This window comes from Peribacillus sp. RS7 (assembly GCF_041956845.1).
Classification (GTDB): Bacteria; Bacillota; Bacilli; order Bacillales; family DSM-1321; genus Peribacillus.
In genome coordinates, this window is record NZ_CP168135.1 from 5,419,792 (window position 1) to 5,535,134 (window position 115,343).

106 protein-coding genes, 1 other RNA gene, 1 pseudogene and 1 riboswitch (2 of these 109 only partly in view) are annotated in these 115,343 nt (G+C 38.9%); of the genes and pseudogenes, 20 read left to right on the forward strand and 88 right to left on the reverse strand.

The window, feature by feature from the left end; translation table 11 throughout:
* On the forward strand, positions 1-606 hold the 3' portion of the coding sequence (locus ACDZ29_RS26765; protein ID WP_375089308.1) for an MFS transporter. It extends 597 nt beyond the left edge of the window; only the last 606 of its 1,203 coding nucleotides appear in the window; the start codon falls outside the window, past its left edge; the stop codon is at positions 604-606.
* Positions 607-963: 357 nt separating this feature from the next.
* Here the strand turns inward: ACDZ29_RS26765 and ACDZ29_RS26770 are convergent, their stop codons facing one another.
* From ACDZ29_RS26770 to murQ, 10 genes are all read right to left on the reverse strand, one after another.
* Positions 964-1,692, reverse strand: coding sequence for a GntR family transcriptional regulator (locus ACDZ29_RS26770; protein WP_375089310.1), 729 nt, complete (start codon positions 1,690-1,692; stop codon positions 964-966).
* Positions 1,693-1,838: 146 nt separating this feature from the next.
* Positions 1,839-2,705 carry a MurR/RpiR family transcriptional regulator gene (locus tag ACDZ29_RS26775; protein ID WP_289315953.1) on the reverse strand — a complete coding sequence of 289 codons (867 nt, stop codon included), beginning with the start codon at positions 2,703-2,705 and terminating at the stop codon, positions 1,839-1,841.
* Between the two features lie 25 nt (positions 2,706-2,730).
* Positions 2,731-3,627: an N-acetylglucosamine kinase gene (locus ACDZ29_RS26780; RefSeq protein ID WP_375089312.1), complete on the reverse strand. Its 897-nt coding sequence runs from the start codon at positions 3,625-3,627 to the stop codon at positions 2,731-2,733.
* A gap of 56 nt (positions 3,628-3,683) precedes the next feature.
* The gene (locus ACDZ29_RS26785; RefSeq protein WP_375089314.1) at positions 3,684-4,769 is read right to left on the reverse strand and encodes a DUF871 domain-containing protein; all 1,086 of its coding nucleotides are present in this window, start codon (positions 4,767-4,769) and stop codon (positions 3,684-3,686) included.
* 18 nt (positions 4,770-4,787) lie between these two features.
* The gene (locus tag ACDZ29_RS26790; protein WP_289315950.1) at positions 4,788-5,117 is read right to left on the reverse strand and encodes a PTS lactose/cellobiose transporter subunit IIA; all 330 of its coding nucleotides are present in this window, start codon (positions 5,115-5,117) and stop codon (positions 4,788-4,790) included.
* Between the two features lie 68 nt (positions 5,118-5,185).
* Positions 5,186-6,532: a 6-phospho-beta-glucosidase gene (locus ACDZ29_RS26795; RefSeq protein ID WP_289325489.1), complete on the reverse strand. Its 1,347-nt coding sequence runs from the start codon at positions 6,530-6,532 to the stop codon at positions 5,186-5,188.
* Between the two features lie 50 nt (positions 6,533-6,582).
* Positions 6,583-6,867 carry a hypothetical protein gene (locus ACDZ29_RS26800; RefSeq protein WP_289315949.1) on the reverse strand — a complete coding sequence of 95 codons (285 nt, stop codon included), beginning with the start codon at positions 6,865-6,867 and terminating at the stop codon, positions 6,583-6,585.
* A gap of 77 nt (positions 6,868-6,944) precedes the next feature.
* Complete coding sequence (locus ACDZ29_RS26805) at positions 6,945-8,234, reverse strand: PTS sugar transporter subunit IIC (RefSeq protein ID WP_289315948.1); 1,290 nt, start codon at positions 8,232-8,234, stop codon at positions 6,945-6,947.
* A gap of 50 nt (positions 8,235-8,284) precedes the next feature.
* Positions 8,285-8,590, reverse strand: coding sequence for a PTS sugar transporter subunit IIB (locus ACDZ29_RS26810; protein WP_289315947.1), 306 nt, complete (start codon positions 8,588-8,590; stop codon positions 8,285-8,287).
* 40 nt (positions 8,591-8,630) lie between these two features.
* Complete coding sequence (gene murQ, locus ACDZ29_RS26815) at positions 8,631-9,515, reverse strand: N-acetylmuramic acid 6-phosphate etherase (protein WP_375089316.1); 885 nt, start codon at positions 9,513-9,515, stop codon at positions 8,631-8,633.
* A 319-nt stretch (positions 9,516-9,834) separates the two neighbouring features.
* Between murQ and ACDZ29_RS26820 the strand changes: the two genes are divergently transcribed.
* Positions 9,835-11,445 carry a glycoside hydrolase family 10 protein gene (locus ACDZ29_RS26820; RefSeq protein ID WP_375089317.1) on the forward strand — a complete coding sequence of 537 codons (1,611 nt, stop codon included), beginning with the start codon at positions 9,835-9,837 and terminating at the stop codon, positions 11,443-11,445.
* Positions 11,446-11,608: 163 nt separating this feature from the next.
* Positions 11,609-12,772 carry an anhydro-N-acetylmuramic acid kinase AnmK gene (anmK, locus tag ACDZ29_RS26825; protein WP_289325494.1) on the forward strand — a complete coding sequence of 388 codons (1,164 nt, stop codon included), beginning with the start codon at positions 11,609-11,611 and terminating at the stop codon, positions 12,770-12,772.
* A 213-nt stretch (positions 12,773-12,985) separates the two neighbouring features.
* Here anmK and ACDZ29_RS26830 read toward each other — a convergent pair whose 3' ends face one another.
* The 10 genes from ACDZ29_RS26830 to ACDZ29_RS26875 form a co-directional block, all read right to left on the reverse strand.
* On the reverse strand, positions 12,986-14,425 hold the full coding sequence (locus ACDZ29_RS26830) for an NAD-dependent succinate-semialdehyde dehydrogenase (RefSeq protein WP_370015538.1): 1,440 nt from the start codon (positions 14,423-14,425) through the stop codon (positions 12,986-12,988).
* A complete protein-coding gene (locus ACDZ29_RS26835; protein ID WP_375089318.1) occupies positions 14,422-15,813 on the reverse strand; it encodes a hypothetical protein in 1,392 nt (463 codons plus the stop codon). The genes ACDZ29_RS26830 and ACDZ29_RS26835 overlap by 4 nt, the downstream gene beginning before the upstream one ends.
* Before the next feature lie 14 nt (positions 15,814-15,827).
* On the reverse strand, positions 15,828-16,979 hold the full coding sequence (locus ACDZ29_RS26840; RefSeq protein WP_370015541.1) for an iron-containing alcohol dehydrogenase: 1,152 nt from the start codon (positions 16,977-16,979) through the stop codon (positions 15,828-15,830).
* 122 nt (positions 16,980-17,101) lie between these two features.
* Positions 17,102-18,715: a sigma-54 interaction domain-containing protein gene (locus ACDZ29_RS26845; protein WP_375089319.1), complete on the reverse strand. Its 1,614-nt coding sequence runs from the start codon at positions 18,713-18,715 to the stop codon at positions 17,102-17,104.
* 744 nt (positions 18,716-19,459) lie between these two features.
* Positions 19,460-20,953 carry an aldehyde dehydrogenase family protein gene (locus tag ACDZ29_RS26850; protein ID WP_375089321.1) on the reverse strand — a complete coding sequence of 498 codons (1,494 nt, stop codon included), beginning with the start codon at positions 20,951-20,953 and terminating at the stop codon, positions 19,460-19,462.
* Positions 20,954-21,001: 48 nt separating this feature from the next.
* A complete protein-coding gene (locus ACDZ29_RS26855) occupies positions 21,002-21,967 on the reverse strand; it encodes a 2Fe-2S iron-sulfur cluster-binding protein (RefSeq protein ID WP_370015546.1) in 966 nt (321 codons plus the stop codon).
* 5 nt (positions 21,968-21,972) lie between these two features.
* Positions 21,973-22,494, reverse strand: a complete 522-nt coding sequence (locus ACDZ29_RS26860; protein ID WP_375089323.1) for a hypothetical protein — start codon at positions 22,492-22,494, stop codon at positions 21,973-21,975.
* A 12-nt stretch (positions 22,495-22,506) separates the two neighbouring features.
* Complete coding sequence (locus ACDZ29_RS26865) at positions 22,507-23,496, reverse strand: DUF3445 domain-containing protein (RefSeq protein WP_375089324.1); 990 nt, start codon at positions 23,494-23,496, stop codon at positions 22,507-22,509.
* Positions 23,497-23,543: 47 nt separating this feature from the next.
* Entirely contained in the window at positions 23,544-24,956 is a 1,413-nt protein-coding gene (locus tag ACDZ29_RS26870; RefSeq protein WP_375089325.1) for a purine-cytosine permease family protein, read from the reverse strand.
* A gap of 85 nt (positions 24,957-25,041) precedes the next feature.
* Positions 25,042-25,245: a hypothetical protein gene (locus ACDZ29_RS26875; RefSeq protein WP_375089326.1), complete on the reverse strand. Its 204-nt coding sequence runs from the start codon at positions 25,243-25,245 to the stop codon at positions 25,042-25,044.
* Positions 25,246-25,441: 196 nt separating this feature from the next.
* Here ACDZ29_RS26875 and ACDZ29_RS26880 point away from each other — a divergent pair, with 196 nt between their 5' ends.
* Together ACDZ29_RS26880 and ACDZ29_RS26885 are read left to right on the forward strand one after the other, a co-directional pair.
* Positions 25,442-27,274 carry a sigma 54-interacting transcriptional regulator gene (locus ACDZ29_RS26880; protein WP_375089327.1) on the forward strand — a complete coding sequence of 611 codons (1,833 nt, stop codon included), beginning with the start codon at positions 25,442-25,444 and terminating at the stop codon, positions 27,272-27,274.
* Positions 27,275-27,325: 51 nt separating this feature from the next.
* Positions 27,326-27,547, forward strand: a complete 222-nt coding sequence (locus ACDZ29_RS26885) for a hypothetical protein (protein WP_375089328.1) — start codon at positions 27,326-27,328, stop codon at positions 27,545-27,547.
* A gap of 322 nt (positions 27,548-27,869) precedes the next feature.
* Here ACDZ29_RS26885 and ACDZ29_RS26890 read toward each other — a convergent pair whose 3' ends face one another.
* From ACDZ29_RS26890 to ACDZ29_RS26945, 12 genes are all read right to left on the reverse strand, one after another.
* The gene (locus ACDZ29_RS26890; protein WP_289325505.1) at positions 27,870-28,175 is read right to left on the reverse strand and encodes an NIPSNAP family protein; all 306 of its coding nucleotides are present in this window, start codon (positions 28,173-28,175) and stop codon (positions 27,870-27,872) included.
* A gap of 580 nt (positions 28,176-28,755) precedes the next feature.
* A complete protein-coding gene (locus ACDZ29_RS26895) occupies positions 28,756-29,331 on the reverse strand; it encodes a FumA C-terminus/TtdB family hydratase beta subunit (protein WP_375089329.1) in 576 nt (191 codons plus the stop codon).
* A gap of 24 nt (positions 29,332-29,355) precedes the next feature.
* Positions 29,356-30,198 (reverse strand): fumarate hydratase, encoded by an 843-nt coding sequence (locus ACDZ29_RS26900; protein WP_375089331.1) that lies wholly within the window; start codon positions 30,196-30,198, stop codon positions 29,356-29,358.
* A gap of 265 nt (positions 30,199-30,463) precedes the next feature.
* A complete protein-coding gene (locus ACDZ29_RS26905; protein ID WP_370015554.1) occupies positions 30,464-31,111 on the reverse strand; it encodes a YesL family protein in 648 nt (215 codons plus the stop codon).
* 92 nt (positions 31,112-31,203) lie between these two features.
* Positions 31,204-32,499, reverse strand: a complete 1,296-nt coding sequence (locus ACDZ29_RS26910; protein ID WP_375089333.1) for a Gfo/Idh/MocA family protein — start codon at positions 32,497-32,499, stop codon at positions 31,204-31,206.
* A gap of 37 nt (positions 32,500-32,536) precedes the next feature.
* Positions 32,537-33,658 (reverse strand): glycoside hydrolase family 105 protein, encoded by a 1,122-nt coding sequence (locus tag ACDZ29_RS26915; RefSeq protein WP_375089334.1) that lies wholly within the window; start codon positions 33,656-33,658, stop codon positions 32,537-32,539.
* 27 nt (positions 33,659-33,685) lie between these two features.
* Positions 33,686-34,534: a carbohydrate ABC transporter permease gene (locus ACDZ29_RS26920; RefSeq protein WP_370015557.1), complete on the reverse strand. Its 849-nt coding sequence runs from the start codon at positions 34,532-34,534 to the stop codon at positions 33,686-33,688.
* Between the two features lie 18 nt (positions 34,535-34,552).
* Positions 34,553-35,476, reverse strand: a complete 924-nt coding sequence (locus ACDZ29_RS26925) for a carbohydrate ABC transporter permease (RefSeq protein ID WP_370017066.1) — start codon at positions 35,474-35,476, stop codon at positions 34,553-34,555.
* A 195-nt stretch (positions 35,477-35,671) separates the two neighbouring features.
* Positions 35,672-36,982, reverse strand: a complete 1,311-nt coding sequence (locus ACDZ29_RS26930; protein WP_375089336.1) for an ABC transporter substrate-binding protein — start codon at positions 36,980-36,982, stop codon at positions 35,672-35,674.
* A gap of 178 nt (positions 36,983-37,160) precedes the next feature.
* Positions 37,161-38,732, reverse strand: a complete 1,572-nt coding sequence (locus ACDZ29_RS26935) for a response regulator (RefSeq protein ID WP_375089337.1) — start codon at positions 38,730-38,732, stop codon at positions 37,161-37,163.
* A gap of 8 nt (positions 38,733-38,740) precedes the next feature.
* Positions 38,741-40,348: a sensor histidine kinase gene (locus ACDZ29_RS26940; protein ID WP_375089339.1), complete on the reverse strand. Its 1,608-nt coding sequence runs from the start codon at positions 40,346-40,348 to the stop codon at positions 38,741-38,743.
* A gap of 266 nt (positions 40,349-40,614) precedes the next feature.
* On the reverse strand, positions 40,615-41,934 hold the full coding sequence (locus ACDZ29_RS26945) for a multi antimicrobial extrusion protein MatE (RefSeq protein ID WP_370015563.1): 1,320 nt from the start codon (positions 41,932-41,934) through the stop codon (positions 40,615-40,617).
* Positions 41,935-42,217: 283 nt separating this feature from the next.
* Here ACDZ29_RS26945 and ACDZ29_RS26950 point away from each other — a divergent pair, with 283 nt between their 5' ends.
* From ACDZ29_RS26950 to ACDZ29_RS26960, 3 genes and pseudogenes are all read left to right on the forward strand, one after another.
* Positions 42,218-43,213 carry a LacI family DNA-binding transcriptional regulator gene (locus ACDZ29_RS26950; RefSeq protein ID WP_375089340.1) on the forward strand — a complete coding sequence of 332 codons (996 nt, stop codon included), beginning with the start codon at positions 42,218-42,220 and terminating at the stop codon, positions 43,211-43,213.
* 227 nt (positions 43,214-43,440) lie between these two features.
* Positions 43,441-43,512 (forward strand): annotated as a pseudogene (locus tag ACDZ29_RS26955) (Tn3 family transposase); the annotation flags it as partial.
* Positions 43,513-43,770: 258 nt separating this feature from the next.
* Complete coding sequence (locus ACDZ29_RS26960) at positions 43,771-43,902, forward strand: hypothetical protein (RefSeq protein WP_375089342.1); 132 nt, start codon at positions 43,771-43,773, stop codon at positions 43,900-43,902.
* A gap of 266 nt (positions 43,903-44,168) precedes the next feature.
* On the opposite strand, the gene ACDZ29_RS26965 is transcribed toward ACDZ29_RS26960, so the two are convergent.
* Positions 44,169-44,507 (reverse strand): VOC family protein, encoded by a 339-nt coding sequence (locus ACDZ29_RS26965; protein ID WP_375089343.1) that lies wholly within the window; start codon positions 44,505-44,507, stop codon positions 44,169-44,171.
* A 185-nt stretch (positions 44,508-44,692) separates the two neighbouring features.
* Positions 44,693-45,226 (reverse strand): SRPBCC domain-containing protein, encoded by a 534-nt coding sequence (locus tag ACDZ29_RS26970; protein ID WP_289325519.1) that lies wholly within the window; start codon positions 45,224-45,226, stop codon positions 44,693-44,695.
* 191 nt (positions 45,227-45,417) lie between these two features.
* Here ACDZ29_RS26970 and ACDZ29_RS26975 point away from each other — a divergent pair.
* Positions 45,418-46,778 (forward strand): IS3 family transposase gene (locus tag ACDZ29_RS26975; RefSeq protein WP_375091228.1). Its coding sequence is split into 2 segments (ribosomal slippage): positions 45,418-45,874 and positions 45,874-46,778, totalling 1,362 coding nucleotides; the frame shifts between segments, so codons are not numbered across the junction.
* Between the two features lie 79 nt (positions 46,779-46,857).
* Here the strand turns inward: ACDZ29_RS26975 and ACDZ29_RS26980 are convergent.
* The 7 genes from ACDZ29_RS26980 to ACDZ29_RS27010 form a co-directional block, all read right to left on the reverse strand.
* Positions 46,858-48,273 carry an amino acid permease gene (locus ACDZ29_RS26980; protein ID WP_375089345.1) on the reverse strand — a complete coding sequence of 472 codons (1,416 nt, stop codon included), beginning with the start codon at positions 48,271-48,273 and terminating at the stop codon, positions 46,858-46,860.
* Positions 48,274-48,324: 51 nt separating this feature from the next.
* Positions 48,325-49,086: a dimethylarginine dimethylaminohydrolase family protein gene (locus ACDZ29_RS26985; protein ID WP_289315927.1), complete on the reverse strand. Its 762-nt coding sequence runs from the start codon at positions 49,084-49,086 to the stop codon at positions 48,325-48,327.
* 151 nt (positions 49,087-49,237) lie between these two features.
* Positions 49,238-50,416 carry an amidohydrolase gene (locus ACDZ29_RS26990; RefSeq protein WP_375089347.1) on the reverse strand — a complete coding sequence of 393 codons (1,179 nt, stop codon included), beginning with the start codon at positions 50,414-50,416 and terminating at the stop codon, positions 49,238-49,240.
* Between the two features lie 51 nt (positions 50,417-50,467).
* Positions 50,468-51,811 carry a YfcC family protein gene (locus ACDZ29_RS26995; RefSeq protein WP_375091229.1) on the reverse strand — a complete coding sequence of 448 codons (1,344 nt, stop codon included), beginning with the start codon at positions 51,809-51,811 and terminating at the stop codon, positions 50,468-50,470.
* A 180-nt stretch (positions 51,812-51,991) separates the two neighbouring features.
* Complete coding sequence (locus tag ACDZ29_RS27000; protein ID WP_375089349.1) at positions 51,992-53,608, reverse strand: M20/M25/M40 family metallo-hydrolase; 1,617 nt, start codon at positions 53,606-53,608, stop codon at positions 51,992-51,994.
* Between the two features lie 77 nt (positions 53,609-53,685).
* Positions 53,686-54,450 carry a dimethylarginine dimethylaminohydrolase family protein gene (locus tag ACDZ29_RS27005; protein ID WP_375091230.1) on the reverse strand — a complete coding sequence of 255 codons (765 nt, stop codon included), beginning with the start codon at positions 54,448-54,450 and terminating at the stop codon, positions 53,686-53,688.
* 15 nt (positions 54,451-54,465) lie between these two features.
* Positions 54,466-55,323: a dimethylarginine dimethylaminohydrolase family protein gene (locus ACDZ29_RS27010; protein WP_375091231.1), complete on the reverse strand. Its 858-nt coding sequence runs from the start codon at positions 55,321-55,323 to the stop codon at positions 54,466-54,468.
* 176 nt (positions 55,324-55,499) lie between these two features.
* On the opposite strand from ACDZ29_RS27010, the gene ACDZ29_RS27015 reads away from it, so the two are divergent.
* A complete protein-coding gene (locus ACDZ29_RS27015; protein ID WP_375089350.1) occupies positions 55,500-56,240 on the forward strand; it encodes an IclR family transcriptional regulator in 741 nt (246 codons plus the stop codon).
* 72 nt (positions 56,241-56,312) lie between these two features.
* Here ACDZ29_RS27015 and ACDZ29_RS27020 read toward each other — a convergent pair whose 3' ends face one another.
* The 7 genes from ACDZ29_RS27020 to ACDZ29_RS27050 all read right to left on the reverse strand — a co-directional run bounded on the left by ACDZ29_RS27020 (position 56,313) and on the right by ACDZ29_RS27050 (position 61,767).
* Positions 56,313-56,561: a hypothetical protein gene (locus ACDZ29_RS27020; RefSeq protein WP_289315922.1), complete on the reverse strand. Its 249-nt coding sequence runs from the start codon at positions 56,559-56,561 to the stop codon at positions 56,313-56,315.
* Positions 56,562-56,578: 17 nt separating this feature from the next.
* Positions 56,579-56,869 (reverse strand): SAV0927 family protein, encoded by a 291-nt coding sequence (locus tag ACDZ29_RS27025; protein ID WP_289315921.1) that lies wholly within the window; start codon positions 56,867-56,869, stop codon positions 56,579-56,581.
* 34 nt (positions 56,870-56,903) lie between these two features.
* Positions 56,904-58,181, reverse strand: coding sequence for a Glu/Leu/Phe/Val dehydrogenase (locus ACDZ29_RS27030; protein ID WP_289315920.1), 1,278 nt, complete (start codon positions 58,179-58,181; stop codon positions 56,904-56,906).
* A 368-nt stretch (positions 58,182-58,549) separates the two neighbouring features.
* Entirely contained in the window at positions 58,550-59,251 is a 702-nt protein-coding gene (locus ACDZ29_RS27035) for an N-acetylmannosamine-6-phosphate 2-epimerase (protein ID WP_370015573.1), read from the reverse strand.
* Positions 59,252-59,260: 9 nt separating this feature from the next.
* Positions 59,261-60,847, reverse strand: coding sequence for a PTS system mannose/fructose/sorbose family transporter subunit IID (locus ACDZ29_RS27040; protein WP_375089352.1), 1,587 nt, complete (start codon positions 60,845-60,847; stop codon positions 59,261-59,263).
* 39 nt (positions 60,848-60,886) lie between these two features.
* Positions 60,887-61,357, reverse strand: a complete 471-nt coding sequence (locus tag ACDZ29_RS27045) for a PTS system mannose/fructose/N-acetylgalactosamine-transporter subunit IIB (RefSeq protein ID WP_370015575.1) — start codon at positions 61,355-61,357, stop codon at positions 60,887-60,889.
* Positions 61,357-61,767 (reverse strand): PTS sugar transporter subunit IIA, encoded by a 411-nt coding sequence (locus ACDZ29_RS27050; protein ID WP_289325530.1) that lies wholly within the window; start codon positions 61,765-61,767, stop codon positions 61,357-61,359. Before ACDZ29_RS27050 ends, ACDZ29_RS27045 begins: the two co-directional genes overlap by 1 nt.
* 217 nt (positions 61,768-61,984) lie before the next feature.
* Between ACDZ29_RS27050 and ACDZ29_RS27055 the strand changes: the two genes are divergently transcribed.
* The gene (locus tag ACDZ29_RS27055; protein WP_370017069.1) at positions 61,985-62,839 is read left to right on the forward strand and encodes a MurR/RpiR family transcriptional regulator; all 855 of its coding nucleotides are present in this window, start codon (positions 61,985-61,987) and stop codon (positions 62,837-62,839) included.
* Between the two features lie 294 nt (positions 62,840-63,133).
* On the opposite strand, the gene ACDZ29_RS27060 is transcribed toward ACDZ29_RS27055, so the two are convergent.
* The gene (locus ACDZ29_RS27060; protein WP_289325531.1) at positions 63,134-64,480 is read right to left on the reverse strand and encodes an APC family permease; all 1,347 of its coding nucleotides are present in this window, start codon (positions 64,478-64,480) and stop codon (positions 63,134-63,136) included.
* A gap of 401 nt (positions 64,481-64,881) precedes the next feature.
* Between ACDZ29_RS27060 and speB the strand changes: the two genes are divergently transcribed.
* A complete protein-coding gene (gene speB, locus ACDZ29_RS27065; protein WP_289315917.1) occupies positions 64,882-65,850 on the forward strand; it encodes an agmatinase in 969 nt (322 codons plus the stop codon).
* A gap of 637 nt (positions 65,851-66,487) precedes the next feature.
* On the opposite strand, the gene ACDZ29_RS27070 is transcribed toward speB, so the two are convergent.
* From ACDZ29_RS27070 to ACDZ29_RS27080, 3 genes are all read right to left on the reverse strand, one after another.
* Positions 66,488-67,552, reverse strand: a complete 1,065-nt coding sequence (locus ACDZ29_RS27070) for a M14 family zinc carboxypeptidase (RefSeq protein ID WP_370015577.1) — start codon at positions 67,550-67,552, stop codon at positions 66,488-66,490.
* Between the two features lie 315 nt (positions 67,553-67,867).
* Positions 67,868-69,061 (reverse strand): M14 family zinc carboxypeptidase, encoded by a 1,194-nt coding sequence (locus ACDZ29_RS27075; RefSeq protein WP_370015578.1) that lies wholly within the window; start codon positions 69,059-69,061, stop codon positions 67,868-67,870.
* Positions 69,062-69,715: 654 nt separating this feature from the next.
* Positions 69,716-70,003, reverse strand: a complete 288-nt coding sequence (locus tag ACDZ29_RS27080; RefSeq protein ID WP_375089354.1) for a hypothetical protein — start codon at positions 70,001-70,003, stop codon at positions 69,716-69,718.
* Positions 70,004-70,270: 267 nt separating this feature from the next.
* On the opposite strand from ACDZ29_RS27080, the gene ACDZ29_RS27085 reads away from it, so the two are divergent.
* Genes ACDZ29_RS27085 through ACDZ29_RS27095 form a run of 3 tightly spaced genes read left to right on the forward strand, consistent with a single transcriptional unit; the run spans position 70,271 to position 71,878 of the window.
* A complete protein-coding gene (locus ACDZ29_RS27085; protein WP_375089356.1) occupies positions 70,271-70,711 on the forward strand; it encodes a GerAB/ArcD/ProY family transporter in 441 nt (146 codons plus the stop codon).
* A 4-nt stretch (positions 70,712-70,715) separates the two neighbouring features.
* The gene (locus ACDZ29_RS27090) at positions 70,716-71,282 is read left to right on the forward strand and encodes a membrane-spanning protein (protein WP_289325536.1); all 567 of its coding nucleotides are present in this window, start codon (positions 70,716-70,718) and stop codon (positions 71,280-71,282) included.
* A gap of 20 nt (positions 71,283-71,302) precedes the next feature.
* The gene (locus ACDZ29_RS27095; protein ID WP_370015596.1) at positions 71,303-71,878 is read left to right on the forward strand and encodes a hypothetical protein; all 576 of its coding nucleotides are present in this window, start codon (positions 71,303-71,305) and stop codon (positions 71,876-71,878) included.
* Positions 71,879-71,984: 106 nt separating this feature from the next.
* Here the strand turns inward: ACDZ29_RS27095 and ACDZ29_RS27100 are convergent, their stop codons facing one another.
* The gene (locus ACDZ29_RS27100) at positions 71,985-72,455 is read right to left on the reverse strand and encodes a hypothetical protein (RefSeq protein WP_370015598.1); all 471 of its coding nucleotides are present in this window, start codon (positions 72,453-72,455) and stop codon (positions 71,985-71,987) included.
* Positions 72,445-72,825: a hypothetical protein gene (locus ACDZ29_RS27105; RefSeq protein ID WP_289325539.1), complete on the reverse strand. Its 381-nt coding sequence runs from the start codon at positions 72,823-72,825 to the stop codon at positions 72,445-72,447. Before ACDZ29_RS27105 ends, ACDZ29_RS27100 begins: the two co-directional genes overlap by 11 nt.
* A 626-nt stretch (positions 72,826-73,451) precedes the next feature.
* Between ACDZ29_RS27105 and ACDZ29_RS27110 the strand changes: the two genes are divergently transcribed.
* Positions 73,452-73,865: a DUF5392 family protein gene (locus tag ACDZ29_RS27110; protein WP_375089358.1), complete on the forward strand. Its 414-nt coding sequence runs from the start codon at positions 73,452-73,454 to the stop codon at positions 73,863-73,865.
* A gap of 271 nt (positions 73,866-74,136) precedes the next feature.
* On the opposite strand, the gene ACDZ29_RS27115 is transcribed toward ACDZ29_RS27110, so the two are convergent.
* The 13 genes from ACDZ29_RS27115 to hmpA all read right to left on the reverse strand — a co-directional run bounded on the left by ACDZ29_RS27115 (position 74,137) and on the right by hmpA (position 91,352).
* Positions 74,137-75,171, reverse strand: coding sequence for an aromatic ring-hydroxylating dioxygenase subunit alpha (locus ACDZ29_RS27115; protein WP_375089360.1), 1,035 nt, complete (start codon positions 75,169-75,171; stop codon positions 74,137-74,139).
* Positions 75,172-75,245: 74 nt separating this feature from the next.
* Positions 75,246-76,688 (reverse strand): aldehyde dehydrogenase family protein, encoded by a 1,443-nt coding sequence (locus ACDZ29_RS27120; RefSeq protein WP_375089361.1) that lies wholly within the window; start codon positions 76,686-76,688, stop codon positions 75,246-75,248.
* A 140-nt stretch (positions 76,689-76,828) separates the two neighbouring features.
* Positions 76,829-78,256, reverse strand: coding sequence for an amino acid permease (locus ACDZ29_RS27125; protein ID WP_289325543.1), 1,428 nt, complete (start codon positions 78,254-78,256; stop codon positions 76,829-76,831).
* 89 nt (positions 78,257-78,345) lie between these two features.
* On the reverse strand, positions 78,346-79,521 hold the full coding sequence (locus tag ACDZ29_RS27130; RefSeq protein ID WP_375089363.1) for a Glu/Leu/Phe/Val dehydrogenase: 1,176 nt from the start codon (positions 79,519-79,521) through the stop codon (positions 78,346-78,348).
* An 84-nt stretch (positions 79,522-79,605) separates the two neighbouring features.
* Complete coding sequence (locus ACDZ29_RS27135) at positions 79,606-81,264, reverse strand: thiamine pyrophosphate-dependent enzyme (protein ID WP_375089364.1); 1,659 nt, start codon at positions 81,262-81,264, stop codon at positions 79,606-79,608.
* Between the two features lie 77 nt (positions 81,265-81,341).
* The gene (locus tag ACDZ29_RS27140; RefSeq protein ID WP_375089365.1) at positions 81,342-82,838 is read right to left on the reverse strand and encodes a sodium:solute symporter; all 1,497 of its coding nucleotides are present in this window, start codon (positions 82,836-82,838) and stop codon (positions 81,342-81,344) included.
* Positions 82,838-83,029 (reverse strand): DUF3311 domain-containing protein, encoded by a 192-nt coding sequence (locus tag ACDZ29_RS27145; RefSeq protein WP_375089366.1) that lies wholly within the window; start codon positions 83,027-83,029, stop codon positions 82,838-82,840. The genes ACDZ29_RS27140 and ACDZ29_RS27145 overlap by 1 nt, the downstream gene beginning before the upstream one ends.
* Positions 83,030-83,077: 48 nt before the next feature.
* Complete coding sequence (locus ACDZ29_RS27150) at positions 83,078-84,052, reverse strand: hydroxyacid dehydrogenase (protein ID WP_375089367.1); 975 nt, start codon at positions 84,050-84,052, stop codon at positions 83,078-83,080.
* Between the two features lie 183 nt (positions 84,053-84,235).
* Positions 84,236-86,164 (reverse strand): sigma 54-interacting transcriptional regulator, encoded by a 1,929-nt coding sequence (locus ACDZ29_RS27155; protein WP_375089369.1) that lies wholly within the window; start codon positions 86,162-86,164, stop codon positions 84,236-84,238.
* Between the two features lie 740 nt (positions 86,165-86,904).
* Positions 86,905-87,348, reverse strand: a complete 444-nt coding sequence (locus tag ACDZ29_RS27160) for a general stress protein (RefSeq protein ID WP_370015618.1) — start codon at positions 87,346-87,348, stop codon at positions 86,905-86,907.
* Between the two features lie 80 nt (positions 87,349-87,428).
* Positions 87,429-88,676, reverse strand: coding sequence for a glutamate-5-semialdehyde dehydrogenase (locus tag ACDZ29_RS27165; RefSeq protein WP_370015620.1), 1,248 nt, complete (start codon positions 88,674-88,676; stop codon positions 87,429-87,431).
* A gap of 38 nt (positions 88,677-88,714) precedes the next feature.
* Positions 88,715-89,803, reverse strand: coding sequence for a glutamate 5-kinase (gene proB / locus ACDZ29_RS27170; RefSeq protein WP_375089371.1), 1,089 nt, complete (start codon positions 89,801-89,803; stop codon positions 88,715-88,717).
* 340 nt (positions 89,804-90,143) lie between these two features.
* The gene (gene hmpA / locus ACDZ29_RS27175) at positions 90,144-91,352 is read right to left on the reverse strand and encodes an NO-inducible flavohemoprotein (protein WP_375089373.1); all 1,209 of its coding nucleotides are present in this window, start codon (positions 91,350-91,352) and stop codon (positions 90,144-90,146) included.
* A 170-nt stretch (positions 91,353-91,522) separates the two neighbouring features.
* On the opposite strand from hmpA, the gene ACDZ29_RS27180 reads away from it, so the two are divergent.
* Positions 91,523-91,987 carry an Rrf2 family transcriptional regulator gene (locus ACDZ29_RS27180; protein ID WP_289315896.1) on the forward strand — a complete coding sequence of 155 codons (465 nt, stop codon included), beginning with the start codon at positions 91,523-91,525 and terminating at the stop codon, positions 91,985-91,987.
* A 117-nt stretch (positions 91,988-92,104) separates the two neighbouring features.
* On the opposite strand, the gene ACDZ29_RS27185 is transcribed toward ACDZ29_RS27180, so the two are convergent.
* The 3 genes from ACDZ29_RS27185 to ACDZ29_RS27195 all read right to left on the reverse strand — a co-directional run bounded on the left by ACDZ29_RS27185 (position 92,105) and on the right by ACDZ29_RS27195 (position 93,299).
* Positions 92,105-92,362 (reverse strand): hypothetical protein, encoded by a 258-nt coding sequence (locus tag ACDZ29_RS27185; protein ID WP_375089375.1) that lies wholly within the window; start codon positions 92,360-92,362, stop codon positions 92,105-92,107.
* A 74-nt stretch (positions 92,363-92,436) separates the two neighbouring features.
* A complete protein-coding gene (locus ACDZ29_RS27190; protein ID WP_289315894.1) occupies positions 92,437-92,622 on the reverse strand; it encodes a zinc-finger domain-containing protein in 186 nt (61 codons plus the stop codon).
* 5 nt (positions 92,623-92,627) lie between these two features.
* Positions 92,628-93,299: a reverse transcriptase-like protein gene (locus tag ACDZ29_RS27195; protein ID WP_370015628.1), complete on the reverse strand. Its 672-nt coding sequence runs from the start codon at positions 93,297-93,299 to the stop codon at positions 92,628-92,630.
* Between the two features lie 222 nt (positions 93,300-93,521).
* Here ACDZ29_RS27195 and ACDZ29_RS27200 point away from each other — a divergent pair, with 222 nt between their 5' ends.
* Entirely contained in the window at positions 93,522-93,935 is a 414-nt protein-coding gene (locus ACDZ29_RS27200; protein ID WP_289315892.1) for a reverse transcriptase-like protein, read from the forward strand.
* Complete coding sequence (locus tag ACDZ29_RS27205; RefSeq protein WP_375089378.1) at positions 93,919-94,827, forward strand: DMT family transporter; 909 nt, start codon at positions 93,919-93,921, stop codon at positions 94,825-94,827. Before ACDZ29_RS27200 ends, ACDZ29_RS27205 begins: the two co-directional genes overlap by 17 nt.
* Before the next feature lie 45 nt (positions 94,828-94,872).
* Here the strand turns inward: ACDZ29_RS27205 and ACDZ29_RS27210 are convergent, their stop codons facing one another.
* From ACDZ29_RS27210 to ACDZ29_RS27245, 8 genes are all read right to left on the reverse strand, one after another.
* A complete protein-coding gene (locus ACDZ29_RS27210; RefSeq protein WP_370015632.1) occupies positions 94,873-95,154 on the reverse strand; it encodes a DUF6123 family protein in 282 nt (93 codons plus the stop codon).
* A 125-nt stretch (positions 95,155-95,279) separates the two neighbouring features.
* On the reverse strand, positions 95,280-96,155 hold the full coding sequence (locus ACDZ29_RS27215) for a 5'-3' exonuclease H3TH domain-containing protein (protein WP_289327339.1): 876 nt from the start codon (positions 96,153-96,155) through the stop codon (positions 95,280-95,282).
* An 85-nt stretch (positions 96,156-96,240) separates the two neighbouring features.
* A complete protein-coding gene (locus tag ACDZ29_RS27220; RefSeq protein ID WP_370015634.1) occupies positions 96,241-97,068 on the reverse strand; it encodes a sulfurtransferase in 828 nt (275 codons plus the stop codon).
* Positions 97,069-97,080: 12 nt separating this feature from the next.
* On the reverse strand, positions 97,081-97,842 hold the full coding sequence (locus ACDZ29_RS27225; RefSeq protein WP_375089380.1) for a DNA polymerase beta superfamily protein: 762 nt from the start codon (positions 97,840-97,842) through the stop codon (positions 97,081-97,083).
* 15 nt (positions 97,843-97,857) lie between these two features.
* Positions 97,858-101,595 (reverse strand): dynamin family protein, encoded by a 3,738-nt coding sequence (locus ACDZ29_RS27230; RefSeq protein ID WP_375089382.1) that lies wholly within the window; start codon positions 101,593-101,595, stop codon positions 97,858-97,860.
* A 162-nt stretch (positions 101,596-101,757) separates the two neighbouring features.
* Positions 101,758-101,922, reverse strand: coding sequence for a hypothetical protein (locus tag ACDZ29_RS27235; protein ID WP_289315886.1), 165 nt, complete (start codon positions 101,920-101,922; stop codon positions 101,758-101,760).
* Between the two features lie 137 nt (positions 101,923-102,059).
* Entirely contained in the window at positions 102,060-102,590 is a 531-nt protein-coding gene (locus ACDZ29_RS27240; protein WP_375089384.1) for an isoprenylcysteine carboxyl methyltransferase family protein, read from the reverse strand.
* Positions 102,590-103,678 (reverse strand): type III polyketide synthase, encoded by a 1,089-nt coding sequence (locus ACDZ29_RS27245; RefSeq protein WP_375089385.1) that lies wholly within the window; start codon positions 103,676-103,678, stop codon positions 102,590-102,592. The genes ACDZ29_RS27240 and ACDZ29_RS27245 overlap by 1 nt, the downstream gene beginning before the upstream one ends.
* A gap of 217 nt (positions 103,679-103,895) precedes the next feature.
* On the opposite strand from ACDZ29_RS27245, the gene ACDZ29_RS27250 reads away from it, so the two are divergent.
* Entirely contained in the window at positions 103,896-104,315 is a 420-nt protein-coding gene (locus ACDZ29_RS27250; RefSeq protein WP_375089386.1) for a chemotaxis protein CheX, read from the forward strand.
* A gap of 393 nt (positions 104,316-104,708) precedes the next feature.
* On the opposite strand, the gene ACDZ29_RS27255 is transcribed toward ACDZ29_RS27250, so the two are convergent.
* The 10 genes from ACDZ29_RS27255 to ACDZ29_RS27300 form a co-directional block, all read right to left on the reverse strand.
* Complete coding sequence (locus ACDZ29_RS27255) at positions 104,709-106,022, reverse strand: nucleobase:cation symporter-2 family protein (RefSeq protein WP_289315883.1); 1,314 nt, start codon at positions 106,020-106,022, stop codon at positions 104,709-104,711.
* Positions 106,015-106,614: a xanthine phosphoribosyltransferase gene (locus tag ACDZ29_RS27260; RefSeq protein ID WP_289315882.1), complete on the reverse strand. Its 600-nt coding sequence runs from the start codon at positions 106,612-106,614 to the stop codon at positions 106,015-106,017. Before ACDZ29_RS27260 ends, ACDZ29_RS27255 begins: the two co-directional genes overlap by 8 nt.
* A gap of 163 nt (positions 106,615-106,777) precedes the next feature.
* Positions 106,778-106,879: riboswitch (purine riboswitch) on the reverse strand.
* Positions 106,880-107,246: 367 nt separating this feature from the next.
* A complete protein-coding gene (locus ACDZ29_RS27265; RefSeq protein WP_289325562.1) occupies positions 107,247-108,761 on the reverse strand; it encodes a carboxypeptidase M32 in 1,515 nt (504 codons plus the stop codon).
* A gap of 132 nt (positions 108,762-108,893) precedes the next feature.
* Positions 108,894-110,810 (reverse strand): ATP-dependent DNA helicase, encoded by a 1,917-nt coding sequence (locus tag ACDZ29_RS27270; protein ID WP_375089388.1) that lies wholly within the window; start codon positions 110,808-110,810, stop codon positions 108,894-108,896.
* 228 nt (positions 110,811-111,038) lie between these two features.
* Positions 111,039-111,239 carry a cold-shock protein gene (locus ACDZ29_RS27275; protein ID WP_034307871.1) on the reverse strand — a complete coding sequence of 67 codons (201 nt, stop codon included), beginning with the start codon at positions 111,237-111,239 and terminating at the stop codon, positions 111,039-111,041.
* Between the two features lie 203 nt (positions 111,240-111,442).
* The gene (locus tag ACDZ29_RS27280; protein WP_289325564.1) at positions 111,443-112,582 is read right to left on the reverse strand and encodes a class I SAM-dependent RNA methyltransferase; all 1,140 of its coding nucleotides are present in this window, start codon (positions 112,580-112,582) and stop codon (positions 111,443-111,445) included.
* Positions 112,583-113,242: 660 nt separating this feature from the next.
* An RNA gene (gene rnpB / locus ACDZ29_RS27285) (RNase P RNA component class B) lies at positions 113,243-113,631 on the reverse strand.
* Between the two features lie 80 nt (positions 113,632-113,711).
* Positions 113,712-114,023 (reverse strand): cell division regulator GpsB, encoded by a 312-nt coding sequence (gene gpsB / locus ACDZ29_RS27290; protein WP_289315878.1) that lies wholly within the window; start codon positions 114,021-114,023, stop codon positions 113,712-113,714.
* A gap of 205 nt (positions 114,024-114,228) precedes the next feature.
* Positions 114,229-114,777 carry a DUF1273 domain-containing protein gene (locus ACDZ29_RS27295; RefSeq protein ID WP_375089390.1) on the reverse strand — a complete coding sequence of 183 codons (549 nt, stop codon included), beginning with the start codon at positions 114,775-114,777 and terminating at the stop codon, positions 114,229-114,231.
* 66 nt (positions 114,778-114,843) lie between these two features.
* On the reverse strand, positions 114,844-115,343 hold the 3' portion of the coding sequence (locus ACDZ29_RS27300; RefSeq protein ID WP_289325566.1) for a CotD family spore coat protein. The gene runs 4 nt beyond the window's last position; only the last 500 of its 504 coding nucleotides appear in the window; its start codon lies off the right edge, out of view — the gene reads right to left on this strand; its stop codon occupies positions 114,844-114,846.

Here is a 115,343-nt window from a genome sequence, read left to right on the forward strand (position 1 = left end):
ACTAAACAAACAAACTTTTTTGGAGATATAAAAAGATCACTTAATCCGCTTTACTTTATTGCGTTTATCATTGTATTTGTACTCGCTTTTGGTTTATCAGCCTATGAAACTGTTTTTAGCCTATTTTCTGATCATAAATTCGGCTTCACGTCGAAGGATATTGCAACCATCATTACAATAAGCTCAATCTTCGGAGTTGTTGTGCAAGTATTCATGTTTGGAAAACTGGTAGATATCCTCGGTGAAAAGAAGCTGATTCAATTATGTTTAATCATCGGTGCAATATTTGCGGTGGCGTCCATTTTAATCTCCAGCTATTTGGCAGTACTTGTAGTAACTTGCTTCATCTTCCTTGCATTTGACTTGCTTCGTCCGGCATTGACGACATTTTTATCAAAGGCTGCCGGAAAAGAGCAAGGGTTTGTAGCTGGAATGAACTCAACCTATACGAGCTTAGGGAATATCGTCGGACCAGCAATGGGAGGAATACTATTTGACGTAAACATCCACTATCCTTATCTTTTCGCTGCTGTCATTATCGTCATTGGCCTAGGTATTACAGTCATTTGGAAAGAAGACCGATTGGCAGCAAGCTTAGCGGAATAATTTGAAAAGCACGAGGCAGATTGTTCCGAATATGTTTTTTTTCAAAGTAGCTTCCTTTTTGAGCTGGAAAACTCTTAAACTTGAAAAGTAATATTATACTTTTATCTTTGAACAAAGATCCCTTGTCCATATTAGGCAAGGGATCTTATTTTCTTTAATTAAATTTAAAATATATCGGATATTCCTTATTTCTTTAAAAAGGGAGAACCCCTTACCCAATCGCTCTTTTCAGCAATGGGACTCTAATGAGAAAAAGAAAAAAAGAAAAGCCTATCTCACTTTAGATCAAGGAGATAGGCTTTTTAGCTTTTATATTATCCCTTTAATAGCGGCATTCTTACTACTGTCTTTTATCGCTTAAGATAGTCGCTCCAAATTAATCCTGAATTTATATCGATCAGCCCGGTAGACCGATCTGACTACCCCAAGTGGTATATTGGAATCCAGGGTGCTTCTTCGTTCAATCAGCAATACCGGGGAACCTTCAATTACTTCAAGCATTTCCGCCTCGTTTTTTTGAGCGATGGAGGCTTCAATCACCTGTCTGCCATGCTGAATTTTAAAGCCAAACGTATTTTGAACATAGTCTTGAATGGAGGTTAAGGCTATTTCTTCCGTTAAATCCTGGGCAAGGTCTTTTGGTATGTATAGTCTTTCATATGCCATCGGCAACTGATCAGCAAGCCTAACACGTATCAGTTCGAAAATAGGATTTCCTGCTTCAACCTCAAGCTTCGCAGCAAGATCATCATCGGCTTTGACCTCGTTAAAACTGATAACTCGTGTACTTGGTTCAAATCCTCTTGAAATCATATCCTCTGAAAAGTTTGTTAATCCTTGCAAGGGTTGCTCCAATTTTTGTTGGGCAACGAATGTTCCTTTTCCGCGCTGCCTATATAAATAACCATCATTCACAAGGTTAGAAATGGCCTGTCTCACCGTCATCCTGCTTATTTCATATTTTTCGGTGTATTCTTTTTCTGAAGGAATCATCTCTCCTGGCGTCAATTCAAGTTTTTGAATCGCTTCTTTAATCTCCTCTTCAAGTTGATAATAAAGGGGACTCAGAGAATTCTTTTGGATCATTTAGCGTACATCGTCCTTCCATAGTGAGGTAATTTTACAAGGCACCCTGATTGGAAACATCTCAAGCTAAAATACCGTTAGTAATAATCTTGTTCGATCCATGCTTTTTAACACGATAAAAATTCCTGTAGATTAGATTCATGTTTCTAAGTATCCAAATTCCTTTTTGTGAATTTCAATACAGATTCCCTTGAACGTTCAATTTCATTTTTATTTTCATTATAGAATTTTGAAACATACGCATAGAAAATAATGCTGACCGTTAGAAATTGTGCAAAAAGCGAACTTGTTGCTGCACTTCGGAATTTAGCCTCTGGTGCACGTACATGCTGGAGGGACATATCAACTTTTTCAGTTAATCCATTGTCCCCCAATCGTGATAAACCAATTGTTTTAATTCCATATGCTTTCGCTATATCAACGAGTTCCAGAATCTCTTCAGTTTCGCCACTATTGGATATACAGAAAAAAACGGTATTCTTTGATGAAGCAGCAAGCGCAGTGGCCGTAATATGCGGGTCTTGATTGGCACTTACAATCTTTCCTAACCGTAACCATTTCTGTGTAATATCTTCAGCAACGAGCCATGATGCCCCTAGTCCATAGACATAAATTACATCTGCACTCCTCATGGTTTCAATAATATTGTCAAGAACGACCTCATCCAAATAATGTGCAGTTTCTTGTATGGCTTGTACGGAGTTGGACACTATTTTATTTTTAATGGACGCTATTGGTTCATTAGGCTCAATGTCATGGAATCCTTTTTTCTCCGGTTGGGAAATGAGGGATGATAAAGAAACCTTTAGTTCAGAAAAACTGTTTACTTTTATGGAATGACAAAATCTCGTTACAGCTGAACTGCTGGCATTGGCATGATCAGCTAATTCATGTATCGTCATTCTGATAATATCATTTGGATTTTCTAAGATATATTGTGCAATTTTTCTTTCTGATTTTGGCAATTGGTTCAATAAACTTTCAATTCTTAGGATAATATTCTCGACTTGCATATGATGTAATCTCCTTGATTTTTACTTACTTTAACTGCTCCATTGCTATGTAGTAACAACCTAAGGTAGCAGATACGTCTTCTAAAATAAATTTCACTTTTGGTTTTTCAAGTTTAATATGGTTAATGTAAGAGCTTTGAACTAATGGTATATTTGTCAATATGCTACCTTTAATTGCAATTGTAACATTCTCGCTTAACTTTAACTTATTGATAACCTCAAGCGTCTTTTTGGAAAGGTGGTATCCTGCCTGACTAAGGATATTTTGCGAGAAATCATCGCCTGCATCCGCCTGTTGGACAATCAGGGGGACAAACGCAGCAATCTCGGCTTTCGTCGCGGAATAAATGAATTTCTTCAGTTCCATAACACTGTGGTAGCCCAGTTTTTTAAGTATTGACTCGGTTAAATGGCTATAATTAGATCCTTCATCCTCTTCTTTCGTCATTTTTATAAAAGCTTGCATCGCGATCCAATAGCCACTTCCTTCATCCCCAAGAATGTGTCCCCAGCCACCAGCCGATTTCTCAATACCATTATGGATGCCGATACTTACAGATCCCGTTCCGGATATGGTCAAAATGCCATCTTTTCCTTTTAGTAAAGCAGCATGAGCGATAATTCCATCATTTACAATGGTAAACGGGGTAGTAAATGCGCTGCTTATTGCACTTTTTATACCCTGTTGATTTTCAACTCCTCCATACCCAGCCAATCCTAAGCAAATGTAACGGCAACTTCCATTATTAATAGCAGCTACGCATTGTTCAATTGCCTGAATAATGTTAGCGATGGCTTGTTTTTCATTTATAAGCAGGTTTCCATACCCCGCTTTGCCTTCACTTATTTTATTACCCGCTAAATCATAAGCCACTGCTTCAGTTTTTGTGCCACCACCGTCTACACCGATAATATAATCCATATCATTCTCCTATTCAAAAAAAGGAAGGAATATCAATGTTCCTTCCCTGAAGATTCTCAATTAATATTGAATTGGAATTTCCCCCATGGCTCCAAATAATCTAACAGAAAAATTTCCTCTTCTGCTATTCTTCCGACTACATTTGTTTTCCCTGAGTTCTTCATTTCTTTCAGTGCAATCTGCAATTCCCCTTTATATTGTCCGTAGAGCTCATTTTCAATTAATATATCACCGCGTCTAATATCAGGCGTAAATGTTGGTTTAAAATCTTCGCTCTTATATTTTACGCGTGATTGAGTCGACCGAATAAGATAATCGGATACATCTCCACGGTAAAAATGAAATTCTTCCAATACTATTTTTTTCTCTAAATCTGTTATGGCTTCGTGAAGGTTAACATTAAATGTTAACAGACCGCTGTTTAACAAGCTAAGCTGTTTCAATTCATCTTCGGAGGCGTAGGCATTTGCAATAATTACATCATCGATTAATCCTGTCGCATACAAGTGTTTCGCTTGTGTTGTCATAGGCAATTCCCGGTGCATTTCTATTGTACATAATCCTTCCGTTATCGGCCAAGGTCCGTAAGTTGCTGCATGTGAGCTAATGAAAGCTGCCGTGCGGATATTGTGCTTTTTGAATGACTCACAGCATTTTATAAAATGAGGATAGCTCAATCCCGCATAGCGATGCGGATAGAAGTTATGTGATCCAACTAAATTTTCTTTATTAGGTTTGTAATCCATAATATTTTCTAAATATTTCGTTGCGTTGCTCATGTTTATTTCAATTTTCAGATCATAGGGATTATGTGTCATAATCGACTCTTCGTTACCTGTAAAACCCATGTCCAGCCTGATTCCATACGCACCTAATTCTGCAAAAAACGATAAGTCATTATAAGAAATGCCTAGCGCCCCAAATACCCGGGGTGCAATATCGACCATCACTTCCATATTCAATTGATTGGCATATACAATCGTTTCTTTAAATTCTTTTAAAATCTTCTCTTTGTCACCTTCAACAGAAAGCAAGCAAGTAAAGATCTTTTTGAATCCATATTTGTGTGCAAGTGCAATGTATTCGATGTCTTTTTCTACGGTTGAATGTTCTGGATAGATGGATATACCGAGTTTACCCATTGTTTAATCACCTCTTCTTTACTGTTGTGGGGCTAGCTTTTTTACAATGCGGATCATATGTTCAATTAGTTTTTGTTCACTCATTGCCGTCATCAAGTGGTCCTGAGCATGAATCATCAATAAAGTTTTTTCACTTGGAACTCCATTCAATTCTGCTTGAATTAGCTTGGTTTGTGTCTTATGTGCCAAGTTCAATTCTTCCTGACCTTGTTTAATTAGTTCTTCTGCTTTTTCAAAATTAAATTCTTCCGCTTCTTTCAATGCTTCGAATGCTAATCCTCTAGCATTTCCGCTATGTGAAATTATTTCAAAAATTTCCATTTCGTTATTGTTCATTTCAGTTGACATATCATTACACTCCTATTTATGTTAGATTATTAGATTCCTGTATTCCATATTCAATGTTTGAAAACTCTTCACTGGATGTAAGAAACTGTACTTTCATTGAAGAATCGCGGCAAGTATTCTTCATGCGCCTTTAATAGTTTTTGTAAAACCAATTCAGCTAGATCATCACTTGGAATAAGTGGGTTGATCGTTAAAGCTAATAACGCTTTATCATACGACCCTGTAACAGCTGCCTCTGCACCTATCCTTTCAAATGATTTGATCTGTTGTATTAAGCCTTGCACTTGTACGGGTAATTTACCCATTGTCAATGGAATTGGTCCATTTTTGGTGACGATACAGCTCACTTCGACTGCTGAATCATAATCAATATCAGTAAGCGATCCTTTGTTTTGGACATTTAACACTTGAATGTCTTTTTTATCATTATAAATAGAAGAAATGACGTTGCACGCTGCATCGCTATAGTAAGCTCCACCGCGTTGCTCTAATTGTGGAGGCTTGATGTCAAGGTTTTCATCTTTGTATAGGTCAAACAAACCTTCTTCTAATTTTTTCACGATTTCAGCTCGAGTTTTCCCTGCTTTGAATGCTTCCAGCTCTTCTTCTAAAATCGTTTTTGTTTTGTAATAATAGCGATGGTACGGGCAAGGCACCACACCTAAAGATTTCAAAAATCTTCTATTCCAAGCCAGAGGAGCAATATTCTTCATCGTCATCTGAATTTTTGGATTACCCAGCATTTCAAGCACTTTATCTGTTACTTCTTGATCATCAACGAACACATGCATCCCGTATACCAAGTGGTTTAACCCAGCGAAATCTATGTGCACTCTCTTCATTTCAACACCCAGCATGTTAGAAATGGACATATGCATATTAAAAGGTACATTGCATACCCCAATGACTTTTTTATGCTTGCTGTAGCGAAGAAGGGCTTCGGTTACCATCCCCGCTGGGTTCGTGAAATTAATTAACCATGCATCAGGGCATAGCTCTTGCATTTCTTCTGCAATTTCCAGAAGAATGGGGATTGTTCGTAATGCTTTGGACAATCCACCTGCGCCATTCGTTTCTTGACCAATCAATCCAAGTTCCAATGGAATACGCTCGTCCTTGATTCGTGCATCAAGTAATCCCACTCTCATTTGCGTTGTGACAAAATCAGCATTTTGCAAGGCTTGACGGCGGTCTAATGTTAAATGTATTTCCATTGGAATCCCTGCTTTTTCAACCATTCGCCTTGCCAAGGTTCCTACAATCTCAAGTTTTTCTTTTCCTGCTTCAATATCCACTAGCCACAGTTCTCTAATAGGCAACTCATCAAATCGTTTAATAAAACCTTCGATTAATTCTGGTGTATAACTGGACCCTCCACCAATTGTGGCAATTTTTACCCCTTTGTTCATTTCCATTCTCCTAACACCTCATGCGTAAGCATTTATTTCATATCGGCCATTTTCATTTATTTATAGATAATTGCATAACAGACCAGTGCGCTTACCGCTAATAAAGACAAGAACAATAGTGATGCTTGTTTCTTGTTTTTAAACTTACCTTCAACAAAACAAACAACCATCGTCAATCCTGCGCTTATGGCAAAGGTATTTCCTAGGTACAGTGATAATTGTTTATCTATCTCCAAAGCATTCATTAATGTGTTAAAGATAAAATTAAAAACAAGAATAAAGCTAAAAAATAGAAAGGCACTTTTGTAACTAAAAAAGTGAATTCTGGATGTTGAATTCATGCCCTTTCCTCCCTCTAACAATTATTTTAAAGGGAGTTTGGAGCTTTTAGTCCCAAACTCCCCCTTTTAAAAATTCCTTATAAAGCGATATTTTTATTATCTGTCGTTTCTACCATGTTTTCCTGCGCCAAAAGCTTTTTGTCGTACATTTTGAAGAATGGCAGATAAATAATGACGGAAATTGTTAAATTAACCATCACGAGAACAATGGCCCTCCAATCACCGCCTGTTGAAAGGTAGGCACCTATTGGAGCAGGCAATGTCCAGGGAACCATTACATAAGTAGGGTTCACCAGCCCAACGGACGTTGCTACATATGCAAGTGTCGCACCAATTAGCGGTGTTATGATAAATGGAATGATCAATATTGGGTTCAATACAATAGGCATCCCAAAGATAACAGGTTCATTGATGTTAAAAATGCTTGGAACAATTGTTGCTTTCCCCATCGCTTTACTATAGGTAGACTTTGCCGTCAAGAGCATCGCAATTACTAAACCCAATGTTGCACCAGAGCCACCAATCCAAATAAACCATTGGAAGAATGTTTCAGGAGCTATGTGGGGAATTGTCTTCCCAGCTGCAACTGCTGCTGAGTTATTCGCTAAGTACACTTCCCAAACTGGACGAGCAACGGCACCTACCACTGATACGCCATGAATACCAAATGACCAGAAGAATGTAATCAAAAACACTGGAATTAATACACCTGGCAAGGTATCGCCTGCACTGATGAGTGGTGCAACCGCTTTATCAACAAGTGAATGTAAATCAACAGCAAAAACGACTGTAATCAAGGTCATGACAAGCAGTACAATTGTAACTGGTATTAATGCTTCAAATGACCGGGCTACTGAAGTTGGAACAGAATCCGGCATTTTAATTGTGATATTTTTGGTCTTACATAGACGTAAAATTTCGACTGCAAAAATGGACACGAGCATTCCTACAAAAAGGCCATGGCCTCCGAGATTTGTCATTGGCAAAACAAACCCCACACCATCCATCATTTTTACTCCTATTGTGAACAAGAAGGCTGCCAATGATAGTAAACCTCCAGATAGGGGATCAAGTTTATAGCTTTGAGATAAACTGTAGCCTATACCAAAAGTAATATATAGAGTCATGATAAACATCGTTAATCGATATGGTATTAAAATTTCAGCTATGTGTTTTGCAGCCCATTCACCTACTGCACTATCTGCTGCAACTGGCGGGAATGCAATGATCAAAAATAAACTCCCAAAGATAATGAACGGTAACGCAGAAACCACACCATCGCGAATTGCGCGTAAATGTTTTTGCTCAGACAATTTCGCCATGGGGGTTGAAAGATTATTTTCTAAAAAAGCTACAAACTTGTCCATTCGTCGTTTTCCCCTTTTACGTTTGATTGAAAAGAAATAGAGTTAGATTATTATTTTGCTAGTTCTGTTACAAGTTTTAGTAGCTTAGGTCCACCAAGAGGACTGTAAGCTTGAGCTGGAATGGCTTCACATGGAACACCTGCTTCATCGGCAGATGCCTTAAAGCCATCGAAACGATGTTTGACTTGTGGAGCTACCATTGCCACATCCCAGCCGTTACGTACTTCTGCATCAAATTCTTGAGTTCCGACTGCCAATACTTCGATATTTACACCCTGTTTTTCCCCTTCTTTTTTTAAAGCGCTTACAACGATAGCGCTTGACATTCCACCTGAACATACGAATAATACCTTCATTATTTGTTCCTCCAATTTTTTATTTTTTTATTAAAAAGCGTTAAATCGTTTTTCTTATGAAACCATGTGCCTTTTCTAAACGATTTGATGCTTCTTCATATGAAACATTCGTTAAAATCATGACAATTGCAATTTTAGGCTGATCATGTGCCTTTTCTAAAAATTCATCTGCAACTTCATAACTACAGTCAGTAGCGTCCATGATAATACGTTTTGCACGTTCAACCAGCTTTTCATTTGTTAACTGTAAATCCACCATTAAATTCCCATAAACCTTTCCCACTCCAACCATTGAAGCTGTTGAAAGCATGTTGCATACTAACTTTTGAGATGTTCCAGCTTTTAAACGTGTCGAACCTGTCAGGACTTCAGGCCCGTTTACTACTTCAATCGCAACTTTTGCAATTTTCCCTATCTCTGAACCTTTGTTACAGCTTATAGACACTGTTCCTGCACCAACTTGATTGGCATATTCCAAGCCTGCAATAACATATGGAGTGCGTCCACTGGCCGCAATTCCTACTACAACGTCCTTGTTCGTCAATTCGATTTTCTTTAAATCTTCAGGACCTAATTCAAAACTGTCTTCTGCACCTTCAACCGCTTTAATGAAAGCCTTTTCCCCGCCAGCTATAAGACCCACTACTTCGCTTGGATCGGTATTGAATGTTGGGGGACATTCTACTGCATCCAATAAACCGATGCGCCCACTTGTACCTGCACCCATGTAAATTAATCTGCCATTTTTATTCATAGCTGCAACGATCATCTCCACTGCTTTGGAAATTTGCGGAAGTTCTTTTTTTACACAATGGGCAACTTTTATGTCTTCCTCGTTCATCACCTCTAACAATTCAAGTGTATTCATTTCATCTAAACTCATGGTCTTTTCATTACGACGCTCTGTCGTTAAATGCCCTAGCATACAAATCATCCTTTTTTTATTCAGTGGTGAAGTGGTGAAACTTTTTTTGCTATAGTGAATATATCACTATTAAAATTTTATTTCAATATTGTGTATACATTTTTAAAAATTAATTTTAAAATAAACGTAGATACATAAATGATTTATAACTTTCTACTAAAAATGTAAACCGGTTGGCTATTTCATGAATCCTATGATTCTTTTATTGATTAGACATAATCTCCATTCAGATTGGTGACAATTTGATATATTCTTTATTTGTTAACGCTTACAAATAATTAAATATAAATATTAGTAATGAAATGAGGTTGTATTATTGATGAATGAAAGAGTTACTAAGAGAAAATTAGGTTCATTGGCGCTAGCCGCTTTGGTGGGAGGATCGCTTCTCCTTCCATCTGACTTGATTGCAAATGCAGAATCAGGGACTATCCCTCAGCAAACGACTTATATAAAAAAGGAACTGCGCGCAACTTGGATTGCAAGTGTGTTAAATATTGACTGGCCGTCCAAACCTGGTTTATCCGTATCAGCACAGAAAGAAGAATTCATAAAATATTTGGATGAACAAAAAGCAATGGGCATGAATGCTGTCGTTATGCAAATCAAACCCACTGCAGATGCTTTTTATCCTTCTGAATACGGTCTCTGGTCAAAATATTTAACAGGAGTCCAAGGAAAAGATCCTGGGTACGACCCTCTTGCATTCATGGTTGAAGCAGCACATGAGCGTAATATGGAATTTCATGCGTGGTTTAATCCATACCGCATAACCATGCCTTTAGGTAAAACAGCTGAAATATCGGATATTGATAATCTTCCAGAATCCCATCCTGCTAGAAAGCACCCGGATTGGGTCATACCATATGGACAACAATTGTACTTTAACCCAGGCATTCCTGGCGTACAGCGGTTTGTAATCGATGGAATAATGGAAGTTGTTAAGAATTATGATATCGATGCAGTTCATATGGACGATTATTTCTATCCTTACAAGATTGCAGGAGTACCTTTCCCGGATGAACATTCCTATCAAAAATATGGAGCAGACAGATTTACAAATATAGAAGATTGGCGCAGGGATAATGTAAATAACCTTGTTAAGCATATAAATGAAGAAATCAAGGCAGAAAAGTCATATGTGAAGTTTGGTATTAGTCCATTTGGAGTTTGGCGCAACAAAGCAGTTGATCCCACAGGGTCTGACACTGCTGCCGGGCAAACGAATTACGATGATTTATATGCAGATACCAGAACGTGGATCAATAATGGATACATTGATTATATTGCTCCCCAATTATATTGGAATATAGGATTGCCAGTAGCTGACTATGCCAAACTTCTTGATTGGTGGACAAAAGAAGTCGAAGGTAAAAATGTTCAACTCTATATTGGACAAGGAGACTATAAAATTAATACAGAGTCCAATGGTGTACAAAACTGGTTCAATCCTGAAGAAATGCCCAACCAGTTAAAACTGAATCGAACATATGAGGAATTTGATGGAAGCATGCATTTCAGTGCCAAAGATTTACGGAAAAACCCCCTTGGGATAGCAGATCGCTTAAGCGAGGATATTTATAAACATCCCGCATTGGTTCCGGCCATGCCTTGGATTGATGATCATGCTCCAAAAGCTCCAAAGGTAATCAAGGCAACACAAGCAGGAGATGGAATACAATTTGAAATTAACGATCACAAGCAATCGGATGCATCCTATTATGCCATTTATCGTTTTGATGGAGAGAAAAAAGGAAGTATAGAAGACTCAACGAATTTATTGGCTACCGTGCATAAAGAGAAAAACCGTCAATTATTTAATGATGGGACTGTAGTAAAAGGAAAGACTTACACATATGTTGTTACTGCCTTGGACCGTACCCATAATGAAAGCAAACAAACTAAACAGATTAATATAAAAGTAAAATAATCATCAAGTTATGGCTTAACCGTTAAAGTGGAGCATGTAGGTGAATAATGACGTAAGGTATGCATGAACAACATGCAGGAATGGTCTTATCTTTAGTATCATTTGCTGTTGCAAAAAATCACAAATCAGGATTATAAAAGTCAATTAAAGTAGGTGGAAGACTATGTACATAGTAGGGTTAATGTCCGGAACATCACTGGATGGAATTGATGCCGCACTTGTTCGGGTGGATTATAGTGGACTAGAGACTGAAATGGAAATGATTGAGTTCATAACATACCCTTTTCCAAAAGATGTTGAAAAAGAAATTATGCAGTCTTTATCGGTAGACACATCCAATGTGCAGTTAATTTGCAGTTTGAATTTTAAATTAGGAAAATTATTTGCCAATGCAGTAAAGGAAGTTTGTCTTAAAGCTGGATTTCCCATTAATAAACTGGATCTTATTGGATCCCATGGACAAACCATATACCACCAGCCCATACAAGAACAAAATTGGATTCCCTCCACGTTGCAAATTGGGGAAGCTGCAGTGATAGCTCATGATACAAACACTCCTGTTATATCTAACTTCCGTACGATGGACATGGCTGCAGGAGGACAAGGAGCTCCGCTTGTTCCTTTTACCGAATATATTCTTTATAGAAGCGAAACGAAGGGAAGATTACTTCAAAACATAGGGGGCATTGGAAATGTAACCGTCTTACCCAAGCAAGCATCTCTGGATGACATGTATGCTTTTGATACAGGGCCAGGGAATATGATCATTGATGAAGTATGCCGACAATTGTTCCATGTAAAATATGATGAAGGTGGTAAAATAGCTAAACAAGGACAAATTAATGACGAACTTTTATCTTATTGCATCAGTCATCCTTATATTATGAGCCCTCCACCAAAATCAACCGGCAGAGAATTGTTTGGCAAGCAATATGTTGTAAAACTATTAAAGATGTTTGAATCACTTCCAAGCCAAGATATTTTAGCAACAGTAACGATGTTCACAGCAAAGTCTATTGTGGAGAATTATCGAAATTTCATCTTTCCTAAAACCAATATAGAAGAAGTGATTATTGGCGGCGGTGGCAGCTACAATAAAACGTTATTAAATATGATCCAATCATTACTTGGAAATTCCATTCAAGTCTTGACTCAAGAAGAGTTGGGATACTCTTCTGAAGCAAAAGAAGCGGTGGCCTTTGCGCTACTTGCAAATGAGACTTTTCATGGTCATGCAAGTAACGTTCCCAAGGCTACCGGCGCTAACATCGATGTCATCCTTGGAAACATGACCTTCCCTCCTTCAACACATCGAATTAAGAAGTAAACATAGTACAATATTATATTGGGAAGCAGATATATGAAGAAAAACAACGTTATCCTAAATGGATTGCAACTCAAATTTATATAACTTTTTCACAATTGTATAAGGTAAAAAGCTTATTAACTATTGAAAAAGAGTAAAAGGCACATCGATATTTGATGTGCCTTTTACTCTTTTTTTGAATGCCTGAAGAATCAGGCGAACTCTTCTATTTATTTAATTGCCAAGCATAAGAGATACATACTTCACTTCTAAATATTCATCCATGCCGAAGTGTCCCCCTTCTCTACCTAAGCCACTTTCCTTCATCCCGCCAAATGGTGCTTGGGCAGTGGATGGGGCACTGTCATTAATACCGACAATTCCATATTCAAGACCATCCGAATAAGTAACTGCTTTATTTAATGACTCCGTATACACATAAGCTGCCAAGCCAAAGTTTGTGTTATTGGCTCGATCTATCGCTTCTTGATCGGTTTTAAATGTACTGACAGGGGCAATTGGCCCAAACGTTTCTTCCTGCATGCACAGCATATCATCCGTTACTTTGGAAAGAATTACTGGTGCGATAAAATAGCCTTGTTTTTCTTCGAATTTGGAGGTTTTATGGATGAAAGCTCCTTTACTTTTAGCATCCTCCAATTGAAGCTGGACTTTTTTTACTGCGGCTCCATCTATCAAGGGACCAAGATCGGTTCCATCCATTCCATTTCCAACCTTCAAGGTTAAAACAGCTTCTTCAAAAGCTTGTAAAAACGGCTGCTCGATCGTCTCATGGACGAAAATTCGGTTCGCACAAATACATGTTTGTCCGGCATTCCTGAATTTCGATTGAATCAAACCTTTTACGGCTTCTTCGATATTCGCATCTTCAGCAATGATGAACGGAGCCAATCCACCGAGTTCAAGCGAGACTTTTTTAACAGTTTCCGCCGCCTTTTTCATTAGATGTTTCCCTACAGGAGTGGAGCCAGTGAATGTAATCTTTTTTACACGTGAATCATTCATCCACACGTCAGACACATCTCCCGGTTTTTGGGTTGTTACAATATTTATTACGCCGTCTGGAATGCCTGCTTCATGGGCACTTTCAACTAACAGCAAAGCGGTCAAAGGCGTTTGTTCTGCGGGTTTGATGACGACGGTACATCCCGCAGCAAGGGCTGGCGCAACTTTCCTCGTGATCATTGCAGCCGGAAAATTCCATGGTGTAATGGCAGCAACGACACCCACCGCCTGCTTTTGCACTAAAATACGCTTTGAAGCAACGGAGGCTGGTATGATTTCCCCGTAGTTACGCTTTGCTTCTTCAGCAAACCATTTCACGAAACTTGAAGCATATTTCATTTCAGCTTTTGCCTCGGCCAATGGCTTTCCTTGTTCCAGTGTCATGATTGTCGCGATTTCATCCAGCCTGTTCTCAATAATTGTGTACCACTTCTCAAGTAATTCCGCCCTATGATAAGCACTTGTTTTCGACCAAGTCAGAAAGGCAGCCTGAGCTGCATCCACAGCAGCCTTTGCCTCTTTTTCATTAGCGTCCGGAACATAGCCCACAGGCTCCAATGTTGCTGGATTTTCTACTACAAAATGGTGTTCTGTATGAATGGGTTCGCCGTTAATATAAATTGGCCATCTTTCCACTACTTTTTTCATCCCGCTTTAATCTCCTCTTCTTCTTCTTCATGATCTGTAAAAGTATTATCATTTTCTCCTTTGAAAAAGTCCTTTCCATATAAAAGGGCACATAATAGGATTCCTGCTGCAAACGCCATTCCAGCACCTTTTATAACTAGGATGGCAGCAACGACCCCTGCAATTCCCAGGTCGCGTTGGCTCTTTGCCTGCATCACACCGACGCGTACGCTAACATATCCCTGAACCAAAAGTGTTAAGGCCAAAGCAACACCTAGAATTGGTTCCACTAAGCTGACGACCGGCAATAAGAATAACCCTGTATTCGTACCCCAACGGAATGAGCCAGCACCGCCAAAGAAAGAATTCATTGCTTTCTTGCCATTCTTGAACCGTTCCACAACTACGACCTGCATGGCTGCCCACAACGGACCACACATTGTAATATCAGGTCCGATAAAACTCATGATCACATTTCGGCCACCAAAAATTAAATGAGCTCTGTTTGGATTATAGTCCACTTTTTCATCATCCCTGACCTCATCGGATTCAGAAAGCAACGCTTTCGTTTTTAGCACATCCCCGAATACGACTAAATAAGTAGCAAAAACAGCTGGAATCGCACTTAAAAAGAAGGTCATGGCAGGAAATCCCAAACCAAAAACAGTATAGTCTGACCAAAGCGTAGCAAAATCCGGACTGCTGAATCCCCATTGAATATTAGGCCATTTTGCTTCTCCAAAAATCGGGGCTACAAAGACTGCGAGCAAGATAGCTGGCAATATCCCTAAATTTCCTAAAAATACCCAAGCTTTATTTCGCATTTTTAATTTTCCAAAACTTTTTGAGAAAAGTAGATAAAAGGCAAAACCGATACAAATGCTTATTGTATAAGGAAATAAATCAAACTTTCCACCCACTTCGAAAATGGAAACGACAGCACCGATACCAGCTCCTAAAATAATTCCTGATTTGATTGCATTCGGCACTAATCGAACGACCTTACTCGCAAGTCCGGTCATTCCTAGTACTATCGATAAAATACCCAATGTCAATTGAAACGCAACGAGTGCATAGACCCGATCAGGTCCTTCCGGAAATTGCCCGACAAACAATACAAGCAATGGAACCGCCGGTGTAATCCAACCTGGTATAACCGGGTCTCCGAGTAAATGATGTGCTAAATATAATAATCCATTTAAGACAACGACGGCTAGAGCCACATCAAAAGGCATACCTAGATGGTCTGCAAGCAGTGTAATCGCTCCAAGGTCAACTGCACACATCAATAGTCCTTGAACATAGTCCGGCCATTCAAACCGATAATGGACAAATGGCAATCTAATTTTAAAGGGTCCCGCAGGTATATATGATGTCTCTTCTCCGTAGCGACGGTTTTTCCATTTCATAATGTTTCCTCCACTTAAATGCCATAGGCTGAACGGTAAATTTTTTCGATATCCCGAACGTTTAATGCACGGGGATTATTCCGCAGCAATCGTACTTGTTTAATGGCTTCGGCAGCCATTTCACTTAAGGCAGATTCAGGAATGTCAAATTGACGAAGTGATTCAGGTATATCCACGTAACGACATATTCTCGTCATCGCTTCTATAGCTTTATCTGCTGCCTCATCATCATTTAAATGATTGACTTTCTCTCCCAGTGCTTCTGCAATGTCACGGAACCTTTCCAAACATGCAATTTTATTCCATTGCATGACATATGGCAGTAATAATGAATTGCTGACTCCATGTGATAAATGGAAGCGGCCTCCAAGCGGATAAGCTAAGGCATGAACAGCTCCAACACCAGCATTTCCAAAAGCTAACCCGGCCATTAGGCTTCCTGTGATCATGGCTTCCCTTGCTTCTAGATGATCTGGCGCAGCGTAAGCCTTTGGTAAATTTTTCGCTATCAACTTCATGGCTCCAATTGCCAAGGCATCCGTCAAGGGCGAGGCGAATTTGGAAATATAAGCCTCCACTGCATGAACCAGTGCATCCACTCCACTCGCTGCCGTCACACTTGGCGGGCAAGTCAGCGTCATGACGGGAGATACGATCGATACATCCGGTAAAAGATACGAACTAACAATTCCCTTCTTAACCTGTTCTTTTTTGTCGGATAGAATCGAAATATTCGTCACTTCAGACCCCGTGCCAGCCGTCGTCGGTATGGCTATTAAAGGAATTCCTGGAATTTCAATTAGGTTCGTGCCAAAATAGGTCTCGATGCTACCTGAATTCGTAGCCATGACGGAAGAGGCTTTGGCAATATCCATCGCACTTCCCCCTCCTACCGCAATCAGCCCATCATGATTTCCATCCCTGATGGACCGTACACATTGTTCAACGATTTCAATTTCCGGTTCAGGATTCACATCCGAAAAAATACCGTATGCTGATGAAAGTAAATCCTCAACCTTTTGCACAACCCCAGCATCCAGTAGAACTTTATCTGTAACGATCAATGGATTCTTCATCCCTAATCGAGTAACCTCTTCAGTCAGCTGTTGTAAAGAATCTGCTCCTGTCACCAATTTGTTAGCCATTGAAAAAATAGAAATATTCATGATTATCTCCCCTTTCAGTTAATTACTTATGCATGAATCATGCCAAAGTGAAAACGCTTAATTTATAAGGGAAATAACTTATTCTTTCATGGGTAACCATATAAAAATGAGTAGAAATCAAATCAAAAAAACTGATTCGATTCGTTTTCTACTCGTATGTGAAATTTTTTCATTTTTTGCACTAAAGCGCTTTGACTGATATCCAAAGATATGGCAGCCGCCCTTGTTGTCCCGTATTTTTTCATCGCTTCCAGTATCAAGGTCCGCTCCAGATTGGAAACGGCTTCCTTCAAGGAATGAGATGTTGGTTTTTTTGATAAGACCGGCTGTATGAAAGATGGTAAATTAGCCAAATCGATCGTATCATCGTAAGTCGTGACAACCAGTCGCTCTGCAAGACTCGCAAGCTCACGTATATTACCAGGCCATGAATAGTTTGTCAGCCATTCATAGCATTCCGGTGTCATCCTTTTCTGTTCATTATATTTTTCATTGAATTTTTTCAAATACATTTCTAAAAGCGGGATCGTTTCTTCCTTTCGCTGGCGCAGTGGCGGAACTTCAAAGGATACAATATTAAGCCGGTAATATAGATCTTCGCGGAAAGATCCTTCTTGAACGAGTGAGGCCAGATCCCGATGAGTGGCAGTAATTAACCTGACATCCACTTCTTTCATTTCGGTGGAACCTACTCTCATAAACTTGTTTTCTTCTACCACTTTCAAAAGTTTGACCTGTAACTCTAAAGGTAAATCCCCTATTTCGTCTAAAAATAACGTACCACCATTCACTTTCTCAAAAATCCCCATTTTCCCATTCTTCAGGGATCCGGTAAATGCTCCCGGTTCGTATCCAAAAAGTTCGGATTCCACCAAGTTCGCTGGGATGGCTCCGCAATTTAATTCAAGGAAAATTTTATCCTTCCTGGAACTTTTCGCATGAATGTACTTAGCGATTAAGCTCTTCCCTACACCCGTTTCCCCCTGTAACAAGATCTTCGCATCCGTTTTAGCTACTTTATCGGCCAGTTTGAATAAAGGAGTTGTAGTAGGCCCAATGATTATTTCCTGCAAATTCACCTGTTCCGAGCCGGGCAATAATTGAGAAATAGGTTGGAAAGATAACTTTTGACTGTCGATTGTGTACTTCATCCGGATTAATTCAGTAATATCCCTTACACTATTTATGACGAAAATGACTTGATTCTGTGGCGAAAGAATAGGTGTGGCAGATACGATAATCTTTCTCCCATTTCGGATTCTTTGTGTCAAAGTGACTTGATTCTTCGTTCGAATAGAGTCCAACGAAGCAGAAACGGATATCATACCCTGCTCAATTAAATAACTCATTGGTTTTCCGATAATTTCCTCTTCTCTTATTCCGGTAATGCGCTGATAAGCTTGATTGATAAATAATGTCGTTCCTTCCCCATCGGTGATATACACGCCATCATACAGGGCATTAAATACAACCCTGCATAGATCACTCTCAAAAAATGCTTGAAATTGTTCATATGGTATAGAGTAATTTTGTATATTTTGTAGCGGTGCATTCACTGTAATGAAATGAGAAATAGGCTTCGTCAAATCACTCTGCTGCACTGCCGCAGATAACGCTTCAATCGTCAGAAATCCGATAAATTCCTCTGAATCGTCCATTACTTCCACTTCATTGCTTCCGACAGGAAAACTTGAAATCGCTTCCTCCACTGTCATATCCGAATAAAACTTAGTCATCCATATCCACTCCTAACCTGATCCCTGACTGGTCTTTAACATTTGATAGAACGCTTCCTCCTTGATTGGAGTACTCTTTGATAGTCCAGGTGAATTCCTCGCCTTTTCAAATTAAAGAAGGCATAAACATCGTTCTCATTAACTTATATTGTGAGCATTATGTAGTGTCCTTTCCTTTTGTATGATACTATGTACGACAACCAAATACACCCAGAATAAGTGCTTCAGTGGTAAGAACATATTCAATTCCCATATGCTTTTTCCGATAAATATGCATTGGTATGACACTGTTATCATACCAAAAAAAGTTTGCCTAAAGTTTTCTATGGCTTGTACAATTGGGACGTGGCTTCCGTTCCAGGCACTCACTATCCGCGGTCGGTCCGGGAGCCTCCTCTACAATCAACTTTGTTTTAACATTTAGATAGAACTCCTTTTGCCTACAGTCCTTAGAAGGATTAAAACTTGAGTTGATGAGGATGCTTTTTGAACATGATTCTATTCAGCGAGATCAACTTGAAATGATTACTTTAGACCAACCGATGCCAGCGAACCATTTGGTTTGTAAAATTGAGACTGCCATTGATTAACCTTGGGCCAAAATTTCAAAGGAAATTTTCAAAAGGGGTGCGGAATTTTTTAATTCCGCACCCCTTTTGTTACAAACTGAAACCTAATCCATATTTGGATTAGGTTCTTTGATTTGAATATGGAAAGTTAATTGCTTTCTCTCTAATTCTATGATTAATTTGGAAACCAACCAACCGGTTTTACATCGAGATTAATGTTGATTTGTTTAATTTCCTGGTATTCATCCAAGCCGTATTTTCCTAAACTGCGTCCAATACCGCTCTGTTTGTAACCTCCCCATGGCGCCTCGACATAGGTTGGATGATAATCATTTACCCAGGTGATGCCTGCCCGTACCTTCTTGATCACTCGCAGTCCTTTTGCCCCGTCGTTAGAGAAGACGCCGCCTGCAAGGCCGTAGTCTGTATCATTTGCAAGTTTAATAGCTTCTTCTTCATCTTTAAACTTTTGGATGACAACTACTGGTCCAAAGATTTCCTCTTGTACGATGCGCATGTCAGGCGTTACATCAGTGAAGACAGTCGGTGCAATGAAGAATCCTTTGTCAAGACCGTCATCAACAAGACGGTAACCGCCTGCTGCAAGTGTCGCACTTTCCTGTTTGCCGATTTCAATATAGTTCAAAATGCTATTCATTTGTGCTTCGCTGACAATTGCCCCCATGTGGCTGTCTTCCGCAAGGCCAGGTCCTACTTTGATTTTATTCGCGCGTTCCACATAGCGTTTTACATATTCATCATAAATACTTTCTTCAACAAGAATGCGGCTACCTGATGAACAAACTTGGCCGGCACCGAAGAAGATGCCAAACAATCCGTAATCGACGGCCGTCTCTAAATCTGCATCTGCAAAAACGATGTTAGGTGATTTACCGCCAAGTTCTAGGGAAATTTTCTTTAAGTTGCCCGCAGCCGCTTTCATGATTGCGCGGCCAACATCTGTACTTCCTGTAAACGAAACAATGTCAACATCCTTGCTTTCTGCAATTGATTGACCGACAACAGTCCCGCGGCCCATCACCATATTGGCCACACCTTTAGGGATGCCCACTTCCTCAAGGATTTCAAATAATTTCATAGCTGTAACAGGAGTCAATTCAGCCGGTTTATACACAATGGTGTTACCTGCCGCAAGGGCCGGTGCGATTTTCCAGACACTCATTAGAAGAGGGAAATTCCATGGTACAATCAAACCGGCTACTCCTACTGGCTCGCGAACAACCATCGCTTGAACGGGAGCGGGAACTTGGTAAGTTTCCCCTTCAGGATGAAGGATTAAGCCCGCATAGTAACGGAAACACGCGGCTGCATCGGCAATATCGAAACCTGCCTCTGCTTTAAGTTTCCCGTTGTCCATTGTTTCAAGAATCGTTAACTCTTCCGCACGTTCATCAATTTTATCCGCGATTTTATATAGGTAGGAAGCACGCTCCTGTGCTGTTAGGCCTGACCATACTCCACTTTCAAAAGCTGCTTTCGCAACTGAGATTGCCATTTCTGTATCTTCTTTGGTGGCACGCGGTGCCCTTGCAATGACTTCCTGTGTTGCAGGATTAATTACCGGGATTACTTCATTTGAAGATGAGGACTGCCACTTACCGTCGATGTAATTTTTTAGCTCTAAAACTGCCGTTTCTAAAATTGTCATGTTTTATGCCTCCGGTTTACATTATTTTTTTTTACCTATACAGAATGATTAAAGTTTTAAAACAAGTCTGTCGTCCTTCGCACGTGAGCAGCATGTCAGTATTGAGTTGCGTGTTTGACGGTTTTCTTCGCTAAGGAAGTTATCCCGGTGGTCTACTTCCCCTTCTGCTACATCTACTTCACAACTTCCACAACCGCCCACTTTACAAGAATAAGGTGCATCTATTCCTTCCCTTAAAAGGGCTTCAAGCAATGTTTCACCCTCATGAACGTTGATGGACCGATCGCTGTCTGTAAGGTCGACAATGAAAGGATCTTGCGGTCCATCATTTTTTGTCGCAAATAATTCGAAGTGGATCGCATGTTCCGGGTACCCATATGAACTTGCAGCTTTTCGATACTCTTGTACCATCTCTAGGGGTCCGCAAAAATATACATGTGTGCCAATGCGATGATCCATCATCGTCTCAGGCAACATTCTGCGTTTGTCTTCTGCCTGCGAAAAATAAAATGTACATTGATCAGGATATTTGGCTTTCAACAGATCATAAAAAGCACATAACTCCGGTGTGCGTGCTGCATAATGGAGTTCGAAGGTTTGCCCTTCGGCAGCCATGTCTTCCATCATTGCCAAAAATGGGGTGATGCCGATTCCAGCTGCATAAAAAGCATGATGCTTAGCTCGAAAGCTTAGAGGAAAGTTGTTTTTAGGGAAACTGACTTCCAACCTGGAATCTTTCTTTACATGATCATGCCAGAAAGCGGAACCTCCGCGAGACGCCTCGTCACGACGAATGGAAATTGCATATTTTTTGCGGTCTCTTGGATTGCTGATGATGGAGTATTCTCTCTCGAATATCGTATCTTCCGCTGGCATGAAAGTGGTCAAATGCGAACCGCCTGTAAATGCAGGCAACGGTTTTCCATCAACTGGTATCAACTCGAACTGTTTCACGAATGGAGTTTCTTGAATGATCTTGTTTACTTTCATTTGAATATTCCCTACTACCCGCATGATGATCAGCTCCCTACTTCTTCTTCTTTTCCGATTGGGATGAATGGGTAACCAATATAACCTTCCCGTACGATTGAATAAAAAGGACCTATTTCAAGACTGGCTCTGCACTGGTCACATTCTGCAATCTCTGCTTCTTCTGCGACTTCCGACACTTCGAAACATTTCATGCAATATACGTACCTTCGTTTAGGCCCGATAATCACCGTCTGGATCTCATCCTCAGATAGACCAGCTTCTACTCCCAGCGAGAAGACCATAACGGCATTGTTCCATGCAGCCGCAATATAAAATTGGGTGCCCATCTTTTGTGACAAAATGACTCTCTTAATCTCCTCTTTATCTTCCATTCCGTTAATGGAAAGACCTTCAAAAGGTACTGTACCTGCAATTTCAGAAGTGAAACTTTTCGCCTTTTCATATCCGGCTTGATCAGAAATGATGACAAAATTCCTTCGTTCATTCCGAGGAGTAAATTGATTTACGATCGTAATGGATTTATCAAACAATACTGGACTATTGTACAAGGCCCTATCCCCCTACTTTTTGTTTATCTTCGCTTTTTGTTTTTCATCAATACGCCTCAAATATTCAACCGATTGTGGAAGAAACGGGGCAATCCCTTTGTATTCAGCCATAGGTTCCGGAATATCCTGCAGTACGCTATATGTCAGATCAAACCACTCCTGGCGCAATGCCAAATCCTCTAGTGGCAGGAACTGCGTATTCAATACGAATAGAATGGCGTTGCTTCGTGGCATGCGATAAAACTTTTGTTCTTCAACACGCAAACGAACAAGTTTACCTGCATTTTCTGGTGTTATCCCAGAACGCTGCGGTCCCCATACATCCATCGTTTCATAGTTGACATCCCAACGGTCCGCCATCAGGTTCCAGTTGATGCGTGTCCATGGCTTTCCTGGCTCAATGGATAATAAAAACTTACGAACGCGATCTGCCAGTTCGTCGCCTTTCCGCGATACAAATGGAACTGGTGCATGGATTTCATCAAAGGACATGCCTTTATTCCAGTTAGCTGAGAAGAGCGCGGCGTATGAAACTTGCCCCACTTCCAAATAGAAATTACTATCGCGATGAACCATTAACACAAAATCATTGTGGAAATGGCGGCCTATATAATCAAGCGGCTCATTTGGAAGCGTGCTGGCATCGCCATATACGAATGAATCGGATTCCCCGAAGATGTGGTTTTTGAAAGTCCAGTTGTCTCCATCTTTAATGACCTCGAAATGCTCCGGATAGCGATCGGTTGCCATGTCGACAAGCATTTCCAGTACCTCCCATTGCATTTCTAATGTGTGTGAAAAAGATTGAAACCTTATATACGGCTGTTCTTGAAGGAGACGACGCTTCGTTTCTACTTGGAGTTTGTATTCTGGTGTGACTTCGATACAGTTAATGTTTGAGAGTCGTTTCAAGTCGTTTGAATAACGATAGTTACCTGAAGTGAATGGAAATGGGAATGTATCTAAATCAGTTGTTTTGAAATCTAAGCTTTGTGTAAACATTGAACAATCTCCTCTCGTTCCCTAGATTCTTTTAAGTGCGTTTTTTTCTATTTAGCTTCCTTTAATTCAACGGATGGACGCTCCATGTCAACTTCAAAACGGAAAAGGTATTTAGAAGATGCATAGTAGGTGACTAAAGCAACAAAGTATGTGGGAATTCCGGCAGCCGAATAAAGGAAAAAGTCACTTGCTTCAAAAGTCAATGGATTATAGAGTGCCCAGTATACGATCGTTCCAATAACCACTGTGAGAACTGCAGACGGGTTAATGCCTTTCCAATAGGTATAAGAGCCTTGCGTATCATACAAATCCCTTATTGAAATGCGTTGGCGCTTTACAAAAAAGTAATCTGCAACGACAATGCCGCCAAGAACAGCCATAATAAAAGAAATGACAGCAATGAATGAACCAAATGCATCGTAGAACGTTGAGCTTAAAAGTAAGAATATAGTTGGTACGGTTGTACCCATCGCTATCATCCATGACTTTTTAGGGAATACAGTTTTAAAGCTGACAGCTTGTGAGTACATAAGGAAAATGGCTGCACCGACATTCCCTACCGAAAGTAAAATCAAGCCAATGAAACCGCCCCAACTTCCTGCGATTGAAAACATCCAGTCAGAAGGATTAAGTGAACCAGTGACTAATGCAGCAAGGGCCCCAACTAAAGCAGCGATACTGACGATGATTCCATAGCTGTAGAATCCTGCTTTAAATGCTCCTCCTTCGGTTTTAGATAAACGGCTGTATTGGCCAAGATATGGAAGCCATGAGAAGCCGAGACCGATGTTTAATTCCAAGGCAGTCGCGAATGAACGGGAAGTCGTTTCAAACGGCTCAGAAGGAAGTATATTGGCAACTTTCGTGAATCCCTGTCCAAACAAGACTATTGCGAGAAGGCCAAACATGAGAACCATAAAAACCGGAACGGCTACTGCGGTATATTTTTGAATCGCTACCGGTCCCCTCACCGTTACAAGAAATGCACAGATAAAGAGTAAAATTGAGAAAAACGGCGCTCCCGTTGCTTGACTTGAGAAAATGGCGGGCATCCCCATCCAATTAGCAGCCTCTGCTAACGCCTGGCCAGACATGAAAAGCGCAATGGAAATGTAGCCGAGAGTCAAAATAAGGAAAACAAAGAAAAAGATATTGGATCCGATATACCCTAGTGAACTTCGAAACCCTACAAAAGTGTCTATGCCATAACGCGCAAAATACAGGGTAATGGGAACAATCAACAGCATTGGGAAGGCGTTACCGAATAAAATCGCTGCAAGTGACTGCTTCGCATCAAGCATTGTACCTGTGTATCCACCAGTTAACAGCCCAAAAGATGAGAGGCCAATAACAACCTGGACTAAAATTAAATCGCGAAGGTTAAAAATCCGGTCACTTTTACTTGCCGGTAAAAAGCCAAAGGCCACATCCTTTGAAATGGAGGAATTCTCTTTACTCACACGCTTCTCTCCCAACTATAAAATAATGATTGCGTTGCTTGGAAATAAGGCTGTTATTGTTCTGGGGATTCTAAACAAAACTACTTTAAACAAGTGAATAGATCAGGTAGACAATGATTAAAATCATGAAAAAAATAGAGCCTGTCGCATCCTTCCATTTCATTTTGTCGATTTTCACGGCATCTTCCTGTTCATACGCAATGATCCGCTCATTCAAATCTGAATATAAACTTTTAATAAAGGGATCTTCTGAATTGATATTCTGTTGAAACTGATTCTCTTTATTCAAAATAGCTTCTCCCTCCTTTGCAAATCATGCTTTTTAGTCCCTTCTCTTTACTTTGTTGCAATAACCATGCCAATCAGAAACACTATGCTTACAAGGTTTTCAATAGGAAGAATATTCATTTTTGAAACTATTGAACAATTGTGAAACTTCTGTAATATTGAATCTAGGAAGTTTAATGAAAGGCAGGTAGACATAAATGGATCACTTCACCTCTGCACTCTTGTCTATTTACGATCAGCTTATTGTGACAGATAAAAATGGCACCATTTTGAAGTCGACCGGAACAAGGAACTCCTTATTCCATACAGTCAAATCCGCTAATGTCGGTGGTTCTATCAAAGATGTTGAACAAGATTTATTTTCTACGAGTTTGGCAGAAGAGGTAATGGGCAAAAATGAAAAAAAAAGTTTCATGCAGTCCTCATGGCAGGGTACAGAGGTGCTGGTGACGGCATACCCGATTGAATCAGGGGCATGGGTCTGGGCCTACAAAGAAATTAAAGACTCTTACCCAGATACATCAGTGGGGCAATCGGGGCCATTATTGGAAGCGAAAAAGCCATCTTTTCCATTTGTGATCCGCAGTAAACCCATGCTAGACGTTCTTCATAAAATGCAAATGGTCTGTGATGTCAGCGCAACAGTCCTTTTATTGGGGGAATCCGGTGTCGGAAAGGAAATAGCTGCCAGGGCCATACATAATATGGGTAACAGGAGCGACAGACCGTTTATACCAGTCAATTGCGGCGCCATCCCGGAAAACTTGATTGAAAGCGAACTGTTTGGCTACGTAGAAGGGGCTTTTACCAGCGCAAGGAAAGACGGGGCCAAGGGGAAATTCACACTTGCACATAAGGGTATCTTATTCTTGGATGAAGTGGGCGAGTTACCGCCTAACGTACAGGTAAAACTGCTTCGAGTCCTTCAGGAACGCGTTGTCACCCCAATTGGCAGTACGACCTCACACCCTGTTGATATTCAAGTGATTGCCGCAACAAATAAATCACTCGAAAAAATGGTGAAAAAAGGTGAATTTCGAGAAGACTTATATTATCGTCTTCATGTCGTACCTATCCATCTTCCGCCGCTTAGGAATCGTGTAGATGAAATCCCCCATCTGGTTCAATTTTTTTTACAAAAGTACAATACGCTATACAAACGAAAGGTAGCCTTCACCCCGGATGCAATCGACTTGCTATGTATCTATCAATGGCCCGGTAACGTGCGCGAACTTGAAAATACAGTTGAAAGGCTTGTGATTACAAGCGGAGTACCGGAAGTGGATGTTGCTTTGGTTAAAGAGGTCCTTCCTTTTAAAGGGCCCAAACCCACTTCAATACCTGTCATCGATTTTCTAATGCCGTTGCAAGAAGCAGTCGACCTTGTGGAGGAACAACTGATCAACATGGCAATGGAACAATACAAATCATTAAAACTAGCGGCAAAGGTACTGGAAGTCAGCCAGCCGACGATGAGCAGGAAATATAAAAAATTACGTAATAAAATTGAAGAGGCAAGCTTTTCACCAGTGAATAAACGGGCCATTTTAGAAGAACAAATAAATCAGCGGCTTCGTTCCGTTGCCGTTGTAACTGCAGCTATCATTCCAGCTGATGAGGTTATCAGTCTACAAAAAAATATGAACCGGCAAACTTCCCATTCCCAAAAATTGAAACAAAAGCTTACCCTGATTCAAGAAAAAGAAGGCGTAATTGAATGGGTTTTCATATTTATCATGACAGAGGATGGACGTCTGATTCACCTCGTTGCAGACAAAGGCTTTGTAATTGAACCGGGGGAAGAATATATCGGTCCTCCGGAAATGGTAAATGTCGCTTACCAGGCGTTTAATGGGAAAGCGGGTGTTACTCCCATTTACGAAGACCGGTACGGTGAGTGGAAAACGAGCTTTGCGCCAATAATTGATGATGACGGCAATATAGTTGCCATTGTCGGATGTGATTACAGTAAAGCCTATTTCAATTCTGAAATGCAGCGTCTACGTAAGCAACTCAATATACATGTTTGAAATTCAGGATGCAGTCATGCCGGAATTATTTCAAACCGGCTGGATGCTATAGTGAATATAAAAAAGCTGATTACAGGGGCCGTCTTGAGCGGGCTTTTGCATTCAGCTTTTTCGTTATTTTCTTTTCATTTACATTATGAAGATTATGAAGGAATTAAAATGGCATTAACGCCCGCCATTATCCGGATCCAACTGGTTTTTCCATATGACCACGCTTATATAGGTGATATGGTAGAACGTACCTGCCCGTGGGGCTTGGACCCCGTCAGGTAAACGGTTCACCCCCTACTTGTATACACGCGACAAGGCTGATCGGAACAATGATCACGTATTACATGTGAAGCTATGATACTACTAGAAGGATTTAGGGAGCTAGATGGAATATATCATTATCTTTTCATAGTTGGAGTTTATATTTTCAACTATACTGCCACGTTAGTTCCATAAAAAAGGCTGCCTAGCAACCTTCCTTATTGAAGTAAAGAGCCGTTTGTTGCATAAGAAAAAGGTTGCAGCAGCAACCCCGGATATTGAAGTATAGCACCTGTTAGCTTAACAAGGTTTGGATAGAATATTTTTCAAATTTAATGTATGTTCATTCGAATATAGGACGCATAAAGCTTCTCTCATAACTTAAAATACATTTAGTCTCTTCTGCAAATTTATATGCTTCTTGACATTCTGCATCCAATGCCATTTTTACTCGGTACTCTTCATATGCTGCTAAACTTGGGAAAGTGAATAATGCATAAGCAATATTATTAGCACCCTCATGCGGGAGGAAATACCCCTGATGTGCACCGCCTAATTTATTAACTAATCGAATCCACATCTTACCGTATTCTTCGAACTCATTTATTTTATAAGGGTCAAGAACATATTTCAGATAGCATGTAACCATTTTAATCCCCCCAAGAAAATCTATTTTTTTCCATCATAACATATAATTCTACTAACCTCCCTTGTTGTTCCATTAGAAAAAAGAGCAACCGAAGCACTATCTGATTGAAGTAAAGCACCTGATAGTTGAATAATAATCGTTACATTCATATTTCTTTATTCTGTATTAACAAAATTACAAAATTCCCCATTACCAAAAACTTCAAAAACCATCTCATTCTCGAACTCAGTTGATAACATCCATTCTATATCCTTACCTATAAGTCCATTAAAAGAAGTACCGCCTTCATCTGCTCTATTTTCAGTACAGATGTTTTATCCTGTCTCTTTAAACAATGAGTTCCAATGCTTTCTATTACCCTTGAAATATTATCATATACATTAACGTTAAATAATTACTCCCCTCATTTATCCTAAAAATTCTACATCCTTCCAATAAGGATTCATTTATATCTTCTGGAGAAATTTTGCAGGTTTTAGATTATGAACAACTGATTAAAAACTCAACTTGTATTTTAAAAATTATTTTCAAGGATATCGTTTAGAAGAGACTTCCTGAGAAACTCTCACTTCAAGCATAGTTAAATGGTAGATAGTCTCCGTTTTATCGTTCGATACTTTGCAATCTCCTGTTCATAAAGGTCATTTCCATGTGTATCATAGACAACTAAAGCAGGGAAATCCTTGACAACAAGTTCACGGACAGCCTCCGGCCCCAGATCTTCATACGCTACTACCTCCGCTGCTTGTATCTTATCGCTTAAGAGGGCAGATAGTCCGCCAATGGCAGAAAAACAAACCGCTTTTTCATTTTGGCATGAATCTTTCACAGATTGACCTCTAGGCCCTTTGCCAATTACACCTTTCACACCATATTCAAACATGGCCGGCGCATAAGGGTCCATGCGCGCAGCTGTCGTCGGGGCTATCGAGCCGATAATCTGCCCGGGCTTAGGAGGAGTTGGACCCGCGTAAAAAATAATTTGATTTCGCAAATCAATCGGTAGAGGAAGATCTTTTTCAAGAAGCCCAAGGAAGCGCTTATGGGCAGCATCTCTAGCCACATAAATCACTCCATTTAAAAAGACTTCATCTCCCGCTTGTAAACGGAGGGCATCTTCCTGAGTAAGGGGTGTTTGCAAGGTTATTTTAGCCAATATTTAGCACCTTCTTTTCTGGATTTAAAGAATGTAGGATTTTTTTCTTGCTGCATGACACTGAATATTAACCGCTACCGGTAGTGCAGTGATATGACATCCGTATGTTTCCACAGACGTCCATAAGGCTGTATTTGTTCCGCCCAGTCCCTGTGGACCAATACCTGTCTTGTTAATTTCTTCAAGTAATTCTTTTTCTAGTTGCGCAATATGTGTTTCAGAATGGTGCTTGCCGATATCACGCAAGATCGCTTTCTTAGCTATTTCCGTTACTTTATCAAAGCTCCCACCAATCCCAACACCAACCACAATCGGCGGACACGCTTTTCCACCTGCTGCTACAATCGTGTCCAGCACAAACTTCTTGACCCCCTCTGCTCCCTCTCCTGGAAGCAGAAATTTCATGGCGCTCATATTTTCACTTCCGCCGCCTTTTGGCAAAACCGTTAATTTAATTTGGTCTCCGGCAACGATTCTGGTGTGTATCACACCCGGCGTATTATCGTTTGTATTCTTTCGGAGTAACGGATCTCCGACGATGGAGTTGCGCAAATAGCCTTCTTTATAGCCTTTTCGAATTCCTTCGTGGATTGCCTCTTCAAAATTTCCACCTTCAATGTATACTTCCTGCCCCAATTCAACAAAAACCACCGTCAATCCTGTATCATGGCAGTACGGCCGATCTTCTGTTGCGGCCACTTGAGCGTTTTCAATGAGCTGCTCAATAATGGATCTTCCTAACGGCGACTGTTCGGATTCTCTCGCTTTATAAAATCCTTCTACAATGTCCTCTGGCAGGTTGTAACATGCCTCCCAGCAAAGTGTTGCAACTGTGTCACGAATTTGATCAACGGAAACCTTTCTCATGCTTTAACCACCCTTATATTTTTTGACTTTCATTATCCATTATCTTAAGATGCAATATCCGTGCTAACATTGCCGCAGCTTACATTTATCTCTCAAAAAAATGAACAAATTCCTTTGTTTACACGGTTTTATCCAGAATGACTCAGCTCCAGCCAAAATGATAATTTCCAATTATTATATCCCGTTACTTAGATCAAAAATTGAAACTTGATACTCTCTAATTAAAGTTTTATTTTGCGGTGATCTTCTTTCACTATCCTGCACCTTAGTCTGCACAGATGAATTTCTTCTCTTTAGATCGGACAACCTCAAAGTTTTCAAAGCTTTTATATGCAACCCACATGTTAAAATAAACAAAAAAACTTATCCCGAAAAATGGAATCAACCCTGTAAAATAACTAAAGAAATAATAGGTGGATAGACTACCGATAAGCATAAAGATTAACGTAGTTGGTCGTAAAAACCCAATTTTTAGAGCATGAGTCACATATTGATAGACCTTCAAATCATAATGAACAAAAACCGGGAAAATATATAGAAGAGTCATAAAATATACCATACCAATCAAGATCATAAGATAATTCATAATGGTGTAAAAAGTACCTTCAAATTGGCGAAAGAAATATAAGTCAAAATACCAAAAAAAACCTATGAGCGTTATTTTGAGACCCAAACCATTTGCCCGAATAAATTCTGTTCGATACGTACTCCAAAACGTTTTAATGACTGAAATATCCTCTTCACCCATTGCAGTTTTCCTAGCAATTGCAAACATTGCGACAGTACTGGGAATAATCCCTAAAATGACTCCACCTAATAAAGTGAAAATGATCCATAAAAGATTTAAATACGCAAAATGTGTGATCCATTTACAAAGATTATAGATTCCCGTTAATAGTCGGCTCATCTCCATTTCGCATTCCTCCTTCCATGATGTTCAACATGATCGTATTTTAGTTCTGCAGAGAAGCCAATAGGCCTCTCTCTTTTGCAGAACTTAGTTTTCTATGAATTTTTCACTTTTGGGGCATTTAATATTTCTTCAATATAAATAGGCCTATTTTCTTTAGAAGAACGCCAGACAGCCTCACCTGTTGCAACAGCATAGGCTCCATCTACACTTCCTGAAAGAATTGGGTAAGGTCTTGTTGGATCTTCACCCAGAAAAATATCTTCCTGAATAACTGGATCTCCTCCACCATGTCCGCCTTCTCTTTTCAAAACATGAATCGTCTCTTTAGAACCAAAGAGTGGAAAATACTCGATTGTCTGCTCAGGGACTGGAAAAGGGACACGGGCTGGTGCATGAAACTCTGTCGTTTCGAGACGTCCTTTTGTACCATTAATAACTAACCGGTATCCTTCATATGGTAAAGAGAAATTGATAGAATAACTTAATAGGGCGCCTTTATCATATTTGATAGTTGCAGTATAAGTGTCTTCAATTTCAATATCTGAATCAAAGATACATTGATCTGTTCGGTAATTCGTATACGCATTCCTTCGACGGGCGTCGGAATCGATATGATCGTCTTGAACGTTTAAGCTATTGCTTCTTGAATTCCATCGACTATAATAGGAGCATTGACTCTTTTGGTTACAAGTAACACAATAGCGTCCGTCTTCTTCTTCAGGATTATGCTCACTTTTATTTCCATAGTAATTGAGAGCACCAAAGGAAAATACTTCAACAGGTTTTTGATCAAGCCACCAGTTCACTAAATCAAAATGATGTGAGCTTTTATGAATGGAAAGGCCCCCGGAAAATTCCCTATTTCGATTCCAGCGTTGGAAATAACTAGAGCCATGGTAGGTATCAATATACCAATTTAAATCAACCGAAGTAATCCGCCCCACTTTCCCTTCAAGGATTAATTCCTTCAATTTTGTGTGGAAAGGACTGTAACGGTAATTAAATGTAACCGTAACTTTCCCTTTACTATCCTCTTCTGCTTCTAGTATTCTTTTACAGTCAGCTGCTGTCGTAGCCATTGGCTTTTCAGTGATAACATCTAAATCATGTTGTAACGCCTTCAAAATATATTCGACATGTGTATCATCTCTACCCGTAACAATAATGACATCAGGCTTTGTTTCATATACCATTTTTTCAAATTCATTATCACAATACTCTAGTACATCATGAATTTGCGGAAACTCTTCCTTACAAACGTTGAATCGTTTTGGGTCCTTGTCTAGTAAAGCAACTAGTTGACTGGTTTTGGAGAATTTTTCAAGAATCGGTTTAATAAACATCCCGTTTGCTCTTTTACTTACACCACAAACTGCAAACTTTTTCATGATTTACACCCCATTCTTAATTTGAAATTATCCCTTTTTACAGCTTAGGCAATAATTTTTGCATTTCTATACACGCTAGAATAAAAGAACCAACACCATGCAAATCATTTTCACAGGTTGGGCGATCTAAATAATGCTGATAATCCCCTACTCCTGTACCGATACAAATTTCAGGCATTAAAAACAATCCATTGTCATTAAACTCCATTCGATCTAACAAACCTCTATATCCTTTAATAGCAAACTCTTTAAACCTTTCATCCGTATGACCATCATTTATGGCACGAGCAATGGTATAAACAAATAATGCTGCACAAGAGGTTTCCAGCCAATTATTGATGTCATGACCTTTGTCAACTACTTGATGCCAAAGCCCAGTATCTTCATCTTGGAATTGAACAAGTCCTGTAATGAGATCCTGTAACGCTTTTACAATTTCTGGTCGTGAAGGATGGTCTTTTGGCAAGAATGCTAAAATCTCATTAAATGTAATACCATACCAGCCGATTGCTCTTCCCCAAAACTCGGGTGACTTTCCAGTATCTGGGTCAGCCCATGACTGCTGTCTTTTCTCATCCCAGGCATGATAGAACAAACCAGTCTTTTCATCCCTCGTATGTTTTCTCATTAATCTTTCTTGTTCAATCACCATTTCTAGTAATTCTGGTGCACCATACTCTTTTCCGTAATTCATGGCAAATACACCACCCATATACAAGCCATCCAACCACATTTGATACGGGTATTTATCCTTGTGCCAAATGCCTCCAGCAGATGTTCTATTAAATGTTGTAAACATATTTTTCAACTTTGTTGCAGCAATTTTATATCTTGGATCATTGGTTTCTTTGTCTAATGTAAATAGTAATAGCCCAGCCTGAATAGCATCTAACTCTTCACGATTAAAATAAAAGTTTCCATCCTCATCAATAATATTGTCCACGTATCCTTTTATATAGTGGAAGTAATCTTCCCTGCCAATGATTTCATTAAGCTGCAACATACTATATAAAAATACCCCTTGGTGGTAATGCCATCTATTTTCAGGTGGAAGTTGTGCTGGTGTATATGTTGCTATTAATGAATCACAGGCCGCCTTCCCCCAGTCCAAAGGGGTTTGAAGTTGTTTTTGTCTATCACTCTTGTTCACTAACACCATTATTGAGCCACTCCTTCGTTTCCTATTTTAAGATTTCAAACCACTTGTACTAATCCCGTCAACGATATAACGTTGGAAAATAAAGAAGATAATGAATACTGGGATAAGGCTAATGGTTGACATTGCAAACATTGCACCCCAGTTCGTTACAGAGTTTGGATCAGAAAATAATTTTAAGGCCAATGATACTGGGTATTTCTCAGGTGTTGTTAAATAAAGCAGTGGACCCATGAAATCGTCCCAACGCCAATAGAATGAGAAAATCGCCGCAGTCATCATAGCAGGTACCACTAATGGGCATATAATCCTAAAAAATATTCCAAATGTACCGCATCCATCAATTTTTGCAGCTTGATCTAACTCCGTTGGAATCGTACGGATAAATTGAATGATTAAAAAGATAAAAAATGGTGCACCAAAAAATGTTGGTAATATAAGCGGCAAATAGGTGTCAATCCATCCAAAACCATTAAACATGATATATTGAGGTATCATTACCATTTCATATGGAAGCATCATGGTAAGCATCATACAAACAAACCAGAGTTTTTTTCCAACAAAATTAATACGTGCGAAGCCGTATGCAATAAGAGTAGAAGAAAGGACACTACCGATTGTGGAAATTATTACAATAACTAACGAGTTTGTAAAAAAGGTTGTAAACGTAATTCCGCCAAACCCTTTCCAACCTTCAATATAGTTCTCAAAGTGAAATGCATCTGGAATAATTTTATGTGCTTCAACAAAGACTGTTGAACTTTCTTTAAGAGAACTGCCAACCAGCCAAGCAAGAGGATAGAGCATGAGTAAGGTAAAGAGTATCATCGTGACATGTTGTGTAACTTTTTTTAATTTCTTTTTACTTTGTGTATTCATAAACATACCCTCCTTATTTTATTTTTGTTCACCTTCGTAATGGACCCACTTATCTGAACTTTTGAATATGAATGCAGTAAGGAGAGCAATGATAACTAACATTACCCAAGCCATTGCCGATCCATAGCCCATTTCGAAAAATTCAAATGCCCTTCTATACATATAAAGAACAAACAACACTGTACTATTCATAGGTCCCCCATTTGTTACGATAAAGCTTGGTGTAAATGCCATAAAACCATTGATTACCTGCATAACAGTATTAAATAGAATAACCGGGGTCAATAAAGGTAATGTAATCTTGAAAAATTGCTGGATGGGACGTGCCCCATCCACACTAGATGCTTCGTAATATGTTTTTGGAATATTTCGCAATCCAGCTAAAAAGATCAACATGGAAGAGCCAAATTGCCAGCCATATAAAACGATAAGAGTCCAAATGGCCGTACCTGGGTCACCTAACCAAGAATGGGTCGGAAGTCCTAATGTATCTAATATGGAGTTAAAAGCTCCGTCATTTCCGAATAACTGTCTCCACATGATAGAGATCGCAATACTTCCACCTACTACTGATGGTAAGTACAACATTGTTCTATACAATCCAACCATTTCTGTAATCTTATTTAGTGCAAGTGCCACTAGTAAGGCAAAAACAAGTCGAATAGGTACAGCAACTCCTGCATAAAAGAATGTAGTCTTCATCGAAGTCCAAAACATCGCATCATTGGTGAACATACGTTGATAGTTATCAAGACCAGTCCAAGTGGGTGTTCCTAACAAATCATATTCCGTAAAAGACAAATATAAAGAGTAAAGAACTGGATAGAGTGTTAAACACATTAATCCAATGAGGAAAGGTGAGATAAAAAGATAACCAGTTAAATTTTCATAACCCGATTTTTTCTTTCTGGACTTTAAAATCTTCACTGGATTATAAGTAATTTTCTTGTTTGGAAAATGTACAACTGAGTCATGCTGTTCAGATTTTTTTGGTATCATAACCCTCATCTCTTTCTTATTAAATATAGTCGTTTAAAGGTTGCATCTACGTACTGCTAGTTTAATTTTTAATAGAAGTGAGTGAGTATTGTAAAAAAGAGGTCTGAAAGAAGATGGAGACCAGGACCACTTTGTTCCTTATCGGCTTAAAATCTCTTTCGCTTGTTTTCTAAATTCCTTAGCACCTTCTTTAGGAGTCATTTCCCCATAAATAACTAACTCATCAATGTCTGCCAATGCTTGTAATACTTCAGCAGCTGCAGATGGGAAGTTATCAATTGGAGAGCTATTTTCAGTAACTAATGAAATGTAATCAAATATTTTCTTTTCTGTTTCACTTAAGTTAGATGCCATTGCGTCTCTAATTTCTTGCTTTAGGGGAACTCCACGGTCTGAACCACCAATTTCATAAACTTTAATATTGTTTACAAAGAAGTTGATGAATTTAGCAGCTTCTTCTTTATGCTTGGATGATTCTGGAATGGACCATAGCATGGCAGGTTTTAAAAACATTCCTTGTGCATTTCCCTTACCAGGAAGAAGTGTTAATTCCAATTGTTTACCAGCAGCACTCGTAAGCGCTCCAACTTGGTTGGACCAACGGAAGTCAAATGCAGCTTTCCCATGGACGATAAGTTCGTCTTCAACTCCCTTAATTTGTTGAATCACATCATATCCTGGTGCTGCACCAGAATCTACTAACGTTTTATTCATTTCCATAAAGTCAACCAATAGTTGGTCATCATCATATCCTAATCCTGTTCCATCTTCATTAAATAACTTGAAGCCTTTTTCTCTTAAATAATATTCAAAATGATTTCCTGGCTCTAAAAGTCTTGTACCATAAGTATCTAATTCACTGTGAACCTTGTTTGCAGCGGTCAAGAAATCCTCCCATGTCCAATTTGCATCTGGAAGTGCCGTCCCTGCCTTTTCAAGCATTTCTTTATCATAAATAGCTGCCAGCGCGTTGGCTCCAGTTGGAATTCCTATAATCTTTCCTTCCTGTGTACCGGATTCCATGATCGTTTCACTTACACCTTTTACATCAATCGTCCCATTTTCCACAAATTCTGAAAGGTCAGCCAATAGCCCTTTATCAGCATATTGATTTAAATACTCACCAAAATTTTGTTGCATAATATCAGGTAGGTTGTTCCCGGCGGCTTGTGCAGCCATCTTTTCGAAATATCCATCAAACCCTGTAAACTCTGGCACAATGTTAACGTTAGGATTTTCTTGCTCATAAAGATCAATAATAGCTTGTGTCTGGTCATGTCTACTTTGAGAACCCCACCATGACATTCTTAAGGTAATCTTTTCAGACCCATCTTCTTTCTGATTTTCTTTTTCATTACCTGCATCATTTGAAGCTTTGTTTCCTGAACAAGCACTGAGCACTAATGTAAAAATAATCATTAGTACAAATAAAAGATTTTTCTTTTTCATCCTGGAACCAACCTCCCTATTCATTTCGAAAGCTTTATTGAAAACGCTTTCTAAATTAATAATAAATTAACTGAGTTTTCTAAAAAATAGAATTTTCAGATATCTATGTGAAAAAATCAGTGGTCTTTTTATTTTTCTGACAAAAAAAAACTGTTGAGTTATTTTACAACTCAACAAGCTAACTTAGGAGCAAATTACTTTTATATTCTGAAGGTGTAAACCCTGTTTGTTTTTTAAATAGTTTGCTAAAATATCCCGGATTATTCCCAAATCCAACTTCTTCAGCCACCGTAATCATTTTAACTTCTTCTTGGCTTCCTATTATTTCAATTGCTTTTTCCACTCTTCGATTAACCAGATAGCTAGAAAATTTTTCTCCTGTCTCCTTCTTGAAAAGCTTTCCTAAATAATCTGGATTCATATAAAAAACATCATTTGCAATCTTGGATAATGATATGGACTCGTCAGATATGTTCTTTTCTACATATTCTATCACTTTTCGTATGACATCACTTTGTGTTTCCTTGGTGTGATCATAATTATTTTGTGCAATCTCTACGCATATGCTTTCAATAAAATCTTTATACTGGCCTAAATTCGAAAAGTCTTTGAAATAAATGATTCGTTGAAACAGTTCATCAATCATTTCCCTTTTTGCTTGTCTTATGATGCTCATATAAATCTCTAAACAATGTGATTTCACCAAGTTAATGTCATATTTTTCCTTTTTGAAATATTCAAAGAATTGATTTAAATATTGTTTAACCTCTGAAATATTCCCACTTCTAATTGAAAAAATAAAATCCTCGTGATCAAGCAATAGAATATTATCAAAATATAATTTTTCTTTATGCAAGTCATTAACTGTTATAATACTTCCATTTCCTAAATAAAAACGCTGTGATAGACAATCGATAACCTCGTGGTAAAGCCTTCGCAGTTGATAAATACTTCCAACATTACTTATGCCCGTAGTGAATTCCAATTTATAGATAGTTGAAAACACTTCTTTTACGTTCTTAATTTTTTCTATCAGTATTTGATTTGGACAGCTTTCACACAAAATGACAATTCTTTCACCAATTATTGTACAAAGTTGGATGGTATAGTTGTTATTTAAACGATCAACAGCAATCTCCTTTAAGGCAAAAATTTTCTCAAAATCATGACCTTCATCCTCATCAATCTCTAAAACAACTAATTTGAACTTCTGTGATGTTACTTTAATTTCAAATAATTGGCTGAAGTATTCCCATTCAGGTATCCCACATTTTTTATTTGTAATAAACTCCTTAAGGAATTGCTCTTTCGCTTTAGGCATTACATCTTGCAGGTTTTTTTTTATACTTGTTACCACCTGTTCCTTTTCTTTTTCTTTGTTTAATTCATCTATAACATTTTTTAGTGCTTCTTCAATTTTTGATTCATTGCTCGGTTTAAGTAAATAGTACTTGACATTGTATTGCATGACCTTTTTCGCATATTCAAATTCGTCATAACCTGAGAGGATAATAAATTTAATATGCGGAAAAATAGAGTGAACTTTTTCAATCAGTTCAACTCCACTCAGCCCTGGCATTTTAATATCTGAAATCACAATATCAGGAGGATTTTCCTGGATGAAATCAAAAGCAATCCGTCCATTATGTGCTTTTTTTATAAGAGTTGCCCCACAATTCTCCCAATTTACAAGAGACGCTATCCCCTCTAGGATATTAATTTCATCATCTGCTATCAGTACCTTATACATGATATGTTTCACCCCATCCTACATGGTAATGTGATAATGACCCTCGTACCTTTCCCTTTCTCACTTTCCATTTGTATTCCATAAGAACTGCCAAACATGAGTTTAATTCTATCATTGATATTTCGTAATCCTATTCCGGTGCCCTTTGGCTTAATTTCTCCCTTAAAGATAGACGTAATAGTCCCCTGATTCATTCCTGGGCCATTATCTTCTACAACAATATGAAGATCTTCATTATCTAAAGTATAAATATCGACTGTTATACTACATCCGGATTCGGATTCCTCCACCCCATGCTGAATAGCGTTTTCAACAATGGGTTGAATGGACAGTTTAGGAATAAGATAATGTTCAATATCGGTCAAGCTATTTAAAGTGAAATGAAGTCGTTCCTGATATCGATATTTTTGTATGGTAATATAGTTTTCAACAATCTGCAGTTCTTCTTTAATAGAAATAAGCGGGGCCTTTTTACTAATGATATTTCTCATCATATTCCCTAATGCTTCAACCATAATATAGATTTTGGGTTGTTTATTGATTTTTGCAATCCAGTTAATAGAGTCTAAGGTGTTGTATAAAAAGTGAGGATTTATTTGTGCTTGCAATGCCTTATACTCTGTTTCCTTTATCATCAATAGTTTTTCATAATTTTCTTTAATTAAAACATTTATTTTATTGATCATCGTTTGAAAATCTTTATGTAATTGTCCCACTTCATCATTCGAATACTTTCCTTCCCTAAATACTGATGGTTCAAATCTTCCTTTTTGGACTTGTTTCATTTTTTCGGTTAATCCTTCTAGAGGTTTAGATAAAGCACTTGCAGCTCTTCTGCTCAAGAAAATCGTAAGCAATATCATAAAAAATAAATACAGAACCATCCAGTGTTTGATAATAGTAGTTTGCTCAGTAATAGTGTCATAAGGAAGAAAGTGGTAGTATGTTAAATTAGAAAACTCCGAATCTTGAAATGCCACTAAATAGTCTTTCCCATCAATATCCATAATTTCGTAACCGCTTTCATTTCTCCCTTTCGGAAAACTATGTTTTTCTAATTCGTTCAAATCACTCCTATAAACGATTTCATCGTCTTTAACAATGACAAAACCGTTATCGGAGGGGATTTTTAAACTCCCTCGAATGAGGTTATCCATATCGATGGTTATCATTAATGTACCTAGCAATTCTAGACTTAAATTTTTTTTATCTCTGATCATTCTTGCTGCTGTTAACTTATTTTGATTTTCCATTCCATCCCATACATTCGTCCCTTTTTTCGAAAGGGCAAGGGGAACAATTTCCTCTGCATTGTGTTTTATTTTTGTATTATACCCGGCTATGTAGGTTCCTCCCTGATTATCTATAATCTGAAGGGAAGATATATATCTTTCTTGGGTTGCGAATGAAACTAATCCCTCTATTAATTTGTCTTTTGTTCTATAGGTTTCAAATACTTTTGGGTTCTTAATTATTTGCTTCAATGAATTTTGAACAAAATTATCAGTACTAATCTGAAAGGATAGTTGTTCCATCTTTTTTAATTCATTATCTAAAACAGCTGAAGATAATTGAAGGGTTTTTGCTGATTCTTTGTAAATTTGCTCTTCATACATTCTTGAAAAATAATGAAATGCGATTATTCCTATCAAACAAAATACGACTAATAACAACAACATAATGGAAAATATCTTATCCTTTATTTTAAAGTGAAAAAAAAAGTATTTCATATTCATTATAATCAACCCTCAATTTTTACTACTTTTCTTAATATTACGATAATAACTGCATAATTTCTCTTTTTCAATGGTATAAGGGCACTATTTAATTTCCTATTCAATAAAACAGAAGGCTATGTAAAAATTAACCTCCTTTCCCTATCCTATGCACCTTTTCTTTTCTTTTGTTTGATTTTTTTATTGCTCAATTTATAAACAATTGAAAATACTACAGCTAATCCTGCAACTTCACCTAATGAAGCAGCAATTGCCCCGTTAATACCATTCCACTCTGGGAAGAAGTATAGAAAGATAGCTAGACTGATTATGACCGTTATTAGATTTACTACTTGAGAAAGTACCATACGCTTTGTCTTTCTTTGAAGCATAAGAAATCCATTAAGAAAGTCTACAATTGGAAAAATAAGCGTTTTTAATATAAAGAATTTCAGAACTCCAATTGTTGTTGCCGCTAAGACTGGATCTGCCCCCATAGCAACCTTCATAAACCAACTGCCTAATGGTGAAAAGCACAATACTGTAAGTAAGATAGAGGGAGTAAGACCTATTAATAAAGTAAAATTAATTACTTTCTTTTTATTTTTTTCATAAAATTGCAAAACAATCTGGTGTGTATACATAAAAAAACTTAAAGTCATGTTCGTGATACTATGTGCAAGAGCAAAGGAAGCGATTCCCATTTGAATATTTTCGGATTTTGCCAAAAAAACATAAACAATTGGAATCATCATCGTTTGAAAAATGAAATAAAATACCAATGGAGTATAAAAATATACGATATCAGACTTTCGTAAATTAGAGGATTCGGTTGTACTCGGATATTCCTTAATAAGGAAATGGCCCTTCCATACGCTAATGAGACATTCAATGATCATCCCTGCTAAGAAAATAACCGCTCCCGCAACACTCGTTACATAATCAACCTTAACTAACAAAAAAGAGATAACAAACATGGTAACTAATCTTACAATTACCCCAATCGTAATCCACTTTGTTTCAAGATGATTGATAATAATCCCTTGATAAATACCACGTATCCCGGAAAATATTAATACGAGAATGATAATTTTAAAGGTTTGTGAAATAGTGTGAACCATATTTTCATCTGCATTAAATAAATGGACATACATCCAGTCGCCTATCCTGCTAAATGCCAATATAGAACAAAACAATAGAACGATTCCAATTACATACATAAAAAATACAGCAAGAAGTTTAAAAGATTGTTTGTCATTTACTAAAGCTGAACTTGTTTGTCTAAACACTATTATCGGTCTTTCAACAATTTGGAAAAGAGAAAAAGCTACTGCATAGCAAGCAATAATAAAGGCGGCATCTTCTGTGCGTGTTAAAGTACCATTAATAATGAGGTGTGTTATAGATGTTAAGCTGGCAGAAAATCCTAATGGAATAAAAAAAGCACTAAGCTGCTTATAGGAAACCTGGCTATTTAAGCTTTTCAACGCAAATTACCTCTTTTCTCTATAATATTGGTTATTCAAACACAAAATAACAACGTTGTTATTAACAATACATGACTATAAGTAAAACAACAAATACTTTTTTTCACAAAAATCAGAATTATTAATTTTCATACACTTTCTAAATGATTTTATCCTTTTTAACATATTAGTTTTTATGATCTTAATTATTTAGTCATGGTTATCTTGTTATTCACAAAGTTTTTCCTTATCATTAATAACAATGTTATTATTTCTGGTTATTTTTTTGGGGGGGAATCATTATTTGGGAACTACTATTAAAGATATAGCCAATGTTTCAGGAGTTAGTTTTTCTACTGTTTCAAAAGCATTAAATAATAGCCCACTTGTTAAACTTGAAACGAAATTAAAAATATTGAAAATTGCTGAAGAAATGGGATATGAACCTAATTTTGCAGCTCGAAGACTAGTTTCAAAGGAAACGAAAATAATTGGTTTAGTTTGGCCTTCTATAGAAAGAATTGCATTATCAACACTTGTTACAAAAATTAATGCTGAAATTGAAAAAAATGACTATTCCATGATTTTATCAATCAATTCCACTAAATCAGCAGTTGAAAAATTTAAACGGTTTCAAGTGGACGGAATCATTATTTTTGAGGAAAACGATAACCAAATAGACTACTTATTATCTTCAAAAATCCCTATCATATCTTATGGGCATTGTAATAATCAAACCACTATACCTTATATAGATGTAAACTATAAAAAAGCCATGTATCTTGCCGTTGAGTATCTATATAAATTAGGACACAAGGATATTTCATATATTGGTGATTTTTCACTAAATGATTCACGTCAAACAGAAAAGTATGCGGGTTTTTTAGAAGCAATGAAACAATTTAATTTACAAATTATAGGTCAATCACTTATAAATACTGGTGGCCTTGATTGGCAAAATGGTTATAGGGCAACAAATCGTCTACTACAGTCTTCCAAAATCCCTTCTGCCATTATAGGTGGTAGTTATGATATTAGTGGTGGGATTATCCGGGCTGTAATGGAAAATAACTTAATCATTCCAAAAGATATTTCTATTATTGGCTATGACAACATTCCAAAAATGGGAGACCTAGAAACTCCATTAACAAGTATTGGTGTACCAGTAGAAATTCTAGCAAAAAAAATAACGGACTCTCTTTTTCAACAAATTCAAAACCCTAATTCCGTCCCACTTATTCAAAAGCTTAAGCCTGAATTAAAAGAGAGAATCTCATGTGCCCAAGTAAAAAAGGATTGAACTAACATAAAATCCTTTTTTTCTACATAGTCATCCTTATTAAAACTCTAATAAACTAGTTGAATTTCCCATTTTTTCTATCTAATAACATTATTCATCAATAATATTAATCCCTCTTCTAAGTTGATCAACTAAATAATACGTGTACTTTTCATCCCAATCATACTGATTTATTTTCGTCTGCTATTATTGAAACTTAAAATCCTATAAGAAGTGTAGCTATTGCAGACACAGCTGGTTTTACTGATCAGGTTTTTGGACTGAGCCATCTACTTCGTTTTCGGTTTGCACCTCACCTTTGATACCTGTCTGCTTTAATTGCTGATCACTTTCATGTCAGTGTATTCAAAGCGGGGTTTCTAGTGGGTCTCTTTGCACTAGCTGACGCTATATCTAGGTAAACTTTCCCGTTATTGGTCTCGGGTATAAATCGCAAGAAGGCAGTAATTATTTGTACTTGGTGTTTTCGTTCTTGGTAACATTGCCTCCATATTTGCATCAAACTTTACCATGGCATTCCTTTCGCATCAGGGGCCGTTTACATCTTATTATTCTTAATGGGACAGTTCACTGGACCTATGGCTTTAATTGTTTTGGTTTGGGGAATATTATTTTCTATAGAAAATAATATTAGTCAATATTGGATTACGTCTGCAGCACCGGAAGCTCCTGAATTTGTACTGCTGTAGGTGGGTTATTTATATCAGGAATGGGCATCCAATTCGTCGTATTAGTGGGATTCTTATTCTTAATATTGAGTTTGGTAAAAATAACTTCCTAGGTAAGAAATTAACCATCCTACAATAAACAAACCGGAGAGAGATAAATATATCCCTCTCCGGTTTGTTTTTATTAACATTCCTTGTTAAACTATTGCCGCCCCTTTATTCCGTAAGTAAGCTGCCACAGCAACAGCAAGCTACTTTTAGTTTATTATCTATCTCCAAGTAACTCGTTAACACAGTACTTCAACGTTAAATCCTCCAGGCGCTTCTACGTAGAATGTATACCTGTGTAAGTGTTGTGGAGGTTTTACTTTGAATCCATCATCTTTCAATCGTTGATTGATACTGTTAACTTGTTCTTCATTTTCTTGTATGAATCCAACATGAAAAGTCTTGGGGTATTGTACATTGCTTCCTTTCATTAGAGTCAATATGGAACCATCATCATCTTTCATTGCGGCGAACCCATCTCCTCGACTTCCTTCACATGTCAATCCAAAATATGTTTCTAAAAACTCACATGAAGCTGTAACATCATTAACAGTTAAATTCAAATGATTGATTTTCATTCTTTCACCCCTTCCTTTTTAGGTATTCTTTAATTGTATTACATTTATTTTTTATCTTGACTCTCTCGTTAAGATAGTTAATTTTTCACATGCCATCCTGCCCTTAGCATGATAAGAAAAAGCGATCCTTCTCAAGAAGAATCGCACTCGTTAGTTCATAAGCAGGAGGTACAGCTCCTGACTTATTATCTTATCTGCTGGCGCTTTTTTAGAAGGTCGTCGAGGCGGGAAAATTGTGAAGCACATCCCTCGACTATCCCCATTTCCATTACTTGCTGAAGACCCTCGACTGAATTGAATCGAGAATGCATGATGAGCTTTGTCCTACCCTCGTGTTCAACAAACGTCATCGTTACCAGTGTTTCTGGCATACTTTCGGCTGCGTTGCCTTCTTCATCTGAAAACATATCCGTTAAGACAATCTTCTCCGGTACAATAATTTCTTGATAGACGGCTTTACCCCAAGATTCTTGGCCATAAAATTCACCTTGGTTTTCATCTGTGCACCGCATGCAATAATGCCAAACGCCGTCAGGCTTAAAATTAAACTCTCGATTTTCCGTTTGCCATCCCTTCGGTCCCCACCAGCTAGCCAACTGCTCAGGTTTTGAAAACGCGTTAAAAACAAGGTCCCGTGGCGCGACAAATATACGCTCCATGATGAGATCCCGACCCTCTACGTTGGTTGTGATGTTGTCAGTTATTTTGTTTTCAGACATGTTAATTCCTCCTTCCTATTTTTGAAATAAATCATTCCTTCTATTTCGTCACATTGTCAATCTTTTCCTTCCATTCAAGCAAATAATCATCCTAATGACAGGAACTACAAGATTAAAAAAAGGTCAACCAGTATAAATGAACTGCACCCCAATTGTTAGACACAACTAACAATTGGAGGTGCAGTTTTTTTATGGCGAGATTTTCTTCAGAAGAAAAAATACAGGCAGTAAGACAATATATAGATGGTAATGAGGGAGGACAAACCATTGCTAAATCTATTGGTGTTCATCCGAGTTTACTCCATCAGTGGATTAAACAATTTGAACTTTTTGGTGATGATGCTTTTGAAAAACGCTATACACCCTACCCTGCACAGTTTAAACTAGATGTACTCAATTATATGAACGAACAAGGGACGTCTATCAGGAAAACAGCAGCGATTTTTAATATTCCATCTTATGAAACGCTTCGAAAATGGAAAGTTGCTTATGAAACAGATGGATTTGATGCCCTACAATCAAAGAAAAAGGGGCGTCCATCCATGAAAAATAAAAATAATAAGACATCAAATTCTCAAGTACCCGATGAAGGATCAATAGAGGCTTTACAGGCGGAGAATGAACGTTTACGTATGGAGAATGCCTATTTAAAAAAGTTGAATGCCTTAGTTCAAAACAAGGAAAAATCACCAAACAAGACAAATCACAAGTAGTCTATGAATTAAGGAATGCATTCTCGGTGAAAGCACTTATACAGCTCGCTGACATTCCGCGTAGCACGTATTACTATTGGGTGAAAAACTTCGGTCGTCCTGATGCAGATGCAGAACTGAAAGTATTGATTAAATCTGTTTTCGATGAACATGAAGGTCGGTTTGGTTACCGGCGTATTCGTGATGAACTTAGAAATCGCGGACACAAAGTAAACCACAAAAAGGTGCAACGTATCATGAAAGAACTAGGGCTAAAATATCTTGTCCGTATGAAAAAATATCGCTCTTACAAAGGAACTGTGGGCAAGATTGCACTAAATATTTTAGATCGCAATTTCAAAGCTGAACAACCAAATGAGAAATGGGTTACGGATATTACAGAGTTTAAATTATTTGGAGAAAAGCTATATTTATCGCCGATATTGGACTTATTTAATGGAGAAATCATTACGTATACAATCGGTTCAAGACCAACCTACTCACTCATTTCAACGATGTTAGATCAAGCTTTTGAACGTTTAACAGACGACGATACTCTCCTTATTCATTCAGATCAAGGCTGGCATTATCAAATGAAACAATTCCGTGATGCCCTTAGGGAACGTGGCATTACGCAAAGTATGTCTCGCAAAGGGAATTGTTACGATAACGCTGTTATGGAAAATTTCTTTGGTATCATGAAATCGGAACTTCTTTATCTAAAAGAATTTGAAAGTGTGGAACACTTTAAACAAGAACTAGCAAAATATATAGAATACTATAATCACAAACGAATCAAGGCAAAATTAAAAGGCATGAGCCCGGTACAATACCGAACTCATGCCCAACAGGCTGCCTAACGATATAACCTGTCTAACTTTAGGGGGTCAGTTCAAAAACTGGCTGACCTTTTAATACGAACTTCAATATAGAACTCCATTACAATATTTTTTCATTTTCAAAGTTAGTGTTTGACTCTACTTTCTTAGCCAGTTTAAATTTATAGAATAAAATACAGGCTACCAAAAATCCTATTCCATAAAACAGTCCTACTCGTTGGGTAGGGTCAAAAGCAAGGAATACAAGAATCAGCAAGCAAAAGCCTAAACAAAACAATGGGACAAATGGATAAAAAGGTACTTTATATTGTAACTCTTCCGTTTTCCCTCCCGCTTTTATAAATTTCCTGCGAAACATATATTGCGATAAAGCAATTCCCATCCATGAAATTGTGACGGAAATACCTGCTATTGACATAAGTATCACGAACACAGTATCCGCAGCAATGAAGCTTGTCAATAATGATAGAAGAGAAAAGGATATGGTAAAAAGAAGGGCATTCAACGGCACTTTCCTATTTGACAAAATACCAAACAGCTTAGGTGCCATCCCATCATGGGCCATCGACCAAAGCAAGCGTGTAGATGCATAAAGACATGAATTCCCCACAGAAAGGATGGCTGTCAAAATTATGAAATTCATGATGCCTGCTGCATAAGGAACCCCCGCTATCTTCATTAAAGTTACAAAAGGACTTTCCAACAATCCTAATTCTGAAGAAGGGAATATGGCAGAAAGGATAATAATGGACGCAATGTAAAAAACAATGATTCTAAAAAGGACATTTCGTATGGCTTTTGGTATGTTCTCTTCAGGTTTTTCACTTTCCCCTGCTGCTATTCCTATCAGTTCTGAACCTTGATAAGAAAATATTACATTCATCATTGTCACAAAGATAATTGTAATGCCCCCTGCTGGAAAAAGACCGGAAGGAGCCAGGTTTTCAAAGAATGGGGTTGGACGATCAGATAAAGAGACAAAACCAAAGATGCCCGCGATTCCAATCAAGATAAATAAAATAACTGCAACGATTTTTATTCCGGCGAACCAATATTCCGCCTCTGCAAAACCTCTTGTCGTCAATGCATTCAAGGTAAATAAAAGCACTATGAACACTGCACACCAAATCCAGGTAGGAATATCGGGGAACCATTGTTTCATCAATATTCCTGCTGCTGTAAATTCAACTCCTGCAGTTGCGGCTGAACCGACGAAATACATCCATCCGAGCGAAAAACCAGCCGAAGGCCCAATATATTCAGCAGCATATTTTTGGAAAGAACCTGTAACCGGCATATGAACGGCTAGCTCACCCAGACAAACCATTACCATATACAAAATAAGACCACCGGCTAAATATCCCAACAGGGCGCCTCCTGCCCCTGCTTGGTTAATTGTATAGCCTGCATTTAAAAAAAGGCCTGTACCAATAACGCCGCCAAGCGAAAGCATAAATAAATGACGTCTTTTCATTGAGCGTTGCAGTTGATCATTATTCTCCAGTCCATCCCCCATATAATCACGTCCTTATCTTATCTATTAACCTATTTCTTCTCCCAAACTATCTTAGAATCTCAAAGAGAGACAACTAAGGCCGCCATCTTGTTTTTGAAATTCAGACATTTCCACTTCAATCACCGTGTATCCTAAATCTTCTATTTTTTTCTTTGTTCCCTCAAATCCTTTCGGGACAATAACATGGTCGTTCATTCGGACGCAGTTACCCGAATATTCTTCTTCTTGTTTTACAGTTATTTGATTAAAGCTTGAAAAAACCTCGTGATTGATGAATTCTCCGGCCACTAATAAATTATTGTCCCCCAGGTAATTGACACCCGTTTTTAAATGAAAGAATTTCTTAAGGGGAATGATGGTCGTATCATAACCATACTTACCCATGATATCCTTGAACTGCAGAGCTCCTGCTTCATTAGTTCTCGATGAAAGGCCAACATAGAAGTGATCTTCAACCTGCATTACATCTCCGCCATCTAACATGCCTGGGGATTGAATATACTCGATTGTGTCATAAAATCCCTTTAAAACTTCTTTCATTTCAATAACCTCACCATTTCGGCTTTCTGCACCAGGATTCGTTACAAGGGCACATTTTGGCGTCAACACGGCGGTATCTTCTACAAACGTAGAATCAGGGTATGTTTCATCAGAATCCAGAACGGTCACTTTCACACCGCAGCGTTTTAATGCTTCTACATAAGCCTCGTGTTGTACAAGCGCTTTTTCATAATCCGGGTTTCCTAAATCCGATGTTGTTAATCCATTTACAAAACTTTTTCCAATCTTTCGTACAATCGCATGTTTAAACATATATATTCCTCCTAAATAGGTAGCTTATCTTCTTAAGATTTGGGAGGTTAATAAACCTCCCGTACTTTAAATGTAATTTGACTTTTATCCCTTTTCTTTAGCAATCGCTTAACTATTCCAAAGCAGATACTAAACTCTTCCTTCAATCATTTTATTGACTGCATAATTTATCCGCTATCCCTACAAAATATCGCACTCCATATCCTAAAGCTTTCTCATCGATTTTAAATTTAGGATGGTGCAAAGGATAAGCTTTTCCAAACTCATTATTATGGACGCCTATGAACTGCATGGAAGAGGGAACGATTTCGGAAAAAGCTGAAAAATCTTCGGTCCCGAACATTGGATCATCAACATGGATGATATGATTTTCTTCAAAAATCCCTTCCATGACCGTTCTCGAAATATCAACGGCAGCTTTATCATTCACTACGGCTGGATATCCTAAATACCAAGTAATTTCACATTTTGCCCCATGCGCTTCTGAAATCCCCTTAACGATTTGCTCTAGATGCTCCCTTGCTTTCACTCGGCTATCAGAGTCCAATGAACGAATGGTACCGCCGATTTTTGCATATTCAGGTATGACATTGAGCGCACTTCCGGAATGGAACTGAGTGACTGAAATGACAGGTGTCCTTAGAGCTGAAATTTTTCTGGAAACGATATGTTGAATATTCGTCGTAATTTCGGCACCAATGATTAACGGGTCCACCGTTAATTCCGGTGTCGACGCATGTCCGCCCTGACCAATTATTTTAAGTTCAAAATCATCAGCTGCTGCACAGAATACCCCTTCCCTTAAACATATCGTTCCAGTGTTTTCATAAGGAGTAACATGCAATGCAAATGCATAATCTACTCCTTCCATGACCCCTTTTTTCACCAATTCCTGAGCTCCCCCTGGCAGAACCTCCTCAGCGTGTTGGAAAATAAACCTGATTTCTCCATTAATCGCTTCTTTTTTCCCAGAGAGGACTTTAGCAGCACCTAATAACATTGCAGCATGTGCATCATGTCCGCATGCATGCATAACCCCAGGATTTTTTGATTTATATTCAACTTCTGCTTCCTCTTCTATCGGGAGTGCATCAATATCTGCACGAAAAGTGATGGTATTAGATTTTAGTGCAGATTTTTTAGCACCTTTGAGAACCGCCAATACGCTCGTTTCGGTAGGTCTCGTCACCTCTAGTCCTGTAAAGGTTTTTAATTTCCTGTAGATGAATTCAGAAGTCTGGTGCTCCTGATATGAGAGCTCCGGATTTTCGTGAAAATGACGTCTCCATGAATTCACTTCATCCACAACTGTCTCCTGTATTGTCTTCATCATGAATGCCTCCTTGATCATTTAGTTAGAATATTCAGACTTTTCAAATCTTTAAAAAGGGCCATACTGTATGCTTTGAGCAATGATCAAAAAGATAATCGCTACCGCAACCTGAATCAAAAGAAATGGAAACACCCATTTTACCCATTTCGTAAATGATATGCCTGCCACTGCCAGTCCAGCCAACAGCACTCCAGAAGTCGGAAATATCATATTCGAGATCCCATCCCCTAATTGGAAAGCTAGGACTGCCGTTTGTCTTGTCACACCCATTAAATCCGCTAATGGAGCCATAATCGGCATCGTCAATGCCGCTTGTCCACTTCCAGATGGAACAATGAAGTTAAGAAATAATTGGACAATGAACATTCCGATTGCATTTATGGCGGGAGGAAGCTGCTCAACCAATCCTGCAGCATAATATAAAATAGTATCCAGCAATCCGCCACTTGTAATGATGACCAAGATTGTCTGCGCAATTCCAATTATCAATGCGCCAGAAACCATATCGCCTGCTCCTGAAATAAAACCATTGGCCATCTTGGATGGGGTCAGGCCTCCAATCATGCCCATGATGATCCCGCTTAATAAAAACAAGCCTCCAATTTCACTTATATACCATCCTAATTTAATGACTCCATAGACTAATAGGATGAAATTCACCAATAAAATAATTAAAGCAGCGCTATGTCTCTTACTCATCTTAAAGTTTTTATCAAGATGTGCATGATCTTCACGCCTGAATTTCCCATACTCCCCCAGTTCGGGGTTTCTTTTCACCTTCATTGCATGGAAATAGATGTACAATACTGTAATTACATAAAACACTGCAAGAAGAGCGATGCGCAATCCCATTCCCGAATACATGGGCAGTTCTGCAATGCTTTGGGCAACCCCTACATTAAAAGGATTTGTAATCCCCGAAATGAATCCAGTCGCCAATGTACCAAGGATAACGATCGCAAAACCTGTAAGTGCATCAAAACCTAATGCAATCGTCATCGGAACAATGATTGCGATATAGACTAACGCATCTTCAGCAGAGCCGATCAGTGTCCCTAATGATGCGAAGATTAATACCATCAACGGAATAAGCAATTTCTCTTTTGTTCCGAATCGGACAGCCACAAATTTAATGAATGAATCAAGGGCTCCTGTTGCCTGCATGATTCCGAGAGCACCGCCAAACAAAAAGACGAACAAGATTATTGACGCCCCTTCAATCATCCCCGCATGAATGCTGCTGAACATTTCCAATAACCCTACTGGTGTTGATTCGACAAATTCAAAAGAAGTGGGATCGACTACACTTCGGCCATCTTTTTCGATTCTTTCATATTGGCCTGCAGGTAGGATATGGGTCAATACTGTCACTATTACAATTACGATAAACATCAATACAAAAGGATTTATCCCTTTTTCCGGTAACTCCGTTAGCTGGTTAAGTGGCTTATTTTTCTGATTAAGCGGCTCGGAAGTGATTTGACCATTAGGCAGGTCATTCATATAAATACCCCCAGTTAAAGTTTTATACTTTTAATCCAGTTTTCCAGTCGAAGGGATAGGATCCCTCCATCACTTCTCAACCAAGCACTTAAACATACTCTTTATTAACTTCTCCAGCATAACGGGCGTATGGACGAAGGCACTATCAATGTGAAGGCGCTCAGTACGCTGGTGTGCATCCTTGCCGAACGGACCCACATTGAGCACGGGTGCCTGAAGTCTTTGCATATCAGCAAAAGGAATGCTGTAAGTATCGCCCCAGACTGGCGTATTCTTTTCAAAAGCCGTCCAGCCATCAGACCCCTCACGATAATGAACATAGCTTAAATCGCAAATACCATTGAAATAATGAATTTGGCTGACTTCTTCATCAAGGAAGCTGGCAGTTTCCTTGATTAAATTCACAGAATTTACGATAAGCGGATCATCTGACGTATTGACGGCTGGATAATATGGCGGTGCAAACAGCAATACAATGGCGGGTGCAAGCTCCTGACATTGTATCATCAGTTTTTCAGCGATTCGCAGTGACTTTTCCCGCTCATCCAAATCCATGTTCCCTTTTACTTCACTCTTGATTCGTTCAACAAAATTACCTCCAAATTTCCCCTCGGCATAAGAAAGTAACATTTCGTAGCGCAATACTTTTACTTCTCCTACACCTTCAATTTGTTCACGCTGGCAAAGAGCTTTATATGATTCATTGCAATTCATCGCTGCTTCCTTTGCAACCTGCTCGAATAAATCCATAATTTCTGCAGCGCTTCTTTTCATGATGAAAACATTATAAAGCGCGGCTGCAAGATAAGGTGTCTGTGTTGAATATTGCAGTTTCAAATCTTTTTGCTGAAGCGATACGGGTAAAGGTGTTTCCTCGCCCAGATCACTTTCCTGAAAAAGAGTGTTCCACTCCATGAGCTGCGTAAGAAACGAGGCTATATAGTTGGCAGTTATCCCCTTTAATGGTTCACCCACGTGAGTTTCCTTCCCATAAAAAAGAGCAGCTGGCATGATTTTTCCCAACGTTCCAGAATAAATATAATGACTTTCATCGCCCGGTTTCTGTGAAAAGGATGGTTCACTATTTAAAAACATTTTATAGGAAATGTCATATTTATCACGTAAGGTCACAAGTTCTTTAACTGCAGCCCTCATTCCCGCAGAATTCACTTCCTCATCAGGAACCGTTAACAGCAGGAGATTGATTGGCCATTGTTCAATGCTTGCCTTTTCGATGATAGCCATGTGAAGGGCAAGCCCCATTTTCATATCCATCGTTCCCCTGCCAAACAAGTACTTTCCCGATTCAAGATCAATGCGCGCTTCTTCCGGGAGATCATCTTTCCGATCATGAAGTTTTTTCGTGAGCTCCTCTGGTTGAAAAGCGAGAGACTCAAGATCACCGTATTCTTCGGTATGAACTGTATCAAAATGGCTAATTAATACAACTGTCTCCTTTGCTTCAGGATGTTTATAAAAGGCATTGACAAAATTTCTCCCTAAATCAGCTTCGTGAAGCGATAAGTACGCCGGATTCCTTTTATAATAATCAAGCTCTCTTAATTTCTCTTGTAACTTATAAGGAAACGTGCTTTCCCCCATTGTAAGTGTACGGCTTTCCCAGCTAACAAGTTCACATAACAAAGCACGAAGCGTTTCCGGAGTACCCCATAGTAATTGACTCATTGAAATCCCCTTTCCGATTTTCATCTAATATTAGAGTAATAGTGGGAAGAAACACTTTTATCGAAATTCTCCGAAGTTTAAAACCGCAGTGACAAACAGCTCAATCCACCATCCTGCTTTTGAAACTCCGACATGTCCAGCTCAATCGTTTTAAAACCAACTTCATTCAATCGACGGGTCGTCTCTTCATATCCCTTCGGAATAATCACATAGTCATTTACGAGGATGCAGTTTGCTGAATATTCGTCTTCTGCTGAAACCGTGATTTTCTTGTATTGGGCAAAATTTGGATGGTCGAGGAATTCACCTGCTGCAACAATCAAGTCATTTCCTAGGTAGGCTATTCCTGTTTTCAGATGGAAGAACTCTTTTAATGGAACAATCGTCCCTTTATACCCTTCTGATTTCAAAATTTCCTTTAACTGGCGTGCACCTTCCTCGTTTGTACGATTCGAAATACCGATAAAAAATTGATCATCGACTTGAAGGACATCTCCCCCATCTAATGTGCCTGGAGCGTTTATATAGTGAAAATTAGCATAAAAATCCTTCAGAACCGACTCGATTTCTTTTATTTCACTGTTTCTGGAAACATCTCCTGGATTAGTAATGACTGCAAATTCCTGAGTCAGAACGGCGGTATCTTCAACGAATGTTGAATCTGGAAACTCCTCGCTTGCCGGCAAGTGTGTGACTGACACCCCACATTTTTTCAAAGCTTCCACGTAAGAAGCATGCTGTTGCAATACTTTTTCATAATTTGGCGTGCCAAGGTCGGATGTTGTTAATCCATTTACATAGCTTTTTCCTGGTGTTTTTACAATTACATGTTTATACAAAATTAAATCCCCCATCATTTATATTGTACGCACCACAGGGCAAGTTAAACAGGTTGGACCGCCAGTGCCTTTGTAACTGATTTCAGTTCCTTTGTATTCATAAACTGTTGCCCCTGCATCAAGAAGTTTTCGCTTTGTGTAAGCGTTACCAGAAGACATTACGCAAACCCGAGGAGCAATGGCGAGCACATTGCAGCCTAAGTTCAAGTACTCATCATCCGGCACTTCGATAAGATGAATGCCCCGTTCAATAAGTAATTTTCTGAAAAAGACTGGCATTAGGCGAGAATGAACTACCGCTAAATCATGGTCGACCATACTGATGAAAGACATAAGATGGAGACACTCTGCCTCACCTTGATCATGCGGAAGCTGAACTACGATGAATTCATCCACTAGATGAGCGGTCATTTCTTTTAATTGCCGAATGGCTTCAGCGTTTGTACGATAACCATGTCCGACAACAAGGGTCTTATCATCAAGCCAAACGATATCACCGCCATCCGCGACCGCATCACCCGTTAAATACCCAATGATCGGGATGTTTTTTTCCTTACAAAAATCCTTGTATACATTAGCCTCAGGCTGCCTTAATTCTTTCCCGGACTTTAAAATAATGGCTCCTTCGCTTGTGAATTTTACCGGGTCATGCGCATATAAGGAGTCAATCCCTACTACCGAAGATGCTGGCAAATAATCGATGTTTGGAACATATTTCTCCAAAATGGAAATAAAGTCACCATACTCTTTTAGGGCTTCTTTGAAATCTGGCTCTGACGCAAAGTTAAAGTTCCGCCATGCTTGGCTTAAATGCTCTTGACTGATAAAAGCATCGCTCGGATGTTTTACAATGACACGTTCCAATGGTTTGTACATAGACGAACAATATGTCACTGGCTCTCCCTCCTTTTTCCGCATAACGGAAAACACTTCCGTTAATAGGAATTTTTCTTTAATTATAAAATTATTTTTGCTATAATGTCAATATGTTTTAAATATTCAAATAAATCCTCATGCTATTCAACTTGTGATGAAAGATAGGTGGTTTGTTTATGCAATCTATTGACCGTGCCATGAACGTCATAAAGGTGCTAGTTTCCAATTCATCGGAAAACTGGCTGTCGATTACGGAACTTTCTCAAGAATGTGATCTTCCTGTCAGTTCCATGCATCGTTTGTTAAAAGCAATGTCCAAGCATGGATTAATTCAACAGGACGGACAATCTAAACAATATGGTTTAGGGAATATTTGGCTCGAATATGGTTTGCGTATGTATGACAAAATGGATTACATCAGTCAAATTAGGCCTGAACTGGAAAGGCTGATGAACAAAGTGGAGGAAAGCGTCTATCTTAGCCAGCCAATAGGTATGGAGTCACTCGTTATTGAACGAATCGACAGTGAAAAAAGCCAAATCCGGGTTTATGACCAGCTTGGTTCACGCGTCCCTATGCATATTGGAGCTGCCAATAAAGTGATGCTCGCCTATATGCCATATAATCAAGCGAAAAAAATCGTAGATGTTCTTTTGCCAATTAAAGAAAGAGAAGCATTTTGGGATATATTGCAAGAGACAAAAATGAAGGGACATGGAATCAGTCACAGCGAAAGGACAGAAGGAACATGTTCTGTAGCCGTTCCGATACTTAACCATTTTGGGGAAGTGCACGGGGCAGTGAGCATTGGTTTTGTCAGCTTTAACCTGACAGAAGAAAGACTTGATTTCCTCATTAAGAATGTGATGGAAACCGGCAATCGGGTTTCGTCAAAATTGGGGTATAGGGGTCAATGAATAAAGGAGCTGGGCGGATTAACGGATAAAATGAAAAGAAGATGAATCATTTCATCTTCTTTTCGTTTTATATTAATCGCTGCCTGTCACGAATAAATCTTCTTTAAAATAGGCGAGGACCTCGCCGGCCACCACTGGTTCCCCCTCCAATACCTCCAATGACTCTATCTCCCCGCTGACCCCAATATCAATGATTTCCACACGTCCATCTTCCTTCTTAATCTGAAATAACTGTTCCCATTCGTAAAATCTGGAATTTTTGGATATTGAAATTTTTTCAACCCTGCCATCACATGGACTAAGAATCACATCAACGTACATTTACATCATTCCTTCCTTCAGTATTCTTCAAAATGAAATGGTGATTGTAAGACTAAATCGAGAAAGTTTTGGAACTCAGGTATATCTTCTTGTTCAATGCCAAGGGTCGGAGCCCAGTATTGATCTAAATTAATATCATTGGCACACAGCAGAATCATTCTTCCGCTTTGAATGGAAGTCACCATTGCTTTACCGAAAAACTGGGCCGAATAAACAATGGTCACATCATATCTATAATCTTGTGACAATAAGCAATAATGATGAATAGCCTGGTTTTCTTTATTTTCCGAAAGAATATCAAAATTCAACGGATTGCCCCCTTTCTTGTAAGCACTAATTCGTTCAGAACCTGACCCAACCTCGAAGCCGGGATGCCTCTGCTATTTTGTGAATCCCTTCAATATAAGCAGCTACTTTCATGTTCACGGAATATTTTTGGGAAGTATGGTAGACATTCAAAAAGCTGGCTGTTATTTTTTCCTTCAATCGTTCATCCACAAGCTCTTCCGTCCAGTAATAACCTTGGTTATTCTGGCACCATTCAAAATACGAGACTATCACCCCTCCTGAATTCGCCAAAATATCCGGGACTACCACTATACCTTTTTCATCGAGAATCTTAATCGCTTCTTTTGTTGTCGGCCCATTTGCTGCTTCGATCAGGATTTCACATTTTAATCGTTTTGCATTATCTTTATTTACCACTCCGCTAATAGCTGCAGGAATCAGCACATCACACTCTTTTTCCAATAATTCTTGATTGGATAATGAATCTTTGTATAAATTCGATACGACACCAAAAGAGTCCCTGTTCTCCAAAAGGTAAGGAATGTCTAAGCCATTCGGATCGTATAATCCTCCAAGTTCATCCGCTATTCCGACTATCTTTGCCCCCATTTCATGTAAATACATCGCTAAATGACTGCCGACATTCCCGAATCCCTGGATGATTACCCGCATGCCTTCAATTGGAATCCCCTTTAAATCACTTATCATTTGAAGTGTATATAATACTCCCTTAGAAGTAGCCTTTTCCCGACCTTTCGATCCCCCTAATCTCAGTGGCTTTCCTGTAATAAAGCCGGGTGAGTCGAATTCCCTTATGTGATCGTATTCATCTAGCATCCAGGCCATGATTTGAGAATTCGTATACATATCTGGTGCCGGAATATCCTTTGTAGGTCCCACTATTTGGCTGACTGCCCTGACATACCCTCTGCTTAATCGTTCTAGCTCAGACGAACTCATCTGTCTTGGATCACATACAATGCCGCCCTTTGCCCCTCCATATGGAAGATCGGTTATTCCGCATTTCAAACTCATCCAACCCGCCAAAGCCTTAACTTCTTCAGGTGTGACATCCGGGTGAAAACGAATCCCCCCTTTCGTTGGACCGGCTGCATCATTATGTTGAGCCCGATACCCTTGAAACATCCTTGTCTCCCCATTATCCATTTGAATAGGAATACAGACTTCCAAAAAACGCATTGGCGTTTTTAAAAAGTCAAAAACCAGATCTGGATAGCCCAAAACATGAATGGCTTCTTTTAAGATATCCTGGAATTCTTGCAGCGGGTTATCCAATTGCCGTTTTTCAATTACCTTAATTTTCCCTGTCATTTTAGCACCTCTCTTTTATTCTTATAAAGTATTAAGCAACTTTCATGCCAGCTTTGAAAACATAGTGTCGATAGTCATATACCGCCATTTGCAATCATCATCGGCACCAGCAATCATCCAGACACATATGTATTAATTCATAGGCAATTCAGGTTTGCATACGTAAAAATGATGATTACATACAAAAAAAGAGCACCCGATAAATGTAAAAACATTCATTGAGTGCTCTTTTTTTGTTTATCCTGAAAAAGAAAGCGTTGATCTGTAGCAGATGCCAGATGATGGTACAAGTCTAATCAATGGCAGTCAGTCCAAGGAACCGACTGTTAAATTTAAAAGAAAAATACTCAAAATATATATTGAAACTTCTATTTTTCAGCCAACAGGTTTAACTCATCTACAAACCTTTTTGTGATAATTTCCGGGCGAGTAATGGCCGTTCCTACTACGACTGCAAAAGCGCCACTTTCAATAGCTTTTCTAGCATGATCTTTAGTATGAATATGCCCTTCAGCGATGATTGGGATTTTTAAGGCAGAAGAGAGTTTTCGAATAAGGTCATAATCAACTTCTTTTACGTATTTTGTTTCCTCTGTATACCCACACAATGTGGTTGATATTATATCAGCACCGAATTTTTCTGCGATTAGTCCCTCTTCAAAAGTCGCACAATCTGCCATCACTAAAATATTTGGATGCTCACTATGGATTTTTCCTATGATTCTTTCTACCGTTTCTCCATGAGGGCGCTTTCGTTGAGTCCCATCTAAAGCTACGATGGACGCTCCAGCCTCAATAATGCTTATTGCACTTTCATAGGTAGGAGTAATATATACTTCACATTCATCAATCCATTGCTTGTGAATACCTAATACAGGTAATTTTGTTACCTTTTTAATCGCTTTAATATTTTCAGGCCCGGTAGCCCTAATACCAACTGCGCCTCCTTTTTCTGCAGCCTTGCTTAATGCGCCCATGATATCCGCCCCATACATCGGCCATCCCCTTCTAGCCTGGCACGACACTATCAATCCATTCTTAATAGATTCCAATACGTTTTTTTTATCCATAATTACCACCTAAAGAACTCCTAAGAATTTACCAGCTAATCCTACAATAAAGCAAAGGAAGATTAACCAGTAGATAGCCTTTTGATATTTAAGTAATGCCCATAAGAAACCAAGTGTTAAGAGGAGGGGCAAAAGCCCAGGTAAAATTGAATCAAGAAGTTCTTGCAAATTTATTTCTTTTCCACCAAAGTTCCATTTAGCAGCCACGCCCACTTTAACAAAATTCACTACCATTGATCCTGTTACCATTAATCCTACAATGGTAGCTCCCTGAACAAACTTATTTAGTACATCAGAGTCTTTCATTTTAAGGATTAGGCTTATCCCAAACTGGTACCCATAGACAATACCGTAGTAACGAGAAAAAATATTGAGCAAGACGTTTGGTACAATAAATATAATGGGTCCAAGTGAATTTCCATCCAACGCCAAACCAGCGCCAATTGCTGCAAAAATGGTCATAAAAGTTGCTTTAAACACAGAATCACCAATTCCAGAGAGTGGTCCCATCAATGCGGCTTTCGTAGAAGAAATTGTTTCAGAGGTGATGGGGTTTCCTTGCGCTCGTTGTTCTTCAAGTGCAAGAGTAACACCTATGATGGCATTGGAAGTATACGGATGGCAGTTAAAAAACTCATTATGACGAACAACAGATTCTTTTAAATCCTGATTATTTGGATAGAGTTTTTTGAGTGCCGGCAATATCGCATAACAGAACCCTAAACTGCCATAACGCTCATAATTTATAGACGTCATGCTGAAGAAAGAACGCAAGAAAGTTTTCATTAAATCTTTCCTTGTCAGAATCGTCGTTTTAGCTGCACTCTGTCGGGAGGAATCACGGGAAATTCCACTATCATTTCCTTTCGTTCCCACTGCTGAAATGCTGATCGCGATTCCAAGACCCAACAAGGCTATCGAAAGTACATTCAGTTCCAAGTAGACTGCCAGAACAAATCCAATTAGGAAAAATGACCAAAACTTCTTGAGGTTCATCATTTTCAGGAGCATGGCCATTCCTATTGCAGGTAGAATTCCTGCTGTAATCTTTAATCCTTCCATAAACCAAGAAGGCATAGAGTCTACCAGATTGTTTACAAATTCACTGCCAAAATAAACGGCTAAAAAAGTTGGAATGAACATAACTGTAAAAAAAACGATTATTCCAGAAAGGTGTAGCCGTTCTGCCCTTTTTAGATTAAGCTCTTGTAAAGCATTGTCTGCCCGATGCACTAGATAAATATTAAAGTTCCAAGCTAGCATGATTAAAAATTGTGCTAAAATACCGATTGGTAATGCCAGAGCAATTCCAACCTCAGGCTTACCCCCGGCACTTATCGCGAAAATGGTCCCTATTAGACCAGCAATTTGTGCATTAGGCGGAACGCTACCTCCAATCGGTAAGACCCCCATAAACATCAATTCCACACTGGCCCCTACAATCAATCCCGTTTGTAGGTCTCCCATTATTAGTCCTAATAATGGTCCAGCAAAAATGGGACGGCTAATCATCCAATATCCATACCCATAATTTTCGGTCATGAGAATTGCAACAAAACCACTTAACAAAATCGCTGATATTAACTCTATTTCCACTTTTCCTCCCCCTTTTTACACTGACTATCTTTTCGACCATTAAATCTTGCTAAATAAATCAATGGATTTATCATTAGGAGAGGTTCTGATTTCACAAGGGATTCCGTGATCTCTAATCTTGAGAAAAACAGATTTATCTTCTTCATCCAAATAGACTGTTTTACTTATTTCCTGTTTTCCTTCTTTATAGTACATGCCACCTACATTTATAGAAGGCAGAATGATACCTTTTTCAATGAGAGATAAAAGGACTCGAGGACTTTTTACTACGATAAACATTTTTTCCTGATCAGACCGCTCAACTAGATATTTCACTGCATCTTCGACAGAAAGGATAGCATGTCTTTTCCCCGAAGGTACTGCCAAGCTAAGTAACAAAAGTTGTGTAGGGTCGGTTGCAACGCCATCATCAATTACAATAAATTCTGTGACTTGATAAGCAACACTCCATGAATAAGCAACTTGCCCATGTATGAGCCGTTCATCGATACGGGTAACAACGATACTCATTACAATTCCTCCTTAATATTTATGGGGTTAACTGTAGAGTTTATATAGCTAATGCTCATAGAGGTATTAGCTATAAGCTCTTTGGGACTTACAGGTGAAAGGCAAGATTCAATAACTAAACCTAAATGGAAACCAGCGATTACTTGTACCCGGCTACCTTTTAACACTTGAAGTGTAGCTGCATTGCATGGGGTCCCCCCTTTAATATCTGCCAGAATGATTATTTCTTTGTACTGATCCAACAATTGATTGACTGCCGTTTCTAGTTCTCTTGAAAATGAATCTAACGTTACTTGGTCATCCATGCTCAATGCAAAGAGTTGCTTCTGTTTCCCTGCTATAAGCTCTACACAGTCTTTCATAGTCGAAGCTAAATTCCCATGACTTACAAGTAAAATGGCCCGATTCAAACTACCTCCTCCTTATAACAGAATTTTTTGAATATTTACATAAACTTATCTTATGGAAAAAGAATTAAAAAATCAAGGTTTTATTAATAAAACAAGAAATAAAATTTCATTTATGGCATTTTTTTTTGCATTATGTGCAAAATACATTTCATTTATGATATAAATGAAACAATAGGGAGTTTACATCATTTAATAAAATATTTAATGAAGGGGACATATTATGAGCTTAACTTTATTACAAAAAATAAAAGAAAAAGCCGATTCCTTGTCTCGTGCTGAACGGCAAGTAGCCAAATATATATTGGACCATGCAGATTTGGTGCAAACTTACACGATTTCTGAAATATCAATCAACGCAAATGTTTCCCAAGCTAGTGTTGTGCGTTTTTGTAAAAGAATGGGTATAGACAGCTTTAAAACCTTTCAACATACATTAGTAAAAGAAATGAGTTCAAATAATGCCAACATTAATGATCTTTCTTTACTACGTGAAAATGATACTCCCTATCAACTTTTCCAAAAAGTAACTATGAGCAATAAATTTGCTTTAGAATCTTTAGGACAAACTCTGAACAAAAAAGAGTTTGAAAAAGCAGTAGAATGCTTAAGCCAAGCAAAGAAAATTGCATTTTTTGGTGTCGGGGGCTCCTCTACTGCTGCATTGGATGCCAGTAATAAATTCGCTAAACTTGGCGTTACTACAGGAATGAACACTGACTTTCATACAGTGATTTCCTATATTTCCAATTTCACTTCAGAAGATGCATTAGTTCTTTTTTCCACATCTGGCAAAACAAAAGATGTATTGGAGATGGCTACATATGCAAAAAAGATAAACGTACCAGTATTGGCAATAACCGCTTATACAAAGTCTCCTTTATTGAAAATAGCAAGTATACAACTTTGTTTTCCTGACATCGAACATGATCACCGAATCGGTAGTATAGCATCTAGAATCATGCAACTTAACATGGTTGATGCTCTTTACTTAAGTGTTTTTCATCGAATTGATAAACAAACCATAGATAATTATCAAAAAGCACGTGAAGAAATTCTACGTCTAAGAAGATAGCCTGTTTAAGGATGTGTTTTACTACATTTCGTTAAGAGGCGTAAACCATCCTAAACAAACTCATCATACTTGCATGCTAATTTTATATAGTCATGTAATCAAAAATAATTAGTCATGCACATTATTCTTATCTATCACCCTATTAATATTGGTTTCAACTTTGAACACTTTTGCTATATCAGTTACACTCTTCCAGACATATATATTAATTCATAAGCATTTCAGGATTGCATATATAAAAAATGATAATAAAAAAACGCATTCTTTTTAGAATGCGTTTTTCCTTGCAAAGTCTTATAGCTGAATTTCTTCAACTTGATATTGGGGAGGAGCTTTTCGGAATGCCTTTGTGATATATAATAGATAACAAAACCCAATAATAAACCAGCCTGTTCCCATTATTAGTGAACTTGTCTCTAGATTGATCCAGAGAATGCCAATTGCTATAGCTCCGATTAAAGGCATAATTAAGTATTGGATACATCCCTTTATAGTTCGATGCTTCTTTTCACGAATGATAAAATGGCTGATCACTGACAGATTTACAAAGGTAAAGGCCATTAATGCACCAAAGTTGATCAGTGATGTGGCTGTCACTAAATCAAAGAATAAAGCGGACAATGAAATGACCCCAACTATGAGTACATTAATGGCTGGCGTTTTCCACTTAGGGTGAATGAATCCAAACCATTTTTCCGGAAACACTTTATCACGGCCCATAACATACAAAAGACGGGATACACTGGCATGCGATGCCAGTCCCGATGCTAGCGTATTGACGAGAGTCGTACACAGAAAAATGGATTGAAATAGCTTTCCGCCTACATATAGGGCGATTTCCGGTAACGCAGCATCCGGTTCCTTAAAACGGGATATATCCGGAAAAAAGAGCTGAATGAAGAAAGAAGAGGTAATGAAGATGATTCCACCCCAAAGTGCAGTTAAAAATATCGCTTTTGGAATCGTTTTTTTCGGATCTGGCGTTTCTTCGGATAGTGTCGTCACCGCATCAAAACCCAAAAAGGAAAAACAAAGAATCGTGGCTCCGGTTATTATTGCCGAATAGTCCATTCCCCCATTTACGAAAGGCTTTATTGTAAACACTTCACCCGTACCTTCCCCATTGTGCAAACCTTTGACAACAAGAATGATGAACACTGCCATGATGGCAATCTGAATTAAAACAAATAGCGCATTAAAGTTAGCAAGTACATTGACGCTCCGGAGATTGAGAATGGTGACGATTGCTACGAAAGATACTACCCATACCCATGTTGGGACTCCTGGAAATAATGCTGTGAGATAAATTTTGGTCAACAATGCATTTACCATAGGTAAAAATAGATAATCTAACAACGAAGACCATCCTACCAGGAATCCTAAATGCCGGTTAATGGCCTTTTGCGTATAAGTGTAGGCAGAACCTGCAGCAGGAAAAACCTTTACAAGTTTTCCATAGCTTGCGGCTGTAAAAAGCATCCCCACCAATGCCACGATATAAGCAGTCGGCACATGGCCGTCCGTAATCCCAGATACAATGCCAAATGTATCAAATACGACCATGGGTGTCATATAAGCTAACCCCATCATAACAATTTGCCATAATTTCAGCGTTCTTTTCAATGTAACCTCATTTTCCACCTATCATTCCTCCTTGCAACCGCTTTCAAATAGTAGGATCAATATTCTTAAATAGATAAATTTCAATACCTCCCTCTTAAAATAATTTCAACTGTATACCTTAATGCAAGTTTTGTGCCAAATGATAACGGTTTACTTCGATAAATGAAATATGCGGGAAATGCACTTAATTTCCCGTATTCTTGACTGCATTGGATTGATTCATAGGAATTAAGTTGTTCAGCATCTTTAAATTGGCGATTCATATTCCCATAAATTATTCGCCCTTGCATATTCCAAGCACATGATACCTGGTTAGAAACCGCAAGAAATCACTACCTGTGACTTGGCATGGTAATTGCATAAATACCTATAAGAGTTTAAAAACTATTAAAGTTATAAGAAAATGGAGGAATACAAAAATGAAATATCCTTTATCCCCTGATGTTAAACCAGAGTTCTGTACGACCGGATCATTTATGCGCTTACCTTCTTCAAGAGAAAATGCCAGATTGGCAGTGGTAGGTTTGCCTTTTGATACAGCTGCTTCCTTCAGGGTAGGAGCCCGGTTTGCACCACAGGCAGTCCGCCAGGCATCCATGACCTTGTTTCCTTATCATCCCATTCAAAAGGTGTTCCCTTTTGACGAATGTAATGCCATTGATATTGGGGATGTTTCAGTGATCCCCCATAATATACACCGAAGCTATGAGTTAATCGAAAAGGCTATGGCAGACTTAATGAAAAATGGGATCATACCAATAGGCATCGGAGGAGATCATTCAGTAACATTGGCTAATCTAAGAGCTGCCGCAAAAATACACGGGCCAGTTGCACTTCTCCATTTTGATTCACATACAGATACCTGGGATACTTATTATGATGAGAAATATTGGCATGGTTCCCCGTTTATCCGTGCATATGAGGAAGGTTTGCTCCAAACGGATAAAGTTTTCCAGATTGGGATCAGAGGTACGCTCAATCATCCAGGAGATATAGATTCCAGTACCGATCTAGGCTACAATGTGATAACTACGCCCCAGCTGAAGGAAAGAGGAATCGAAGATGTCGTGAAGGAAGTCAAGAAAACCATTGGGGATACACCATGTTTCTTGAGCTTTGATATTGATTTTGTTGATCCATCCTGTGCTCCTGGTACTGGCACTTTGGAGGTTGGCGGTCTAAATAGCTTTGAAACCCTACAGATGATACGTTCTCTGCAAGGATTCAATTTTATTGGATTCGACCTGGTGGAAGTCCTCCCACCATATGATCCAACACAAATCACATCACTGTTGGCAGCCACCATCATTCATGACTTTGCCAGTTTAGTAGCCTTACAATTAAAAGAAGAACAAAAAAAGGAGAATTTAACCCAAAATAGTTTATAGGATGAAAACTCCAACTTCTAAAGAATGGCCATCCAGGTCGAACTGTTATCGTTACACATTTACCGAGCTAAGTACAAAATAAAAAATTCCTAAAATTCAAAAAGCATCTGCTTGGGTGAAAGCGGATGCTTTTTTTCAATGTCATCTTTTTATATAATCCTGCTATATTCACTGTAAATAATGTCATATCAACTGATTAAAAAGTTAGGCTTCTAGAAAATCCAAGTTTACTTCAGGTCGGATAATGCGTATCTCATCCTGTTTCCGATTTCATAGGGTAAAGACCACAAAAAACATCCCATTTGTAGGAATGGGATGTTTTTTCGACACAATGGTGTTCGAATGATCTCTATCCCTTTCAGAGATTTTACCGAGGGAATGATATGGTTTTAATGCATGACTTGGTTATACTCCATGATTTTTACTGTTTTAAATGGGATGAAACCTTTCTAGATTGAAGAAATTTGCGACACTCCTGCTTAATAACTGGCTGCCGAGACACCAAAGATGCTGCGGCGAGGAGGCTTGGCGGAAAGGAAGCGGATTTCTGAAAACAACTGGAACGTATTTCAAATAAAAAAACTGCAGGCAAACTCGCTTTTCTTCAAGTTTGTCTACAGTCTTACATGCCGTTAGTTTATTCGTCTGATTCTGCCCCAGGACGATTGGATTGTGTTGGCAGGGTGTCCCAAAAGCCTGCATCAACAGTTTCAATAGAATCATCGGCAAGAGCTCTCACAGCTGCATCCAAAGTGGTTACCGTTTGCTTTATTAGATAACCATTACTTTTTTGTCCAAGTGCTACTGACTCGACATTGTGGTCAGACATACCTCGCATCTCAAATAACAGAGTGGCAATATCATAACGAACAGCTGCACCGTTACGACCTATATTTTCTCCTGAACCGCCATCATATTTACCAATATGGCCCCAACCAGCAGGTTCAATTGAGTTATATACAACAGCACCCAGTTTTTTTGAAGCTTCTAACACTTCTGGCTTTACGTTAGCGTTTGTAGGATAAAGAATGGAACCTGAAACAAGTTCACCATCAGTTTCGCTTAACGTCCCTTGATGATGTAAATCTATCATGTAATCTATATCATATTTCGCAAATACATTTTCGTGTAAAGCTTTTACCTCGACTTGCATTTGATCAGTTTTTTTATCATGCTCACGGTTCAAGTCAATCCCGTTTGCATTTGCCCGGGTTAGATGTCGATCACCTTTTGCTAAATAGTCATCAAGAGGGAAATTAACATCTCCCATTGCCCCATCTGCGTTTAACATAGGGATGATCAGAATATTAACATTGTCCAATAAACCTTTAGTCTTATTCGTGCCTAGATGTTTAATGAATTCGAGTGCACCCTCAGTAGTCAGTTGTTCATTTCCATGCTGTTGAGTTAAAAATAGTATAGTTGGGTTTTTAGGATTTGAAATATACTTAGCTAGGTAAATATCTCTCCCTTTTACCGTTTCCCCGATTACTTCCAGTGCCAATCTTTCTTGTTTAGCATCCTGGGTTTCAAGATAACTTACCAAGCTTTCATATGTATGTAGATTTGAAGTTGTAACTTGACCATTTCCAGCACTTGGGCCATTTCCAACCGCTCCGACTGGTAGCGCAACAGCTGTTACTGCGCTTAAAGTCATTAAACTAGATAATGAAACTGTTAGAACTCTCTTCTTAAAACTCATAAAACCCCTCCTTATTAATTTAACAATTAATATAACCTTATTAATATTCTGACATTTTTAACACTTTGTGTTAATAGTGAAAAATAACTATGTTTCCAACTAATATCATTTATTAAACAATAACCGTTGAAAGGACTTCATTTACAAAGGCGATTCTCTCAAAAAAATGTTCTGCCTGTGTTGTTCCTGAAAGATTTAAGTGAAAAATTCATCGAAACCGATCATGAAGAAAAACCAGGCGGGTATCCGTCTGGTTACTTCAATCCTATACTGGAAGTTAATATAAATATCTTTTCCCACTAAATTTTATTTTTTTTATTGCCTGCCCTCCGTCAGGGGAATTGACTCGTATTGTTCCGGATTTATTTTATATACAGATCCATCAGTAACACCATCAATTATCCCATATAACCCGCTTTCCACTGCTTTAGTAAGCATGCCTTTTTTCTTTTGGCCAAAGGATTGTGTTTGGCCCCTTACTTCAAAGAGTACTGTCCCACTTCCGTTTAAAGCAAAGGCTCCTAGTGCCGTTCCAGGAAGGTTTTGGTTTTGCGGATATAAGGATATATTTCCAAATGGGGAATTACCTTGTTGTTTCATAGCATTGTATACCGCTACATTTAATTGTCTGGAAAAATCATAATTATAGTTTTTTGCATATTTGGCATACGCTTGTCCTGAAGGTGTTCTTGGATCCGGAACAAATTGACCGGAAATCGAGTATGTGACTAAATCATCAGTCCCATCGATTTCATAATAGGGAGCTTGGTGGTGCAAGTCCACAAAAATCTCCACCTTCCCATATTGATTAATTAAAGACTTGTAAACATCACGTGATGCTTGTGATTCAGGTGTTATGAACCAACCGGGGGTGGATGATTTTCCAGGGAAGTCTTTAGCTTGAGGGTTATAATTCAAATCAGGATTAAAGTCACGATTGACATCGAATCCAGGTTTGGACTCATAATCAAATGATTCATTTTTATATGTATAATAGTTCCAAGATGGTTTGGCTCCAGCCAGTTGTGGAAATTGTTCCACGACCTCAGACCAGGTCATATCATTACCCCGACGGTTTAATTCAGCAGCATCCGGATTTATTTTAGGCAAAGCGACAAGGGTAATTTCTTTGCGAATTTTCTCCGCTTCAGGAGAATTGGTCCCCAAAAACTTCAAGATATTCAAGATGGCTTCCGTACCAGTCTTCTCATTTCCATGGATCTCACTTTGAATTAAAACTACTTTTTCACCTGTCCCCACGGAAGCTTTATAGATTTCTCTATTTCTATTGGAATATCCAGCTACATCCACTTTCACTTTACCTTGGCTATCACTTGCAATTTGTTCTAGCTTTTTCCCTAGTTCAGCATGGTCTGTAAAACCTGAAACGGAATAAGTTTGTTGACTAGGTGTTCCTGGGGATGTTTCTTTTGCTGCCAATGTCGGTGCCGCGATACTCGCAGATAAAACGAAAACTCCTAGTGTAGAAACAATTTTTCTGTTCTTCATATTACAACGATCACTCCCTTAAAGTATTCTTCTGTCCCATTATACAATTTGGCAAAGTAGAAATATGTTGGAATTTGATGTCGTAATATGGCTTTTTTTATGATTCAAGACATAATAGTTGAATGGTTCGCCATTGAAAAAATTCGCAATGCCCTTCCAGCCGAATTTTCATTCAATCCTAAGCGATGAAAAGCAGCAAAAAAAAGAGAATGTCAGACATTTTTTATCCTTCTGCTTTTACTCAATTTCCCTCCCCCTATTCTTATGTACTTGTTTTATTCTATGAAGCATGAAGAACATTGGACTAGACAAGTAACTATTAGATGGGTGCTACGCTCCCTTGTTCAGATCGTGATTACATCCTCATTTATGAAAGAAGCCCCATTTTCCAACGTCAAAAAATCCGCGACATGTGTATCACGAATTGTTGCTGATATTGGCTTGTAATAGTCGAATTGATAATTTGTACTACTATAACATCACAGTTAATTCATCGTAGTTCCTTTTCTTATCAAAAATTCAGCAATAAATTTGTTGACCTGTTTCGATTCGTTTACTGTTTGAGCTTCGGGTATACCTAGCATCGGCATCCACTGGGACATCCAATGATACACCATAAGCTACTGGGAACCGTCAAAACTACCTATCTTTACATTAGGGCTGCTTCTCTAATTTTTTTCTTATTTTTCCAACCATTAATAATAATAACGGCATAAAAAAACAAATGGTTAAGGAAAAAGGTGTCCAGGCTATAGACATAAAGTTTTGATAATGCACTATATCGGGATGCGAAAAGATTGTAAAAGTGAGAATTAGAAAAGCTAATGGGAAAAGAAGGATCTTGTAATTTTGCAGACCTAGCAATTGAGCTAGTCCTAAGGCGAGTCCATAAAAGCAAATGGTCAACTTAAAATATTCTGTAAAAATCCAAATGAAGGCCACAATGACCTCGACCCTTTCAAAAAATCACCAATACCAATCCTCATCCCCAGTTTATAAAAAGGATAGGGTAGGTTAGTTAACTTCTTCAATGGGATAGGAACTCGAGATTTCAATGCTAACCTCCTCTAATCAAAAGCATGTTAAAAAAATTATTGTAATGATCATTAATTGTTTCAAATTAATTTGGCCATTTGAATAACTTGAACATAAAATGGCCAAAACTAAGGAGTATTAAAAAGGAAGGAACAAACAAAAATGTGAATCTGAATGCCTGCTAGTTTCAAAATTTCATCACATCAATTGATGATTTTAATCCTTTTGTATTCGGTTGGAACGGTTATTTTACATACTCCTTCTCCTTTAGCTGGTTTTGCAAAGCAGGATGCGTGGCTTGCTGCATTATTTGGCACAGGAGTTGCATTAATTTTTGTATGGTTCTTCATTAAAACTTTTTGGATGCCGGATACACCACTTGTAGCATTGAATATATTGTTAGCTGTAGTAGTGATCTTGACAGCTCGCCTTGGTATTGAAACTTTTACACGCACATTGGAAATTTTCTTCATACCTGTTCTAATATTACTTACTATTTTTTTAATTTCTGTCATACCTCAAGCGAATGTTCAAAACATACAGCCAGTATTAGAGAATGACGGTTGCATTAAGGATAAATTGGATATGATCGTAATGAAGTTACGAATGAGGTGATATATTGAAACATAAAATAATCATTATACTTAGTCTGGTTTTTATAGTATTCATGACTGTTTTACTCATCTTTTACCTCATAAAAGATGATTCTTCCCGATGGATGGTAGCTTTAGGGGGAATATTAGTAAGTGCGTTGCCCATTTCATTACTATTTGTAAAAAATAATCCTTTTAACATTCCAATCATAATCGGTTATTATGTTTTTGTTTTCTGTACGACATTTTTAGGGTCAATCGCAAATTTTTATGTGGATTTAAAATGGTGGGACTCTACCCTTCACTTCTACAAGGGTATTTTCGTGGGTTTTGTTGGAATTGCTCTTTATAAAAAATTCATTCCTCAAAAGTCGAGAAAAGATATATCAAGCTGGGTCACCTTTCTTTTTGTACTCTCACTTGCAGTCCTTGCCACTGTCCTTTGGGAAGTCTATGAGTATGTAGGTGATCTAACTTTTACTCATACCATGCAGCGAGGCGGTAATAAGGATACCATGTACGATATAATTTGCGGTCTTATCGGTGGTCTGCTTATCTCCAGTTATTCCTGTATAAAAAAATCAAAATTATAATGATTTGTTGAGGTAATCTTATGAATAGAAAGCTAGTTATTTTATTAAGTTTAGTGTATGTCCTTTTCATGGCGGCTTTATCTATCTTTTACTATACAACCGATGAAACATTCAAATCCCTGGTTTCGATAGGAGGAGTGGCATGTGGAGCAATTCCCCTTCTATTGGCCCTATTTACCAAGCTTCAATTCAATCTGCCAATTATCATTTCCTATTTAGTCTTCTTATTCGGTTCACAATATTTAGGATCTATTTTAGGCTGGTATGGTCTGGGGTGGTGGGACACACTCTTACATTTACTAAGCGGATCCCTTCTTGCTTTTACAGGTATTGCTTTATATGAACGTTTAATATACAGAAATGCAGGTAAAGAGATATCTCCTTGGTTTGTCTTTTTGTTTACCCTCTCTTTCTCAGCACTTGGTGGTGTTATATGGGAGATCTACGAATTTGGTTCCGATCAATTATTCGGAATGACATTACAAGGCGGGGGAAATAAAGATACAATGATAGATTTGATCGCGGATACTGTTGGAGGTCTTATCATTGCAGTGTGGGCCGGAGTTCGGACAAAGGTTAAGGTAAAGAAAACTTGAAAATTACACTTGGTTTAATCAGATCTTTTTTCTTATTGTTAACGTTTTGCTTCAAAAAAGTTGACTGCATATAAAAAACGACCATCATATGGATGGTCGTTTTTTGTCATTTAAATATGATAGATATGATCTTTTCCGTCGTCATCTCACTATCTACCACGTATGTTCCAGGACGTAATCCGTTGGCCTTGCCTTTCTTTTCAACCTCATCAGAAAACCCATAGGCATTCTTAATGACTTTTGCTTTTTGAAGGTTTTTACCCACATCGATGCTTGTCGAGCCTTTAGACACTGTCAGAACTGTTCGGTATATGATTTTTTCTGTTGGTTCTTTTACAGTTTCTTTTTCCGCTTCCGCTTTATCTTTAATTGCCTCTGCTTCAGCAATCTGATCTTCCCATTCTTTTTCGGAATGTATGACATACCCTTCAGAAGCCAGGGACTCTTTCATATCATCTTCCGATAGTTTCTCTGATGTACCGGTCGCTTCACCTGGAACAAAGAAGTACACTGCACCGCACAAACCTGCTGCAACAATAAGGCCTCCGGCAAAGCTGCGCATTGATTTAGATGTCATTGGCCACTTTACTCCTTTCATTCTTCGTTTTAATGTAAGGAGTAAGCAAGTTTTCTATCTCATTTTCTGTCTGTTTTGTTTTCAGTGCGATGCTTTCGAATGAATAGCCTCGCTTATGTAGGTCGAGTACTTCACGCAACAAGCTCCGCTTTTCGGAAGACATTGCAAGAATGCCTGCTTCTTGCACCGTAATTTCAGCATCTATCTCGATGTTCCTGATTTTTTCCTGTAATACATTCATTTCATCCCCAAAAGTGCTAGCAATCTGCTCCAATTGACTGTCCACTTTTACAGAATCCTTTTTAATAAACGATAAAATGAACAGTAAAACTGCTGCACCAAACAAAATGACTAGAGCCCATTCCATCATTCTATGTCCCTCCTTAATCTTTGAAACTATTATCTCGCTTTCTAATTATATATTGATTTGTACCAAAACTCGATTTAAATGAACAAAATACCACAATAGTCACGTATTTATGACAAAAAAAGGCGCGAGTTGGCCATCCATAAATATTAATAATGAAAAAACGAAATGTAAGGTTTCCATTTTAGGACTATTTTACCATATTTCATTCATTATTTATACCTTTGTTAAGATAATATGGCAAAGGATATTTGTTTGTCCCTTAACATACTGCCAGTTCCAAATAGAGCCCGGACAATGGAATGGATAATGCCTTGTCCTTAGATAAGTGCTCCAACTTTCAACTGGATTCAAATAATGAGAAAAAGCTAAGTATAAGTTTAGCTCATGAAAATAACTGCAGCACCCCTATTAGTCATGGCCCCTGTTGCTTCACCTTCTCTTTTACTTTTCCCTTAAAGGATTCCAAGATGTATATTAAATGACAAATGCATTTCCAAAAGATAAGATTATACTATTAGGTTCCTTTTCCTGTTTCATTAAATAGATGAGATTTTTAATAGCATATACTTTTTGGAGGTAATAAGGAGGAAACAATAAATATTAAAATAAATAAAATACCTGGTTTCATGCAAGCCGAAATCGAACAACTTCAATCATCATTATCCCCATTGTTGAAGAAAAATTTGAAATACGGATTTTTTTCGACGGTGATGATAGGATTTTCCATCATTAACCTTTTTTTCCTTTTATTTAAGAGCGAATCCTTACCCATCTCGAAAACCGCACTTGGAATCTATGCATTGGTGGGAGCTGTAGGATTTGCACTATTAAAAGAAAACAAGCACAACCAAAAAGAAATAGTGAAAATGAGTCAAAAATATATGTTGGAGAGAATCAAAAAAAGCAACTATTTAACAGATTCCAGAAAAAGTAATTACTTTAAAAGGGTAAATGAGCATCCGCTATCTGCCATGAATGTTTTTATTGAGTTTCTTGCCGAGGAACAACAAAGTAAGAACAAATCCTCACACAATGAGTAAATACAAAAAAAAGTTCGTGAATTTTTATAACTTTATCGGTCGTTGAAATAAGTCAACAAACGATTAGCGCATTAAAAAAACAACTCAACCAGTATGCTCGGGTAGACTTCCGATTCACACTGGTTGGTTGCTTCGCTTTTAAACTTCTACTTATTCGGGCAAGACCACTTTACGATAGATCCCTGCCAAAAAAGGTTGAATAAAATATCTTGCAAATTCTCTGTATTAACGTTTCTTAAATGACGTTTATTTCAATTGGGCTGCACAATAATTAGTCATGGAGGTTCTTATCAATGAGTTCATGAAAATAGACTGCAGCATGTTCAGTTGGAGAAAAGATACCATTTGTAAACGCCTGAGAACTTAATCCTTTTTGCAATTTTTCCACAAGTTCAAAATCTTCCTGGCGTACTTGATCAACGAAATTAAAATATTCTTCTTTTTCTATTGTTGTTTTTTCATTAAGGGAATAATCACAATAAATACCTAGCGACGTCTCTGCATCAACAGGAATTACTTGAATGGTATTCACATTTCCGTCTCCTGGATAAACGTTAATCATCATATTTGGCCAAATCCAATAAAAGCGCGCTTGGTCACCTTCAGAATTCTTGCTTGCTGTCATATATTGATAGGTGAATTTGTCGTGTGTCGTTGTGCAAAAGTTCGCTAGATCAAAAGATTTTGCAAAGCCTGGATGAGCAATGGAACAATGGTCACATTCAAGGTAGTTGTCAACAACAGCTTTCCAATTAGCCTTAACTACACGCCGGGTTTCCCTAACTAGTTTTAGAGAATGAAAGAAGTGATACTCTTTCATTTCCTCTAGAAATTCCTGATATGCTTCTGCCAAGGAAGGTGCATTTTTGTCTAGATTGACAAAAATCATAGCATTCTGAACTTCTAAACGAATGGATTTCATACAGCTGTGTACTCCCAATTGATTCGTTTTAAAATTAGGAGCTCTATTTACATTTCCATCTAATTTGAATGTCCATCCATGGTATCCACATTGTAAAACTTTTTTATTTCCTTTATCAGAGTTTTCCACTTTCATTCCACGATGAGGACAAATATTATAGAAAGCACGCAGTTCTCCATCAGTTCCGTGAGAAACGATAATAGGCTCTCCGGCGACATCTAAAGTCAAGAAGTCGCCTACTTTTTCAACTTGACTGGCATGCCCCACCAATATCCAATTTTTCCTAAAAATCTTTTTTCTTTCTTCATTAAATACCTCTGGATCAACATACCGTGAATAAGGTAATGTTGGGCTAAATTGTACATTTTCTTTTTTCGTAGTCATATCGAAAATCCCTCCAGATAATTAGCTAATTTTTTAAAGTTCAACGCTTAATACTTACTATTTTCAATTTCCAGTTATATCCGATCCATATAGACTGTCTTGACCTCTGTATAGAATTCAACAGCACTCTTTCCTTGTTCACGGCTGCCTGCACTTGAATTTTTACATCCGCCAAATGGCATTTGCGGTTCGGTTCCTGCTGTTTCCGAATTGACATGTACAAGACCCACTTCGACATCTTCAATAAACCGTTGAGCAGCCGTTAAATTATTCGTACAAATTGCTGCGCTCAATCCATACTCTGTATCATTCGCCATCATAACTGCTTCCTCATAGTTTCCGGCCTTAAAAAGAGCGATGACTGGCCCAAATATTTCTTCCCGTGCAATGCGGGCATGTTGAGGAACATTTTCAAAGATAGCCGGCCTGACATAAAAACCGTTCGCCAATTCCTCTTCTGTCGGAATCTCTCCTCCACACAAAAGCGTCGCTTCTGATTTCCCAGCATCAATCATATCAAGCACACCATCGCGTTGTGATCTAGATACAGCAGGACCGATATATGTTTCTTCATTGAGCGGGTCGCCCACTTTTAATTCTTTCGTACGCGCGACAAGACGTTCACGGAAAGCCTCGTAAATTCCTTCTTCCACAATCACCCTACTAGTTGCTGTGCATTTTTGCCCCGTGGATTTAAAAGCTCCTCCTACAGCAATTTCAACTGCTTTTTCAAGATCAACATCAGCGAGGACGACGAGCGGGTTTTTCCCTCCCATTTCCACTTGCACTTTCTTCCCATGTCCAATGGCCTGTTTTTGAATTTTCTGACCTACTTGATTCGAGCCGGTAAAAGATATAGCCTTCACATCCGGATGTTCCACCAATGCAGCTCCAATGATGGAACCTCTTCCGAACACACAATTAATGACACCAGCTGGAAGACCGGCTTCATCTAATGCTTTCATCACATGATAGACAGACTTAGGTGTAAGATCAGCCGGTTTAATCACGACTGTATTCCCGTAAATCAGGGCCGGCGCCAATTTCCATACAGGGATGGCAATAGGAAAGTTCCATGGTGTAATCAATCCCACCGGACCGAGCGGAGTGCGAGTAGTGTACAAAAATGTATTGGCATTAGCTGAAGGAATTACTTCCCCAAGTGGCTGCCGAGCTTCAGCAGCATAATATTCAAGTATGCTAACGGCACGGTTGGCTTCCCCCATCCCTTCCAAGAATGGTTTCCCTTCTTCCTTTATCAAATCCTGACCTATTTCCTGCACATTCTTTTTCAAAATATCAGCTGCTTTCTGCAAGTATGAAGCCCGTTGCTGAAACGACAGTTTTTTCCAATCGGGAAATGCATTTTTTGCGGCTGCAACTGCATCATGTAAATCAGCCGCCGCACTAGATGGAAATTCCCCTAAATTTTCTCCATTATGGGGACTAAGATTTTCCTTATACTCCCCTGTAGTTGGTTCTTGCCATTTTCCATTAATATAATTTAAGTAACGCATACAATTTCCTCCCGCATTCTATTTTTCTACATCTAGATTAAAGATTTGATTATTACTAGAATCTTCTAAAATGAATTCTTCCACATTTCGTTCATACTCGAATTGTGGCACGTTTTCTTTTGTGGGCGTATTAAGAATTTCTATTGAACGAAATCATTTTGCTGTTCATTTGATAAGGTAGGCACATCTACCTTCCTTCTCGTATATCTAAAATAGTAAAATATATAGCAAGCAGCGACGAAACCTAATCCCCAATACAACGAAGTGCGCTGTGTCGGATCATATGCCGTGAACACGAAAATACCTAGACACATAAGGATGCAGAGAATCGGGGCAAAAGGGAAGAAAGGTACTCTATACTTCAGATTTTCCACCTTTCCGCCCTCTCTGATATACTGCTTACGGAATCTGTACTGTGCGAACGCAATCGCCATCCAAGTAAGTACCCCTCCAACCCCACTTATAGAAAGTAACACAACAAATAACGTTTCTTCCGCTACTACACTAGTAAGTAACGACAGCAAGGCAAAGAACAGAGTGACGAGTAAAGCGTTAATGGGTACACCGCGCCGATTGAGCTTTCCAAATGAGGAATGTGCCATACCGTTTTGAGAAAGGGAGAAAAGGATCCTGGTACAAGCAAACAGACCCGTATTCCCAACAGAGAGCACCGCCGTCAAAATCACGAAATTCATAATGTCAGCGGCATAAGGAATGCCTACCATTTCAAAAACGGTGACGAAAGGGCTTTCCAGCACCCCAGCTTCTTGCCACGGAACGATAGCCGACAGAACAAAGATTGCTAGAACATAGAAAAGCAGCACACGTATTACGATGTTACGAATCGCTCTCGGAATGCTTTGTTGCGGGTTTTCCGTCTCTCCTGCTGCAACCCCCATGATTTCCGATCCCTGGAATGCGTATACGACCGTCATCATTGATATAAACACACCCGTGAATCCTGTAGGGAATAGTCCATCACCCATAAGATTGGAAAAAAACGGAGCAGGTTGAGCATCCATATGAATCAATCCAAACATTGCGGCCGCACCGATAATTATGAACAGAATAACGGCAAGTACTTTAATCCCTGAGAACCAGTACTCTGTCTCAGCGAAACTTCTCGTTGTTAAAGCATTTATGGTGAACAAAAGTACGGTAAATATCACACACCATATCCATACTGGTATATCAGGAAACCATCTAGTCATGAGCAAACCAGCCGCCACAAATTCCAAGCCTACGTAAAGAGCCCAGCTCAGCCAGTAAATCCAGCCGATGACAAATCCAGTGGCGGGTCCGATAAATTTTGTTGCATGGACCTGAAAGGAACCTGAAACCGGCATCACTACCGATAATTCACCGAGACAAATCATCGCCAAGTACATTAATAAACCACCGACCAAATAGGCAACAATCGCTCCTCCGGGTCCAGCTTCACCGATCGCATATCCTGATCCCAGGAAAAGACCTGTTCCAATTACCCCACCTAAGGAGAGCATGAATAAATGTCTACTCTTCATCGAACGCTGTAATTCCTTTGGCTGATTTTCATGTTTTGTTTCCATGAATGCCCCCCTTTCTGATTGATAAACTGCCCCATACACTGATTAACACAAGTTATAGAGAGTTCCCATTATTCTGAAAATAAAACACATTATTGTGGAGATAAAGCTTCGGAAGGCTCTGCATATTCCAGCAAGTCGCTGATTGTCGGTTTGAATATTTCATAAGCTACATCTCTTTGATATTTATTTTGGTTTTTTGCTTGTGTAAACAAGTGATACGTATTTTTCCTGCATAGTTGTTCGATATCATCAACTACAGATTGTGGATTTGGATTTACTAGTCCAAAAATAACGGCATCATAAAATCTAATCGCCCCAAGGTTCGCAACGAAATCATTGACAACATCAATTCCTCTTTGTTTTATGATTTCGTCTCCCTCTAAAGAAAGGGGAATGTTTGCCGCCTCCACAATTAAGCTTGCTTTTACGCTTTTAGCATTTGATTTGTGGATGACATCCTCTAGTGCGGACGGAATTAATATGTCGCAATCTATATCGAGCCAATCCGTGTTTGCCCTTACATCATAATGCGGTTCAAAAAACTCTTTATCCATTTCTCCGTATGAATTCTTACGATCAATAAGCTTTTGGACATCTAATCCTTCTTCACACGTTACCAAAAGGTTGGCATCAGAAATCCCTACAACTTTATAACCTAACTGGGACATTTTCAATGCACAACTTGCTCCTACACAGCCGAAACCTTGAATGACAACTCTCGCTCCATCTTTTCCGCTTTTAAATTTCCATGCCTCATCTGCCGAAAATGCTACACCATATCCTGTTACGACATCGTTTAAAAACAACCCGTCAATTTTTGTCGTCAAAAGTTCATCAAAGTCTATTATCCCTTGCAGAACATTCAGATTCTGCTTCATTGATTTCGTAAGAGGTATATCCATACCAAACTCATTGAATATTTTGAGCACATCTTCATATTTGGTACCTAAGTCACTGCCTAAAGATACCCCGATGTCTATATAAGGCATCATCGCAATTAGAAATCTTCTTAATACTGCATACGCGTCTGGCGCTTTATAATCATAGGCAATGCCCGCTTTACAACCGCCTGTCGTCTCGGACTCACAGGCTACATACTTATAAGCCATCGCCTCAGCTAATCTTTCGACCTCTTCTCGTGTAACCGTTGGATGCATTCTTGTACCGCCGCCTGAGTAGCCTTTAACAAAGTTATGCACGACCAGCCACCCTTTTGCATCTGTTTCCGTATCATTCCATTCCACAACTAAATATGGTTTTAACATTTGTGAACCCTCCCCAAAAACTTCCTTTTATTAATTCCTACGACTGACTTCTAATGGAAACAAACCAAAGCATGGATGCCGCAACTATTTGTTGGACACTAGCTTTTCGTGTACTCCCTTCTTGTCTTGGCCTACAGTTAGAATCTTTGGATTGACTGCAACTTCGATTACAGCCGGAAGCCCTGAAGCAATCGCCCTTTGAAGCGCTGGCGCAAAATCACTATTTTTTTCAACCTTTTCACCATGCGCTCCAAACAAGCGGGCCAATTCGGCAAAATTAGGGTTGGACAATTCAGTTCCAACGACCCGTTTTGGAAAATGCCTTTCTTGATGTACACGAATCGTTCCGTACATATTGTTGTTCACGACAATTGATATGGTCGGAATTTTATACCGTACAGCCGTTTCAATCTCTTGGAGAGTCATCATAAAGCCGCCATCTCCTGAAAAAGAAACAACATGTTTCTGAGGTTGCGCCAGCTTTGCCCCTATTGCAGCAGGCAGTCCATATCCCATCGCTCCCGAAGTTGGCCCCACGTAAGTGTTTTCATGTTCAAAACGATAATATCTGGATAGCCATCCAAAAAAATTGCCGGCATCATTTGTAATAATGGTGTCCTTCGGAAGACAGACAGCAACGTCATGCATTAATCCATCCATATCCACGAAATCTTTTGTGTAGTCGGCCTTTGGTTCAGAAAATGTCATATATTTTTCATGCAATTCTTTCACATTATCTTCGTTTGAAATGGAAGAACCTGAAGCTTGCAGTGCTTGTTCTAAGAAACTCTTGGCATCTGCTTCAATGGCAAGGGAAGGAGCATACACTTTACCAAAAATATCGGGACAAATATCTACATGGATCAGTTTTGTATTTTCAGAGAGCAAGGTGTAATCTTGTGTTCCTACTTGAGAGAATCGTGTCCCTAACGCCAAAACTACATCTGCATCTCGGATTGTATCCAGTAAATATTGTGGTGTCCCAAACCCTAGCCATCCTGCATAGCAGGGGTGTGAGTTCGGAAACGCGTCGAATCGGCGGAAAGCGGTAACAACAGGAAGTTTCATTGCCTCGGCAAACTGTACAAGCAGCTTGTTAGACTTAGCATGAATCACACCGCCACCAGCAATCAATATGGGGCGCTCCGCGTTTCGTATCGTCTCTATCGCCTGCTTCAAATCGTCCAAATGTGGTTGGGGAGGAAGCGCGCGATAAGAAGGATAGATGTTCAACTCTGCCTCATCTTCTAACATGTCATGCGGCAAAGCCACTAATACAGGACCCGGACGTCCCGATCGCGCCATATGGAACGCCCGTTGCAATAATTCCGGGATTCTTTCCACACGATCAATCTCAACCGTCCATTTACATAAATGACTGAAAAAACCCGTCAAATTCACTTCCTGAAACGCTTCCTTTTCTTTAAAAGGGCGTTCGACTTGGCCAATAAGCGCAACCAAAGGGGTTGAATCCTGAGCAGCAGTATGAATACCGATAGCTAAGTTTGAAGCACCCACTCCACGCGTTGCCATACAAACTCCTACCTCACCTGAAGCCTTCGCATACCCTTCCGCCATAAAAGAGGCACCTCCTTCATGTCTGGCGGAAATAAGTTCTATTTCAGGATGTTGATATAGTGCATCCATTACACTAAGATAACTTTCACCTGGTACACAAAAAGCTTTTTTTACCCCTTCTTTAGCCATTACTTCTACGACTGCTCTTCCTCCACTGACTTTCATATTCAGCCTCCCGCTTTCAAGAACGTGTATTTGTTTGCTAATTTATGTTTCTATTAATATTGCACTCATTCTTACTATCATTTAACAAGTTTTTCGATACCAGAAACTGGTTTATTATCTGCTTCCGTCTCAATTGAAGTATTTCTTGTAATAGCACTTACTCCCAAAGTTACTGCAATGTTGATGAATAATACAGCTAACCCCACATCAAGATCCTGTATTGCTTGCGGTAGAGATGGAAATAATGTGGCAAGTGTCGTACCTGATGTAGTCGAGTAAATGACAATTAGAATTCCAGCTATCATTCCGGCAAAAGCTCCTTGAACGGTAACAGGATTCTTTTTCCACAAACTGAAAAATAGTGCTGGGAACAACTGTGCCATGAAGCTATATGCCATAAGATACAGCGTAAAAATCGACTCCCCGCCATTGAACGTAAAGTATAGGGTCACTATAGAAATGACAGGTACTAACATCATGCTCAATCTTCGAAGTTGGTCATCTGATGTATTCGGTTTCCACACCTTATATACATTTTTTGAAAGTATCGTGGCCGTAGCCGTCAACACGAGTGAACTAGGTATAAGGGCGGCCATCGCCCCAGATGCTCCAATAACTCCAACAAACCAGGGATCGAATGACATCTTCGCCATTTTAAATAAAGCCAAATCTGCTTCTGCTCCCTGTAAATTCGGAACTTGAAGAATCGCAGAAAAACCAATAAAAAGCGAAAAAATGATGATTACTTGATAAATTGGCATAACCCCAGCATTCCAACGAAGTGATTTTGGACTTTTTGCAGAAAACACTCCCGCTAACATATGAGGAAACATATAGAATGCCAGTGCTGTCATAATCGTAGCGGAAATAAACCAAGAGATACTCAATCCTTGTTCAGGGAATATCAATAATCCATGTTTTGCTGTATCGATTGCTTCAAACATCGACTGCAAACCACCGTAATAATGAAGTGGAAAATAAATCCCCATAAAGACGACAACTGCCAAAATCATGATATCTTTAATAACCGCCGTCCACGCTACGCCATGCATCCCTGAGGCAGTTACATAAATTGTGATGGCAATTACACCTACAACTATAGCCACATTAGGAGAGATGGACCCATAGGACGCCTCCGATACGATAATTCCTAACCCTTTTAACTGCATGATTAGATAAGGAATAATTGAAATAACGCTGATTACCGCCACAAGAACACCTAAAGCCGGACTATTGTACTTCTTGTCATAAAAATCGGATTGAGATATGACATTATTTTTTTTTGCATATCTCCAAATTGGCGGCAACAGCCAATAGGCTATTACAAAATAGAAGCAATTGAAAGCATATAAGGCTGGAGGCATACCAGATCTATAAGCGCCGCCGCTGGCCCCCAAAAACGTATATGTCGTAAACATTTCACCTGCAATCAAAAAGAAGAGCAAAAAGCTGCCGAAACCTCTTCCACCTATAGCCCATTGTTCCAAACTCATATTTTTACCTTTTCGAGCTTGAAGCCCTAACCAAATACACAGAACCAGAAAGAAAAGGATGACAAGCAGGGCTTCATTCATTAGTCTTCTTCCTCCTTGGTTGCAGGATCAAGTTTATTAGCAATTATCAAGCACACCGATGTAAGACAAACCCAACATATGGCCCAAAAAAGAACAAATGGCATTCCTAAAACATATGGTTCAATTCGATTGATAACAAAAAGCGAGCCAAGTGCTGGTACCGCACTTATCACATAGATTATTTTCTTCATTTGTTCACCATCCTTATCAACAAACAGATAATTACACTTGTAGCACTACTACTTTGGCACCCCTTTAGTTAATGGCTCATTTACTGCCCAATTCGGTTTCATTCCAGTAAGGACTTGTTCCACTTGCATTGCTGCATGTACAGCCATGCGTACCGAACCTTCTTTCGTCAATGCCGCATTATGAGGGCTGACAATCACATTATCCATTTTAAAAAGGGGATTCCATTTATCAGGAGGCTCAACTTCAAATACATCTATTCCAGCGCCGGCAATCTCGCCCGCTTGCAAAGCATTTACTAAATCACTCTCCTTCACTACGCCTCCCCTGGAAGCGTTTACAAAATAGGATGAAGGTTTCATCCAGGAAAACTCCCGGCTTCCTATTATTCCTTTTGTTGTTTTCGTTAATGGCAGATGCAGACTGATAACATCAGAGTTTCTGAAAACCCACTCTAAGTCAGTTGCTATCTCTAACTCCGAATTCGTGCTGGCTGTAACATAGGGGTCATAGCCAATCACTTTCATATCAAAACCTTTTGAAGCTTTTTTCGCCAGTATTCTACCAATTCTCCCTAGTCCAATAATCCCTAATGTCTTGCCTTCCAAATCCATGCCAAAAAGTTGATTGCGGATAGCAAAATTCCCACTTCGCAGCTCTTTATCAGCCACACTCAAGTTTTTGGACAAAGATAAAATAAATGCCATTACATGTTCAGCTACAGCATTCGCATTTGCCTCTGGCGTATTTGTTACATAAATGCCCCGTTCTGTAGCAGCTTCGATATCGATATTGTCCAACCCAACTCCATACTTAGCAATTACTTTGAGGTTTTCAGCTGCTTCAATAACTTCCTTATTTATTACAGCCGTTGATCTCGTTAATACTGCATCACAATCCTTGATTTCTTCCATAAGGATTTCTTGTGCAAGTTCAGATCCTACTTTAATCTTATAGCCTTTTTCTACTAAATAACTTTTCCCCTCTTTCTCTATATCTTGAGGAATATACACTAAATGACTCACATTACCACCCTTTCATGTTAACCTTGAAGGAAAAATCTTTCCTACTTCATTGTATATATACAATTATTGTGCCAACATAAAAAACATCAGTTTATTCAAGAAAGAAGCCAATTAGTTCTCAAATTAAGACATAAATAAAGTTAACAAATTGTTTCATAATGAATTAATAAGTTTCATTACGTTTCAATTTGTTTCAATACTCCAGTTTTTCATCTTTCTCCATAAAGTCGTGCGACTCATCCCTAACTCCAAGGCAGCTTTTCCTTTATTAAAATTAACCTTATTTAACGTTTGAACAATTCTTTCACGCTCGGATAGATGTATCCCAAGTGGCATATCAAGTTCTTCTGCTTGTTTCGACAGTATTTTCTTTTTACTTCTATTCGGAAAATACATTTCGATATCGTACACATCAATTAACTTGTCTTTATAAAGAGCACATAATCGCTCACAAAAATTTTGCAATTGGCGAATATTCCCTTCCCAATTCTCTTCACTCAGCTTTTTCATGGCAGTATCCGTAATCTTAATTTTTTGATCCGAATGACCTTTCTGAATAAAAGCATTCACCAATAACGGAATATCTTCTCTGCGTTCCCGAAGCGGAGGCAAGACAAGGTCCAGTACACTCAAGCGATAATATAGATCCTCCCGAAATTCATTACTTTTGACCATTTGCATGAGGTCTTTGTTTGTTGCCGACACAATTCTCACATCAACCGGAATCACTCTATCATCACCGATTCGCATGATTTCCCGCTCTTGCAAGACACGAAGCAGCCGACTTTGCATTTTTGGGGAGATTTCCCCTATTTCATCTAAAAAAATCGTACCTCTATGAGCCAATTCAAAATAGCCTTGCTTTCCGCCTTTCATAGCCCCCGTGAAAGCTCCTTCTGCATATCCGAATAACTCACTTTCCAATAAATTTTCGGGAAGCGCAGCGCAATTAATGGCTACAAACGGGTTATTTTTCCGGTTGCTATGATTATGTATGCTTTGGGCGAATATTTCCTTGCCCGTTCCGGTTTCTCCAATTATAAGAATGTTTGAATCTACTTCACTATAATGTTGAGCAGTTTCAATCGTCCTCTTAATTTCGGAACTCCGGTACAATATATCATCAAAGGTGTACTTAGCCACATGTCCACGTGAATGAATCTTTCTAAAGAACTTCCCTTCCATCTCCTGAATGCGTGTAACATCTTGAAAGGCAACCATATCCCCCACTTTTTTACCTTTTAAAAATATCCCAACTTTTTTAACCGATAATTGAATGGCTTGGTAAGCAACGATATCTTTTTCGTATTCATTGTCACTTAACAGCATATTACGAAATTTTCCGTCCTTTATCATATCGTATATAGAATTTCCAATTAAGCTCCCCTTGGAAATGGATAATATCTCCTGAGCCGCCGTATTAAATACAGATATTTGTCGTTTTAAATCTATTGCAATAACCCCTTCATAGGCATAATTAAGAATCGTTTGGTAACGCTTGGTCTTCTCCTGTTCCCTTCTGCTGACAAGAGCTACTCTTTTCGCCTCAATCAACGCCTGCCGAAATGATTCCTTTCCAGTGTCAACAAGAATGGCTCCCAACCCTATCTCTTCAGCATAGTTACAGGTACTTAAACCACTTAACACCACCTCACAGCCATCTCTGGCTGCTAATTCCACTAAACTAACTGAGGACTCGATATCATTCAATATATAGGACTGAATTGGCAAATCAACGATATCCGAAAGGTTTTCCACGCCATAAATCATATTCAGCGCTCCTATAACGGCCACTTTTTTACTGCCAAAACGTGCCTTGCAATCATAAAGGGAACGAATGAGGTCAATACCTTGTACAGGTATATCAACGATAGGAATAGATTCATTGCTTTCTTTTAATAGTTTTGTGATTAATCCCCTTGAGATGATTACATCCGCATCAAGCTTCAACTTCCCAACCTTATCGGCATCCTCAACTACCTCCTCTAAAACAAACTTCACTGAACCGTTATCATTGTTTTCTGATTCTTCCAACTGGTTGAATTCCTCAAACCTTTCAAAAGCATCCGTAATATACCCTTTTCGAGGAACAACGAGTTTAATTTTTATCAAAACGCCAACCTCCAACGTAAAATCATTTTGGTTTATTGGATATAATCTCAAGCAACCTGATAGTTAAGCCCTAGTCAAACCAGGATGTGTTTAATCGAGATGGCTAAGTATGCCAAGCAAATGTTTTCGTTCAGAATTATATATATCATTTTTACAATCACTTTTGAAAAACAAAAAACCCTGTTACCATGGGTTTTTTCGTCAATAAACGACCTTTTCACTTTTAATTTACACCCTAGTATTCGAATTGTTATTGATAGCAGATTATTCTTTCAATAAGAGTCACATTCAAATTACCCTACTCACCTTTTTCTTCTTGGAATGTTTATTTTTCCCCTGCTTATCATCACTGTAATAAGCTTTTACCATTAACAACAGTATGAAGATTTCTTAAAGTTTTCATTATTTAGTGATTCAATGAAATCTAAAACTGAATTAAAAATGCTAGCCCCCTCTTTGCTGTATAAAAAAATTACCTGGCATATAAATCATTTTATTTGGTATAATTTTCATTCCTTTCTCGACAATAGGACTATACTCCTTATATTCTTCATACAAACGTGGAATTCCTTTTGGTTTTATAGTTACTGACATTAAAATTAGTCTACAAACACATAACCCCGTTCAAGAAATCCTGAACGGGGTTTTACAATATACACGATCTGTTTCATTTTGAGTATTTGAGGTCTTGGAGCTTTGTTGTCAATCATCGTAGAACTATTCATTCAAGGAGGTTCTACTTACGAACTTAAAACTGGATCAGCAATGACAAGGATTTTCCCGGACTTGATACCCTCCATATATTGATCGACTTCGGCTTCCTCTAGTCCCATATCCAATAATGGCTTTCTCAATCCGCCTGCTCCCGATGCTGCCCCGGCTGCTGCTCCGCCAAAAGTGGCAAAAATCGGTCCTGCCGCCAATATTGGACCAATTCCTGGTATGGCTAATGCACTCATTCCAATAAGGAGGCCGGTCAACCCGACAGCTCCGCCGGCTGCTGCCCCAGCAACTAATCCATCAGTCTTTGCCGGACTGACTTCCTCAGCTTCATTGGGTAATTTATCAATGTTTTTTGCCACTACTGATATTTGATCGGATGTATATCCTTGTTCCTTTAAATTTTCGACTGCTGAAGTCGCTTCATTTTCATTTTCATATATTGCTATAAACCTCTTGTCCATGGTATCTGCTCCTTTAAAAGTAATGTACTATACAATACCCTTAATTGAGTTTCAATAACCTTCTATGAAAAAAATGAAATTCACTCCCGGATTTGCCCCTGGCCATAAATGAAGTACTTGCTTGATGTCAAGGCCGGTAAACCCATAGGTCCACGTGCATGGAGCTTTTGTGTGGAAATGCCGATTTCTGCGCCATAACCAAATTCAAAACCGTCGGTAAAACGGGTGGAAGCATTATGATAAACTGCTGCCGCATCCACTTTATTCAAAAATACGGTAGCGTTTTGTTCATCTCTCGTCAGGATTGCTTCGGAATGCTTGGTACCGTATCGATTAATGTGTTCAATGGCATCCGAAACACCTTTTACAATTTTTACGCTGATTTTTAATGCTAGGTACTCTGTAGACCAATCATCCTCCGTAGCCTTTTTCGCTCCTGGAAAAGCGCTGCAAACCGCTTCGTCTCCGTATACTTCGATACCTTTTTCGTCTAGGATTGCCAAAATCCTCTTACCATTTTCTTCAAACCATTTTTCGTGAATAAGAAGGCTCTCAATTGCATTGCATACGGAAGGGCGCTGTGTTTTACCGTTTAAGACAATTTTCTCGACCATCGTGATCTCTGCTGTCTGATCGATGAATATATGGCAATTGCCTGCTCCTGTTTCAAGGACGGGAACAGTGGACTCCTTAATGACCGTTTCTATTAAATTCTTTCCGCCGCGAGGAATCAAAACATCTAAATACTCATTAAGATGAAATAGTTCTTTAGCGGTTTCACGGCTCGTATCCTCGATTAACTGAACTGCTTCCATAGGAATCTCCGTATTCTCTAATGCTTTATGGATGGAAGAGACTAGTGCCATATTGGAGTATTTGGCTGACGAGCTACCTCTTAAGAGGACCGCATTCCCCGTTTTCAAGGATAGTGTAGCTGCATCGATGGTCACATTCGGCCTAGCTTCATAAATCATTCCGATTACACCGATCGGCACTCTTAACTTTTTAATCAATAACCCATTTTCTTTTTCGATAGTCTCCAATTTCTCTCCAATAGGATCCTTTAAATCGATTAAAAGTCTAATTGCCGCTGCCATGTCATCAATACGGTTAACATTTAACATGATTCGATCTAAAGTAGACTCACTGAAACCCTTTTTCCTGCCTTCTTCCAGATCCTTTTGGTTTTCTTTTATCAAAAGATCTTTATCGATAACAAGTTGCTTAGCAATTTTCCCAAGTGCCTCATTCTTCTTATCCGTTGTTAACCCAATTAGCTGATAACTGGCTTTTTTGGCTGCCTTTCCTTTCGCAGTCACTTCACTCATTTTCAAATGCCCCCTTTTCCTTCGCTAATATTTATAAGCTATGCCTTTACCCATTTATCACGATGGATCACTTCGATGGAAGTGATCACAAGCTCGGTTGTCCGCTTGCCCATCGCCTGTTTTAATTCTTCGTCGGAATAAAGGACCTCACCCCGCCCCAATAATCCATTTGCACCAAAGACTTCGACGACATCGCCCTTATTGAAAACTCCTTTAATTTCATAAATTCCAGCTGGCAGTAGACTGCTGCCATTTGAAACTAAAGCCTTTTCGGCACCTTCATCAACGAAAATTTTTCCGGATACTTGTGAATGAAGGGATATCCACTGTTTGTTTTTCGTTACCGTCGTCATGACATCATTCCCAATATATGTGCCATCACCGTTGCCTTCTAGGATTGTGAGAAGTTTTTCACTCCCCGCACCAGATCCGATGAATACTTTCACTCCAAGAGACAATGCAGTTTGGGCTGCTATCAACTTCGATTTCATTCCACCGGTTCCAACATTAGAGCCCGCACCTTCTGCCATTTGCAATAAATCCGCCGTTACTTCGGATAGCTTTTCAAATCGTTTCGCCCCTGGATTTGTCTGTGGATTGGAATCATAGAGCCCATTAATGTCCGTTAATATGATCAGGTTGCTGGCATGGACCAACCCGCTTACTAAGGCGGATAGCATATCGTTATCACCGAAAGTCAACTCCTCGACTGATACTGTATCATTTTCATTTATAATCGGAAGGATGCCGCGTTCAAGCAATTCCATCAATGTCGCATATGCATTTTTATATCTATCTTTTTTCGAGAAATCTTTCCGTGTTAATAATATTTGCGCCGGAACGAGCCCAAATCGACCTAATTGTTCCATATATGATTGAATCAATAGGCTTTGCCCTACAGCTGCAGCAGCTTGTTTTCCTTTGAGAGTGACAGGTCTCGTAGGATAACCGAGCTTGCGGAAACCTGTCGCTACGGCACCTGATGAAACAAGGACAACTTCATGTCCCGCTTTCCTTAATGCTGCAACTGCCTGGATATGATCGGAAAATTTTTTTTGGTCGATTTCACCTTGTGTGTTGGTTAAAGAACTACTTCCTATCTTTACTACGATGCGTTTCTTTTCCATCGATTTTTTCCTCCAATAAATATCTTAGACATGAAAAAAAGCCCTTTTCATCCTCGAAATAAGGACGAAAAGGGCTGCTCTCCGTGGTACCACCTTCATTGAATGCAAGTTCATGCATTCCACTTTGCCTGATAACGCCAGGATTTGCGCCTATGTTTTGCATAGGACTCAAGAAGCAGGTTCTGCGCTTTCCTGTCGCGGGTCTTCCAGCAATTGACGCCGCTCTCTGTCACAGTGATTCTCGCATACTAATCTTCTCTCAACGTTCATTGTTTTAATATAGTATGCAAAATTATCTTCTTGATGTCAATAACATTCCAACTATGAATGAACCTGAACCTTATAACGCCATGGCTGGGCCGAAGAACTCATAGTGTATTTTATCGGGATTTACCCCCAACTCTTTCAGGTAAGTGATAATGGCCTTCATGAAAGGAACAGGACCACACACATAATAATCAGCATCAGGTTTTACATGACGGCTCAACAATTCCTTATCGATATACCCTTCCTTCTCAAAATTCGGCAGGTTCTTATCCTCCTCACTCGGATTTTTAATGACGAAGGATAAATGATAGCTGGCAAGCTTGTGTGTCAGCTCTGTCAATTCCTCTCTAAACGGCTGTAAATTTCCATTACCGGATGCATGAATGAACTGGACATCACGCTCAGGCTTTTGTTCAGCCACCGCATGGACCATGCTCATGAAGGGTGTTATTCCAACGCCTCCGCTCAGAAATACTGCAGGTGTTCGTTTTTCCAAGTCGATGGTGAAATCCCCTGCAGGAGCCGTTACGTCTATACTGTCACCCATCTGAATGGATTCATGCAAGTAGTTCGAGACCCTTCCATCAGGAGAGATTCCCGGCTTTTCTTTTTTGACGGAAATCCGGAAGTAATCTTTCCCCGGAACATCAGACAAACTATACTGACGGTTGAATAAATAGCGTTCACCCGGTATCTCGATACGAACGGTAATATATTGTCCAGGAAGAAAAGATGGAACCTCATCGCCATTTGATGGCTTTAAATAAAAGGAAGTGATTACATCACTTTCGCGGACTTTTTCCACCACAGTGAATGGTTTGAAATCTGACCATCCCCCTACCTGATTGGAAGCTTGGTCGTACATTTCCTTTTCGATGCTAATGAATACATCGGCAATGACTCCATAGGCCTCTCCCCAAGCTTGGAGGATTTCTTCTGTAGCCGACTCTTGTAAAACTTCCTTGATTGCACCTAATAGGTGTTCTCCCACTATCGGATAATGCTCGGCTTTAACTGCGAGACTTCTGTGTTTTTGTGCTATTTGCTTCACGGCAGGTAAAATCGTTTCAAGTTTATCTATATATTTAGCTGCTGCCAAAACCGTGTTGGCAAGTGCATTTTGCTGGCGCCCTTTTTTTTGATTGGCGTGATTAAAGACATTTAATAATTCAGGATGTGCTTCGAAAAGATTTTTATAGAATACAGTTGTTATAGTTGTACCATGCACTTCTAAAACAGGTACGGTTGATTTGATGATATCGATTGTTTTCTGGGATAGCATACGAAAACTCCTCTTCATAAACAAGTATTTTAAATACATGTTTATATTAGAACTTAAATCCATTAAAAGCAATATTTTTAATGCATCTTTTCAGAGAATAAGTTTTCATGTTTATAAAATGTTCACATTTATGATATAGTCAAATGGGGATAGAATGTGAGGCGATAAACATGAGGTTGACGAGTTATTCCGATTACTCACTTAGAGTGTTGATTTACCTGGCTTCCCACGACCAAAGCAAATTATCAAATATAAAAGAGATCTCTGAAGTTTATCAACTGTCTAAAAATCATTTGATGAAGATTGTTCATAATCTAGGTAAATTAGGCTATATTGAGACGATACGTGGAAGAAATGGCGGTTTCCGGCTAGCAAAATCCCCCGCTGAAATAAATGTAGGGGAACTGGTGCGGAAAACCGAAGAGGATTTTTATCTAGTGGAATGTTTTAAAGATCACGATAACTGTGTGATTTCTCCCGTTTGTTCTTTGAAATTTGTCCTTAATAATGCCTTGGATGCTTTTCTACAGGTCCTTGATCAATATACGATTGCAGACTTCATCGAAAATAAAGTGATGCTCAAAGCATATTTCGATTCGGTAAAGCAAAATGAAGAAGAGCCCGATTTTTTATAATCGGGCTCTTCTTTCATTAACTGATGATCCGTTCAATCTGCCATCCCTTTTCCATTCGCAAATCAATGATCCCAGTATTGGTTTTCAATAAAACTTTAAGGGGATCGTATGGATGGATCATAATGACTCTTTATTTGCTTGCATTTCTTCAAAAAGGTAATAAATATGAGGAATCTTTGCCGCTTCTGCAATGACAGGTGCAACTTCCGCTTTAATCACTTCAACCATTTCAAGCTGTATCTTTCCTGCTTTACGTATATCTTGAAAGATGTTTTTAATTTGAAGCGAAGCTTCGTTGAGTCTTTCATGAATTGTCACTTTAGGTTGTACTTGATTTTCTGACCATGCAGCTACCCATTTCTTCAATGCTCTCACATATTTATCTAATTTTTACCTATAATACCATATCCTTCATGACCCTGTATCATAATCAAAGCAATTTTCAGTACTTACGAACGGCCACTAAGTTCATTGCCTAGCTGTTTTAATTTTTCACCGACTGTACATTCTGATATACAGAACTGATGGGCATAAGAACGCCCCTTCTCTTTTCGAAAATGCTTTCGTAAAAAACAATCTTGGCAAAACGAAGCGAGAACATCTTCCACTTCTTCATATATTTTTTTCCTGTTCATTGTTGTTATGGCTCCTTTGACCCAGCAACTTCTATTTTGCTGAAAATGGCTTTTCCCTGAAGAGCAAGTGTTGCCAGGCGATCGGCTTCCTGGTTTTCCTTTCGTGAAATTGGCTTGTAGACCGGAATGATCTTTAACTTATCCAGTTTCGCTTCAATGCGGTCCAGCCATTTATTCAAGTTTTCTTCCATACAGGGCCATTCACCGGAAAGTTGATTTAAGACAACTAGAGAATCCCCTTTAAATACACAGCTTTGGTGATGGATTCCAAGTTCGTCCATCTGCCTTACCGCTTCATGAAATGCTGCATATTCCGCTTCATTATTGGATTCGAATTGCTCCAATTTTACATTAGTGCGTAAACGCCAGAACTTCTTACCTTGACGATAATAAATGGCAACACCGATTCCTGCCATCTTTTCATCTTTTTGAAAACCGCCATCAAAAAAAACCGTTACATCCTGCGGCTCTTCTTCAACTTCAGTAAGGAGTTTCTTTAGCTCCTTCTTTGTCCATGCTGTATCAAATTCATCCTTGAATTCCACTTCTTTCAGCCTTCCCGCCTTTTCAAGGTCTTCTGTAATGACTAGTGCAGTCCCGGCATCAAGCCAATCCGAAACGAAATCGGCAGATGGTTTTTTTGAAGCATGATATGTCCATTGCATAATTACCTTCAAAGATTTCCAGCTCCTTATCAATTCACTATTCATGCAGAACAGCTTACAATTTTCATACCTTTTTCTCGTCCCACCATTTATAATATAATGTAAGCAATTGAATCACTCTTTTCATTATAGTTCCCTTATCAGCCTGAAATTCTCATGTTTCAATCTTAATTTTATATGAAACAGTTTTTAATCATAGCATATTAACAGCTTAATCTCGAGGAGGAGCACATCTTGATCGAAGTGTATATTGATGGTGCCAGTGCGGGCAATCCAGGGCCGAGCGGGGCAGGTGTTTTCATAAATAATAATGGTGTGGTCGAGCGGCACTCCATTCCGCTTGGAAATATGGAAAACCATGAAGCGGAGTACCATGCTTTAATCAAAGCGTTGGAAATTTGTGTAGCCAATAATTATCAAATCGTTTCTTTTCGGACTGACTCCCAAGCCATCAACCAGGCCATTGAAAAAAGATTTGCAAAAAATAAATACGCCATATTGCTGGAACGAGCGCTTAAACTTTCCGCCGAGCTTGAATTATTTTTCATGAAATGGATTCCAAGTCTCGAAAACAAGTCAGCGGATGTATTGGCGAGACGTGCCATTCGATTGAATAAGGCTGAGGAAATTCATGAACAAGACAGCTGATTTTTCATTATTATTCGTTGTATTCATCTGGGGTGTCACTTTTGTCACGGTTCAAAATGCCCTATCGTTTCTTGACCCCTTCACGTTTAATGCCGTCCGTTTTTTCATGGCCTTGTTTTTCTTACTCATCCCTTATATATCGACTTTACGCAAAAGAGGGAAAACATGGAATAAAGGCCTTTTTAGAGCGGGGTTTCATATTGGGGTTTGGCTTTTTCTTGGGTATGGTCTTCAAACGATTGGATTGAATCATACAACTCCTGCGAAGACGGGCTTCATAACAGGCCTAAGTGTCGTCATGGTACCTGTTTTTTCTCTGTTACTTTTGAAACACAGGCTATCCCGCAATACGATCATAGGTGTGGCAGCTGCAACCGTGGGGCTTTATTTAATGACTTTCGCGGACCGCTCCAATTTGAATATCGGTGATTTACTCGTATTTTTATGCGCAATAAGTTTCGCCATGCAGATCATTACGACCGCCAGATATGCCAAAACCCATCCCGCTTTACCGTTGACGCTGATTCAGGTTTCCACCGTATCTTTATTATCCTTTGTTTCAGCCTTCATTTTCAAAGAGAATCATTCTGTCATATTCAGCTCAGAGGTCATGTTACAGAAAGATGTATGGACTGCTTTATTGGTTACGGCAGCACTTGCCACGGCGTTCGCCTTTTTCGCCCAAACCTTCTTCCAAGCCTATACGACACCTACAAGAGTCGCGTTGATCTTTTCAATGGAACCGGTTTTTGCTGCGTTATCCTCATACATATTGATAGGGGAAAAATTGACTTCCGCTTCCATCATCGGCTGTGTCTTCATTTTCATGGGGATGATACTTGCTGAGCTACCTGCGAAGAAAAAGAAACCGGTCACACAGGAGTTTTCCTGAAAAGCCAAATAAAATAAATCGGACTTCAAAGTTAAGAAGTCCGATTTATTTAAGCAGGCCCTGTTCTTTAGCAAATGATACCGCTGCACTACGCGTTTCAATGCCATTTTGTTTTAAGTTTTCCAAAAAGGAAATATAGAAGCTACCATCAAAATTCTTTTGAACCTTCAAAGTCAATTCTATTGCTGCATTGACTAAAATATCACTTGCGTCAGTGTAGCGCTTACCAAAATAAATAAAACCTATAGCGTCATTACCAAAAGTGAATCCCTTACCCTCTAAAAAATTAACATACTCTTCAGTTGATTTCGCCACTTCTGCATCCACTCCATACTTCATGCCTTATTTTCATCTTACCGTAAATCAAAGATTTTGACTATCCATTTTTCGACAAAAAATTCACCCTACAAATTAAAGGAGCTCCCATTGGGGAGCTCCGAAAAGTTTCATTATTAAATCATTTTCAGTAAAGCCCTGAATTCATGATCCCTAGCCAGATTTTTGACCTTCTCGCGATCATACCGATAAACAGCATCATCCAAAGAACATGAAATTGGTACATCACATTTTATTTCTGCTAGTTGTCTGGATAAATGGAGCATATCGACGGCTGATTCAATCTTAGCCCGTTGTCCGTTGGTCAATGAAGCAACATTTTCAAGAATCCCTTCGATACTTTGATACTGAATCAATAATTTCAATGCAGTCTTCTCACCTATCCCCTTAACTCCGGGATAGTTATCAGCTGTATCGCCCATTAAAGCTTTTAAATCAATCATTTGTCTTGGAGTAATCCCTTTCCATTCAAAAAAGCTATCGGGATTATGCACTTCATAGTTCCCATATCCTTTTTTTAACAAAAGAACGGAAATGTTTTCTTCAATTAACTGGAGCATATCTTGATCGCCTGTCAATATACCCACTCGGCTATGTTGTGCAGATGCCTTCGCAATTGTCCCGATACAGTCATCCGCTTCATATCCTGATAGCCCTATGTTAGGAATATCAAACGCTTCAACCGCTTTTTTCGCTAGGTCGAATTGAGGGATCATTTCGACTGGAGCTTCTGAACGATTAGCCTTGTATCCATCAAATAATTCATTTCTGAAAGTCTTGCTGCCCATATCCCAGCACACCGCTACATGACTAGGTGAAAAATGATTCACTGCCGTCAGCATATGCTTCAAAAAACCTTGAACGGCATTAGTTGGAATGCCTTTTGAGTTTATCATGAATTGACCAGTAACGGCCGTTGCATAAAAAGCTCTAAATAATAACGCCATCCCGTCAACAAGCATAAATGATGGATGTAGCTCATTTTCTTTCATTAACACATTATCACCTCTATCATGATGTACATCCATTTTAACATACCTGTCCTCTTTTTTAAGGATCGTTTAATTGGAAAAAATATTATTCAATCGGATTTTCATCATAAGAGATCCAGTCACTGAAACTGCCAATATATATCTTTACATCTTTATAGCCCGCTTCTTTCAGGGCGATATAATTGGGAGAAGCCGTTACACCTGAACCACAGTACACAATGATTTCCTTATCCATGCCGATACTTGAGAAATTCGCCTGAAGATCTTCCTTATTTTTATAATAGCCATTTTCCAGGACGTTTGACCACACCTTATTTACTGCACCAGGTATATGGCCGGCCTTTTTATCAATCGGTTCCTCGATTCCCTCGTACCGTTTAGATTCCCTTGAATCCATTAATACGACATGGTCAGCCCTATTCATAGTATAATCCTTCACTTTTTGAAAAGATGCAAAAACGGTTTGATTTAAATCGATATGATATTGTGTTTGAATATAATTCGTTTGATTCGAGTCAATCGGATAGCCCGCATCCTTCCAGGCGCGATATCCCCCGTTAAGAACATAGACTTTCTGATGCCCAAGATAGCTCAGCAACCAGACAAACCTTGAAGCAAAAGAACCTTCTCCCCCATCATAAGCAACAAGTACCGTATCATTGGTAATGCCATTTGATTCCAGTTTGTCTTTAAACGTTTCCAGGTCAGGAAGAGGATGTCTTCCGCCATGTTCTTGAACCTGCCCCGATAAGTCCTTTTCAAGATCGAAATAAACAGCACCGGAAATATGGTCTTTTTGGTATTCATTAAACCCTGCATCAGGAGAGCCTAGACGAAAGCGACAGTCACAGATCCTGATATCACTAGAATCCAACAACGGCAACAGCTCTTCTTTTTCCATTATATAACCCATTTGCATAACCCCCTATTTCAAAATGGTCCAAATTAATTGATTAAGCTCCGTTTCCATGTTCTTCCCGGGAGGAAGCTTAGTTATTTCATTCTTTAAAAAAAGTGATTTCCCTTTTAATAACGAAAGATTCTTTTCGCTATCATTGATGTTCATACATTCATCCTTTTGTTTTGCCTTAAATATTCGGGTCATCCTGGTTTTCATTTCTTGATCGATTGAAACCACATCAAGCAGTTCCCATACTGATAAAGGCGGCAGTGAACCCTGTTGGATGATATATACCAGGATTAAATATGAACGGTAAACTTGTACCCATGTTTTTAGTTCTTTTCTTTCGGATTCCATTGGTTTTGCCAATTGTTGAAGATTGTCGGTCATCATCCGATAGTAATGGTGTCCTAGTGTCTTTTTGGAATAGCAATCCGTTATCAAATCATTCATCTTCCTAAGATAATCCGGATGTGTAACCAGCTTGATTGGTGACTGAAATAATTCAAATAGAGCAGGATTACTCTTTACCGTAAGACGGGATGATTTAAAAAGATCCCAGCCTTCCATATCATATAGACCTTGTTTCAAATGAATCACTTCAACGGGCTGACTCAAGCTGAGGTATGTTCGCTTATCATTATGAACATATATAAACCGAACATCGATATCCGAATGGGCGGAAGATACACCAAAAGAATGGCTGCCTGTAACAGCAGCCATTAAAATGGTCATATTCTCATTCTTTTCTAGGTATTTCAATTTTGAAATAAGGTTTTCTTTCATGAATGAACCTCGTTTCTATTTCGAATGCATTTTTGCCAATTCCGCAACTGCATTTTCATAATACGGTAGATCGACCGTTTCCTCCAATGCTGCACGTAAACCTGCAAAGATATCCGATATTTCCCTCATAAACTCTTTTTGAATCGAGAGTAACTCTTGGTCGAGGACTTCATTATACATTTCGAAAATCCGCTCACCCTGTCCTTTTACATACATAAGGGCAGGTTCATCCAAACGCTTCTGAAGCCCTTCGCTCATTTTCAATTTCTCGTTTTTTTCAAAGAAGGATTTGGGATTTTTAAATAACGCCAATTCCTTTTTGAATTCGCCAGTATCCAATTGGACAAAAGCTCCTGTGAACTCAAGCGACTCCCTCTCATTAGGTTCGTATGGCTGTAATGAAAGATTTTTTCTTACTTTTTGAATTTGCTGAAGCAAACTGCCTTGTTTCTCATTCAGCAATTTATTTACGAACATTTCCGTCCTTAAAGCCGTTGCCCGCATTTCCTGGGCAAGATCAAAGCCTAACGCATCCAATAAGTTCTTCATCGCTTGCTTGAGGACAATTTTCAGATCCCCTCCATCATCCTTTAAAACAGCAGGGTTGAACGATTCTTTGAAGAAATCATTAAACCGGAAAAAGACCCGTTGTTTACTATAGAAAGTCAGTTCATCGATTTCTTTTTTCAAACGTTGTTTTTCTGCATCCCCTTTAATGACCGAGAGAAGTTCCGAAATGGACTGAGCCTCATGTGAAAGGGACTCCAGGGCTTTTCGTTTCGCTTTTTCATCCTGCCTGGAAGCTGTAATTACATCCCGTAGCAATTCTTCCGTTCTTTTTACAGCCGCTTGAGCGGATTCAATTGCAAGTCCAGTTAAATCGTTTTCGATGAAAGAATCGAATTGGTCTTGGAATTCCGAAATACCGCTATTCGGAAGGAACGAATGCTTAAATGAACCAGGCATTTGTTTTTCCATCAAAGCTCCCTTACTCGTTAGCGGGAATAGTTTTGGAAAACGGATTCCGAATCCATTCAATTGATCTGTGACATATTCCTTCACTTCGTCCAATTCGTCAGTGGTTTGTGCAAGATCGACGGCATTGACAATGAAGAACATCTTATCCATAGCGAAAGAATCTTTCACACGTCCAAGTTGTATCAAGAACTCCCTATCTGCCCGTGAAAATGGGTGATTATAATAGGTCACAAAAAGGATGGCATCCGAATTCTTAATATATTCGAAAGCTGCTCCTGTATGTCGGGCATTAATCGAATCCGCCCCAGGAGTGTCAACAAGGACCATCCCCTGCTTTGTCATTTCACAGTCATATCTCAATTCAATCAAATCAACAAGACATGACTTGGACTCTTCCGCAGCAAAACGTTTAAACCCATCAAGATCTACCGTAACCACATTTCCTAAATCATTTTGGTGCTCGGACAGCCCTTGATGAAACGCCCTAAGGAAGGATAAATGCGTTTTCCCTTTATCAACTTCCCCCGCCTTCGCAATGATTTGTCCTGCTAGCTGAAGTGCTTCATCCAGAGTCTTGGCCGATTTATCAAAAGCTGCCAAAGCCAAGCTTACATCTTCCAACAGCATCGCTTCCGTCTTTAATTTGACGGTTGCCGTCCCATGTGGATGCTCAGCGTCTGAAGCCATGATTTTATTGATTGCAGCAGTTGTCGGATTAGGTGAAACAGGAAGGACACTTTCTCCCATCAACGCATTGGCAAAGGAAGATTTGCCTGCACTGAATGCACCGAAGAGGGCAACCGTGAAAGTCTGCTGTTCCAAGCGATTCGCCTTATCCGTCAATTCTTTATAAAGTGATTGAAACCCTTTCAAAGGTTGTATCAGCTTGGCCGCCTGATGTAAACCGGCTGCTGTCTCCATTAGCTTTTCTTTTCCGCGTAAATCAAAAGCACCAGATGAAGAAACAGCCACAGAAGGTACAGCCTTATTTTCTTTATCATGATCTTGTTCAGGTTGTTCGTTGACGTGCTTTGAATTACTTCCTTTATCGGTTTTCATGATTTTGACTGTAATATTTTTTTCTTCCTCTTCCCATTGAGTTAAAAGCGTATCAATATCACGTTCATCGACCAATGATTCAGATTGATTGGTTATGGCCTCTAAACGTTCCGTTTGGTACTCGATTTCCGCGTTCATCGCCGCAGTAACTTTAAGGGCTTCCGCAAATTCAGAAAAACCTTCAAGCTCTTTATCGATGGATATAGACTGCTGTTCGACTATTCCTTCCATTACGGCAACCATACCATTCAAAAATCCTTCTGATACATCACGTGCTTTCTTTTTGATGGCTGCGGCCAAATCATTCGTATAGTTTAAAACGTATTCACCTGTAATATCGACTTGAGGCTTCAAAGAGTTTTTTATGTAAGCTTCCGTAACCTCGATTTGAAGTGCCTGAGCTTTACTTTCAAGTGTTGAATCATGGATCTCCGCTTTATTAAGCGTTTTAGCCGCTAATTCTTTAAGATGCCATTCAAGCTGGGTCTTCACCTTTTCTTGTAAATCAGTCAAGAATGCTTTGATGCGTTCCCCACGTTCTGCCTCCGTTTTTTTCTTGGCAAATAATAGACCCATTTTAAAGTCAGGCTGCGCCGATTCCAAGAATGATTTACCTAGGTCCCGTGTAGCCGCGGGCATGATGTACGCACTTTTCAATATTGTTTCCAATGCTTCAGCATATTGGACTTTGATGTCCTCTATACGTCCAGTCAATGAATTTTTTTCTTTTATTAGGCTGTCCACTTGATTCGTCAGATGAATTCGCTCTTCATGAGGAAGTTCCGATAATACTTCAAAATCATCGGCATGTGCCTCTTCATATTGGTCCTTCAGCCAAATAAGATGCCTTTCGACTAGGGCTTTAGCCGATTGCATGATGGCATCTTTCCCATCATTTTGACCTTTGCCCGCCATTTCATAGATAAACTGCCGGACCACTTCTATTTCATTTTCGCTATTGTTCAAATCTCTTACAGATGTATAAAAAATGCCATCAGGATAAACATTCCAGTTCGCAAATGCTTCAGAAACGGAAAGCTTGAAGTCTTGAAAGCTAAGCTCGGTCTCATCATGCTTATCGATCATATTGATAATTAAGTATGTCGGCTTTTCAGCCTCCAACAATTCTTTTGTGAATAGGAAATTCACTTCTGACTGGACGTGATTATAATCCATAACATAGAAGACGACATCAGCTAGATGCAAGGCAGATTCCGTAGAAACTCTATGTGCATCGTCTGTCGAATCGATTCCTGGCGTATCCATGATTGCACATGAATCCGGCAGTGAAAAATGATTGGAACTTATCGTTATTGCCGATACTGAATCACCATCCTTGGCAAATTTCTTCACCTCTTTAAAATCATAAGGTGCCGGAAATAAGACTGGTGGCTGTTGATGGTAAAAGACTTTGGCATAGTCTTCCCCTTTTTGGACTTTCACCGTATTTGCACTCGTTGGAATCGGACTTGATGGCAATACTTGATCACCGAGGAGAAAGTTGATCATACTTGACTTGCCCGCTGAAAAATGGCCGCAAAAAGCAATGATGAACTCCTCATCATTCACTTTCAGGATTAACTGTTTCATTTTACCGGCATTGCCTGTATCACCTGCCGATTGGAATTTCTCATACATGGCAGTCAAAATCCCCAATTTGGACTGTTGCTTTAATGTTTCTTGAATCATGAATCCATACCCCTTAACTATCGTCATTTTGATACTCTTATTGTAAACGATTTCGTTTATTATTCATACCATCAGCTTTAGTTTTACTATATGATTCATTACAGGCCGTGTTCAAAAAAAAAACCGCCGTTTGGCGGATTCATCTAGTTTGATTATATAATCGTCGTGAATGCAAAAAAAACCAGGTGTTTACCTGGTTGTAGGGGTGGGGTTAAATGCAGCTCGGTTTTCCATTGTTGACTCCGTATAAGGTTTTACTGCCTTTGCCGGTTTTTGAATATTATTTAATACATATTTCATCACAAAACCATATGTAGCGATTGTCAATAAAATGAATACCCAGACCATTACCAACACCATCCTCTTATATATTGAGTAGCTTTTAGTTTTTAATAATAAATTTATCGATATGTGATTGAGAATAATTTTCATCTTCATTTAGAATCTTATCACGAACGATAATCATTTTCAATAAGAATTTATAATTTTTATTATTTTCCCTTAAAAACCGCAGAATATTCCGTATGTTCCTTTAATGCCTTCTCTTCTAGGGGGATTCTTACAGCCATCATCCAAACGTTCAGTAAACTAAAGATGATTGCAGTATAATATGCATTGAATAATAAGGAAATAACTATAATCTCAGTTGCTACTATTATATAGTTCGGATGTTTGAAATATTTATAAGGTCCTTTAATGACTACTTCGGCATTAGGAACCACTATGATTTTTGTATTCCAATGTTTTCCCAATGAACTGATTACCCAAATCCTTCCCGACTGCGCAATTAGAAACAGGATCAGCCAAATTGGCCAAACTCCAGCTACATCCCGTTCATACACGACCACCTCAATAATGAGAACAATAAAAAAACTAAGGTGCATTAGAACCATCCATCTGTAATGGGACTCACCGTATTCTACAGCTCCTGCAATTTTCAGCTGTTTTTCATTTTGCTTGGCAATATATAGTTCAACGAGGCGTTGAATGGCAATCAAGATTATGAAAATGGCGAAGATCATCATTTCCACCTCATTAACACAAGTTCAGATGAAAATCCAGGCCCCAATGCAGCAGCCAGGCCGACTTCATCTTCATTCCCGCCACGCTGCATGAATCTCTCCAGGACGTACAAAATAGTGGCTGAGGACATATTGCCAAATTCCTTCAATACACTCATTGATTCTCCCGTCATGCTTTCATCGAATCCCAGGGCTTCGTGATAAGCATCAATTACTTTTTTTCCTCCAGGATGAGCAATGAAATCTTTGATATCCCCAAGCTCCAATCCATTCTCCATTAAGAATTCCTGAACATTCGGTTTAAGCCAATCTTTGATGATTGAAGGTATATCTTTCGAAAAGATCACGTATAACCCTTGGTCTTTAACATCCCACCCCATTACATCCAATGAATTCGGCATAAGCGTGGATTGCGAATCCAAAAAATTCAAATGGCTTCCTTTTCTTGAAAACTGTTCATCCGGTACTTCATCACCGCAAACCAAAACACAGCTCACTCCATCAGAAAATAAGGAAGTTCCAATTAAATTACTTTTGGAGATATCATTCCTTTGAAATGTCAGACTGCATAACTCCACACTTAAAACAATGACCTTCGCCGCCGGATACGCTTGGCAATATTCAAAAGCACGTGATAGGCCACTCGCTCCCCCTGCACAGCCAAGCCCCCAAATCGGAATTCTTTTTGCATGCGGGTTAAATGGAAGCTCATTCATTATCCTGGCATCGATGGTCGGGGTAGCGATACCCGTACTTGAGATGAAAAAGAAAGCATCCAGGTCGTTTGCATGCAGTTCTTCTTTTAAAAATTCTGTGTTGGCTAAACATTTTTCTATAGCCTCTTTCCCAAACTTGACTGCCTGTTTGATGTATAAATCATTCCGATCGGAAAAAGTATGATCTTCTTTAAACCAATCAAGATCATTTGAAAAATATCGATTTTCCACTTGTCCATTTTTAAAGGCCTTTAGTAACCGTTCTATATTCTTATACGAGGATCCAAAGATTTCTCTCGAAAATTCCATGATTTTTTCCTGTGAAAGTAAATATGGTAGCTTTATATGTGATGCAGATAATAAATATGGCATGATCCCACCCCTTATTATTCATGATATGGTTAATATACCCACCAAGATATCATTTATGCTTTACGGCTTAATGGTTATATTTATTGATGCTTCATTATATTTTTTGTTTTTTCTAAAACAGTATAGGTAAAAGAGCCTATAATATTGTTAAAGTAGAACACATAACCATACAATCGGAGGAATGAAAATATCAACACTGTAATTACAAAAGTGTTAAATGGATCCATCCTTGCTGTTAAGTCCGTTATTCCTTTTAACTATAGATATTCAAAAGCCATCCCTCATCAGGCAGCCTTTCAAACAGGAATCCATTAGCGTGCTTATTGGCATATCAGGGGATAACCGCGGAAGAATAATCATTGAAGGAACAAACGGATGCATGAGTAAAATAGGTGAAGGCATGTTCGTCATTCCAATAGAAGGTGAAATGCTTGAATCTTTCGCAGCAGAACTCGGCAACATGCTTGCTGGCAATATCGCCACCTGCTTAGAAACGGAGAATACAATTATCGATATTACACCTCCCACCGTCATTGTGGGCAATACCAAAATGTATGGGTTTAATGAAGCAGTCAATTTGCCCATTTCATTGGAAGGCGTAGGTACCCTTCATATCATCTTAATGGTTGAAATGTAATCTTGAAACAATAAACCCCCTTACCCAGATAATCGGTAAGGGGGTACGTTCATTCTTCCTTCTTCACTGAAGATTGATTTTGTACTTGTATAATGATATTTTGAAACTCCTCATTTCCACATACACTGCACCTATTCTCCTGACTTAAAATGGTCCGACAATGAATACAATATTTTCTCTCCATATCTATCACTACTTTCCTGAACATATACTATCAATATATTCAAAAAGTGAAGAGAGTTTCCTTTTATCTGACAAAATCTCATTTCATGAAAAAACTTCATTATCAATGATATGTCTTCGCGCGGAAATATAAAATGCCCCTAATCCATCATCTGAGGATTTGGGGCATTTTATGGGTGAATCTATCAAGTATACCGAATCTATTTTTAATCAGGCTACATTCTGCCTTTCAATACGCGCTTCCTTCACTTTCCCTTTTGTAGGGACGATGTTAAAGACGATGTTCAGGAAAATGGCTGTCAGACTTCCAGCCACGATTCCATTATCCGTTAATATTTGAATGCTTTCCGGAATTTTAGCAAAAAGCTCAGGAACGACCGTGACCCCAAGTCCCATACCTACGGAACAAGCGATGATCAATAAATTTTCTTGTGAGGCAAAATCCACTTTACTTAACATCTTAATTCCAGCGGCAATCACCATTCCGAACATGGCAACCATTGCCCCGCCTAACACGGAGGAAGGAATAATCGTCGTGAATGCACCAATTTTCGGAACAAAGCCAATGAAAATGAGCATTCCCGCTGTTGTATAAATGACATTTCTTGTTTTTATTCCCGACAATTGAATCAAACCGACATTTTGTGAAAATGCTGTATACGGAAAAGCATTAAACAAACCGCCGAGCATGATGGCAAGCCCTTCAGAACGATATCCACGCGCGAGATCGTCTTCCGAAATCTCTTTGTCCGTGATTTCTCCTAAGGCATAATAAACGCCAGTCGATTCCACTAAGCTGACGATCGCCACCAAGGTCATTGTAATGATAGCCGTGATATTGAAAGTCGGAGTGCCAAAGTAGAAAAAATGAGGCAAATGCAACCAAGTGGCACTTGCTACTGAGCTAAAATCAACTTTTCCAAGGAAGAAAGCGACAAATGTCCCGACTAACAGTCCCAGTAAAATAGAGATGGAGCGTACGAACCCCGTTGAAAATTTATACATGAAAATGATGAATAACAAAGTTCCAAAACCAAGAGCTACATTATCCAAGTTGCCGAAATCAGGAGCACCTTGGCCGCCGCCAAGATTGTTGATGGCGACAGGAATGAGTGTGATCCCAATGATCATAACGACTGATCCAGTAACGACCGGTGGGAAAAACCTTGCCAGTTTCCCAAAGAACTTACTAATTATTATGACGATCAATCCTGACACTAAAATGGCTCCATAAATGGTGGAGATTCCATATTGGGTACCTACCGCGATCATGGGACTAACTGCCGTGAAAGTACAGCCTAAAACGACGGGAAGCCCAATTCCAAAGAATTTATTTTTCCAGACTTGTAATAACGTCGCTATTCCGCACATTAAAATGTCTATCGAAACTAAATAGGTTAACTGCGCAGCTGTTAAACCCAATGCACCTCCGACAATCAGTGGAACGACGATCGCACCTGCATACATTGCAAGAACATGTTGTAGTCCTAAGGAAGCAACTTTCAATGGTGATTGATTAGACATTGACGGTTGCCCCTTCCTTTTCCTCAGCGAACGTTATCTCACCGAATTTCAACTCTGCAATTCGCGCAAGGGATTCCACTTGAAAACCTTGTTCCCTAAGATCCTTACCGCCACTTTGGAATGCTTTTTCAATAACGATGCCGATACCGGCCACTTCTGCTCCAACCTGATTACAGATATCCACCAAGCCCCGGGCTGCTTGTCCGACCGCAAGGAAGTCATCGATGATCAAAACCTTATCTCCAGCTTCAATATATTTATTGGAAACAGTAATTGTATTGGTTTCTTTTTTTGTAAAGGAATGTACGGACGCCGTTACTAAATCATTTGTTAAAGTAAGTGATTTACGTTTACGGGCAAAAATTAACGGAACTTCCAATTCCAAAGCAGCCATCAAACCAGGTCCAATGCCTGAAGATTCAATTGTCAGCACTTTTGTTATTTCTTTTTGTTCGAAACGTTTTACGAATTCTTTACCAATTTCTTTCATTAGCATAGGATCCATTTGATGATTTAAGAATGAATCTACTTTTAAAATATCTTCTGATAAAGCTTGACCCTCGGACAAGATTTTTTCCTTTAAAAGTTGCATGAAGGTTCCTCCCAATCTTGGATGTTATATTGACCCATAAACCATGCAATTGTTTCCCGGCATATAAAAAAGCCCAAGAAACATTGCGGCACTTTTTTGGAGTGAAGCAATATTTCTTGGGCATGAATGAAAAATGAATCAGCAAAAGCCTTCCATTATGCAACAAGATCTATTACTCACCCATAGTCGAATTATTTACGGTAATCCGGTAGAAACTTGCAGGCCATATCCCTGCTATTATACGAGTGAAGATTTTTATTTTATTAATATATGAATTATAACAACGCTGGCTCTATTTGAAAAGTCATTTTTAACAAAAACCGAACTTTCAATTAAAAAAAGAAAGTATTATTCGTATTATTTGAAAATTATGAAATCACCAAGACTGATCAACACGGATTTACCCATTAACAAATAGTCACTTACGGTTATCCTGCGCATGCACTTCAGTGGATTCCATACCAAACCGCTCAGGCGATTGGTGGTACTATACTCTTTTTTGGAATCACTCCAAGAAGAGGGTGAAACGAAATAACACAGTATTTTAAGTTTTGGAAATTATGGATTGGATTAACGCAGCCATAAAAAAAGAAGAAGGCCTTGAAATAATTCCAAGGCCCTCTTCTTTTGATTCATTTGATTTTATAAACTTCTTTATATTTATTTTCAAGATACTTTATTAAATACTGAACATTCAAGCCTTCACCTGTCGTTTCCTTCAAAATCTCCAGAGGCTTTTTAGTTTTTCCGTATTTATGTATCTTTTCATTAAGCCATTCCCTGATTGGAGCAATATCACCCGCTTCCAACAGTCCATCAAAATCAGGCAAATCTTTAAGCATCGACTGCTTGATTTGGGCTGCATACATATATCCCAATGCATAAGATGGGAAATAACCAAAGCTGCCATCTGACCAGTGTACATCTTGTAAAACGCCCATGGCATCATTTTCAGGTACAATCCCCAAATAATCCTTGTATTTTTCATTCCAGACTTTTGGTAAATCCTTCACCTCAAGTTCTCCATTAAAGAGAGCCTTTTCCAATTCATACCGAATCATAATATGTAGGGGATACGTCAGTTCATCTGCTTCAATACGGATGAACGATGGTTTTGATTCGTTAATGCCCCGGTAAAATTCATCCAGCGTCACATCATCGAATTGTTCGGGAGCATATTCTTTTAATAGGGTGAATTTGTTTTTCCAGAAGCTATAGTTCCGTCCAATGAAATTTTCGAAAAACAAAGATTGTGATTCATGGATTCCCATTGATGTCCCACTATCGAGCAGTGTTCCGGTTAACTCTTCGGCGATATTCTGCTCATAAATGGCATGTCCACATTCATGAATGGTACCGAATATTGCCCCCCGGAAATCATTTTCATCGTAACGGGTCGTCACACGGACATCGCCCCTGTTTATTCCAGTTGCAAAAGGGTGAACCGTTTCATCCAGCCTGCCAGAATTGAAATCGTATCCTAGCTGTTTTAAAACTTCCAAGTTGAGTTGATGCTGCTTTTCTTTTGGAAATTCTTTGTAAAGGAACGCTGTTTCAGGTCTATGTTCGCTTTCAGCAATCTGTTTTACCAGAGGGACTATCCTTGACCGAAGCTCACTGAATACGCTGTCAAGTATATCTACAGTCATGCCTGGTTCATACATGTCTAAAAGGGTATTATATTTCTGCCCTTCATATCCCCAATACTCTACGAACTTACGGGTGTAGGCAACAATTTGCTCAAGATAAGGTTGAAATAATGAAAAATCAGCTTTTTCCCTTGCCTCTTCCCACGCACTTTCAGAACGGGATTGTAAAATGACGAATTCCTTATATTCGTTTGCAGGAATTTTCTTATTTCTTTCAAACTCTTTTTTACACTCTTGAACCATTTTATTCGTCGTTTCACTAAGAGTCGCTTCCTCCATCGAAAGTTCTGTAATGAAGGATTCCATTTCTTTACTTGTGATCATATTAAAAACCTCGGAGGAAAGCACCCCGATAACTTCAGAACGCTGCTCAACGCCCTTTTTCGGTGCACCTGTACGCAAATCCCAAAAAATTAACGCGAGCGCTTCATTATAGGCCGAGATTTTCTTGACATATTCTTTAAATTCTTTTTCAATCAGATCGATACCCTTTTTCATATCCACAGCTCCTTCCAAATACACTTTACCATATTATACAAAAATCTTTCATATCAGAACTACTTCGTTTAATAAAATAAAATAAAATAAGAGCCAAGGGGGCCCTTGGCTCTTATTTTGGATTGGATTGACTTAAAGCGTTACAGGAAGAACGGATACAATCTTCTCTTTCAACTGTTCCGAAAGGTTCTTTTCAATCAAAATCTGTACGGTTCCCGAGTCATTGCTTGTCCTGATCAATCGCCCTATTCCCTGACGCAATCGAAGGAGCATGTATGGAAGATCCACTTCTTCAAATGCATCGGTAACCGAGTTACGTTTGGCCTCGAATACTGGATCGCGTGGCGGGAATGGAAGGGAGTGTATCACTACATTTTGTAATGAAGGTCCTGGAACATCAAGCCCTTCCCATAAATGATAGGAGAAAAGAACAGATTGCTCATTCTCTTGAAACTTCTTAACAAGCTCGCTGATTTCCGCTTCACCTTCAAAATAAAAAGGATAGGTTGATATTGGGCAGTTTTCCTTGAACCAATGCAACTCTTCTTTTGATTGGAATAACACAAGTGTTCGACCTTCATTTTCCTCAATTGTCTTCATCGTATATTGAAGTTTTGCCAATTGGTCTCCATTTTCGAAGACCGGCATGTTCATTTTCATGACTTCATCGTAATCGAATGGTGACTCAACTGAGAAGCTGTCATACTTTTCTATCCCTAAGCTATCTGCAATGTATTGGAAAGATTTATTATCCGATAATGTAGCCGATGAAAAAATGTAAGGGATTTTTTTAGAGAATACCTGTTCAGACAAAATATCCTGTACAAGCCTTGGCATGATGACCAATGTTTTGGTCATTTCATTTTCTTCAAACCAGGAAACGGCCTGTTCATCCTTCACAAATAGGGAAAGGGAGTAACCCAGCTGTTCTAAATATTCTTCCGTCACTTTTAAATCATAGTCATTGATCGTGTACATTTCCGCTTCAAAAACAAGGTTTTCCTCTAACTCTTCAACCTTTTTATGAAGCTTTTGGGCAAAGCTTGTTATCTCTTTGGACATCGGGATTTCATAACGATTAGATCCGCTTACATGTATGGCTTTTTCATCCAACAAATCAAAAAACTCTTCATTGATATCAATTAAGTCCTCAATGATGTATAAGGTTTCTTCACGAACCTGATTGGCAGTAAGCAATTCTAAAACCGAAGCAAGGGTTTGTTCCCCAACTTTATAAGTTAAAGCCTTTTGAGCAGCAAACTCCAATAGATGGCCTTCATCAAAGACAACGCAGCTATGTTCAGGCAATAATGGTAACTGTCCTTCACGCTTACGTTTTTCCTTAGTCCATACATGCTCCATGAAGAAGTCATGTGAACAAATGATCAAATCGCTTGATTTTCGGTAGTGGTCCCGTGATAGGGTTTGTCCACAACGATGGCGTTTATCACAAGTAAAACAGTTTTGAAGCTGATCCCAGCCAACTTTAGACCAGTCTTCATCATTTAAATATGGATACTGTTTACGGTCCCCATATGCTGTATAGGCGTTCATGGATGAGTTATCATGGACAAACTTGGGAAGTTCATCATAGAGCTGATCTATTCCCTCTGAATCTTCATGATTCACTGCGTGATCCAATTTCTTAAGACATACATATTGATCGTGATATTTGGCAAGCCGAACATCCACTTCAATACCTAAGGCATTCTTGATTTTTTGGATGTCGCCTTCTTCTTTGACAAGCTGTTCAATCAACGTTTCGTCTGCACACGAAATAATTGCCGGTTTGTTCGTATATCTCGCATAACAAATCGCATATAGTAAATAGACCAAGGTCTTACCGGTCCCTACCCCTGCTTCAGCAAAACTTACATTCTTTTCTTTAAAGGCTTTTTCTAACTGAAAAGCCATGAAGATCTGTTCGTCACGCAGCTCAAATCCTTTTTCGGGAAGAATATCGTAAAAAACATCACCGATCCATTCTGAAAGCTTATCGTAAAAAGAGTCTTCCTTTGTTACCGAAAAAGGCAGTGTTTTAAGCATCATGGTCTCCCCTTTTATCTATCATCAGTATATCGAATCCGCATTATAATATATCTAGGCAAAAGTATATTATCCTTTATTTCACATTAATAGTCAAGATATTTACCCTACCATCAGAAATGAAATGTATAAAGCATGTTTTTCTTCTATGTATGCTGTCAGGTTACCCGACTCGTAAAATAAAAGACAGGCTCCTTTAGAGAGCCTGTCTGTAAATAATATAGGGTTGAATTAAGCTTTGTTTACGTTTGATGCTTGTGGTCCACGTTGACCTTGTTCTACATCAAATGTAACGTCTTGGCCTTCTTCAAGTGTTTTGAAACCTTCGCCTTGGATAGCTGAGAAATGTACGAATACATCGTCTCCACCTTCACGTTCGATGAATCCAAAACCTTTTTCTGCGTTAAACCATTTTACTTTACCTTGTTCCATTTTTGTTGCCTCCTAGTGTGTTTTCCACACATTATATTACTATCCTTGCTCATTGAATATTAAGGTATTCCTTAAATCTGAACAAAAATAATTCATTATTAGAATAACAGAAAAGGAAATGATAAGCAAGACTGGAACCTATTATGAATAAAACGTCCTGACTATCAAAATTCACCGTTATATTCTACCCACTCATTTTCACCTTAAAACTGTTTCGGCGGTCTTTTTCCCCAATACTGATAAAGGTCTGCACGGATGAAACCATTGAAAAGCTTCCTTTTTTTCGTTGCAGGCTTACCGTAATGCTGTTCAAAGTCAGGATTGGAGGTAATCATGTATACTGACCAAGTATCAAGCTTCTTGAAGGCTTGTCCCATTTCCCTATACATCTGTTCAACGGCTTTTTTCTCACCTAGACGCTCTCCGTAAGGGGGGTTCCCGACAATGACACCATACTCTTTCCTAGTCGAGATATCCCTCACTTGCATTTGTTTGAATTCAACCAGATCTCCAAGACCAGCCTCAAAACTATTCGCTTTAGATATTTCTACCATCCGATGGTCGATATCACAACCGGTTATGTCCAAGTACTGATCATAATCGGCTAAATCTTCAGCCTCAACCCTTGCTTCATCCCATACCTTGCTGTCCATCCATGACCAGGTTTCAGAAACGAATTCCCTGTTAAACCCAGGTGCTATGTTCTGCCCAATTAAGGCAGCCTCGATAGGAATCGTTCCTGATCCACAAAACGGATCAATGAAAGGCATATCCGGTTTCCAATTGGTCAGCATGATTAACGCAGCCGCCAATGTTTCTTTAAGGGGAGCCTCCCCCTGCCCTGTCCGATACCCTCGTTTATGCAAACCTGCACCTGAAGTGTCCATGGTAAGTGTCACTACATCTTTTAAGATAGACACTTCAATTTTAAATAAAGGACCCGTCTCCGCAAACCAAGATACCTGCTTATATTTACTTTTCAATCTATCAACAATCGCCTTTTTGACGATAGCCTGACAATCAGGGACACTGTAGAGCTGGGACTTAACCGATTTCCCACTCACTGGGAACTCGACATCGGCTGATAAGTAATCTTCCCAATTCAAGGCCTTTGTTTTTTCAAACAACTCATCAAATGAATATGCTTTAAATTCTGCGACCTTAATTTTCACCCTGTCTGCACTCCGCAGCCATAAATTAGAGCGGGCAATGGCAGATTGGTCCCCTTTGTACGTGATTTTACCATTTTCGACTTGACAATCGTAACCAAGATCCCGAACCTCCTTGGCGACAATTGATTCCAATCCCATTGCTGATGTTGCGATAATATCGAATTGTTTCATTAATCCTGCACCTTCTTTCCATTAATCCAAATCAATTGTACCTTTACCTAATTCCTTCATTATAAGAATAAAGAATTGGGAATCGATTTTAGACATGTAAACCTTATTTAAAAGTTCCACCGTCAATTTATTTTTTGCCTAGAATTCGTCATTGATTTCCTGAAAAAAATGTCGTTGTCATCTAGCGAGAGCATTTTTTAAAGTAACCGGAAAATCGAACTCAATAAAATAAAGTTTTACTCAATTATCCATCAAGGTAAACGCTGCAAATATTTATCCATACAGCGAAGGACCATTTATTCACACCAATTATGTATACCTTATAGAGAAATGCTTCCCATTCATTGACCAGAAAATTTGAAGTCATGTCTTAATACCTTCAAATAGAAACCAAACAGAACCTTTATAAATAGGATGCCCCAGAATCAAGGAATGCTTAACATTTCAACGCTATTTTTAAAAACGTTACGGACAGACGTCAATCAAGCAATTGTCCTCCTGCTGGAATTAAAAACTTGCCAAGTTCTTAGTTTAACACAGCTGAGTTTCAGAAAACGAAAAATAAATTGGAATGCCCCCTTTTTTATTCAAGGGCAATCTCCATAAACAAAAACTCTCCTTTTAAAAGGAGAGTTGTGCTTTTAGTGTTATATGATAACGTTCTGTAAGCCATGTTTTGTTCCTCAGTACTGCAAGCGACTCGCGTCTCGTACTTCGGCGGTAATCATCTATCTACAGAAGCATGGCTTCTGTCCTTCTCCTCGTTCATTTCCAAGGAAGAAAGCGCCCCTACCATTAATTTGGGTTTCTCGCTCGTGGGGTTTACCTCGTTCCACCCTTTACATTTCTGTAAAGGCTCCGTCACTGTGGCACTTTTATAGGTATTCATGCCATATCCAAAAGGACTTAGGCATTTTCCCAGCCGTCAGCAATCCAAGATTGCTGCCCAAGCTTATTTTTTCGCCAGGCACGAACACTACGGACATCTCAGTCCGTGCGAGCATGGACTTTCCTCTACTGCAAAAATGCAGCAGCAATTACCCAAACGTTAACATAACATAATTGATTATACTCCATTATTCATGAAAACACAATACCAAAATCAATTTCACTTTTACAAAGCAAAACCTCAATCAAAAAGCTTGTTTCCGAAAACGTGCTTTTCCAAGTTGGATAACCGTTTAAGGATGTCAAAGTTAGTGGTTCCCGGAGTGGCACTGGGAGCAGGTTGATTTGGACGTTTTGTACTCTCTTCAGCTTGTTTTTTCAATTTAAGATTTTCTTGTTTAAGATCTTCAATTTCCTGATGGAACACTTCATAATCTTTAATGATCAGATCCAGGAATTGATCCACGTCTTCAGGTTTATAACCGCGCATGGCTGGTTTAAAATCTTTCTCAAGAATATCTTTAGCCGTTAATTTTATCTTATCGGATAGCATAAGACTTCACCTCAATACTTTCGCCAATACAATCGACTTTTTATTATTTTTTCAAATCTGCTTGGGTTTGTCAACGAAACACCTTTTTATTTGCATAATGTTTCAGTGAACGATATGTACTCCCATGAATCTGTATCTAAATTTCATCATAATATGAATATGCTTTAGAAACAACTTTTAATCCATAATTATTTTCACTCTGTCATTATTCAGACCAGCTGCTTTCTTCCGCAGCCAGCTGCAGATCATCAAAGTTTATCTGAAAGATGGGGTAAGGCTGTGTTTCCGCTTTTTTCATCGCTTCGAAATATGGATATCGGGCTGACCCTTCTTTTTCGGCATCGAAAATGATGAGCATGGCATCGCTTTTATGGACCATATACTTATTTTTGATTTTCAGCTGTTGTGGCCCTTCATATGGCTTGTTGAAAATGGATTCAACAAAATCGGCACGGGCCAAAATGGATCGGTAATAGTCTTGATTCGTCTCATTCCATGACTCTTCCTGTTTCAGGAAAGGAGTAAGCACCCCAAATTTAAGCTGATTATATTCTTCCTGCATTTCGAACACCACTTCGGCACCCCATAGTTCCGTACCCAACTGACCTGATATAATCACCCATTCCAGCCCTTCTTCCACCAATGGCAGAAGACGTTGCTTCATCGCTTTCTTTATATATTTTACGGCTTCATGGTCATTTTTGAAAATCCCGAATTCAAAAGCTTTGTAGCCAGTCATATACAAAACCTTCATTGCTTGGCCAATCTCCCTTATAACATGATTATGTATGAAAACAAGGGCTTAATAAGCCCTTATTTTTTAGTATCCGAAATGCCTAGGCGGACAGCATGGGTTATGCGGCGGCCTTCCACATATCAAGTGTTGATTATAGCACTCGTTCACCACGGATTGAGTATGCGGGAAGTAATGCTTAAACGTGTTCACATGTTTATTGACAGTCGTTGTATGTGATGGATGAACGACAGGAATAACTGTGTTCGATACATTCGTATTAACATGTTGCTGTGTTGGAGAGACTTGAGCTGGGGCAACTTGAGATGGAGATGTTTGTGCTGGACCAAATTGCCCTGGAGACACAGCAGTTGGACTATAGGCTCCCATTACGTTAGAGTTTTTACCGGTTGACGCGCCCATTACGTTATTGGGGTGTTTACCGGTTGATGCGCCCATTACTCCAGGTGCGTTCCCGTATGCACCCATCACATTGTTGGATGCGCCCATTACATTGTTGGATGCACCCATTACATTGTTGGATGCGCCCATTACATGGGGTTTATTTCCTCCACAATTACGAAAAT

Coding starts and splice junctions, on each gene's coding strand:
- ACDZ29_RS27045 (WP_370015575.1), bottom strand. CDS start 61,357: ATGAGTATCGTTGTTACCCGTATCGATGAACGGCTCATACATGGGCAA.
- ACDZ29_RS26920 (WP_370015557.1), bottom strand. CDS start 34,534: ATGAATACACAAAGTAAAAAGAAATTAAAAAAAGTTACACAACATGTC.
- ACDZ29_RS27245 (WP_375089385.1), bottom strand. CDS start 103,678: ATGCCATATTTATTATCTGCATCACATATAAAGCTACCATATTTACTT.
- murQ (WP_375089316.1), bottom strand. CDS start 9,515: ATGCTAGGGCATTTAACGACAGAGCGTCGTAATGAAAAGACCATGAGT.
- ACDZ29_RS27070 (WP_370015577.1), bottom strand. CDS start 67,552: ATGAGTTTTAAGAAGAGAGTTCTAACAGTTTCATTATCTAGTTTAATG.
- ACDZ29_RS26835 (WP_375089318.1), bottom strand. CDS start 15,813: ATGAAATGGAAAAACCGTCGCTACGGAGAAGAGACATCATATATACCT.
- ACDZ29_RS26985 (WP_289315927.1), bottom strand. CDS start 49,086: ATGTTTAAACATGCGATTGTACGAAAGATTGGAAAAAGTTTTGTAAAT.
- ACDZ29_RS26840 (WP_370015541.1), bottom strand. CDS start 16,979: ATGAATATTTCTATTTTTTCAATGGCTAACAAATTGGTGACAGGAGCA.
- ACDZ29_RS26940 (WP_375089339.1), bottom strand. CDS start 40,348: ATGTATGAAGAGCAAATTTACAAAGAATCAGCAAAAACCCTTCAATTA.
- ACDZ29_RS27190 (WP_289315894.1), bottom strand. CDS start 92,622: ATGAACAGGAAAAAAATATATGAAGAAGTGGAAGATGTTCTCGCTTCG.
- ACDZ29_RS26970 (WP_289325519.1), bottom strand. CDS start 45,226: ATGTCTGAAAACAAAATAACTGACAACATCACAACCAACGTAGAGGGT.
- ACDZ29_RS27165 (WP_370015620.1), bottom strand. CDS start 88,676: ATGAGTGAAGTGACTGCGAAAGGAAAGGCAGCCAAAAAAGCCAGTTAT.
- ACDZ29_RS26770 (WP_375089310.1), bottom strand. CDS start 1,692: ATGATCCAAAAGAATTCTCTGAGTCCCCTTTATTATCAACTTGAAGAG.
- ACDZ29_RS26795 (WP_289325489.1), bottom strand. CDS start 6,532: ATGGAAATGAACAAAGGGGTAAAAATTGCCACAATTGGTGGAGGGTCC.
- ACDZ29_RS27250 (WP_375089386.1), top strand. CDS start 103,896: ATGGATCCATCCTTGCTGTTAAGTCCGTTATTCCTTTTAACTATAGAT.
- ACDZ29_RS27215 (WP_289327339.1), bottom strand. CDS start 96,155: ATGAAAGAAAATGAGCTACATCCATCATTTATGCTTGTTGACGGGATG.
- gpsB (WP_289315878.1), bottom strand. CDS start 114,023: ATGCTATCCGATAAGATAAAATTAACGGCTAAAGATATTCTTGAGAAA.
- ACDZ29_RS27280 (WP_289325564.1), bottom strand. CDS start 112,582: ATGAAACAATTCGATATTATCGCAACATCAGCAATGGGATTGGAATCA.
- ACDZ29_RS27255 (WP_289315883.1), bottom strand. CDS start 106,022: ATGTCTAATCAATCACCATTGAAAGTTGCTTCCTTAGGACTACAACAT.
- ACDZ29_RS27270 (WP_375089388.1), bottom strand. CDS start 110,810: ATGATGCTTAAAACACTGCCTTTTTCGGTAACAAAGGAAGACTCTTTT.
- ACDZ29_RS26905 (WP_370015554.1), bottom strand. CDS start 31,111: ATGGAGATGAGCCGACTATTAACGGGAATCTATAATCTTTGTAAATGG.
- ACDZ29_RS27205 (WP_375089378.1), top strand. CDS start 93,919: ATGAACAAGACAGCTGATTTTTCATTATTATTCGTTGTATTCATCTGG.
- ACDZ29_RS27180 (WP_289315896.1), top strand. CDS start 91,523: ATGAGGTTGACGAGTTATTCCGATTACTCACTTAGAGTGTTGATTTAC.
- ACDZ29_RS26790 (WP_289315950.1), bottom strand. CDS start 5,117: ATGTCAACTGAAATGAACAATAACGAAATGGAAATTTTTGAAATAATT.
- hmpA (WP_375089373.1), bottom strand. CDS start 91,352: ATGCTATCCCAGAAAACAATCGATATCATCAAATCAACCGTACCTGTT.
- ACDZ29_RS26775 (WP_289315953.1), bottom strand. CDS start 2,705: ATGCAAGTCGAGAATATTATCCTAAGAATTGAAAGTTTATTGAACCAA.
- ACDZ29_RS26845 (WP_375089319.1), bottom strand. CDS start 18,715: ATGACTAAGTTTTATTCGGATATGACAGTGGAGGAAGCGATTTCAAGT.
- ACDZ29_RS27085 (WP_375089356.1), top strand. CDS start 70,271: ATGCCTGCTAGTTTCAAAATTTCATCACATCAATTGATGATTTTAATC.
- ACDZ29_RS27110 (WP_375089358.1), top strand. CDS start 73,452: ATGCAAGCCGAAATCGAACAACTTCAATCATCATTATCCCCATTGTTG.
- ACDZ29_RS26930 (WP_375089336.1), bottom strand. CDS start 36,982: ATGAAAAAGAAAAATCTTTTATTTGTACTAATGATTATTTTTACATTA.
- ACDZ29_RS27275 (WP_034307871.1), bottom strand. CDS start 111,239: ATGGAACAAGGTAAAGTAAAATGGTTTAACGCAGAAAAAGGTTTTGGA.
- ACDZ29_RS26960 (WP_375089342.1), top strand. CDS start 43,771: ATGGGACAGTTCACTGGACCTATGGCTTTAATTGTTTTGGTTTGGGGA.
- ACDZ29_RS27130 (WP_375089363.1), bottom strand. CDS start 79,521: ATGTTAAAACCATATTTAGTTGTGGAATGGAATGATACGGAAACAGAT.
- ACDZ29_RS26900 (WP_375089331.1), bottom strand. CDS start 30,198: ATGAGAAAGGTTTCCGTTGATCAAATTCGTGACACAGTTGCAACACTT.
- ACDZ29_RS27260 (WP_289315882.1), bottom strand. CDS start 106,614: ATGCAACTTTTAAAGGAAAAAATCTTGTCCGAGGGTCAAGCTTTATCA.
- ACDZ29_RS27000 (WP_375089349.1), bottom strand. CDS start 53,608: ATGAGTCAATTACTATGGGGTACTCCGGAAACGCTTCGTGCTTTGTTA.
- ACDZ29_RS27105 (WP_289325539.1), bottom strand. CDS start 72,825: ATGATGGAATGGGCTCTAGTCATTTTGTTTGGTGCAGCAGTTTTACTG.
- ACDZ29_RS27035 (WP_370015573.1), bottom strand. CDS start 59,251: ATGGATAAAAAAAACGTATTGGAATCTATTAAGAATGGATTGATAGTG.
- ACDZ29_RS27265 (WP_289325562.1), bottom strand. CDS start 108,761: ATGAAAAAGGGTATCGATCTGATTGAAAAAGAATTTAAAGAATATGTC.
- ACDZ29_RS26935 (WP_375089337.1), bottom strand. CDS start 38,732: ATGTATAAGGTACTGATAGCAGATGATGAAATTAATATCCTAGAGGGG.
- ACDZ29_RS27145 (WP_375089366.1), bottom strand. CDS start 83,029: ATGAAGAAAATAATCTATGTGATAAGTGCGGTACCAGCACTTGGCTCG.
- ACDZ29_RS27160 (WP_370015618.1), bottom strand. CDS start 87,348: ATGGACAAGAGGTTTATAGCAATATATGAAAATGAAAATGAAGCGACT.
- ACDZ29_RS26915 (WP_375089334.1), bottom strand. CDS start 33,658: ATGGTGTTAGTGAACAAGAGTGATAGACAAAAACAACTTCAAACCCCT.
- ACDZ29_RS26890 (WP_289325505.1), bottom strand. CDS start 28,175: ATGGTTACATGCTATCTGAAATATGTTCTTGACCCTTATAAAATAAAT.
- ACDZ29_RS26805 (WP_289315948.1), bottom strand. CDS start 8,234: ATGGACAAGTTTGTAGCTTTTTTAGAAAATAATCTTTCAACCCCCATG.
- ACDZ29_RS27295 (WP_375089390.1), bottom strand. CDS start 114,777: ATGAAGGTTTTGTATATGACTGGCTACAAAGCTTTTGAATTCGGGATT.
- ACDZ29_RS27140 (WP_375089365.1), bottom strand. CDS start 82,838: ATGAATGAAGCCCTGCTTGTCATCCTTTTCTTTCTGGTTCTGTGTATT.
- ACDZ29_RS26965 (WP_375089343.1), bottom strand. CDS start 44,507: ATGAAAATCAATCATTTGAATTTAACTGTTAATGATGTTACAGCTTCA.
- ACDZ29_RS26990 (WP_375089347.1), bottom strand. CDS start 50,416: ATGAAGACAATACAGGAGACAGTTGTGGATGAAGTGAATTCATGGAGA.
- ACDZ29_RS27225 (WP_375089380.1), bottom strand. CDS start 97,842: ATGAAAGAAAACCTTATTTCAAAATTGAAATACCTAGAAAAGAATGAG.
- ACDZ29_RS27100 (WP_370015598.1), bottom strand. CDS start 72,455: ATGACATCTAAATCAATGCGCAGCTTTGCCGGAGGCCTTATTGTTGCA.
- ACDZ29_RS26785 (WP_375089314.1), bottom strand. CDS start 4,769: ATGGGTAAACTCGGTATATCCATCTATCCAGAACATTCAACCGTAGAA.
- anmK (WP_289325494.1), top strand. CDS start 11,609: ATGTACATAGTAGGGTTAATGTCCGGAACATCACTGGATGGAATTGAT.
- ACDZ29_RS26850 (WP_375089321.1), bottom strand. CDS start 20,953: ATGACAATTTTAGAAACGGCAGTTTTAGAGCTAAAAAATTACATCGAC.
- ACDZ29_RS26810 (WP_289315947.1), bottom strand. CDS start 8,590: ATGAAGGTATTATTCGTATGTTCAGGTGGAATGTCAAGCGCTATCGTT.
- ACDZ29_RS27230 (WP_375089382.1), bottom strand. CDS start 101,595: ATGACGATAGTTAAGGGGTATGGATTCATGATTCAAGAAACATTAAAG.
- ACDZ29_RS26980 (WP_375089345.1), bottom strand. CDS start 48,273: ATGGGGGATGGACTGGAGAATAATGATCAACTGCAACGCTCAATGAAA.
- ACDZ29_RS27125 (WP_289325543.1), bottom strand. CDS start 78,256: ATGGAAACAAAACATGAAAATCAGCCAAAGGAATTACAGCGTTCGATG.
- ACDZ29_RS27095 (WP_370015596.1), top strand. CDS start 71,303: ATGAATAGAAAGCTAGTTATTTTATTAAGTTTAGTGTATGTCCTTTTC.
- ACDZ29_RS26910 (WP_375089333.1), bottom strand. CDS start 32,499: ATGAAAAAGTTTGCAGTTTGTGGTGTAAGTAAAAGAGCAAACGGGATG.
- ACDZ29_RS26780 (WP_375089312.1), bottom strand. CDS start 3,627: ATGGATTATATTATCGGTGTAGACGGTGGTGGCACAAAAACTGAAGCA.
- ACDZ29_RS26865 (WP_375089324.1), bottom strand. CDS start 23,496: ATGTTTACACAAAGCTTAGATTTCAAAACAACTGATTTAGATACATTC.
- ACDZ29_RS27220 (WP_370015634.1), bottom strand. CDS start 97,068: ATGGGTTATATAATGGAAAAAGAAGAGCTGTTGCCGTTGTTGGATTCT.
- ACDZ29_RS27020 (WP_289315922.1), bottom strand. CDS start 56,561: ATGTACGTTGATGTGATTCTTAGTCCATGTGATGGCAGGGTTGAAAAA.
- ACDZ29_RS26995 (WP_375091229.1), bottom strand. CDS start 51,811: ATGTTTATCGTAATTGTAATAGTGACAGTATTGACCCATATCCTACCT.
- ACDZ29_RS26830 (WP_370015538.1), bottom strand. CDS start 14,425: ATGAAAAAAGTAGTGGAAAGATGGCCAATTTATATTAACGGCGAACCC.
- ACDZ29_RS27240 (WP_375089384.1), bottom strand. CDS start 102,590: ATGATCTTCGCCATTTTCATAATCTTGATTGCCATTCAACGCCTCGTT.
- ACDZ29_RS27015 (WP_375089350.1), top strand. CDS start 55,500: ATGCAATCTATTGACCGTGCCATGAACGTCATAAAGGTGCTAGTTTCC.
- ACDZ29_RS26800 (WP_289315949.1), bottom strand. CDS start 6,867: ATGAATTCAACATCCAGAATTCACTTTTTTAGTTACAAAAGTGCCTTT.
- ACDZ29_RS27075 (WP_370015578.1), bottom strand. CDS start 69,061: ATGAAGAACAGAAAAATTGTTTCTACACTAGGAGTTTTCGTTTTATCT.
- ACDZ29_RS27030 (WP_289315920.1), bottom strand. CDS start 58,181: ATGACAGGGAAAATTAAGGTAATTGAAAAACGGCAATTGGATAACCCG.
- ACDZ29_RS26880 (WP_375089327.1), top strand. CDS start 25,442: ATGGATCACTTCACCTCTGCACTCTTGTCTATTTACGATCAGCTTATT.
- proB (WP_375089371.1), bottom strand. CDS start 89,803: ATGGAAAAGAAACGCATCGTAGTAAAGATAGGAAGTAGTTCTTTAACC.
- speB (WP_289315917.1), top strand. CDS start 64,882: ATGAAATATCCTTTATCCCCTGATGTTAAACCAGAGTTCTGTACGACC.
- ACDZ29_RS26820 (WP_375089317.1), top strand. CDS start 9,835: ATGAATGAAAGAGTTACTAAGAGAAAATTAGGTTCATTGGCGCTAGCC.
- ACDZ29_RS27115 (WP_375089360.1), bottom strand. CDS start 75,171: ATGACTACGAAAAAAGAAAATGTACAATTTAGCCCAACATTACCTTAT.
- ACDZ29_RS27120 (WP_375089361.1), bottom strand. CDS start 76,688: ATGCGTTACTTAAATTATATTAATGGAAAATGGCAAGAACCAACTACA.
- ACDZ29_RS27010 (WP_375091231.1), bottom strand. CDS start 55,323: ATGTACAAACCATTGGAACGTGTCATTGTAAAACATCCGAGCGATGCT.
- ACDZ29_RS26855 (WP_370015546.1), bottom strand. CDS start 21,967: ATGCGGGTAGTAGGGAATATTCAAATGAAAGTAAACAAGATCATTCAA.
- ACDZ29_RS27135 (WP_375089364.1), bottom strand. CDS start 81,264: ATGAAAGTCAGTGGAGGAAGAGCAGTCGTAGAAGTAATGGCTAAAGAA.